The 115,343-nt window shown below is 63.3% G+C and carries 96 protein-coding genes (1 of these 96 running past the window's edge); 34 read left to right on the forward strand and 62 right to left on the reverse strand.

The window, feature by feature from the left end:
* Both H163_RS0113595 and H163_RS24405 read left to right on the forward strand, forming a co-directional pair.
* A partial coding sequence (locus H163_RS0113595; protein WP_019965145.1) for an integrase core domain-containing protein occupies window positions 1-241 on the forward strand: 241 nt, incomplete at its 5' end.
* Window positions 242-374: 133 nt separating this feature from the next.
* Window positions 375-881 carry a hypothetical protein gene (locus H163_RS24405; protein ID WP_147290411.1) on the forward strand — a complete coding sequence of 169 codons (507 nt, stop codon included), beginning with the start codon at window positions 375-377 and terminating at the stop codon, window positions 879-881.
* A gap of 240 nt (window positions 882-1,121) precedes the next feature.
* Here the strand turns inward: H163_RS24405 and H163_RS0113600 are convergent, their stop codons facing one another.
* The 3 genes from H163_RS0113600 to H163_RS0113610 all read right to left on the reverse strand — a co-directional run bounded on the left by H163_RS0113600 (window position 1,122) and on the right by H163_RS0113610 (window position 6,369).
* Window positions 1,122-2,924: an NAD(P)/FAD-dependent oxidoreductase gene (locus H163_RS0113600; protein ID WP_019965146.1), complete on the reverse strand. Its 1,803-nt coding sequence runs from the start codon at window positions 2,922-2,924 to the stop codon at window positions 1,122-1,124.
* A gap of 123 nt (window positions 2,925-3,047) precedes the next feature.
* On the reverse strand, window positions 3,048-4,121 hold the full coding sequence (locus H163_RS0113605) for a 2,3-butanediol dehydrogenase (protein WP_019965147.1): 1,074 nt from the start codon (window positions 4,119-4,121) through the stop codon (window positions 3,048-3,050).
* A gap of 361 nt (window positions 4,122-4,482) precedes the next feature.
* Window positions 4,483-6,369: a sigma-54-dependent Fis family transcriptional regulator gene (locus tag H163_RS0113610; protein WP_019965148.1), complete on the reverse strand. Its 1,887-nt coding sequence runs from the start codon at window positions 6,367-6,369 to the stop codon at window positions 4,483-4,485.
* A gap of 472 nt (window positions 6,370-6,841) precedes the next feature.
* On the opposite strand from H163_RS0113610, the gene H163_RS0113615 reads away from it, so the two are divergent.
* The 3 genes from H163_RS0113615 to H163_RS0113625 all read left to right on the forward strand — a co-directional run bounded on the left by H163_RS0113615 (window position 6,842) and on the right by H163_RS0113625 (window position 7,867).
* On the forward strand, window positions 6,842-7,051 hold the full coding sequence (locus H163_RS0113615; protein WP_026355832.1) for a cold-shock protein: 210 nt from the start codon (window positions 6,842-6,844) through the stop codon (window positions 7,049-7,051).
* Window positions 7,052-7,184: 133 nt separating this feature from the next.
* A complete protein-coding gene (locus H163_RS0113620; RefSeq protein WP_019965150.1) occupies window positions 7,185-7,409 on the forward strand; it encodes a hypothetical protein in 225 nt (74 codons plus the stop codon).
* Window positions 7,410-7,486: 77 nt separating this feature from the next.
* Entirely contained in the window at window positions 7,487-7,867 is a 381-nt protein-coding gene (locus H163_RS0113625) for a DUF6481 family protein (protein ID WP_026355833.1), read from the forward strand.
* A 90-nt stretch (window positions 7,868-7,957) separates the two neighbouring features.
* On the opposite strand, the gene H163_RS0113630 is transcribed toward H163_RS0113625, so the two are convergent.
* Window positions 7,958-9,079, reverse strand: a complete 1,122-nt coding sequence (locus H163_RS0113630; RefSeq protein WP_019965152.1) for a GGDEF domain-containing protein — start codon at window positions 9,077-9,079, stop codon at window positions 7,958-7,960.
* A 282-nt stretch (window positions 9,080-9,361) separates the two neighbouring features.
* Between H163_RS0113630 and H163_RS22820 the strand changes: the two genes are divergently transcribed.
* On the forward strand, window positions 9,362-10,507 hold the full coding sequence (locus H163_RS22820; protein WP_019965153.1) for a GGDEF domain-containing protein: 1,146 nt from the start codon (window positions 9,362-9,364) through the stop codon (window positions 10,505-10,507).
* A gap of 587 nt (window positions 10,508-11,094) precedes the next feature.
* Here the strand turns inward: H163_RS22820 and H163_RS0113640 are convergent.
* Both H163_RS0113640 and H163_RS0113645 read right to left on the reverse strand, forming a co-directional pair.
* Entirely contained in the window at window positions 11,095-12,726 is a 1,632-nt protein-coding gene (locus H163_RS0113640) for a methyl-accepting chemotaxis protein (RefSeq protein WP_051105389.1), read from the reverse strand.
* 351 nt (window positions 12,727-13,077) lie between these two features.
* Window positions 13,078-13,788: a substrate-binding periplasmic protein gene (locus tag H163_RS0113645; protein WP_019965155.1), complete on the reverse strand. Its 711-nt coding sequence runs from the start codon at window positions 13,786-13,788 to the stop codon at window positions 13,078-13,080.
* 602 nt (window positions 13,789-14,390) lie between these two features.
* Here H163_RS0113645 and H163_RS0113650 point away from each other — a divergent pair.
* Both H163_RS0113650 and H163_RS24410 read left to right on the forward strand, forming a co-directional pair.
* Entirely contained in the window at window positions 14,391-18,338 is a 3,948-nt protein-coding gene (locus H163_RS0113650; protein WP_147290410.1) for an autotransporter domain-containing protein, read from the forward strand.
* A gap of 591 nt (window positions 18,339-18,929) precedes the next feature.
* Window positions 18,930-20,132, forward strand: coding sequence for an SH3 domain-containing protein (locus tag H163_RS24410; RefSeq protein WP_040678908.1), 1,203 nt, complete (start codon window positions 18,930-18,932; stop codon window positions 20,130-20,132).
* 69 nt (window positions 20,133-20,201) lie between these two features.
* On the opposite strand, the gene H163_RS0113660 is transcribed toward H163_RS24410, so the two are convergent.
* The 5 genes from H163_RS0113660 to H163_RS0113680 form a co-directional block, all read right to left on the reverse strand.
* Window positions 20,202-21,002 (reverse strand): phosphodiesterase, encoded by an 801-nt coding sequence (locus H163_RS0113660; protein WP_019965159.1) that lies wholly within the window; start codon window positions 21,000-21,002, stop codon window positions 20,202-20,204.
* 123 nt (window positions 21,003-21,125) lie between these two features.
* A complete protein-coding gene (locus tag H163_RS0113665; RefSeq protein WP_026355834.1) occupies window positions 21,126-22,418 on the reverse strand; it encodes an ABC transporter substrate-binding protein in 1,293 nt (430 codons plus the stop codon).
* 41 nt (window positions 22,419-22,459) lie between these two features.
* Window positions 22,460-23,281, reverse strand: a complete 822-nt coding sequence (locus tag H163_RS0113670) for a carbohydrate ABC transporter permease (protein ID WP_019965161.1) — start codon at window positions 23,279-23,281, stop codon at window positions 22,460-22,462.
* Window positions 23,281-24,135 (reverse strand): carbohydrate ABC transporter permease, encoded by an 855-nt coding sequence (locus H163_RS0113675; protein WP_174234548.1) that lies wholly within the window; start codon window positions 24,133-24,135, stop codon window positions 23,281-23,283. Before H163_RS0113675 ends, H163_RS0113670 begins: the two co-directional genes overlap by 1 nt.
* Window positions 24,136-24,209: 74 nt before the next feature.
* Entirely contained in the window at window positions 24,210-25,355 is a 1,146-nt protein-coding gene (locus H163_RS0113680; protein WP_019965163.1) for an ABC transporter ATP-binding protein, read from the reverse strand.
* Between the two features lie 396 nt (window positions 25,356-25,751).
* Here H163_RS0113680 and H163_RS23710 point away from each other — a divergent pair, with 396 nt between their 5' ends.
* The 3 genes from H163_RS23710 to H163_RS0113695 are packed head-to-tail and all read left to right on the forward strand — an operon-like array spanning window position 25,752 to window position 30,697.
* Complete coding sequence (locus H163_RS23710; RefSeq protein WP_081626026.1) at window positions 25,752-27,977, forward strand: caspase family protein; 2,226 nt, start codon at window positions 25,752-25,754, stop codon at window positions 27,975-27,977.
* On the forward strand, window positions 27,974-29,935 hold the full coding sequence (locus H163_RS23715) for an adenylate/guanylate cyclase domain-containing protein (RefSeq protein WP_081626027.1): 1,962 nt from the start codon (window positions 27,974-27,976) through the stop codon (window positions 29,933-29,935). Before H163_RS23710 ends, H163_RS23715 begins: the two co-directional genes overlap by 4 nt.
* A gap of 39 nt (window positions 29,936-29,974) precedes the next feature.
* Window positions 29,975-30,697 (forward strand): hypothetical protein, encoded by a 723-nt coding sequence (locus tag H163_RS0113695; RefSeq protein WP_026355835.1) that lies wholly within the window; start codon window positions 29,975-29,977, stop codon window positions 30,695-30,697.
* A 33-nt stretch (window positions 30,698-30,730) separates the two neighbouring features.
* On the opposite strand, the gene H163_RS0113700 is transcribed toward H163_RS0113695, so the two are convergent.
* The 7 genes from H163_RS0113700 to H163_RS0113730 all read right to left on the reverse strand — a co-directional run bounded on the left by H163_RS0113700 (window position 30,731) and on the right by H163_RS0113730 (window position 40,109).
* On the reverse strand, window positions 30,731-31,861 hold the full coding sequence (locus H163_RS0113700) for a M20/M25/M40 family metallo-hydrolase (RefSeq protein ID WP_019965166.1): 1,131 nt from the start codon (window positions 31,859-31,861) through the stop codon (window positions 30,731-30,733).
* A 62-nt stretch (window positions 31,862-31,923) separates the two neighbouring features.
* Complete coding sequence (locus tag H163_RS0113705) at window positions 31,924-33,084, reverse strand: M20 aminoacylase family protein (protein WP_019965167.1); 1,161 nt, start codon at window positions 33,082-33,084, stop codon at window positions 31,924-31,926.
* A 91-nt stretch (window positions 33,085-33,175) separates the two neighbouring features.
* Complete coding sequence (locus H163_RS0113710) at window positions 33,176-34,846, reverse strand: ABC transporter ATP-binding protein (RefSeq protein WP_019965168.1); 1,671 nt, start codon at window positions 34,844-34,846, stop codon at window positions 33,176-33,178.
* A gap of 4 nt (window positions 34,847-34,850) precedes the next feature.
* Window positions 34,851-35,738, reverse strand: a complete 888-nt coding sequence (locus H163_RS0113715) for an ABC transporter permease (protein WP_026355836.1) — start codon at window positions 35,736-35,738, stop codon at window positions 34,851-34,853.
* Window positions 35,738-36,679 carry an ABC transporter permease gene (locus H163_RS0113720; RefSeq protein ID WP_019965170.1) on the reverse strand — a complete coding sequence of 314 codons (942 nt, stop codon included), beginning with the start codon at window positions 36,677-36,679 and terminating at the stop codon, window positions 35,738-35,740. Before H163_RS0113720 ends, H163_RS0113715 begins: the two co-directional genes overlap by 1 nt.
* A gap of 130 nt (window positions 36,680-36,809) precedes the next feature.
* Entirely contained in the window at window positions 36,810-38,408 is a 1,599-nt protein-coding gene (locus H163_RS0113725; protein ID WP_019965171.1) for an ABC transporter substrate-binding protein, read from the reverse strand.
* Between the two features lie 168 nt (window positions 38,409-38,576).
* On the reverse strand, window positions 38,577-40,109 hold the full coding sequence (locus tag H163_RS0113730; RefSeq protein ID WP_019965172.1) for a M81 family metallopeptidase: 1,533 nt from the start codon (window positions 40,107-40,109) through the stop codon (window positions 38,577-38,579).
* Between the two features lie 152 nt (window positions 40,110-40,261).
* Here H163_RS0113730 and H163_RS0113735 point away from each other — a divergent pair, with 152 nt between their 5' ends.
* Window positions 40,262-41,059 (forward strand): IclR family transcriptional regulator, encoded by a 798-nt coding sequence (locus H163_RS0113735; RefSeq protein ID WP_019965173.1) that lies wholly within the window; start codon window positions 40,262-40,264, stop codon window positions 41,057-41,059.
* A 20-nt stretch (window positions 41,060-41,079) separates the two neighbouring features.
* Here H163_RS0113735 and H163_RS0113740 read toward each other — a convergent pair whose 3' ends face one another.
* The 10 genes from H163_RS0113740 to H163_RS0113785 all read right to left on the reverse strand — a co-directional run bounded on the left by H163_RS0113740 (window position 41,080) and on the right by H163_RS0113785 (window position 52,032).
* The gene (locus tag H163_RS0113740; RefSeq protein ID WP_019965174.1) at window positions 41,080-42,501 is read right to left on the reverse strand and encodes an amidase; all 1,422 of its coding nucleotides are present in this window, start codon (window positions 42,499-42,501) and stop codon (window positions 41,080-41,082) included.
* 74 nt (window positions 42,502-42,575) lie between these two features.
* Entirely contained in the window at window positions 42,576-43,535 is a 960-nt protein-coding gene (locus H163_RS0113745; RefSeq protein WP_019965175.1) for a LysR family transcriptional regulator, read from the reverse strand.
* A gap of 70 nt (window positions 43,536-43,605) precedes the next feature.
* Window positions 43,606-44,394 carry a putative hydro-lyase gene (locus tag H163_RS0113750; RefSeq protein WP_019965176.1) on the reverse strand — a complete coding sequence of 263 codons (789 nt, stop codon included), beginning with the start codon at window positions 44,392-44,394 and terminating at the stop codon, window positions 43,606-43,608.
* Window positions 44,395-44,409: 15 nt separating this feature from the next.
* On the reverse strand, window positions 44,410-45,783 hold the full coding sequence (locus H163_RS0113755; protein ID WP_019965177.1) for an amidase: 1,374 nt from the start codon (window positions 45,781-45,783) through the stop codon (window positions 44,410-44,412).
* Window positions 45,783-46,469, reverse strand: a complete 687-nt coding sequence (locus H163_RS0113760; RefSeq protein WP_019965178.1) for a DUF2848 domain-containing protein — start codon at window positions 46,467-46,469, stop codon at window positions 45,783-45,785. The genes H163_RS0113755 and H163_RS0113760 overlap by 1 nt, the downstream gene beginning before the upstream one ends.
* A 43-nt stretch (window positions 46,470-46,512) precedes the next feature.
* A complete protein-coding gene (locus H163_RS0113765; RefSeq protein WP_019965179.1) occupies window positions 46,513-47,796 on the reverse strand; it encodes a TRAP transporter large permease in 1,284 nt (427 codons plus the stop codon).
* Window positions 47,793-48,413 carry a TRAP transporter small permease subunit gene (locus tag H163_RS0113770; protein ID WP_019965180.1) on the reverse strand — a complete coding sequence of 207 codons (621 nt, stop codon included), beginning with the start codon at window positions 48,411-48,413 and terminating at the stop codon, window positions 47,793-47,795. The genes H163_RS0113765 and H163_RS0113770 overlap by 4 nt, the downstream gene beginning before the upstream one ends.
* Before the next feature lie 74 nt (window positions 48,414-48,487).
* Window positions 48,488-49,534: a TRAP transporter substrate-binding protein gene (locus tag H163_RS0113775; protein ID WP_019965181.1), complete on the reverse strand. Its 1,047-nt coding sequence runs from the start codon at window positions 49,532-49,534 to the stop codon at window positions 48,488-48,490.
* A 226-nt stretch (window positions 49,535-49,760) separates the two neighbouring features.
* Entirely contained in the window at window positions 49,761-50,693 is a 933-nt protein-coding gene (locus tag H163_RS0113780; protein ID WP_019965182.1) for a LysR family transcriptional regulator, read from the reverse strand.
* A gap of 220 nt (window positions 50,694-50,913) precedes the next feature.
* Complete coding sequence (locus H163_RS0113785) at window positions 50,914-52,032, reverse strand: serine hydrolase domain-containing protein (RefSeq protein WP_244296102.1); 1,119 nt, start codon at window positions 52,030-52,032, stop codon at window positions 50,914-50,916.
* On the opposite strand from H163_RS0113785, the gene H163_RS24815 reads away from it, so the two are divergent.
* The 3 genes from H163_RS24815 to H163_RS0113795 all read left to right on the forward strand — a co-directional run bounded on the left by H163_RS24815 (window position 52,031) and on the right by H163_RS0113795 (window position 54,338).
* Entirely contained in the window at window positions 52,031-52,282 is a 252-nt protein-coding gene (locus tag H163_RS24815) for a hypothetical protein (protein ID WP_244296100.1), read from the forward strand. The genes H163_RS0113785 and H163_RS24815 overlap by 2 nt on opposite strands.
* 24 nt (window positions 52,283-52,306) lie before the next feature.
* Window positions 52,307-53,200 carry a LysR family transcriptional regulator gene (locus tag H163_RS0113790; RefSeq protein ID WP_019965184.1) on the forward strand — a complete coding sequence of 298 codons (894 nt, stop codon included), beginning with the start codon at window positions 52,307-52,309 and terminating at the stop codon, window positions 53,198-53,200.
* Window positions 53,201-53,423: 223 nt separating this feature from the next.
* A complete protein-coding gene (locus tag H163_RS0113795) occupies window positions 53,424-54,338 on the forward strand; it encodes a DMT family transporter (RefSeq protein ID WP_051105395.1) in 915 nt (304 codons plus the stop codon).
* A 177-nt stretch (window positions 54,339-54,515) separates the two neighbouring features.
* On the opposite strand, the gene H163_RS0113800 is transcribed toward H163_RS0113795, so the two are convergent.
* The 6 genes from H163_RS0113800 to H163_RS0113825 form a co-directional block, all read right to left on the reverse strand.
* A complete protein-coding gene (locus H163_RS0113800) occupies window positions 54,516-55,520 on the reverse strand; it encodes a DctP family TRAP transporter solute-binding subunit (protein WP_026355841.1) in 1,005 nt (334 codons plus the stop codon).
* A gap of 78 nt (window positions 55,521-55,598) precedes the next feature.
* Window positions 55,599-56,876: a TRAP transporter large permease gene (locus tag H163_RS0113805; RefSeq protein ID WP_019965187.1), complete on the reverse strand. Its 1,278-nt coding sequence runs from the start codon at window positions 56,874-56,876 to the stop codon at window positions 55,599-55,601.
* A 3-nt stretch (window positions 56,877-56,879) separates the two neighbouring features.
* The gene (locus H163_RS0113810) at window positions 56,880-57,413 is read right to left on the reverse strand and encodes a TRAP transporter small permease (protein WP_019965188.1); all 534 of its coding nucleotides are present in this window, start codon (window positions 57,411-57,413) and stop codon (window positions 56,880-56,882) included.
* Window positions 57,414-57,420: 7 nt separating this feature from the next.
* Window positions 57,421-58,587, reverse strand: coding sequence for a fumarylacetoacetate hydrolase family protein (locus H163_RS0113815; protein WP_019965189.1), 1,167 nt, complete (start codon window positions 58,585-58,587; stop codon window positions 57,421-57,423).
* A gap of 569 nt (window positions 58,588-59,156) precedes the next feature.
* On the reverse strand, window positions 59,157-59,870 hold the full coding sequence (locus H163_RS0113820; protein ID WP_019965190.1) for a FadR/GntR family transcriptional regulator: 714 nt from the start codon (window positions 59,868-59,870) through the stop codon (window positions 59,157-59,159).
* Window positions 59,871-59,902: 32 nt separating this feature from the next.
* On the reverse strand, window positions 59,903-61,375 hold the full coding sequence (locus tag H163_RS0113825; protein ID WP_019965191.1) for an FAD-binding oxidoreductase: 1,473 nt from the start codon (window positions 61,373-61,375) through the stop codon (window positions 59,903-59,905).
* Window positions 61,376-61,595: 220 nt separating this feature from the next.
* On the opposite strand from H163_RS0113825, the gene denD reads away from it, so the two are divergent.
* On the forward strand, window positions 61,596-62,582 hold the full coding sequence (denD, locus tag H163_RS0113830) for a D-erythronate dehydrogenase (protein WP_019965192.1): 987 nt from the start codon (window positions 61,596-61,598) through the stop codon (window positions 62,580-62,582).
* A complete protein-coding gene (locus H163_RS0113835; protein ID WP_019965193.1) occupies window positions 62,579-64,363 on the forward strand; it encodes an IlvD/Edd family dehydratase in 1,785 nt (594 codons plus the stop codon). The genes denD and H163_RS0113835 overlap by 4 nt, the downstream gene beginning before the upstream one ends.
* Window positions 64,364-64,608: 245 nt before the next feature.
* On the opposite strand, the gene H163_RS22845 is transcribed toward H163_RS0113835, so the two are convergent.
* The 5 genes from H163_RS22845 to H163_RS22850 all read right to left on the reverse strand — a co-directional run bounded on the left by H163_RS22845 (window position 64,609) and on the right by H163_RS22850 (window position 69,551).
* Complete coding sequence (locus H163_RS22845) at window positions 64,609-65,406, reverse strand: metallophosphoesterase (RefSeq protein WP_019965194.1); 798 nt, start codon at window positions 65,404-65,406, stop codon at window positions 64,609-64,611.
* A gap of 19 nt (window positions 65,407-65,425) precedes the next feature.
* Window positions 65,426-66,253: an ABC transporter permease gene (locus tag H163_RS0113845; protein WP_019965195.1), complete on the reverse strand. Its 828-nt coding sequence runs from the start codon at window positions 66,251-66,253 to the stop codon at window positions 65,426-65,428.
* On the reverse strand, window positions 66,250-67,071 hold the full coding sequence (locus tag H163_RS0113850) for an ABC transporter permease (protein WP_026355843.1): 822 nt from the start codon (window positions 67,069-67,071) through the stop codon (window positions 66,250-66,252). The genes H163_RS0113845 and H163_RS0113850 overlap by 4 nt, the downstream gene beginning before the upstream one ends.
* A 242-nt stretch (window positions 67,072-67,313) precedes the next feature.
* Window positions 67,314-68,459, reverse strand: a complete 1,146-nt coding sequence (locus tag H163_RS0113855) for an ABC transporter substrate-binding protein (protein ID WP_019965197.1) — start codon at window positions 68,457-68,459, stop codon at window positions 67,314-67,316.
* A 33-nt stretch (window positions 68,460-68,492) separates the two neighbouring features.
* Window positions 68,493-69,551, reverse strand: coding sequence for an ABC transporter ATP-binding protein (locus tag H163_RS22850; protein WP_019965198.1), 1,059 nt, complete (start codon window positions 69,549-69,551; stop codon window positions 68,493-68,495).
* Between the two features lie 135 nt (window positions 69,552-69,686).
* Here H163_RS22850 and H163_RS0113865 point away from each other — a divergent pair, with 135 nt between their 5' ends.
* From H163_RS0113865 to H163_RS0113880, 4 genes are all read left to right on the forward strand, one after another.
* On the forward strand, window positions 69,687-70,688 hold the full coding sequence (locus H163_RS0113865) for a LacI family DNA-binding transcriptional regulator (RefSeq protein ID WP_019965199.1): 1,002 nt from the start codon (window positions 69,687-69,689) through the stop codon (window positions 70,686-70,688).
* A gap of 174 nt (window positions 70,689-70,862) precedes the next feature.
* A complete protein-coding gene (locus H163_RS0113870; RefSeq protein WP_019965200.1) occupies window positions 70,863-72,164 on the forward strand; it encodes an NAD(P)/FAD-dependent oxidoreductase in 1,302 nt (433 codons plus the stop codon).
* Window positions 72,165-72,183: 19 nt separating this feature from the next.
* Complete coding sequence (locus H163_RS0113875) at window positions 72,184-73,068, forward strand: DUF1365 domain-containing protein (protein WP_019965201.1); 885 nt, start codon at window positions 72,184-72,186, stop codon at window positions 73,066-73,068.
* Window positions 73,069-73,079: 11 nt separating this feature from the next.
* The gene (locus H163_RS0113880) at window positions 73,080-74,351 is read left to right on the forward strand and encodes an SAM-dependent methyltransferase (RefSeq protein WP_051105397.1); all 1,272 of its coding nucleotides are present in this window, start codon (window positions 73,080-73,082) and stop codon (window positions 74,349-74,351) included.
* 262 nt (window positions 74,352-74,613) lie between these two features.
* On the opposite strand, the gene H163_RS22855 is transcribed toward H163_RS0113880, so the two are convergent.
* Window positions 74,614-78,621, reverse strand: coding sequence for an autotransporter domain-containing protein (locus tag H163_RS22855; RefSeq protein ID WP_081626028.1), 4,008 nt, complete (start codon window positions 78,619-78,621; stop codon window positions 74,614-74,616).
* A 447-nt stretch (window positions 78,622-79,068) separates the two neighbouring features.
* Here H163_RS22855 and H163_RS0113890 point away from each other — a divergent pair, with 447 nt between their 5' ends.
* Window positions 79,069-79,878 (forward strand): transporter substrate-binding domain-containing protein, encoded by an 810-nt coding sequence (locus H163_RS0113890; RefSeq protein ID WP_019965204.1) that lies wholly within the window; start codon window positions 79,069-79,071, stop codon window positions 79,876-79,878.
* 29 nt (window positions 79,879-79,907) lie between these two features.
* Entirely contained in the window at window positions 79,908-80,774 is an 867-nt protein-coding gene (locus H163_RS22865) for an amino acid ABC transporter permease (protein ID WP_081626029.1), read from the forward strand.
* 263 nt (window positions 80,775-81,037) lie between these two features.
* On the opposite strand, the gene H163_RS22870 is transcribed toward H163_RS22865, so the two are convergent.
* Window positions 81,038-81,835, reverse strand: a complete 798-nt coding sequence (locus tag H163_RS22870; protein ID WP_019965206.1) for an SDR family NAD(P)-dependent oxidoreductase — start codon at window positions 81,833-81,835, stop codon at window positions 81,038-81,040.
* Between the two features lie 293 nt (window positions 81,836-82,128).
* Window positions 82,129-82,776 carry a ChrR family anti-sigma-E factor gene (locus H163_RS0113905; RefSeq protein ID WP_026355845.1) on the reverse strand — a complete coding sequence of 216 codons (648 nt, stop codon included), beginning with the start codon at window positions 82,774-82,776 and terminating at the stop codon, window positions 82,129-82,131.
* Between the two features lie 295 nt (window positions 82,777-83,071).
* On the opposite strand from H163_RS0113905, the gene H163_RS0113910 reads away from it, so the two are divergent.
* The 4 genes from H163_RS0113910 to sseA all read left to right on the forward strand — a co-directional run bounded on the left by H163_RS0113910 (window position 83,072) and on the right by sseA (window position 87,304).
* Window positions 83,072-84,106, forward strand: a complete 1,035-nt coding sequence (locus tag H163_RS0113910; protein ID WP_019965208.1) for a cysteine synthase A — start codon at window positions 83,072-83,074, stop codon at window positions 84,104-84,106.
* 16 nt (window positions 84,107-84,122) lie between these two features.
* Window positions 84,123-85,607, forward strand: coding sequence for a cardiolipin synthase (cls, locus tag H163_RS0113915; RefSeq protein WP_019965209.1), 1,485 nt, complete (start codon window positions 84,123-84,125; stop codon window positions 85,605-85,607).
* A 94-nt stretch (window positions 85,608-85,701) separates the two neighbouring features.
* Window positions 85,702-86,415: an alanyl-tRNA editing protein gene (locus H163_RS0113920; RefSeq protein ID WP_019965210.1), complete on the forward strand. Its 714-nt coding sequence runs from the start codon at window positions 85,702-85,704 to the stop codon at window positions 86,413-86,415.
* A gap of 46 nt (window positions 86,416-86,461) precedes the next feature.
* A complete protein-coding gene (gene sseA / locus H163_RS0113925) occupies window positions 86,462-87,304 on the forward strand; it encodes a 3-mercaptopyruvate sulfurtransferase (protein WP_019965211.1) in 843 nt (280 codons plus the stop codon).
* An 82-nt stretch (window positions 87,305-87,386) separates the two neighbouring features.
* Here the strand turns inward: sseA and H163_RS0113930 are convergent, their stop codons facing one another.
* From H163_RS0113930 to H163_RS0113950, 5 genes are all read right to left on the reverse strand, one after another.
* Window positions 87,387-87,830 (reverse strand): META domain-containing protein, encoded by a 444-nt coding sequence (locus H163_RS0113930; RefSeq protein WP_019965212.1) that lies wholly within the window; start codon window positions 87,828-87,830, stop codon window positions 87,387-87,389.
* A gap of 437 nt (window positions 87,831-88,267) precedes the next feature.
* A complete protein-coding gene (locus tag H163_RS0113935) occupies window positions 88,268-89,071 on the reverse strand; it encodes an amino acid ABC transporter ATP-binding protein (RefSeq protein ID WP_019965213.1) in 804 nt (267 codons plus the stop codon).
* Window positions 89,072-89,140: 69 nt separating this feature from the next.
* Window positions 89,141-90,310, reverse strand: coding sequence for an amino acid ABC transporter permease (locus tag H163_RS0113940; protein WP_019965214.1), 1,170 nt, complete (start codon window positions 90,308-90,310; stop codon window positions 89,141-89,143).
* A gap of 2 nt (window positions 90,311-90,312) precedes the next feature.
* Window positions 90,313-91,524 carry an amino acid ABC transporter permease gene (locus H163_RS0113945; RefSeq protein ID WP_026355847.1) on the reverse strand — a complete coding sequence of 404 codons (1,212 nt, stop codon included), beginning with the start codon at window positions 91,522-91,524 and terminating at the stop codon, window positions 90,313-90,315.
* Window positions 91,525-91,746: 222 nt separating this feature from the next.
* The gene (locus H163_RS0113950) at window positions 91,747-92,766 is read right to left on the reverse strand and encodes an amino acid ABC transporter substrate-binding protein (protein ID WP_081626030.1); all 1,020 of its coding nucleotides are present in this window, start codon (window positions 92,764-92,766) and stop codon (window positions 91,747-91,749) included.
* Between the two features lie 291 nt (window positions 92,767-93,057).
* Between H163_RS0113950 and metC the strand changes: the two genes are divergently transcribed.
* A complete protein-coding gene (gene metC / locus H163_RS0113960; protein WP_019965218.1) occupies window positions 93,058-94,224 on the forward strand; it encodes a cystathionine beta-lyase in 1,167 nt (388 codons plus the stop codon).
* Window positions 94,225-94,310: 86 nt separating this feature from the next.
* On the opposite strand, the gene H163_RS0113965 is transcribed toward metC, so the two are convergent.
* The 5 genes from H163_RS0113965 to H163_RS0113985 are packed head-to-tail and all read right to left on the reverse strand — an operon-like array spanning window position 94,311 to window position 98,936.
* Window positions 94,311-94,619, reverse strand: a complete 309-nt coding sequence (locus H163_RS0113965) for a DUF4387 family protein (RefSeq protein WP_019965219.1) — start codon at window positions 94,617-94,619, stop codon at window positions 94,311-94,313.
* A 1-nt stretch (window position 94,620) separates the two neighbouring features.
* Window positions 94,621-95,973, reverse strand: coding sequence for an acyclic terpene utilization AtuA family protein (locus H163_RS0113970; RefSeq protein ID WP_019965220.1), 1,353 nt, complete (start codon window positions 95,971-95,973; stop codon window positions 94,621-94,623).
* 3 nt (window positions 95,974-95,976) lie between these two features.
* Window positions 95,977-97,518, reverse strand: a complete 1,542-nt coding sequence (locus H163_RS0113975) for a tripartite tricarboxylate transporter permease (protein ID WP_019965221.1) — start codon at window positions 97,516-97,518, stop codon at window positions 95,977-95,979.
* Between the two features lie 12 nt (window positions 97,519-97,530).
* Window positions 97,531-97,971: a tripartite tricarboxylate transporter TctB family protein gene (locus H163_RS0113980; protein ID WP_019965222.1), complete on the reverse strand. Its 441-nt coding sequence runs from the start codon at window positions 97,969-97,971 to the stop codon at window positions 97,531-97,533.
* Window positions 97,971-98,936 (reverse strand): Bug family tripartite tricarboxylate transporter substrate binding protein, encoded by a 966-nt coding sequence (locus H163_RS0113985; protein WP_026355848.1) that lies wholly within the window; start codon window positions 98,934-98,936, stop codon window positions 97,971-97,973. Before H163_RS0113985 ends, H163_RS0113980 begins: the two co-directional genes overlap by 1 nt.
* 122 nt (window positions 98,937-99,058) lie before the next feature.
* On the opposite strand from H163_RS0113985, the gene H163_RS0113990 reads away from it, so the two are divergent.
* The 3 genes from H163_RS0113990 to H163_RS0114000 are packed head-to-tail and all read left to right on the forward strand — an operon-like array spanning window position 99,059 to window position 102,257.
* Window positions 99,059-99,730 carry a response regulator transcription factor gene (locus H163_RS0113990; protein ID WP_019965224.1) on the forward strand — a complete coding sequence of 224 codons (672 nt, stop codon included), beginning with the start codon at window positions 99,059-99,061 and terminating at the stop codon, window positions 99,728-99,730.
* On the forward strand, window positions 99,727-101,166 hold the full coding sequence (locus H163_RS0113995; protein ID WP_019965225.1) for a sensor histidine kinase: 1,440 nt from the start codon (window positions 99,727-99,729) through the stop codon (window positions 101,164-101,166). The genes H163_RS0113990 and H163_RS0113995 overlap by 4 nt, the downstream gene beginning before the upstream one ends.
* On the forward strand, window positions 101,163-102,257 hold the full coding sequence (locus tag H163_RS0114000) for an ABC transporter substrate-binding protein (RefSeq protein WP_051105393.1): 1,095 nt from the start codon (window positions 101,163-101,165) through the stop codon (window positions 102,255-102,257). Before H163_RS0113995 ends, H163_RS0114000 begins: the two co-directional genes overlap by 4 nt.
* Window positions 102,258-102,264: 7 nt before the next feature.
* Here H163_RS0114000 and H163_RS0114005 read toward each other — a convergent pair whose 3' ends face one another.
* The 3 genes from H163_RS0114005 to H163_RS0114015 all read right to left on the reverse strand — a co-directional run bounded on the left by H163_RS0114005 (window position 102,265) and on the right by H163_RS0114015 (window position 104,924).
* Window positions 102,265-102,675, reverse strand: a complete 411-nt coding sequence (locus H163_RS0114005; RefSeq protein WP_094462942.1) for a hypothetical protein — start codon at window positions 102,673-102,675, stop codon at window positions 102,265-102,267.
* Between the two features lie 102 nt (window positions 102,676-102,777).
* A complete protein-coding gene (locus tag H163_RS0114010) occupies window positions 102,778-104,637 on the reverse strand; it encodes a sodium:solute symporter family protein (RefSeq protein WP_026355851.1) in 1,860 nt (619 codons plus the stop codon).
* Window positions 104,638-104,651: 14 nt separating this feature from the next.
* Window positions 104,652-104,924: a DUF4212 domain-containing protein gene (locus H163_RS0114015; protein ID WP_019965229.1), complete on the reverse strand. Its 273-nt coding sequence runs from the start codon at window positions 104,922-104,924 to the stop codon at window positions 104,652-104,654.
* Window positions 104,925-105,169: 245 nt separating this feature from the next.
* On the opposite strand from H163_RS0114015, the gene H163_RS0114020 reads away from it, so the two are divergent.
* The 3 genes from H163_RS0114020 (at window position 105,170) to H163_RS0114030 (ending at window position 109,268) form a co-directional block, all read left to right on the forward strand.
* The gene (locus H163_RS0114020; RefSeq protein WP_019965230.1) at window positions 105,170-105,799 is read left to right on the forward strand and encodes a hypothetical protein; all 630 of its coding nucleotides are present in this window, start codon (window positions 105,170-105,172) and stop codon (window positions 105,797-105,799) included.
* Window positions 105,796-107,943 carry a DUF294 nucleotidyltransferase-like domain-containing protein gene (locus tag H163_RS0114025; RefSeq protein WP_019965231.1) on the forward strand — a complete coding sequence of 716 codons (2,148 nt, stop codon included), beginning with the start codon at window positions 105,796-105,798 and terminating at the stop codon, window positions 107,941-107,943. The genes H163_RS0114020 and H163_RS0114025 overlap by 4 nt, the downstream gene beginning before the upstream one ends.
* Before the next feature lie 131 nt (window positions 107,944-108,074).
* Window positions 108,075-109,268 carry an MFS transporter gene (locus tag H163_RS0114030; protein WP_244296094.1) on the forward strand — a complete coding sequence of 398 codons (1,194 nt, stop codon included), beginning with the start codon at window positions 108,075-108,077 and terminating at the stop codon, window positions 109,266-109,268.
* Between the two features lie 94 nt (window positions 109,269-109,362).
* Here the strand turns inward: H163_RS0114030 and H163_RS0114035 are convergent, their stop codons facing one another.
* The 7 genes from H163_RS0114035 to H163_RS0114065 all read right to left on the reverse strand — a co-directional run.
* On the reverse strand, window positions 109,363-109,908 hold the full coding sequence (locus H163_RS0114035) for a DUF4760 domain-containing protein (protein ID WP_019965233.1): 546 nt from the start codon (window positions 109,906-109,908) through the stop codon (window positions 109,363-109,365).
* A 273-nt stretch (window positions 109,909-110,181) separates the two neighbouring features.
* Window positions 110,182-111,108 (reverse strand): NAD(P)H-dependent flavin oxidoreductase, encoded by a 927-nt coding sequence (locus H163_RS0114040; protein ID WP_019965234.1) that lies wholly within the window; start codon window positions 111,106-111,108, stop codon window positions 110,182-110,184.
* Between the two features lie 68 nt (window positions 111,109-111,176).
* Entirely contained in the window at window positions 111,177-112,340 is a 1,164-nt protein-coding gene (gene nagA, locus H163_RS0114045) for an N-acetylglucosamine-6-phosphate deacetylase (protein ID WP_040678919.1), read from the reverse strand.
* Entirely contained in the window at window positions 112,340-113,368 is a 1,029-nt protein-coding gene (locus H163_RS0114050; RefSeq protein WP_026355853.1) for an SIS domain-containing protein, read from the reverse strand. The genes nagA and H163_RS0114050 overlap by 1 nt, the downstream gene beginning before the upstream one ends.
* Window positions 113,368-114,108 carry a GntR family transcriptional regulator gene (locus H163_RS0114055; protein WP_019965237.1) on the reverse strand — a complete coding sequence of 247 codons (741 nt, stop codon included), beginning with the start codon at window positions 114,106-114,108 and terminating at the stop codon, window positions 113,368-113,370. The genes H163_RS0114050 and H163_RS0114055 overlap by 1 nt, the downstream gene beginning before the upstream one ends.
* The gene (locus H163_RS0114060) at window positions 114,101-114,973 is read right to left on the reverse strand and encodes a glucosamine kinase nucleotide-binding domain-containing protein (RefSeq protein WP_019965238.1); all 873 of its coding nucleotides are present in this window, start codon (window positions 114,971-114,973) and stop codon (window positions 114,101-114,103) included. Before H163_RS0114060 ends, H163_RS0114055 begins: the two co-directional genes overlap by 8 nt.
* 352 nt (window positions 114,974-115,325) lie before the next feature.
* Window positions 115,326-115,343, reverse strand: partial view of a helix-turn-helix domain-containing protein gene (locus H163_RS0114065; RefSeq protein ID WP_019965239.1) — the final stretch only. It continues 876 nt past the right edge of the window; only the last 18 of its 894 coding nucleotides appear in the window; its start codon lies beyond the right edge, outside the window — the gene reads right to left on this strand; its stop codon occupies window positions 115,326-115,328.

The raw sequence follows: 115,343 nt of genomic DNA on the forward strand, positions 1-115,343 counted from the left end.
CGGAAGCGTCGGTGATAGTTACGACAACGCCTTGGCCGAGACGATCAATGGCCTCTACAAGGCCGAGGTCATCTGGCGCCAGCGGTCATGGCCGAGCGCGTCGGCCGTCGAAATGGCGACCCTGCGCTGGGTCGATTGGTTCAACAACAACCGCCTGTTCGGCCCCATCGGGCACATCCCGCCCGCAGAGGCCGAAGCCAAATACCATGCAGCCCAAAAGACCCTCGATATGGTTGCATGACTCAAATGAAACTGCCTCCGGAAAACCCGGGACGGTTCACTTCCCCACAAGTTCCCTCTTTTCAGGATGAGTTGAGTTTTCTCCACTTCCTCTCTGTGGTTTCGTTGATCCCAACGATTCGGAGCGCGTCACAATGCAGATCAACTTAGAGGGGTGGGTAGCGGCCTATGCTGCAATTGTCGCAACCGGTGCATTGGCACTCGAAATACGCCGCTGGTTCGAAACGGGCCCCCGGATTTCCGTTCGAGCGCGTGCAGACACGGTTTTACTTGATGGGGACCGAAAGACCGAGGGGCTGATCGCCGTCGATGTCGTGAACCGAGGCGACGCCCCAACTACCCTCAAAAATCTTCTAGTACTTAAATTCCCGAGCCGATGGGATAGATGGCGCATGAATCCATGCCGCACGTTTGTCATTCCCCATCCTCAATCCAATGGCTCACCCCCGATCCTTCCCGACGTTCTTCAACCAGGCCGTGTTTGGACCGGCTTTGTCCCCGATCGACCTGACGTGACTGGGGATATTCAGACCGGGGAATTTTGGGCTGCGGTCTACGCAACAGATAGAGATCGCCCCTATCTGGCTCACATTGCGAAGAAATCGGTGCGCAAAGAGCTTCAAGGAGCAGACAAGATCTAGGCCAATCCCGGAAATCTTTGCTCCTACTTCTGCCCCCCACTCAGACTGGAAGGGCGTGCAAAAATGAAGCCGGCTTTCCACTCTTTCGTCATGGCTGTGCTTGTCCCGGATACCTGCAAGCCTCTGATTTATATAGGTCCTCGGCACAAGGCCGAGGATGACGGGGGAGAGGCCGAAGGCTTGCCGGGAGCTTGAAGGCGCCCGGAGTGCGGGCGCCTTGGATATCAGGAGTGGTCCGGATCAGGACAGGTGGTGCGGCTTGGTCATGCCGTAGACCGGAGTGTCGAGGCCCACGTGGCGGGCTTTCAGCTGCAGCGAGAGATATTGCGAATAGTGGCGGGACTGGTGCAGGTTGCCGCCGTGGAACCACAGCGCCTCCTGCTGCACCGGCTTCCACATGTTGCGCTGCTCGCCTTCCCAGGGGCCGGGATCCTTGGTGGTGTTGGAGCCAAGGCCCCAGCACTTGCCGACCTTGTCCGCCACTTCGCGCGAGATGAGATCGGCGGCCCAGCCGTTCATCGAGCCGTAGCCGGTGGCATAGACCACCAGATCGGCCGGAAGCTCCGTGCCATCCTTCAGCACCACGGCGGTTTCGCTCAGATGCGACACGTCCACGCCGGACTTCAGCTTGATCGAGCCGTCGATGACGAGATCGCAGGCGCCCACATCAATGTAATAGCCGGAGCCCCGGCGCAGGTATTTCATGAAAAGGCCGGAGCCATCATCACCGAAATCAAGCATGAAGCCGGCCTTTTCAAGCGCCGCGTAGAAGTCTGCATCCTGCTCGCGGATCTTGTCATAGATCGGGATCTGGAACTCATGCATGATGCGGTACGGCAGCGAGGCGAAGATGAGATCGGCCTTGCGGGTCGTCATGCCGCCCTGCACCGCACGCTCGGAGTAAAGGTCTCCGAGGCCGATTTCCATCAGCGAGTCCGACTTGACGATGTGGGTGGAGGACCGCTGCACCATGGTGACACCGGCGCCCGCTTCCCACAACGCGGCGCAGATGTCATGCGCCGAATTGTTGGAGCCGATGACCACCACCTTCTTGCCGGCATAGGCATCCGGACCCGGATGCTGCGAGGAATGCTGCTGCTCGCCCTTGAACACGTCCTGTCCGGGGATTTTCGGCACATTGGGCTTGCCGGACATGCCGGTGGCCAGCACCAGCTGCTTTGGCCGCAGCACCACTTCCTCTCCGGCGCGGTCGACGATGACGGTCCACTCGCCGGTCTTCTCGTCATAGTGCGCGGACTTGGCCGTGGTGGAGCCCCAGTAATTCAGCTCCATCACCCTAGTGTACATCTCCAGCCAGTCGCCCACCTTGTCCTTGGGCGTGAAGACGGGCCAGTTCTCCGGGAACGGGATGTAGGGCAGATGGTCGTACCAGACAGGATCATGCAGGCAGAGCGACTTGTAGCGCTTGCGCCAGCTGTCGCCAGGCCGCTCGTTCTTTTCGATGATGATGGCCGGCACACCCAGCTGGCGCAGGCGCGCGCCAAGGGCGATGCCGCCCTGCCCGCCGCCGATGATCACCACATAGGGCTGCACCGAATAACCGAGTTCGGCCGTCTCTGCCTCGCGCTTTTCCTTCCAGGTCTTGCGGTTGCGGTCATGGCCGTGTTCGGCGCCCATGGGGCGGCGGAAGCCCTTCGGCTCCTCATGGCCCTTCAGCTCCGTCATGGTGGTGAGCAGGGTCCAGATCAGCCCGTCCTTGAGGCGGATATGGCCATAGCCGCGCGCCGCGCCGGTTTCGAACTCGAACCAGCCTTCGGTAACACCGCCCGCCTCCGATGCGGCCTCCTTGCTGTCCTGCACGAAGCCGGCGGGTTTGATGGCGGCCAGCTGGCTGGTGAGCATGCTGCGGATCTCGCCGTGGCCTTCCAGCGTCTTCAGGTTCCAGGTGAAGGTCACAAGGTCACGCCAGTAGCATTCGGCCTGAAACAGGTTCACGGCGGCCTCTATATTGCCGCTTTGCAGCGCCTTGCCGAGCCTGGCAAGGACGGTGTCGATCTTCGTTGCGGGGCTGGTATCAAGCATGTCATCTCCTCCATGAGTGCTTGGGGTTTGCAAGGTGGCATGCCCCCGTTGCGGGGGCGCGCCGGGATTGAACCGGCCCGCTCCGCCCAAGCTCCTCTCCCGGGCAGGCGCAGGCCGGCAATCTTATTTCGACAGGTCGATCAGGATCTTCAGCTGGGTGCCGGCCGGGTCGAGCAGGGCGTCGAAGCCTTCCTTCACGGCGGTGCCGAGCGTGATGCGCTTGGTGACGACTTTCGTCGCCGGCAGCAGGCCGGAGGCGATCAGCCGGATGACGCGCTGCCAGTAGTGGGTCGGATAGGCCCAGGAGCCCTTGATCTCCAGATCGCGGAAGGTGACCTGGAACCAGTCGAGCGGGTTGTCATGCGGATGCAGGCCCGTCTGCACGACGACGCCCTGCTTGCGCACCGCATCGGCGCAGGCCTTCAGCGCGTGTTCATTGCCGACGCATTCGATGGCCACATCACAGCCCACCTGCCCTTCGGTCAGCGAGCGGACCACATCGCCCACCTTGTCGCGCTTGGGGTTGATGGTGATGACGTCCGGCAGCACACCCTTGGCCAGTTCCAGCCTTGCATCGTTGAGATCGGAGACGAAGAGCTGCGTGGCACCGGCGGCACGGGCGGCAAGCAGCGTCAGCATGCCGATGGGGCCTGCGCCCGTCACCAGCACGCTGTTGCCCGCCGTCACCCCGCCCCGGTCGCAGGCATAGACGGCAACCGCCGTGGGCTCGACGAGCGCAGCCTCTTCATCCGTCATTTCATCGGGGATTTTCTGGACATTGTACTCGTTGACGAGAGCGGCCTCGGCCATGCCGCCGCCATCCCAGCTGAGGCCGACAAGGGCGAGCTGCGGGCTGAGGTGGAACAGCCCGCGGTCGGCGAAGTAATCGCCCGAACGCGGCATGACGAGCGGCTGGATCGATACCCGGTCGCCGGGAGCAACCGAAGTCACACCATCCCCCACGGCTTCGACAACGCCGCCGAATTCATGGCCGAGAACCTGCGGGCCATGGGCGCCGGTGAAAGGATGCGGCTCGGTGGGAATGAAGATCGGGCCGTAGCTGTATTCGTGCAGATCGGTGCCGCAGATGCCGACGAACCGGTTGCGGACGAGTACCTGTCCCGGCCCCGGCTTCTTCGGCTCGGGAATGTCCTCAAGCCGCAAATCCTTGGCTGCATGAAATCTGAGCGCGCGCATGTTTCCTCCTGTGGCTGCTTCTTGATGCCAGGGGGAATTGCAACGGCCGTGCCAGCGCAGACGGCGGGAAGGCTGATTGAAAAGACAGGATTTTCAGGGCTTGTGACGGCGGCAAGCGCCACAGGTGTGGCGCAACAGCTGTGGCACACGCCACAGTGTGGCGGCTGATATCAAGGCGCTGAGATGCGGACGGATCGGCATTCGTGATATCCGGAGCAGGCCCTTGCGCCGCGCGTCAGCCTCACCGCTCTGGAAGCCGGTTGTTCCCGGATCTCCGCTCCGCTGCGTCCGGGACGACGCCCCAAGTGTGGCGTGGCACAAGCTACGCCACAATCGCGCCCATCACAGGCCCCGATCCGTCCTAATGTGGGCGGCCGATGCCCAGGCGCCTCATCCGGCGGTGCAAGGTGGTGCGGTCGATGCCGAGCCGCCGTGCGGCCTCGGAGACATTGCCCTTGCAGGCGGAGAGCATGGCGCGCAGGCCGTCCCCGTCATTGCCTTCTGCGATAACATGGGGCGAAAGGGTCAGCTGCTCCGGCAGGTCCTCCACCCCGATCACGCCGTCCTCGCAAAGGGCAGCGGCAAAGGCGATGGCATTGTCGAGCTCGCGGATGTTCCCCGGCCAGGAATGGGCGAGCAGCAGCACTCTGGCCTCCGGCGAAAGCCGCAAGGGGCGGCCTCCGGCGGCATGCTTTTCAAGGAGCCGGGCGAGCAGCCAGGGAAAGTCCTCCCGCTCGGACAGCGGCGGCAGTGGCAGAACGGCGGCATTCAGCCGGTAATAGAGATCCTCGCGGAAACTGCCTGCCGCCACAAGGGCTGCCAGTGGCCGGTGAGAGGCGGAGATGACGCGGAAACTCACCTTGCGCGGCACGGAGCCGCCCACGGGCAGAACCTCGCCTTCCGCCAGCACCCGGAGCAGCCGGCTCTGCGCGGCAAAGGGCATGTCACCGATTTCATCCAGGAACAGCGTGCCGCCGCCCGCCTCTTCCACCAGCCCCTTGCGCCCCTTGGCAAGCGCTCCGGTGAAGGCGCCCGGCGCATAGCCGAACAACTCGCTCTCGATCAGCTGTTCCGGGATGGCAGCGCAATTGACGGCGACGAACCGGCCGGAAACACCGCTGACTTCATGGATGATCCGCGCCAGATGCTCCTTGCCGGTGCCCGTCTGCCCCTGAAGCAGCACAGGCAGGCGCGCGGGCGCCAGCTTCATGACCTTGCGCCGCAGGCTGTCCATGGGCGGACAGGCGCCGCCCAGCCGGCTCAGCGCGGGCAAAGCACGCGGCAGGCGGACCGCCGGCTGGCCTGCAATGCGCTGCTGCGGCTCGATGGCATGGGCATAGAGGAACGCGCCGCCACGCAGGGCAATCCTGCGGTCCTGCGGCAGGCTGGCCCGCGTCAGCGAAGCCAGTTCGCCAAACTCCGCTTCAAAGAAATCCGTGACCAGTTGCCCCAGCAGCAGCTCGGGCCTGCGCCAGTCAAGACCACGCGAGCCAGCCAGAAGCTTTGCGCCGCCATGCGTCATGCCGGTGATGCGCCCTGCCCCGTCAACGGCAATCGCCGCTTCCGGGTCCACATCGAGAAACTCCGGCGCTCCGGCAAAGCGCAGCACCAGATCATGCCGGCTGCTGGCCATCAGATTGGCCAGCTCGATCCGCCGCACCGTGGAGGAAACCAGATGGCGCGCCATATTCTGGCTGGTCTTGAGGATCGGCGAGCTCAGCAGCGAGATGTCGAGAACGGCCGCAAGTGAGCCCTGCGTGTCATAGATCGGCGCGGCAGTGCAGGAAAGCGGCGTGTGGGTGATGTCGAAATGGTCGGTCTGGTGGATCGTCAGCGGCTCGCCGGTGGTGATGCAGGCCCCAACCGCACAGGTTCCGGCGCGCGGCTCGGACCATTCCGAGCCCAGATAAAGCCCGGCCTTGCGCAGGTTGTTGTTGAAGGACGGATCGCCCAGAAACTCGACGGTGACGCCCTGACGGTCGGAGAGCAGCAGGACATAGTTCTGCTCCGCCACCTGCCGGTAGAGCCGCTCCAGACCGGATCTTGCGATATGCACCAGATCCTCGGCCTGCTGCCGGTGCTCGCGCAGCCGCGTCTCGGAGACGATCACCGCCTCCCGCGCCTTGGCCGGATCAAGCTGGTAGGTCTCCAGGCAGCGCCGCCAGGAGGCAACGACCACGGCATCCCTGCCCGTGTTGCTGCCCTGCCCGACGCGCTCAATTTCCTTGATGTGATCGGAAAAGCCCATCAAATCACCAGCCCCTCCGGACTGCCTCCCGTGATCTTTGGCCCGATCATAGCCGGGATTGTCTGAACTGCCTAATCCTCGCAGCCTCCTTCTTGGCCCAATCAAAACAGGACAAGAGCCCCGTCAGAAGAGCCATCGCCAGGTTCTCCGGTTAGGACGGCGCGGTCCGAGATCACGAATCCACGTCTTGCACAGGGGCAGAATGCTTGCATCAGGCTTGAAAACGGGAAGATTCAGAATTGTTTTTCCGGCTGAAACCCGGCGTATTTTCGGAAAATCATGTTTTTCAAAAACATAATTTGACAAGACGAAGGCTTTCCATTATGTATTCTTCATCGATATCTTTTTTGCTGAGCTTTGGTTATCACGCGATCAACATCGCGCAGAACGAACACTCCCTCTAAAGCATCGTTATCACCGCCTGCAGGCCTTCCGGCTTGCGGCTTTTCTCTATGCTATGAAAGGGTTCATCATGACCACTGGCACAGTAAAATGGTTCAATTCCACCAAGGGTTTCGGCTTCATCGAGCCTGACAACGGCGGCCCGGACGCCTTCGTTCACATCTCGGCCGTCGAACGGTCCGGCATGCGCGAAATCGTGGAAGGCCAGAAGCTTTCCTATGACATGGAGCGCGACAACAAGTCGGGCAAGATGTCTGCCTGCAATCTGCAGGCCGCCTGATAGATCCGGGATCTGCTTTCCCTTGACCACGGATGTACTGGCATTGCCGAAAGCATGAGACCAAACAAGGTCAGGCAGTTTGCCTGGCCTTTTTTGTTGCCCGCTGCTGCGGGCAACGTCCGGAAGGATCCCCATGACCGACAAGCACAGCAAGTCCCGCCAGCAGGCAGAAACGGCCTTTGGCCGGGAACAGTCGCAGTTCTTTGCCCGCACCCGTGCCTTTGAAGAGCTGGACGCGATCACGGCCGCGCGTGACGAAAAGACCCTGAGACTGCGGGAAGCACGGCTTGCCAGGGAACTGAGCGAGAGCCTCGCAGCTGCCGCCAAATCCCCCGCCAAACGGACCAAACGGACCTGACCGCGAGGCCCGTTGCACCGGCAGCTGGTGACCTTGCATGAAAAAGCCAAGGCGGAACCGCCTGATGGAGTGAAGACTTGAGAGACATGACGAACAACGGCCATTCCGGCCGCCGCAGCACAGCCTCCGACGCGAAGGCAGCTCTTGTGCAGGCTTACCGCGCCGCAAAGGAAGCAGCCGGACCGGAGCGCGAAGCAAAACAGGCCGAGCGGATCAGGATCGCGGAAGCCCGTGATGCCCGCCGGGCAGAGCGCGCAAAGGCAAAGCTGGATGAACAGAACCGGGCCGCGAACGAAGCCGCCCTCAAGGCCGCCGAAGCAGAAGCCGCAGCCAGAGCCGAAACCGAAGCGCGCGAACTGGCCGACAGAAACCGCGCTGCCCGCGTCCTCGAAGATGAAGCTGCCCGCAAGGCCGAGCGTGACCGGCGCTATGCCAACCGGAAAGCCCGTCAGGCCTGAGAATAGACCTGGGAATTGGCCCAGGGGCAGGTCCGCGTTTCTCTGGCAGGGAGCCCTTTCACGCCGCTCCCTGTTCAGGCGTTTGCCGGATCACGCGGCCCCATAAAGCACCGCCTTGTCGCGGCCGCTTTGCTTGGCAAGGTAAAGTGCTTCGTCGGCCCTGTGCCGCAAGGCGCGGGCATCCTCCGCCCCGTTCCAGACGGCAACACCGAGACTGGCGCTGGTTGTGACGGCAGCCGCGTCAGGGCCGAATGTGAGTGACTTCACGGCCTGCCGGATCTGTTCAGCCCCAGCAAAGGCAGTTTCTTCCGTCTGGCCGCGCAGGAACAGGCAGAACTCCTCGCCCCCAAGGCGGCCCAGAAGCGCACGCGGACCGGCAGCGCCTGCAATCGCCTGCGCCACGCCGGTCAGCACAACATCTCCGGCCTCATGGCCGAAACGGTCGTTGATGCTCTTGAAATGGTCGATGTCCAGCATGATGAAGGCGTCACCCGGCTGCATGTGCTGCGGCAGCGACGCCAGAAAACACTGCCGGTTCGGCACGCCGGTGAGCGCGTCGGTGTTGGCCAGACGCTTCAGCTTGGCCTCCGCCCGCTCCTGCACCAGTACCACCACGAAGAGCGCAATGGCGAACTTGCAGATGATCAGCATGAAGAACAAGTGGCGCGGATCGGGCAGGCCGAGGCCCGGGGCTCCCAGCGCCAGCGCTGCCAGAACGCAGAAAACAATGGACGTCAGCAGCGCCCCCAACAGGCCGAAACGGGCCGGAAGATGGTCCCGCAGATAATCCCGGAAGATGACCAGCGCAGCGGCCGCCAGAAAAATGGCAGTGGTCAGATTGAACAGCACAGCCCGCACGGTGTTGTCCGGGTACCACTCCATCCGCCAGACCAGAAGAACGAGTGCCAGCGCGGCGGCGCCTGCCGCCCAGTCCCCCACCCACCGGCGGCGGCTGCTCAGTTGCACCAGCCCTGCAGCGATCAGCGCATATCCGCCTGCTCCGGCCGCAAAACTGCCCATCGTCCACATGATGAAGGCCACCAGCCCCTGTTCACCCCACCCGGCCAGTGTCGAGCTAAAAGCGAGAACTGCAAAGCCTGCAGCCAGAAAGTCCAGCCCCGGCTCCTGCGACCGGCAGCGCATATAGGCAAAACAGACTGCTCCAACGATCAGCGAGGACTTGTAGAGCAGGAGAATCGTCGCAAGATCCATCTTCAATCCAGGAACCAGCCAAGCATAGTCCAGCGGATACTGCAGAAGAGCTACTTTTGCGTGAACTTACAATATCTCCGCTCAGCCTGACGCAAATGAGGATGGAGGGAACAGATGCCTCCGGGAGAAAACAGTGCCGCACCACCTGGAAATACTATAAATCACAATCCTTCGGCATTTCATGCGGGCTGACACCGGAAAGTCAGGAAAACCTTCACACTTGCACAGTATCCAGCATTGGTAAAAACCACGAAGCGGCAATAACTTCAGAGCAGCATCACGATGAACGGCGCAGCATTTTTCCTGATGGTGAATTTCGCTGTCGCCCTGTCCTTCAGCGCCGTATTTTTCGTCGCCGCCCGGCGCAGCCAGTTTCCTCTTGCAGCAAGATGGATTGGCGCTGGCTTTTGTGTGGCTTCACTCTCTGCCCTGTGCGAGCTGCTTGTCGCCTATGCAGGGCCGCCCCGGCTGTGGGCGCTGGGGGCCTTTGCCACCGTTCTGTTCGGGCTGACCATGATGACCGCCGGGATCGGCGAAATGTACCGCCGCCGGATCGATGTCAGGGGCATTGCCGTCTTCCTCTCCGCCAGCCTGTTTCTCGGTTACATCATTTACGATCTGCCAAGGGGCACGCCGCTTCACGCCTTCCTCTATCAGGCACCTTTTGCCACCACGGTACTTGTTGGCGCCCTTGTCGTGTTGTCAGCTCCGCACCGCACGGGGCTTGACCGTTTTCTCGGCATCCTGCTGCTGGCCACCGGCCTGCATTTCCTGGCCAAGGCGGGGTTCGCAGTCGTCTTCGGAGCCGGCAGCACTGCCAAGGACTATGTTCACACGAACTATGCGCTCATCTCGCAAAGTCTGACGGCCGTTCTGATGGTCGCCACTGGATTGACTCTGCTGGCGAAGCTCGTGCTCGAGATCATGGCCCTGCAGCAGACGCAATCAGAGCTCGACAGTCTGTCGGGCCTTGCCAACCGGCGCGGATTTGACCGGCGTGCCGATGTTCTGCTGCGCGAGGATCCGCATGGCCCCCACGCCATCATCCTGTGCGATCTGGATCATTTCAAACAGATCAACGACACTTTTGGCCACCATGCAGGTGATGCGGTGATCAGGGGTTTTGGCGAGCGGCTGCGCGCCTGTGCCGGGATCAAAGCCGTGGCCAGCCGCATGGGCGGGGAGGAATTTGCCCTGTTCCTGCCCGGAATGGATGTTGAAGCCGCCGTCCAGATTGCACAGCGCCTGCGGCTGGAGGTCATGTCTCTGCCGGACCTGCCGCATGATCTCAAGGTGACTGCCAGCTTCGGCGTTGCGCCGGTGCCCTTCCAGACCAGCCTTGCGGAGGCCTGCCGCCTCGCCGACCAGGCGCTTTACAGAGCCAAGAATACCGGACGAAACAGGGTCAAGCTTGCAGCAGCCAGTTAGGTCCAGTTCCCCGGATGAGCCAAGAGTGCGGGCGGGCCCGGCAGCAGCGGGTGGAGTTTCCCGAGAGCGTTCAGGGCGCCGGAACGGCACCGGCTTTCAGGGATGCGCGGATGAGACCGTATTCATCCGTTGAGATTTAAGGCGTGAACTCGCAGAGCATCTGGCCCCCCTTCCGCTTCAAGGCATGACTCCCCATCCGGCTGGTTGAGGCCGATGAGCTTGAAATTGCCGGTCATCGGGGATGAAGTCCACCTTGGTTATAGTGGCAACCACATTGCGGAACTCTTCCACACGCCGCGCGTGGCTGAAGTCTTTCGACCGTATCGACAGAACCGCCATACCGCCACCCTCCCCCGCAGAACCAACAGACCGGTCTTCTGCTTGAGAGGACTATAGCAAATGCGGGAGCGCGCCACCTGTGACGAAAGTCACGCATGGGAAGCTGCGCGCGGGAGCTTCACGGCTTGCCGGAGCAGCCAGAGCAACCAGAGCGGATCTGCGGGCCGCAGCAACAACGGCTGCCTTCAAACATGAATCAGGCTCCGGAGCGGGCCCCGGAGCCTGTGCCATTGCGCGGCTGCGCAAGATCATGCAGCGCTGACGCGGCGCAGGAAATCGTCGATGTTGCCAGCCAGACGGCGGGTCCTCTCCGAGACATCACCCGACGAGCGCGACACATCGGCTGCGGCGGAAGATGTCTCCTCGACCGCATGCTTGACGCTGGTCATGTTGACCGTGATCTCGCGGGTTCCGGAGGCCACTTCCTGCACAGAGTTGCTGATCTCGGTGGTGGCCAGCCCCTGCTGCTCCAGCGAACGGGAAATGGCATCGGTGTACTCGTTGACCCGGACCATGGTTCTGGCAATTTCGTCGATCGCTGCCACGGAGCCGGTGGAAGCATCCTGAATGGCCGTGATCTGGGCCGCGATCTCTTCGGTCGCCTTTGACGTCTGGGTCGCCAGATCCTTGACCTCGGCGGCCACGACCGCAAAGCCCCGGCCAGCCTCGCCAGCGCGCGCGGCCTCGATGGTGGCGTTGAGGGCCAGCAGATTGGTCTGTTCGGCGATATCCTGGATCAGCTGCAGCACGGCGCCGATCCGCTGGGCAGAGGCGGCAAGCCCGGCGACCTGCTGGTTGGCGGAAGCTGCCTTGATGTTGGCCGCGGAGACAACATCACTGGTGTCTGCGATCTGCCGCGAGATTTCGCCGATGGAGGCCGACAGCTCTTCCGCAGCCGAGGCAACGGTCTGCACGCTGGCATAGGCCTGCTCGGTTGCGGCAGCGACAGAGGCGGTGCGGCTGAAGGTATCCCTCGACATGCCGAGCAGCTGGTCCGAAATCTGCGCCATGGCGGCGGTTGACTGCTGCACCGGCTCGAGCAGCTGGCTCGAGTCATTGCGGAAACCGGCGATCAGCGCCTCGAGCGCAGCCTGGCGCTCACGCTCCTTCTCGTAGGCTGCGGCCTGCTCCCCTTCAAGTTCGCGCTGGCGCCGGCCATTGTGCCGGAACACTTCCACGGTCTTGGCCATCTGCCCCAGCTCGTCGGCCCGGTCGAGGCAAGGCACCTCGCAGTCGAGCTGACCATCGGCCAGCGTCAGCATGGTGCGCGACAGCTGCGCAATCGGCTTGGCAATCCGGCGGATCAGGAGGAACAGGCACAGCGACACGATCACGATCGCAGCCAAAGTCAAAGTCAGTGAGGTTGTCAGCGCCTCGGTCCGGGCGCTGGTGACGAACTGACGGTCAAACGCCACATAGGCACTGCCGATCCGGGTCTGCTTGCCACCGCCGTCACGCATGACCGGCTTGATGCCGACGATATATCCCGGCGTCATGATGAACTTGGTGCGCCCGTCATCCGCAGGCGCCTGATCTTCGGCAGCCACATTGGCAAGCAGATCCTGCCCGGCGGCACCGGCCCGGTCAATCACGGCAAAGATCGAGCCGCTCTCCTCCCGCACGACTGCCCAGGAAAAACGCGGGTTATCCAGAAGCGGCCTCAGAACGGTCTTGGCCAGATCCGCATTGAAATCCCAGATCGCGTTGCCGAGCGCGAGATTCGAGAGCTCCGTGCTCAGCTGGATCTCGGACCGGAAGGATGCCTCCACCGTCTCAATCTGCTTGGCACCCGTGACATAGGAGAACCCGGCAAAAGCCACGGCGACAACCGCCACGACAGGCGCAATGGTAGCAAATTTTACGGACTGCCAAAATTTCATGGTACATCCCCATCTGAATTTGCAGAATTGTTACTTATACTGACAAACGAAGTCTTAATTACGCATATGACTGCAGATAAATATTCCTGACCCAAATGTTCAAATGAAAATATACTGACAATTTCAGACTTTCATCTGATCTCATCGTCAGTTGCGAGGATGTGCCTGCGCCTATACCTGTGCCTATGACTTTGCCCGGCAGCATGACGGCGCCCCCCTGCCTCGCAGCCCGGAGGTCACACCATCAAACGGCAGGTCTCTCACCAGCAGACCTGGCCTCAGGGAGACGCCAGGCAGGATCTTAAGGCAACAGGCCCCGGCAGCAGCACCCCGCAGCCGGGGCAAAGCGCCTTAGAGGCCGCTGTCGAAGGCGTCGCGCGCCTTGCGGCCATCGTCCGAGTTCTTGAAGCAGACATGCAGACCATGCTCCTTCAGCAGAACATCATTGAAGGAAAGCTTGGCAGCAACGGCAGACACCTGCGGATCGGTCTTGGCAAGATGCTCGAAGACCAGCTTGTCGACCACAGCAGCGTCCGTGCGCCCGCCAGCGGCCTTCAGGATGTTCTGCACATCGCTGTCCGCCTCATCGACCTTGATCTCGCCCTTTGCGGCCATGGCATCGAACTGTTCTTCGTTGTTGTAGCCGCGCACCACGCCGATCTTGTAGGCCTTCAGATCATCCAGCGATTTCCAGGTGATGGGCTTGTCTGCAAGCTGGATGAACCCGACAGGGCTGATGCCGAAGGACTTGGAGAACAGGCAGCGGCTGCCGCCTTTGTCGGCATCGGAGTCAGAGCTGTAATATTCCGGGAACACCCCGATCCAGGCCGGATCTTCCGCAGCCATCTTCACGGCGCGGTTCCAGGGAAAGACCGCCACTTCCGCGCTGTGACCTGCCTTTGAGAAGGTGCCCTTCACCGCATCGGGGCTGGTGCCGGAGCCGTCAGCCATGACATAGGGCGGCCACTCCAGCGTGGTGAGCTTGTAGGAGTCGGCAAGCACCGGCGATGCAGCAAGGAGCAGGGAGGCGGCGATTCCGGTCTTCAGCAAGGTGGTCGGCATATTGTCTTCCCCGTATTGAAAAAATGCAGATGCAGCGCCCCGTCTCTTTGTCTCTACCGCATCAGATCAACAGCAGCCCTGCGAAGAGGACGCTAGACTTACTCCGTTAAAAATCAGCCAACACTCAACGGAATAAAAAGCCATCTTTACTTCCTTAGCAGGCAAACAAAGTCAATTATACTCAATATCTATTTATTTCACACGAAAAATGCACGTTTTTGCGAGAATTTATCAGCGTATTGCTGGACTTGATACATCAAGCCCGGCTTAGCTCTGCATCCCACCCCTCCCGGGCGCAATCTTCGGCCCCGGCGTCACTGGCATCACACGTGGATAACCCCTGTTTGCCTTGTTCAAATCAGCCATGAGTGCCCCTTTGCCGGGCCTTTCCGGTGTACCGTGAATGCAGTTTTCCTGTCCTTTTCCGCTCCCCGGCCGGGGCGCGGGGAAGCGGACCGGAATCCGTACGAAAGTTCGTTGCCAGTGGGCACGGGTGAGCCGCCACGCAGCCAGTGCGTACAGGCGCTCATCCGGCTGATTGCGGCCATCCGGCCCCTTCAAGCAGGCTGCGCAAGAGACGTGACCGCATGCCGGAGGGCCCGATGCAGCATTCCTGGAGTTTTACCGATTTCCGCAAGGGGCGGGGCTTCCCTCAGGCTCTTCCTGCGATCAGACCGGGCGTGCGCGCCGTCCTTCTGAACTCGGCCTTTGTGCCCCTGGCCGCAATCAGTGCGGCAACGGCCCTCTCCCTCACCGGCGGTCAGGCTTTGGCCGCAACCTACACCGTGACACAGACCACGGACGACGGCTCGGGTACCACGCCCGGCAGCTTGAGCTGGGCAATTCTCAATGCAGTGTCTGATGGCGATTTCATATTCATCTCGCCAGGTGTCTCCAGGATCACCGTTACAGGTGGCGCACTGCCCGGTCTTCAAGCCAGCGTGACAATTGCGGCGGAGCAAGCTGTCGAGATAACGGGTGCATCGCTCTCCAGCAACACGGCCTCCTCGCTGGAGCTGTCCGGAGCAAGCTTATCGCAGGCTGTCACCACCGGCTTGTCCGGGAGCATTCTGGCGGCGCCGGGTGATCCAGGATCATCAACCACAGGTCAGGATGGCGGCAGCGGGCAAAACGGCGCGACAGCCCTGTCTGCACAGGGCTCTGCCGTCACCAGCAGCGCCGGGTTGACCGGCGGAGATGGCGGACGGGGCGGACAGGGAGCAGATTCCAGTTCTGCAAACATCAGTTTTGCCGGTGGTACCGGCGGTACAGGCGGTACGGCTCTGGACGTTAGCCATTCTCAGATCACAAACACGGGGACGCTCACGGGCGGGAACGGCGGACTGGGCGGCCCCGGTGGCGACAATACAAGCAACAACAGAGACGGCGGCTTTGGCGGCACAGGCGGGACCGGCGGGCTCGGAGCCTCAGGCAGCCATTTCACCTTGACCAATACTGGAACGATTTCCGGTGGCGGTGGTGGCCGCTCCGGTATCGGCGGCAATGGAATATACACTCACTACGACGGCACTCAGACACCGAATTGGAGTGGTTTCGGCGCAGGCGGGATGGGAGGAACAGGCGTCTCGGGCACAGACATGACCCTTATGAACAGCGGAACGATTACCGGCGGGAGTGGTTTCGATGGCGAAGTTACTGTGCCTTCCTACGTTTCGAATGCCTACTATGTCGGCAATGGTGGCGCAGCTGGTGCGGGAATTGTTTCCGTGGACTCGACCATCACGAACACCGGTAGAATTTCTGGCGGCAATGGCGGCGCTTCCGGCTATGCAAACACCGCCTTTATCAACCCCGGGGTCGGTGGTGCTGCTGGCACGGCTGGCATAGGCATCTCCGGCTTGAGCACCACCATCGTCAACAGCGGTACGATTTCTGGCGGCGTTGGAGGCACGCGCTTTTCGCCAACCAGTTTGACGGTCGCAGGTCCGGCCGGTGCAGGCGGCGCAGGCATTAGCGGCAGCAACCTGACGATCGTCAACAGCGGCACGATATCCGGGGGCCTTTCCGGAGATGGGAAGACCAGGGCCAACGCCATCGAATTCACCTCCGGCAGCAACTCTCTGGAGCTTCAGGCCGGTTCGGTCATTACCGGCAACGTGGTTGCCAATGGCAGCTCGGACACACTGATCCTGGGCGGCAGTGGCAGTGTCAACTCCAGCTCCAACTTTGACCTCAGCAGCATCGGGACGCAATACACCGGCTTCGAGGCCTACTCCAAGAGCGGCACGTCCTACTGGATGGTGACAGGCGCCACAGCGAATGGCGCTCCCCTTTCGGCTCTCTCTGTCTCCGGCGGCACATTGGACTTTTTCGGCAGCAGCACCTCAGCCCTGGTGACAACCCTCAGCGTTGACGGCGGGACACTGCGGATTTCCAATGGCGCGGCACTGACCAACGCCAGTGGCAGTACCGTCATCGGCAAGGCCTCCGGTTCGAACGGGACCATCATCGTTGCCGGATCAGGATCGGTATGGAACGTGGCATCGGGCAGCAGCTCGTCCCTGAGCGTCGGAGGGCAAGGCACGGGTGTGCTGACGATCTCTGACGGCGGAACCGTCTCAGCCGGTGGCGGCAGCGGATTGGTCCAGATTGGCGCCAGCGGGGCGGTGAACATCGGCGCGGCTGCCGGCGAAACGGCAAAGGCGCCGGGAACCCTGTCGGCTGATATCATATTTTTCAATGGCGCGAACGGCGTGCTTGTCTTCAACCATACGGACATGAACTACCAGTTCAATGTCAATGCCGGCAGCACCGGCACGATGGCATTCTATTCCGGTGTCACCACATTGACCGGTGATTACTCTGGTTTCACCGGCCCGCAGCCCTTGTATGGAAAAGGCGATTACATTGCAGGAAACGGCATTGCCGAAATCTACAAGACCGGCGCCTTGAATCTTACGTCTGCCTATGGCGGAGCTGTTGGTCTCAACAAGGGTGTCGTCTTTCAGGCGACCGGGACTCACGACAACTATTTTCTTGTTCGGTCCGGTGGCACGCTCGGCGGATCCGGGACGATTGGCGGAGTGACGGTCTTCTCCGGAGGCACGATGGCCCCGGCCAATGCCACTGGCACGCTGTCGGCCAACAATGTTGAATTCCAGACCGGCTCGACATTCCAGGTTGAGCTGGCGGCTGCCGGGGGATCCGGCAAGCTGGTGTCCATAGGAATAGTTAATATCGATGATGGAGCGAAACTGTCCATCCTCTCGGACACCGCTTCAACCTACAGCACGGCGATCAGCTATTCGATCCTCGAAGCTCAGGCATTTCTGGTGGGCACATTCCAGAGCGTCACGGACAATTTCGTGTTTCTGGATCCTGCGGTAGAATATGCCACTCAAGGCGTGACGCTCACCCTCACCCGCGCCACCACACCCGACGGGGTCTTGCTGTCCTTCGCCTCCAGGGCCTCGGGACCAAACGGCAAATCGGCCGCTGATGCGATCGACGCCGCCGGCGCGGGGGCGCTGCATGATGCCGTTCTGTCGATGCGCGAGGGCGAGCCGGAGCAGGCCTTCCAGATGCTGTCCGGCGAGGCCCATGCGACGGTGCAGCGCACCGTCATGTCCGCCAGCAGCACCAGCCGCACCAGCATGACGCAGCGGATCATCACCGCCACCGGAGGGGTAGGCGGGTCCACGGGCACGCAGGTCTCCATGGCCTTCAACGGCAAGGGCGGCGTGCCGCTGGCAAGGCAGATCGATGCCCGGGTCTGGAGCCAGGCCACCGGCGGCTGGGGCAGGACGGATGCCACCGCAAGCACCGCAGCTGCCGAAAGCTATGGCGGCGGCTTCCTCACCGGCCTTGATGCGGAAATCCTCCCCGGCTGGCGCACCGGCCTGATGGCCGGCTATTCCAGAAACCAGTTCAGCTCTGCGGCAAACAGCGCCAGCGGCTCTGCGGACACCTATCAGGCCGGTGTCTATGCAGGCACGCAGATGGATGCCATCGGCCTGCGGCTGGGGGCAAGCTATGCCTGGCACACTCTGGACACCCGCCGCAATGTGGCCTTCACCGGTTTTGCTGACCGGCTGGCGGCGGCCTACAGCGCCTCGACCGCGCAGGCCTTTGCCGAGATCGGCTATGCCCTGCATCTGACCCCGGCCACCGTGGAGCCCTTTGCCGGCATTGCCGTCATCAACCAGCACACGGACGGCTTCACCGAAACGGGCGGCCCGGCAGCGCTCAACAGCCGCAGCAGCAACGATGTTCTGGGTGTGACCACGCTGGGCCTGCGCGGTGAAGCGGCCATCGGCCGGATCAGCGGCTTCACGGCCTCGCTCACCGGCACGCTTGCCTGGCGCCACGCCTTCGGCGACGTCACCCCCTCGTCCACCCTGCGCTTTGCCAATGGCGGGGATGCCTTCACCGTTTCCGGCACACCGCTGGACCGGGACGCGGCGCTGTTCGAGGCGGGGCTGTCGCTGAAGAACGATCAAGCCCTCGGCCTCACCCTCGCCTACCAGGGCGAACTGGGCACCACCACCCAAACCCACGCAGGCCGCCTCAGCCTGCAGTACAGGTTCTGAGGGGCGGGAGAAATGGGGGGCGGACTGCACCACACAGGCTTGCCCCGCTCTCGATGTGTCAAACTCATCGAGTGCGGGTCTCACTCCTCCCCGAAGAAATCCTCATCCAGCCGCTTGAACTCGACCTGCTCCCCAGTTTGTGCTCGTTTAGAAGTTAATTCTGTTCAGGGTTTGGTCCATTACTGACCGATTGAGGAACTCCCGCGGGGCGATCATGCCGTCACGGCGACCGTCCAAGCCCGCGCAGCACCTAAGCAAGTTCAAGGCGTGATGCGCCAGCATCTCAGCCCCCTGGCATCAGCCTCTCTGTCAGCGGGGCAGCTGTTTCCGGGCTTTTGTTTCCGGGCTTCATCGCCTGTCTCAAAAGGCCCAGCTGACGCCACAGCCAACACGTGCCCCGCCACCTACGGCAGCAACACCGGCCAGCGTAAACTCGGACAGCACGTCATCTTGCCTCGCGGCAGCTATCTATTGGCGGATCGGGGCTTAGCGCCTAAGCAAAACAAAATCGCAAGCACTTCTATCTAAGATTGACCTAATGCCTCGAGCACGCATAACCTGATTGGGTAATAACGAGCCGGGGGAGCCAAGGTGTGGTGGCGTAGTTTTTTCTGTTTTTGTTCATTGGTAATGCTACCCACAAGCCAAGCTTGGTCGCTTACTTTTGAACCGCTCACCATCGATTCGGAGACAGCTCTTATCGTTGTCTCGGGCCCCTTCGAGGCGTACGAGGACTTCACACCATTCTTCAAGGTAATAGACAGCCTTGGACGACGCTCAGCAATAGTGACATTCGATTCACCGGGCGGGAACCCATCAAAGGCAATAGAACTTGGACGTATTATCCGGGCGCTGAAGCTTCCAACCTTGCAGACACGCTCACGTATCTGCGCTTCTGCCTGTGCTTTGGCCTTTATCGGAGGCATTGTACGAGGGGCCGAAGCTGGCTCAATAGGCGTTCACAAATCTTCATTTGCAGATACATCAGGAATGACAGTTGATGGCGCCGTCTCTTACGTTCAGCATCAAATGGCTGAGACAATTTCTTATCTGCTCGAAATGGGAGTAGAACCCGGTCTCCTTCAGCTTTCTCTCAGATACGAGCAGGACGACATACGCTTTCTTTCAAAGAGCGAAATGCAGGAATACCGCGTCACAACGTTTGATCTTAGCAAAGGAATAGGAACAACTACTGCCACATCCCAACCGCGCAATACAACTCCCTCGCACCCCCAAGCAGCGCCACCACATAGCACCAGCAGTTCAGCGAGCAGGGCATTGCCCGATTACAGGGTTGCACCCAATGATACTCGTTTTCGCATTCCGCTGGCACAATCGGGCATGGTGTATGTTCCCAAGGGGCGAGAGCATCTCCGGTCTGCAGAAAACCAGTCATCCGCCAAAATTGTTGAATTGAAGAATGGAGATCCCGTCGAAATTCTATCGGTCGGCGAGCGCTGGTATCATGTGCGAGTACTAGGTAAAGTCGGGTACCTGCACCACAATTGGGTCCGCGTCGATCAGTTTGTGCAACGCCCCTTCGACCATCGCTTCATCCAAATCAAGAGCTTTGACAACTTCGCAGAGGCAGAATATTTCGTCATAAATTCGGATTTACCACTTACTGCATATCTTGCGACAAATAACTGGTTTGCCATAGCTCTCGCGGGAACCTTCCCCTTAGAGAGAGCCAAGACATTGCTAGATAATTTAAAGACACAACAGCTTGTACCAAACGATGCGTTTGTGACGGTGGGCAACACCTACGTCAACGCAGTTTGCTGTGAGCGATAAAAGCCCAATGACGAGCCTGATCTGCCTCCTGAGGAGCCGGGCAATCACCTCCGGCTGCCATAGCCCCCCTCACGGCCCCTCGCACCGCGCTGCGCGGCTGGTTGCCACTTGTGATGTTTCGGCGGTGTAGGCGCGCAGGCCGTGATCGTCGAGGAGGAGGATGCGGTAGGTGGGGTTGCCGCCGGTCCACCAGGGGCATGGGTCGGCAAGGTCGGTGATGAACCGGTGACCGGTTGCCTGACCGGAGCTGTAGGCGATGCCGTTGGCTGCCGTGCCTGACATGGGGATGTGGATGTGGCCGAAGACGATGTGGCGCACACCGCCCGGATGGGCGCCGAGGCGCTGCATCAGCGCGCCATCATCATGCAGGCCGATGTTGTCGAAATGGCCGATGCCGCAGTCGAAGGGCGGGTGATGGATGAAGACGGTGACGGGCACATCCCCTGCCCCGGCCAGCGCTTCATCGAGAAACACCATGCGGTCTGCCCCGTAGAGCCCGCCGATCATGCCCGCTTCATGGGTGTCCAGAAACAGCAGGCGGCCATGGCCGGTATCCTTGAAGGACTGGACGAAGCCCTGCCCGTCCACCGGATGCTCAGGGAAGGCGTCGCGGAATTCCGGGCGGCGGTCATGGTTGCCGATCAGCAGGCGCACTTCGAAGGACACGGGCGCAAGGATATCGCGCAGCAGCGCATAGGCTTCCGGATCGCCGTGGTTGCACAGGTCACCGGTGATGACCATGAGGTCCGTGTCGCCATGGCGGGCGAGAATGTCGTCGACGGCAAGGCGCAGCTGGCGCTCCGGATCGACGCCATTCACCACCGCGCCGGGGGGCATCAGGTGGGTGTCGGTGAGCTGGATGATTTTCATGGGAATTGTCCTGAAAGGGTATGCAAGGGGCAAGAAAAGGCTGCGGGAAACAGGCCCCCGCAGCCTCAACGGTCAATTGGCTGTGCCCGGCTGCCGCAAGACGCAGACAGCCGGGAGAAAGCATCACTTCATCAGGGCGTTGGTCTGTTCAACCACCTGCTTCAGGCCGTCTTCCGGTGTCAGCTCGCCGCGCATGACGGCGCCGATGATGTCGCGCTGGGTGCGCCAGATGCGGACCGAGTCGCCGCCCGGATAACCGGCCCAGGGCATGGAGCGGTCGGCCTGCAGGGAAGCGGTCTTCACGTTCGGCTTCTCGGCATAGAAGGGCGCCAGATAGTCCGGGCCGGTGGCCAGCTTGTTGGTCGGCAGATAGCCGGTGATGCGCACGATGGTGTCCTGCGCCTGCGGGCCGGTGATCCACTTCAGGTACTTCCAGGCCGCATCCTGCTTGGCCTTGTCCTGCGTCAGGATCACGGCGGAGTTGCCGCCCGTCGGCACGCCGCCGGTGTCCTTGTTGTCCAGCGGGAAGGTGGCGGTCTTCAGCGCGAAGCGGTCACCCACCAGGCCTTCGATGGTCTGCACGTGGGCGGGCGTGGAGAAGATGAAGCCGGTGAGGCCTGCGCCGAACTGCTGGCGCGACTGGTCCCAGTCCAAAAGGTTCTGGCCACCCTCGGTGACGAAACGGCGGGTCAGCTTCAGGGCATTGAGGCCAATTTCGTTGTCGAAGGCAACGGTCTTGGTCTCAGCATCGACCAGACGGCCGCCCTGCTGGAAGATCAGCGCCTGCCACAGCCAGTCATCCGGCCAGCCGTTGATGTCATAGCCCATGCCGGCGATCTTCGGATCAAGGGCGTGGATCTTCGCAGCCAGTTCGATGAGGCCTTCGAAGGTGGTGGGCATCTTGTCCGGGTCGCCGCCGGCCTTCTTCACCAGATCGGCGTTGATGTAGACGATCGGCGAGGACGCATTGACCGGCAGGCCATACTGCTTGCCGTCGATCTGGCCGAGGGCGGCCATCTTCGGGCTGTAGTTGGCGTCGAGGAAGGCCTGGCCGCCTTCGGCTTCGATGAAGGGCGACAGATCGGTGATCTGGTTGCGCGGGGCCAGCGTGTGGACGAGTTCCGCCGTCAGGTTATAGCCGGAGAAATAGACATCCGGCAGGTTGCCCGTCACGGCGGCGCGCAGCACCTGCTGCTGGCCTTCGTTGTAGCCGGCGGCAGGGGCGAGGAAGTTGATCTTGATGTCCGGGTTGTTCTTCATGAACTCATCGGCCAGCGGCTGATGGAACTTGGTGAAGCCCGGCAGGTTGTAGAGCACGTCGAGCGTGATCTGATCGGCAAGGGCCGGCTTGCCAAGCCCGGCCATGGCGAGGCCGAGGGCAAGACCGCCGATGGCGGTGCGGCGTGTGATCTTCATGACAGTCTCCAGATGCGGTTGGGAGGAGGAGAAAGGCCGGGTCATTTGACACCGGTCATGGTGATGCCCGCGATGAAATGGCGGCGGGCAAGGAGGAAGCACAGCACCATGGGTGCGGTGATGAGGGTGGCTCCGGCCATCAGCGCGCCGTAGTTGGCGCCCGTCTCCGCATCGGCGAAGAACAGCATGCCGAGCGGCGGCGGAGCGAGGTTGACGTCGGTGACGACGATCATCGGCCAGTAGAGGTCATTCCAGTGGGCCACCACCGAGAAGACCGAGAAGGCAGCGAGCGAAGGTAGCGAGCCGCGCAGCACCAGACCCCAGCAGATTTCCATCTCCGAAAAGCCATCCATGCGGGCGGCCTCGATGATTTCGTCCGGATAGCTGCGGAAGGACTGGTGGAAGAGGAAGATGGCGAAGACCGACAGGAAGAACGGCAGCATCATCGCAAAGTAGGTGTTGAGCATCTTCGTCCAGGCGAGGCCGACGAAGAGCGGCAGGGCCAGCGCCTGAATGGGCACGCAGAGCGCGGCGATGACGAGGCCGAGCAGCAGGCGGCGGCCCGGAAAGCGGAGCTTGGCCAGCGCATAGGCCGCCGGCACCGCCGTCAGGATCTGCACGATCAGGATGCCGCCGCAGACGATGGCGCCGTTCAGCATGAAGCGCGCCATGGGCACCTGGCTGGCGGCGCGGGAATAGTTCTCCGCCCCGTCGAACTGGTCCGGAAATGGCCAGAGCGAGACGTTGAAGATCTCCGCAGGCGGGCGGATGGAGGTCAGCAGCATCCAGTAGAACGGCAGCAGCATGAAGGCCGCGCCGAGGGCCAGAACCAGATGCGGGGCAAAGCGGCGGAGAGCGGCCATCAGTAATGCACCTTCCGGTCCATGTGCACCGTCTGCCCGATGGACAGCACCAGCACGATTGCAAGGAAGATCAGCGTCAGCGCGGCGGCATAGCCGGTGTTGGAATATTCGAAGCCTTCGAGATAGAGCGCGAAGAGCAGCGTTTCGGAGCCGAAGCGCCCCTTGGTCAGCACGGCCACCGTCTCGAACACCTTGAAGGCGGAGATGGAGGTGGTGACCACGACGAAAAGCGTGGTCGGTCCCAGCATCGGCCAGGTGACGGTGAGGAACCGGTCCAGCGGCGAGCGGGCGCCGTCCAGCCTTGCGGCCTCGTAAAGGTCCTGCGGAATGGCGGTGAGACCGGCCAGAAACAGCACCATGTTGAAGCCCAGCACCTGCCAGATGCCGATGATCGCCATGGACGGGATCAGCAGCACCGGATCGGAGAGGAAGGACACGGGCGAGAAGCCCAGCCACTTGATCGCCGCATTCACCGGGCCGATGGAAGGGTGCAGCAGGAACTGCCAGACGGTGGCCATGGCGACGAGCGTTGCCGTGACCGGCAGGAAATAGGCCACTTCCCAGAAGCTGCGGCTGCGCTTGCGGGCATTGACCAGCAGCGCCGCGCCAAGCCCTAGGCCGACGCCGAAGGGGATGACCAGCGCCGCATAAAGCGCGGTGTTGCGCAGCGCCCGCATGAACACCGGATCGGAGAAGGCCTGTGCGAAATTATCAAGGCCAATGAAATGAAGCGACAGCGCGCCCAGCCGGTAATCCGTGACGGAAAACCCGGCGAGAATGATGACGGGCAGAATGTAGATGCCGAGCAGAAGCAGGCTGGCGGGGGCGGCAAACATCAGCCCGCGCATCATCATCTGCCGTTCACGGCGGGTGCGGCGGCGCGGCACGGGCGCTGCCTCTCCGGTTTCAAGGCCGAGGCTGGTCACGCTCATGCGGCCGCCCTCCCCTGCGTTGCGGCTTCCCGGCGCTGGCCATCGGCACCGAAGACATGCAGCCGCTCCGGCGCGAAGGACAGGTTCAGCGTGCCTTCCGGCGAAACGGCCAGCGGCACGGCCGCGGACTGGCGGAACGTCAGGACGAGATCATCGTGTCCAGCAAGCGCGCAGCTGACATAGCGGTCGGCGCCATGCATCTCGGCCCGCAGCACGCGGACGGTCAGGCCGTCGGACGCAGGGACCAGGTCTTCCGGCCGCAGGCCGATGGTGGCGGTTTCCGCCCCTTGTGCGGCCACCTGCACGCCCAGATCCTGCCCCAGCGCATGCACGCGGCCTTCGGCCGTGATTTCGGCCGGCAGCAGGTTGATCGCCGGCATCCCGATGAAGCGGGCGACGGTCAGCGTCGCCGGGCGGCGGTAGAGCTCATCCGGCGTGCCCAGCTGCTCGATCCGCCCTTCCGACATCAGCGCGATGCGGTCGGACATGGTCATGGCTTCGATCTGGTCATGGGTCACATAGATGAAGGTCGCGCCCAGCCGCCGGTGCAGGGCCGCCAGTTCCTCGCGCATGTGGGCGCGCAGCTTGGCGTCGAGGTTCGACAGCGGCTCATCCATCAGGAAGGCCGAAGGAGAGCGCACCAGCGCCCGGGCAAGCGCCACACGCTGGCGCTGGCCGCCGGAAAGCTGGGCGGGCCTGCGGTCCAGCAGATGGCCAATCTGCAAGGTTTCGGCGGCGTCTTCGACAGCGGCGGAGATTTCGGCAAGCCGTGCCTTCGGCGCCATCAGGCGGCCCACCAGCGGCAGGCGGGCGGAAGCGGGCAGACGGCGCATGCGCAACGGGGTGGCGATGTTCTGGCGCACACTCATGTGCGGGTAAAGCGCGTAGGACTGGAACACCATGGCAAGGTTCCGGTCGCTCGGGTCCATGCCGGTCACATCCGCGCCGCCGATGTTCACCTTTCCCTGATCCGGCGTCTCCAGCCCGGCGATGACCCGCAGCAGCGTGGACTTGCCACAGCCGGAGGAGCCGACCAGCGAGAGAAATTCACCCGGACGGATGGACAGATCGATGCCCTTGAGCACGCTTTCGCTGCCAAAGGTCTTGCGGATTCCGGAAAGTTCGACTGCTTGCGGCGACATCCTGCGCTCCCTGTTCAGGGGCGCATATGCAAGTCTCCATATGACAGATTGACGAAGCCTTGCTGACCATTTGATGAATTAAGCAAATTTAAGCAGAGATTTTATCCGCGTGTAATCAGGATTGATCATATGGATAAGCAGGATTTATGGCTTTGCGTATCTTCGATTGCTTTCTTAGACGGCACAAAAACCTCATAGCATCTGCCCGCCACCGTGACTCGGCTGAATCTGTGCAAGGCGGAGCATGAGGGCGGCAGTCCGTGACACGCAGCACACCTTGCAAGACAGGCTGCTGTAAGATCATTGCCCGCAGGTTGCCTTTGCTGCTCCCGGCGGATTATCCAGTAGGCAGCAACGCGGGCGCCATTTCGGGCATCATTCCGGGCAGGACAGACGATGAGACAAGCTGACAGCGGGTCGCGGAAGACGATGGCAGAGCCCGCCAGACTGGTGCCTGCGATGATGATGGCCGTTCTGGTTCTCTGCCTCATGCTGCTGGGTGCGGTGGCTCCGGCACGTGCGCAAGACACGGCCAGCCGCCTCGCGCTGGTGATCGGCAATGCCGCCTATGACAGCCCTGCCCTGCCCGCCCTGAAAAACCCGGCCAATGATGCGGCGCTGATTTCCGGCAGTCTCAAGGCGGCAGGCTTTGAGGTGACGCTGGTGATGGATGCGGATCTGCGCGGCATGAAGGCGGCGGTGCGCGACTTCACGGCCAGGCTCAAGGCCGCCCCCTCCGGCACGCTGGCGGCGGTCTATTACTCCGGCCACGGCTTTGCCGCCGGCGGGCGCAATTATCTGGCCCCGCTCGGCGCGGATCTGCGCGAGGAAGTGGATGCGGAGTTCGAGGCGCTGCCGGTGGACTGGGTGCTGGCGGCGGTGGAAGAGGCCCATGACGGGCCGAACATCATCATCCTCGATGCCTGCCGCAACACGGCGCTGACCCGCTCCGCAGGCGGCAGCGCGGGCGGTCTGACGCTGCTGACGGGCACGCCGCGCGGCAGTTTCATTTCCTTTGCAACGGCTCCCGGCAGCACGGCAGCGGATGGTGAGGGTCTCAACAGCCCCTATTCGGCGGCCATTGCCCGGGAGCTTCTGGTGCCCGGCGCCAGCATCGAAACCGTGTTCAAGCGCGTGCGGCAGGATGTGGTGACGGCAACGGACGGGGCGCAGGTGCCGTGGGACCATTCTTCACTCACCACCGACATCATCCTGATGCCAACCGCAGACAGCGCGGATGCAGCGGGCGCCGGTCCTGCCCCTGCGGCCACCGCCGAGGCGCTGCAGCAGGAACTGGTGTTCTGGAACGGGGTAAAGGACAGCCGCACCGCCGCCGACTACGAGGCCTATCTGGAGCGCTTTCCCGCTGGTGCCTTTGCCGAGCTGGCCCGCATGCGCCTTGCCAGCTTGCCTGCGGCGGACACCGGGCAGATCGAACAGCTTTTCGCCGCCCTGCAAAGCCGCTCGCTGCTGGTGGAAAATCCGCAGCGCCCGCATGAATTCTACGCCAACGCCCGCCTGCGCGAGCTGAAGGGCGATTATCCGGGCGCACGGCAGGACTATCTGAAATATTTCGCCTTCGGCGAGCCGCAGATTGATCCGCACCTGCGGTTTCAGGCGGTGCTGAAGGTGCAGGAGGGCCGCGCCGGAGCGCGCGAGGTCTACCGTGCGCTTTCCGCCGGGCGCCGCGATCCGGCCACGCTGTTTGCCTCGATCCTGCTGGAGGAGCGGGACGAGCGGGTGCGCCGGCTGGACAGCTTCATAGAAGCCTATCCGGATTTCGGCCCGGCGCTTTACGAGCTCAGCCTCGATTATTCGCAGAGCCGCCTCGGCCAGCAGTCGCTGGCCGACAAGACGAGGGAAAAGGATCTGCTGACCCGTTTCGTCGAGGCGGCGGATCAAGGCAAGGTGCTGCGCTATTTCATCGACCAGCAGATGGCCGCCAGCTGGCTGGAAGATGCCCGCAGCCGCCTTGCCGCGCTTTCGGCCATGAGCGATGCGGCCATGGCCAATCCGCTGCAGCTGTCCGCCACCCGCAGCAATCAGGGCTGGCTGATGACGCTCTCCATCGCCGACAAGGCGCGTGAGATCTTCGTGCGCCTGCCGGGCGGCGAGTTCCGCTCCACCGGCGTCATGAGCGGGGCGATGGACCCGGCCACCGGCCAGCACCTGCCCTATCCCGGCTTCGAGCTGCCCGGCTCGGCGACCGCCATGGAGATCGAGGTGCAATACACCAATCTGCACGGCGAGACGCAGGGGCCGTACAGGCTGCATTTCGATCCGGACACGGCGCTGATTGCCGGGCAGAAGGACATTCTCGAGCGTTTCTGGAACAGCTGGATCTCCTTCGGCGGCACTGGTGACAGGCTGGCCTATTTCACCCATCTGCTCAGCTACCGCTGCGCATTGTCCGGCGTGCGCTACGGCATCAACAAGGATGAGCCGGACACAGCCTTCGACACCGGCCCCTGTGACCCGGACAATCCCCATGCCGTGCCCCGCTCCGGGCCGGGATCGGATGTCTATCTGCAGGTGCCGCGCAGCACGTCCTATATCACCGTGCAACTGACCTACAGGGACGGCACCCGCTCGGACGTGCGCCGCTTCGACGCCCCCAGATGACCATGGGCCGCGCCAGCAAACCCGCGCTTGCGGGGCCATTGCAGCGCAGGCTGGCGCCGGTTCTGGCGGCCTGCCTTGCGCTTATTCTGGTGCTGCCCGTGGCCACAAGGCTGGAGCCGCGCCTTGGCGATGTGATCCTGTTTGCCGGTGGCGGCACGGCAGCGGAACGGCGCGAGGATATCGTCATCCTCACCATCACCGAGGAAACGCTCGCCGCCTTTCCCTACCGCTCGCCCATCGACCGGGGCTTTCTCGCGGCCCTGATCCGCCGCATCAGCGCCACCGGCCCCAAGGCCATCGGCATCGACATCCTGTTCGACGGCCCGAGCGACCCGGTGAAGGATGCCGATCTGCTGGGGGCGATTGACGACGCTTCAAGCCCGGTGATCCTGGCTGTTGCCAGCGACCTCAATGACCTGACGCCGCAGCAGCGGATTTATCTGGGAAACTCGGTCAGCGGGCGCGGCCATGGCTCCATCGTGCTGCAGCGCGATGATTCAGATGGCATCGTGCGGCATCTGCCCTTCCCGCAGGACAGGGACGGCGCACCGATCACCACCTTCACGGCAGCGCTGGCCGCCGAAGCTGCCGGCACGCCGCCGCCGCGCGGGCGCATTCTCTATCAGGCGCCGCAAGGCCCCGGCCTCACCGCCTTTCCGCAATATCCGGCCCACACGGCGGCGCTGCTGCCGGATGAGTGGCTTGCCGGGAAATACGTGCTGATCGGCACGGACCTGCCGCATCTCGACCAGCATCCGGCGCCGATGGTGTCCCTTGCCGGCACCGAAGGCGGCACCGTGCCGGGCATCGCCATCCACGCGCATATTCTGGCGCAGGTGCTGGAAGGCCGCAGCCTGCCTGCCCTGCCGCTGGAATTCGGCCTCATGCTGGCTGCCCTTGCGGCGGCCGCCACCGTCACCGGCTTCACCCTGACGCAGAAGCCGGGCCGCTTCTTCCTCGTGCTTGGCCTTGCCGCATTTGCCTGTCTTGCCGTGTCCGCGCTGCTGCTGCGCTTGCAGATCCTGCAGCTGCCGGTGCTCACCCCGCCTGCCGCCGCGATTGCCGCCGCGCTGCTGCTCGCCCTGTTCCGCTGGCGCATCGACCGGTCAGAGCGGGCGTTTCTCAACACCGCCTTCTCCCGCTATGTCAGCCCGCAAGTGGTGCAGCGGCTGACCTCGGGGCGGCTCAGCCTTGCCCTTGGCGGGGAAAAGCGCACCGTCACCTATGTGTTCACGGATCTGGAAGGCTTTACCACCCTGTCGGAGCAGCTGACGGCGGATCAGGTGGCCGCGATCCTCAACCGCTATCTGGACCGCATGTGTGACCTTTTCGTCGGCCACGGCGCCACCATCGACAAGCTGATCGGGGACGCCGTGGTCGGCTTCTTCGGCGCACCGGAGGAAGACCCGGAGCAGAGCCTCAAGGCCGTGAAGCTGGCGCTGGCGGTGGATGCCTTCTGCGAGGGCTTCCGCAAGGAGATGGCGGCGGAGGGCATTCCGCTCGGCGTCACCCGCATCGGCCTGCACCGGGGCGAGGCTGTGGTCGGTAATTTTGGCGGTAGCCGGTTTTTCGATTATACAAGCATCGGTGACACGGTGAACACCGCCGCCCGGCTGGAAGGCGCCAACAAGTATCTGGGCACGCGCATTTGCGTCAGCGCCGCAGCTGCGGCCCACGCTCAGGGCCTCACCTGCCGGCCCATCGGCGATCTGGTGGTGAAGGGCCGCGCGGAACCCTTGCCCTGCGTCGAGCCTTTGAGTGAGGCGGAGGCCGGGACGGAGTGGATGGCGGCCTATGCCGCCGCTTTCGCCTTGCTGCAGCAAGAGGATGCGGAGGCGGCGCGGCAGGGGTTCGAGGCGGTGCTGCGCCTGCGCGGCGATGACGGCCCCTCGCGCCTGCATCTGGCGCGCCTCGGGCAAGGTGAAACGGGTACACAGATCGTTCTGGGCGGCAAATGACCTGCGCCCGAACGGATCGAGAGCAAGATGAGGTTCGGCATGTTCCGGCAGATGATGATCGCGGCCCTGTTGAGCGGGGCAACCGCAGCGCCAGCGCTGGCGGACATGATTGTGGTTGCCGCCAGCGGCCCCGCCAGCCTGCAGCCGGGCGACCGCATTGCCGAAGGCTCCAGCCTCAAACTGCCTGATGGCGCAAAGGTCACCGTTCTTTTCCAGTCCGGTGAAATGAAACGCATCGACGGCCCCTTCGACGGCAAGCTGGATGCCGCCCCGCCGGTGGAGCGCCCCTTCAGCGGCTGGGATGCGGTGCGCAAGTTCCTTGGCGCTGGCGGCCAGACATCGGAAGTGCTCGGCGCCTCGCGCAAGACGGACAGCAGCCTGCCGGACCAGCCGGGCATCTGGCTCGTCAGCATCGACAGCTCCGGCGAACGCTGCACCCGCAAGGATGAACTGACCTTCTGGCGGCGGGACGCGGCAGAGACCCTGACCGTCACCCTGCGCAATGAAGCAGGCAAGGCGTCAGATCTCAACTGGCCGGCGGGCAGCCACACATTCACAGCCCCAGCCACATTCCCTGTGACCGAAGGCGCGCTGGCGCTTTCGGCTGGCTCAAACTTGCGCAAGTTCGGCCTCAAGGTGCTGCCGCAGGATCTGGAAGACGCCTATCCCGGTGCCGTGCTCGGCTGGCTGCTCGACAGCGGCTGCAACCGCCAGGCCTCCGCACTCATCTCCCGCGTCCACGGCGGACAGCCGCTGGAATGAGGCAAGGGCTGCCCGCCCTTGCCTTTGCCGCCCTCAGGACAGCCGCAGGAACAGGCCGGCGCAGAGCTTGGCACGCTCTGCGAGGCTGTCGATCAGGATATGCTCGTTAAGCGTATGCAGACCTGAACCGCGCACGCCGATGGAATCCAGCGTCGGGATGCCGAGGGCGCCGGTGAAGTTGCCATCCGACCCGCCGCCCGCGCTGGCGTGGCTCATCTCGAAGCCCACTTCTGCGGCCAGTTCCTTTCCGATCTCGTAGAGCGCCAGCGTGCCTGCATCGGGCTCCCACACGGGACGGGTGACGCCGCGTGTCACCTCGATGATCACCTCGCCGCTGTCATCATTCAGCGCCAGCATCCGCTCCACGCCCGCATCAAGATCCGCCTGCCGCTTGGCCATGGACAGCACCTGCCCCTCGCAGAGGGACGAGACGCAGTTGACCCACTCCCCGCCCCGGACGATGCCGACGCTGAAGGTGCAGTCCTCGCCCGTCATTGCCTCGATTTCCAGCACCTTGCGGGCCATGGCGGCAATCGCCGAGCGCCCGTCCTTCAGCGCCCAGCCCGCATGGCTGGGGCGGCCGATGGTGCGCAGGTTGAAACGGGCAATCGCATAGCGGCCCGTGACGCAGCCGCCATCCTCCCGCGCCGGTTCCGGCACCAGCACATAGCGGTTGCGCAGGGCCTCCATCTCGATGAGATCGCGCGTCGAAGGCGTGCCCACTTCCTCATCGGGGGTAAAGAGCACCGTCACCGGCAGCGGCGTGGAGAGCCCGGCGCGGATGATCTGGCGCAGAGCCTCGACGGCGACGTAATTGCCGCCCTTCATGTCCTGAATGCCCGGCCCGTAGGCCCGGTTGCCCTCGATGCGGAACGGCAGCTTCTCCAGCGTGCCGATGGGATGCACGGAATCCATGTGGCCGCTGACAAGAATGCCCGGCTTGCCCTTGTCCGGATGCGGCAGGCGGGCGCGCAGCGATCCGCCAAAGCCCATCCGCCCCGGAATGCGCTCGATATCTGCGCCGAGCGCTGCCAGCTCATAGGCGGCGAGATCCATCATCCGGTTGAGCGCGGCCGCGTCATGGGTGGGGCTTTCGCATTCCACCCAGGGACGCAGGCCCTTGATCATTTCATTGCTGTCGAAAGGTAAGTCCGTGAAACGCATGGCCTGCTCCCGGCGGTTCTGCGTGAAGGGATGAGGTTGAGGCTGAGCGTCAGGCCGCCAGATCAGGCCGCAAGCCGCCGTTCGGCAATGCGGGCATAGATGCTGGCCCCAACCGGCAGGATGGCGTCATCCAGCACGAAACCCGGATTGTGCACCGGCACGCCGCCGCTGTGGCCGACGGTGCAGTAAGCCCCCGGCACGGCCAGCAGCATGTCGGCGAAGTCCTCGCTGGCCGGCACCAGATCCACCTGATCGGTAACGAGATCGCCGCCGACAATTTCGGCGGCCGCTTCCAGATAGGCCGCACTCAGGGATGGGTCGTTGCGCAGCACGGAGAACACGGGCCGCAGTTCCGGCGTGATGGTGACGCCGAAGCTGGTGGCATAACCGGCACAGAAGGCCTCGATCCGCTCATGAATGAGATCGCGCACGCCATCATCGAAATATCGGATCGTGCCGGAGATGACGGCTTGATCGGGAATGACGTTATAGGCCGTGCCGGAATGGATCTGCGTCACGGACAGAACTGCCGGCTGCACCGGCTCCACATTGCGGCTGACGATGCTTTGCAGGTTCTGCACCAGCGAGGTGGCGACGATGATAGGGTCCTTCGAATGATGCGGTGCCGCGCCGTGGCTGCCGCGCCCCTGAATGGTGATATCGAAGAAGGTGGAGCCGGCCATGGCAACACCAGGGCGCACCGCCACCCGGTTCGGCTGCGCCAGAGGGTTGTTGTGCATGCCATAGACTTCATCGCAAGGGAACCGGTCGAACAGCCCGTCCGCCAGCATGGCCCTTGCGCCTCCCAGCCCCTCTTCGGCCGGCTGGAAGATGAAGACCACGGTTCCGGCAAAATCGCGCGTCTCGGAGAGATAGCGCGCCGCCCCCAGCAGCATGGTGGTGTGGCCGTCATGACCGCAGCCGTGGAATTTGCCCGGATGGGTGGAGCGGAACGGCAGATTGGTGTGCTCGTCCATGGGCAGCGCATCCATGTCGGCGCGCAGGCCAATGGTCCGGCCCTCGCCCTTCGCCCCTTTCAGCACGCCGACGACGCCGGTCTGGCCGATGCCCCGGTGCACCTCAAGGCCCCATTCCTCCAAAAGGCTGGCGACAATGCCGGACGTGCGCTGTTCCTCGAAGCCGATTTCCGGGTGAGCGTGGAAGTCATGGCGCAGGGCCGTCAGTTCCTTGGCATAACCGGCGATTTTCTCGATGACGGGCATGGGTCAGTCCTCTGACAGATGAAATGAAACGGAAAGGGAAGAAGCAGCCGGGGCGGCTGCGGGTGCCCCGGCTGCGGCGGACGCGAACGCCTCAGGAGGCCAGCGTCAGCTCACGGAAGTTGGCAAAGTCCCAGTTGCGGCCGGGTGCCGCCTCGATGAGGGCACGGGTGTAGGGGTGTTTCGGATGGGCCAGCACCTCGCCCGCAGGCCCGTGCTCCACCACCCTGCCCTTTTGCATCACCAGCACATCGTCACAGATCTGCGCCGCGACGCGCAGGTCATGGGTGATGAACAGGATGGCGATGCCGAGCTTGGCCTGCAGATCCTCCAGAAGCTTGAGCACCTGATCCTGCACCGACACATCCAGTGCCGATACGGCCTCGTCCGCCACCAGCACGTCCGGCTCCATGGCGATGGCCCGGGCGATGGCAATGCGCTGGCGCTGGCCGCCGGAGAACTGGTGCGGATAGCGGTCCACCGCATCGGCCGGAAGGCCGACAAGCGCCATCAACTCGCGGGCGCGGGCCATGGCCGCCTCCTTGTCCTGGCCAAGGTTCAGCGGCCCCTCGATCAGCGAGCGCCCCACCGTCCAGCGCGGATTGAGCGAGCGGAACGGGTCCTGAAACACGATCTGGATGTGCTTGCGGTGCGGGCGCAGCTTTGCGCGCGGCATGCTGGCGATCTCAAGCCCGGCCACCTTGATGCCGCCGCCGGAGGGATCAATCAGCCGCATGACGCAGCGCGCCACAGTGGATTTGCCCGAGCCGCTTTCGCCGACGATGCCGAGGGTGCGGCCCGGCGCGATGGTAAAGGCCACATCCTGCGCCGCCCGGGTCGGCTCCCGGTTGAGCAGCCAGCCGGAGGTGCCATAGACCTTGGCAAGGTTCGAGACTTCCAGCACCGGCGGCTTGTCTTCCACAGCTGCGCGCGGCGGGCGCGGCGTCAGGCTGGGCACGGCCTTCAGCAGGCGGCGGGTGTAGTCGTTCTGCGGGTTGCGCAGAAGCTCCGCGACGGGGGCATTCTCCACCATCTCCCCATGCTTCATCACCTGCACCGTGTCGGCAATCTCGGCCACCACACCCATGTCATGGGTAATGAACAGAACAGCCGTGCCGTGCTTTTCCTGCAGTTCCGCGATCAGTGAGAGGATCTGCTTCTGGGTGGTCACATCCAGCGCCGTGGTCGGCTCGTCGGCGATGAGCAGCTGCGGTTCCAGGATCAGCGCCATGGCGATCATGATGCGCTGGCGCTGGCCGCCGGAGAGCTGGTGCGGGTAGGACCGGTAGATCCGCTCCACATCCGGCAGATGCACCTGTTCCATGATGGCAAGCACGCGCTTGCGCTTTTCACCGGCCGGCAGCTTCGTGTGGGTGTCGAGCACTTCCTCGATCTGCTGGCCCACCCGCATCACCGGATTGAGCGCGGTCATCGGCTCCTGAAACACCATGGAGAGATTGCGGGTGCGCATGTCGCGCATCTGCTGCGGCGAGAGTTTCAGAAGGTCGGTCTCGCCAAGCAGGATACGCCCGCCCGTCACCTCCAGCGCGTTCTTCGGCAGCAGCCCCATGGTGGCAAGCGACGTGACGGATTTGCCCGAGCCGCTTTCCCCCACAAGGCAGACCGTTTCGCCCGCCCGGATGGTCAGGGACACACGGTCAAGGATGGGCCGGAACTCCGGCGCAGCGGTGGGAATGCGGACGGTGAGGTTGTCGATGGTGAGGACAGCCGGAGCGCCCTCGAAGGATCTGGACTTGAAGATCACAGGCTCAGCCCTCCCTCTTGCGCAGGCGCGGATCCAGGAGATCGCGGGCCGTGTCGCCAAGCAGGTTGATGGACAGGATGCACAGGGACAGCATCAGTCCCGGCCAGAAGATCAGCGAGGGCTTGAGCTGGAAGTGCATCCGCCCCTCGGCCATGATGTTGCCCCAGGTGGGAATTTCCGTGCTGACGCCCGCGCCCAGGAAGGAGAGGATCGCTTCCGTCAGGATGGCGGAGGCGCAGATGTAGGTGGCCTGCACGGTCAGCGGCGCCAGCGTGTTGGGCATCAGGTGCTGCCACAGGATCTTCGGCATGGAAGACCCCAGCGCCACCGCCGCCTCCACATAGGGCTCTTCGCGCACGGACAGGACGACGGAGCGCACCAGCCGCACCACGCGGGGGATTTCCGGGATGGTGATGGCGGCAATCACCGACCACAGGCTCGGGCCGTTGAGGGCCACGAGCGCAATCGCCAGCAGGATCGACGGGATGGCCATCAGGCTGTCCATGATCCGCATGATGATCGCATCCGCCAGCCGGAAGAAGCCGGAGACGAGGCCAATGGCAAGGCCGATGAGCACGCTCGTCACCGCAGCGCCAATGCCGATGAACAGCGACACGCGCCCGCCCATCATGACGCGGGAGAAGAGATCGCGGCCGAAGGCATCGGTGCCCAGCAGGTTGCTTTCCGAAGGGCCCTTGAGCCGGTTCAGCGCATTGAGCGCCACCGGATCATGGGGAATGTAGAGCGGTGCCAGCAGCACCGCGACGGCAATGATGGCCAGCACGATGGCCGCCACCATCGGCCCGCCGCCAAGCTTGCGGACTTTCGCCGGCAGGGACAAAAGGCGAAGGACGGGTTGCAGCCGGGATACGGGGTCGGAAGAAGCTGACATCAATACCGGATCCTCGGGTCAAGAAGGCTGTAGGCAACGTCGATCATCAGGTTGATGAAGACGTAGATGGCACTCGTCAGCAGGATCATCGCCTGGATGACCGGATAGTCACGGGCAAGGATCGCATCGACGGTGAGCCGGCCGATGCCGGGGATGTTGAAGACGCTTTCCGTCACCACCACGCCGGAAATGAGCAGCGCAAAGCCGGTGCCGATGATGGTCAGGATCGGCACCGAGGCATTGCGCAAGGCGTGGCGGAACAGCACCGCCTTTTCCCTCAGCCCCTTGGCCCGCGCGGTGCGGATGTAATCCTCGCCCAGCACCTCCAGCATGCTGGCCCGAGTCATGCGCGCAATCAGGGCGATGTAGATCGTCGCCAGCGTCAGGCAGGGCAGAATGGCGCGGGTGAGGAACTTGCCGAAGTCCTGCGAGGGCGCCGTATAGCCCTGCACCGGCAGCCAGCGCAGCTGCAGGGAAAAGACCTGGATGAAGATGTAGCCGATGACGAAAACCGGGATCGAGAAGCCCAGCACCGAAAAGGCCATCACCGCATAATCCGTCCAGGTGCGGTGCCGCCAGGCGGCCAGCACGCCCATGGGCACGGCGATGAGCACGGCCAGAATGATGGTCATGACGGCGATGTTGATCGTCGGCCAGATGCGCTGGCCGATGAGATCGGTCACCGGAACATTGGAAATGAGCGAAATCCCGAGATCACCTTCCGCAAGGTGCCCGGCCCAGGTGATGAACTGAGTCAGCAGCGGCTCATTGAGGCCAAGCGAGGTGCGGATCTTCTCCAGCTGCTCGGGCGTTGCCGCATCACCGGCAAGGATGGCTGCCGGATCGCCCGGCGTCAGGCGCAGCAGCAGAAAAACAAAGATGGCGACACACAGCACGACCGGAATGACGGCCAGGATGCGCCGGAGGATGTAACCGATCATCGGCGGATGCTCCCTTCCCTTCGGGCGGTGAGAGCGGCGCAGGTCCTGCCCTTTGCAAGGCAGCCCCGCCGCTCCCGGTGAGCCGGGGCCGCGTTGGGCGGTCCCGGCAGCCGTTCAGACGGCGGGAGGATCAGTCTTCCTTCTTCATGTTCCAGAACACCGGCACCGGCGAGGGGATCATGTCCACCAGCTTGACCGAACGCCCCTGCGGGGTGAGGTACTGGCCGAGCGGGATGTAGTTCACGACATCCATGGCATGAGCCTGGATCTTCTTGGCCACTTCCACCTGCTCTTCTGCGGACCCGGCCGCGATGAACTCCTTGCGCAAGGCTTCGAGCTTTTCGTCCGTCGGCCAGCCGAACCAGGCGGCGCTGCCGCGGCCATTGAGCATCGGACTGATCAGCGGCGAGGCGATTTCCGGCACGGCCCAGTTCGTGAAGAACAGGTTCCAGCCGCCTTCGGACGGCTTGGACTGGCTGGCGCGGCGGGTGACCAGGGTCTGCCAGTCCATCGGCTGCAGATCGACGGTGAAGCCCGCATCGCGCAGCGCCTGGGCTGCCACCACCGGCTGGGCGGAAATGGCCGGCACGTCGGTCGGCTGCATCAGCACCACGGGCGTGCCGTCATAACCGGACTCGGCCAGAAGCTTCTTCGCCTCTTCGATGTTGCCGCCGCTGATGAGGCTTTCCGCCCCGGTTTCGTCGGCCAGCGGCGTGCCGCAGCCGAACAGCGCACCGCAGATCTTGTAGTAATCCGGATTGCCGATCAGCGTCGCCAGCACCTGCTCCTGGCTGATCGCCATCATGGCCGCCTTGCGCACCTTCACATTGTCAAAGGGCGGGTAGAGGAAGTTCATGCGGCCCATGGTCTGGTAGCCGAGCGGATCGCGCAGCTCCGACAGCACATCGTCATTGCCCTCCAGCAGCGGCAGCAGATCAACCGGCACCTGTTCCATATAGTCGATTTCGCCGGAAGACAGCGCATTCACCGCCGTCTGGGCATCGGGCATGGTGATCCATTTCACCTTACCCACGTGAACGGTCTTGCCACCGGCCATCCAGCTGGACGGCTCGTCACGCGGCACATAATCGGCGAACTTCTCGTAAGTGACGCTGACGCCGGGCTGGAACTCGGATTCCACGAAGCGGAACGGGCCGGACCCGATGAAGCTCTTGATCGACTCGGATGCCGGAGTGGCGGCAACGCTCGCCGGCATGATGAAGGGCGGCAGTGCCGACATCTTCGCCAGAGTCTCGATCAGCGGTGCATAGGGCTCCTTCAGTTGCCAGACGAGCGTCTTGTCATCGGCAGCCGTCAGGCTGTCGGTCACGTCGAAGATGAGCTGGCCGCCGGAATCCTTCTGGCCCCAGCGCTTCAGCGAGGCCACCGCATCTTCCGCCGTCACCGGCGCGCCATCATGGAACTTCAGACCATCGCGCAGGGTGAAGGTGTAGGTCAGCTTGTCATCGGAGATGGTCCAGTCCGCCATCTGCGGCCTGGGCGTGAAGTTCTCGTCCACGGCGATGAGCACATCGTAGATCATGTAGGCATGATTGCGCACGATGTGGGCGGTGGTGATGACCGGATCGGTGACACGCAGGCCGGAATGCATCACGGCGGTGATCACCTTTTCCTGCGCCATGGCGCTGCCGGCCAGAAGCGTGCCGGCAACAAGACCGGCGGCAAGGCGGCCTAGGCCCCTCAGGCGGCGCGGCCGGCTCTCAGCCATCAGTCTGCTTACGACCCCAGTTTCAACACTCAGCATGTTCGTGAACCCCGTCTGGTTGGTTGTGATGATGCTTCGTTGGAGCCCGGCCTGTTTTCCGGCCGGTTGTGATCTGCTCTGCTTCTCCTCCCATCCGCTCCCGCAAGCCCGTGGAGCGAACATCATTTCATATCATATGTTAGTTGCCTTGATGGCTGTTTCATTGGCCATGAAGGCAGGTCCGCAAGGCGCCAGCCGGATGCCCGGCTTCAGGTTGCGGAAGGGCAGATCGCTGGCGTAAAGCGCCATCGGCCCTGGCGAGCGGGCGACGAGAATTGTCTCGGCCACCGGCTCGAAATCGGCACGGAAATGCACCGAACTCTTGTTGACGAGAATGGCTTCCTGCGTCGGTTCAATGCCAACGAAACGGTACATGGCGAGGTCCGCCATCTGCACCTTGCGGCTGGCCAGCACCACACGCACGCCGCCGATGGAGACACAGGCCGACAGACCCAGATCCATGTGTGTGTGCCCGAAGAACGGGCCACCGGCCATGAAACTGCCGTCCGACAGGCGCTCCACCTTGAAGGTCCCGGTAAAGGACTCATCGCCCGCAACGCCTGAGCGCCCGCCGAGGGTGAGCGTCACCTCCGCCCCCTCACCCGCCGCATGCGCAGCTTTGGCTGCCTCGGGGTCAACCATCAGGCCAAGCGAGGCGCGGGAAACGCCCGCCCGCACCAGCGCCGCCAGCATGCCGGCCGTGTTGGAATCCCCGCCCGCGCCGGGATTGTCCTGCGTATCTGCAATGACGACGGGCCGGGAGGCGGAAGCTGCAATCCGCAGTGCTTCGGCAATAGCCTCCTCAGGCTCATAGGCCCTGCCCTGGAACGCAGGCTCTGCCGCCAGAATATCCGCCACCAGCGCATCGGCTGCCGCATCGGCCGCAGCCTGATCTTTCGCATAGGTGATGACGGAGGGAGCACAATCCTCAAAGTCGGCTGCCGGGAAGCCGGTCAGAAAGGAGGTGCTGGCAACAGCCCCGCCTTCCAGCGCGGCAACACGGGCATAGAGGCTCCTGGCCGGTTCCAGCCCGGTGCATTGCCAGGGGATGGGAATGAGGAAGGGCAGTTGGCGGAAGGCCTTGGCATAGCGCTTGCCCGATTGCATCAGCCGGTCGAGCTGCACCGCCGTGCGGTAGCCGGTTTCAGCCATGTCCACATGCGGATAGGTGCGGTAGGCGGCGAGAACATCGCTCTCCTCCACCATGCGGGCAGTGACATTGCCGTGCAGATCGAGGCTGGCAGCAATCGGCAGATCCGGGCCAGCCACCTTGCGCAGGCGGGCGAGGATTTCCCCCTCCCCGTCATCCAGATGCTCGCAAACCATCGCCCCATGCAGATCGATATAGAGCCCGTCGAGCGGCCCGGCAGCGGCCAGCCGCTCGCACAGCTCACCGAGGATAGCCTCGAAAGCGTCTTTCTCGACATGGGCAGACGGAATGGCCACGGTCCACAGTAGCGGCACCAATTCCCACCCGGCCTCGCGGGCGTAGTCCACGGCACCGGCAACGCCAATGTTGATGCCGGGGCAGCGGTCCAGGATCTCCTGCCCCCGTGAAATCGGCATGTGCCCGCCGCCTTCAGCGAAATGCGCCAGCGTCGCACGGGAGGGGGCGAAGGTGTTGGTTTCGTGCAGGAAACCGGCAACTGCCACGCGCCTTGTCATCCGTCGTCTCTCCTTACACCCAATCAGGAAATTTCACGGCTTGCTTCGCTATATCGCTGTGCAATACACTTGTATTGATTATGCTGACCCAGTTAACCACCGAGGTCAATGTCAAAACACATGCAATCCGGTGCCTCATGAGCCCAAAATTTTTGCGTTCCATCTTTGGCGCGCCCGTCCAGCAGGACGAAACCTGGGAAGATCCGCTGTTCATTCAGTCGGTTGGACGTGCCATGCAGGTGCTCTCCGCCTTCCACCAGAACGAAAGGCCGATGTCGCTGCAGGACCTTGCCAGCGAAACCGGACTGACGCGCAGTGCCGTGCAGCGGCTGGTCTTCACGCTGAGGCATCTGGGCTATATCGCCCGCGATCCCGATGACACCGGCTATGTTCCGGGCCTGCGCATCCTCGACCATTCGCTCGATTTCCTGCGGCTCAACCCGGTGGTGGTGAAGGCAACGCCCGTGCTGCTGGAACTGCGGCGGCAGGTGCGCGAGCGTGTCGATCTCAGCCTGCGGGACGGCTTGCGCCTCGTCTATGCCAGCCGCCTGCAAAGCAAGCGGGAGATCCTGTCCTCGACCATGGTCGGCCACAGCGTGCCGCTTTTTTGCACCTCCGGCGGCTGGGCCATTCTCGCCCGCCTGCCCGAAGCCGAATGCGCGGAACTGATTGCCAGCTCGAACCGCGTGCCGGTGACGCCGCAGACCATCACCGATCCGGCGGTCCTGATGGAGCGCGTGGCCGAAACCCGGCGCAATGGCTATGCGCTGGCGCTGGAGCAGATCCTGACCGGAGAAATCGCCATCGGCGCGGCCATTCTCGATGCTTCTGGACGTCCGGTGGCCGCCATCCACGTGGCGGGCTCTCTCTCCGAATGGGAGCCGGAGGACTTTGCCCGTCAGGTTGCGCCGCTGGTGATCCAGGCGGCGCAAACCATCAGCCGGGGCTGAGCAGGACGCCATCACGGCCCTCAAGGCTTCGGCCAGTTGGAAATGCCGCCGGTCCAGCTTTCAAAGGCCTTCGTAACCGACAAGACCCTGAGATCAGCAAAGCGCGGACCGATGATCTGCAGGCCGATCGGCATGCCCGAAACCGAGAAGCCGCAATTGATAGAACAGGCCGGGTTGTCGCCCATGTTCCAGGGCACGGTGAAGGCAATATGTTCGAAAGGCAGCAAGGGATCGTTGGTCGGCCCCGCCCATTCCGCCGGGAAGCTGACCACCGGGTTGACCGGCGAGAGGATGAGATCCAGCCCCTGAAACACCTGCGCTGTGGCTTGCCGGATCGCCAGCATCTGGTCAAAGCCGATTGCTGCCCGCGTGGCAGGCAGATCCTTGGCGCCTGCCGCCCAGTCCAGGATGAAGGGCAGGATCTTTGCCTGCCGCTCCGGCGTGTAGGTTTCCATCAGCGCCCAGAAGCGCGCGCGCCAGAAATCATCCAGCCCGTCCAGCATCTGCCGTGTGAGAATGCCATCCACCGGGATGATCTCTGCGCCTGCATCTTCAAACCGGCGCGCAGCGGCGAGCACCGCAGTGCGAATTTCACCGTCGACCGGCAGGCCGCAGCCCGCATCCAGCATGAGGCCGATTTTCATGCTGCGCACGGAAGCGGGCGGCACGTTCCAGTCCAGATCTTCCGGCGGCAGCGAAGTGGCATCGCGCCAGTCCGGGCGGCTGATCGAGGCCATCAGCAGCAGCGTGTCATCCACCGCCGGCGTCATCGGCCCGGCGCAGCGGCCCGGATAATAGGGATAGACCGGCACACGGCCCTGAGACGGCTTGTAACCGATGAGCCCGGTCCAGCCGGCAGGCAGGCGGATGGAGCCGCCGATGTCCGTGCCGATATGCAGCGGGCCATAGCCTGCCGCCCCCGCCGCCGCAGCGCCCGCACTGGAGCCGCCCGGGTTCTGCGTCAGGTCCCAGGGGTTGCGCGACAGATGATGCAGGCTGGAGAGACCGGAACTCAGCATGCCGAAGTCAGGGCATGTGGTCTTGGCATAGAAGATCGCGCCATCCTCGCGCAGGCGCGCCGTCAGCGGCGCGTCTTCGGCTGCGGGCGTCATGTCGGCAGCGGCGGTGCCAGTCGTCACCGGATCGCCCTTCATGGCGAGGTTGTCCTTGATGCTGACGGGCATGCCATCCAGCGGGCCAATGGGTGCGCCCTTGACCCAGCGGGCTTCGGATGCCCGCGCCGCCTTCATCGCTTCATCGGGACGGAAATCATAAAGAGCGCAAACCCTTGGCTCACGACCTTCAATTCTTGCGATAAGCGCTGCCATATACTCGGCAGGCGAGAGACTGCCCGCCTTGAAGGCCGAGAGCACGCTGCGGGCCGGAAGGGACAGAACCTCGTCTTCCGGGCGCACCCGCTCGTCCGCATCCACCATCGCCATGCCTGCCTCCTGTGCGCTCACATGCCGTCATCCGCATGTCATGGCCTCAGGCTGCACGACTTTGCAGCGCACACTCAACGAAGATCTTGAGTGCTCCGTGTTGCGTAAACCGTTGCACTGGAGGCCGAAGAAGAGCCGAACCTTGCGCGCAGCAGCCGTTCCAGCGACGCGGCAAAGCGGCTGGCGGCGAAACTCAGCTGGCGTTCCGGCGAAAGACTGAGCTGCAGTGCCGTGTCGATGGCGGCATCTGCGGCCAGCGGGCGGGCAACGAGGCTGCCGAGTTCCAGATCGCGGATCACCGCAATCTCAGGCAGAATCAGGATCGCAGCCCCCAGCCGGGCAAGTTCCTTCTGCACGGTCAGCGAGGCCGTGGTGAAACTGACGGAAAGCGGATCATGGCCACCAGCCCGCAGCCGCGCCTCAAGCGCCGCACGCAGACTGTAGGACGTGTCCGGCACGGCCAGCGCGTGGGTGGTGAGCGCATCCAGATCAAGGCTTTTCAGCGCCGCGGCCGGATGATCGGGCGCAAGAATGGCCGCATGGCGCACCGGCACGCGGACACGCGCCGTCACGCGCGGGTCGTCCGGCGAGAACAGGGTCAGCGCCATGTCCGTGTCGCCGCGCACAATGGCGCTCATGGCCTCGCGCGCCGAGGTTTCCTGCACGGTGACGCGGATCGCCGGAAATTCCTTCGAGAAGGCAGCCAGCGCTGCCGCCAGAATGGAGCCGCCGGTGGCGCCATTCACGTGCACGCTCACCTCGCCCCGGCGCAAGCCCCGCAGATCGTCAATCGCCTGATTGGCCTGATCGAAGGCACGGATCGCCGTCTTCAGCCGGGCCGCCACCACTTCGCCCGCCGCCGTCAGCTCGATGCCGCGCGCACCGCGCTCCACCAACTGCACGCCGAAATGATATTCGAGATTGTCGAGCTGGCGGCTGATCGCAGTCGGCGTCACGCCAAGGTTCTGGGCGGCCTGCCGGATGGACCGGCAGCGCACCAGTTCGTTGAAATAGGTGATCGCCTGAAGCTGCATTGCGCCCTGCCCCTCATTCTCTGCCGAAGCATGACTCAGAATGGCATAGCGGGTGACGCCAAGGCCAGCCTCACATCAGCGAGGCGTTGGGAATGTCGGTCACCAGCATGTGGCCCGGCGCATGGGTGATGCAGAACTCCGGTTTCACACGGGCAATCGCCGCCTGCGGCGTCACCCCGCAGGCCCAGAACACCGGCACCTCGCCTGCCCGCACGCTCACCGCATCGCCGTAGTCGGGACGGGAGAGATCGGCAATGCCGATCTGTGCCGGATCGCCGATATGGATCGGGGAGCCATGGGCGGCCGGCAGGCGTGAGGTGATTTCCACCGCCCGCACCGCGTCCTTCGGGCTCATCGGCCGCATGGAGACCACCACCGGGCCGGAGAAGCGCCCGGCGGGAACCGTCTCGATGCTGGTGCGGAACATCGGCACGTTGCAGCCTTCCTCGATATGGCGGATGCCGATCCCAGCTGCCAGCAGCGCCTCTTCGAACGAGAAAGAGCAGCCGATCAGGAAGGACACCAGATCATCACGCCACCAGTCTTCGACGCTCTGCGGCTCGGCCACCAGCTCCCCCTTCTGCCACACGCGGTAGCGCGGCAGGTCGGTGCGGATGTCGAGGTTGCGGCCAAGGGCCGGGATCATCGGATCGCCGGTTTCCGACACACCCACCAGCGGGCAAGGCTTGGGGTTGCGCTGGCAGAACAAGAGGAAGTCATAGGCCAGATCCTGCGGCAGAATGGCGAGATTGGCCTGAATGAACCCCGGTGCCAGATTGGCAGTCGGCCCGCACAGGGCGCCAGAGCGGGCGGCCTGCCGGACATCGAAGGGGCTGGTGAGAAGGCTGGTTGCGGTCATGCCGGTATCAATCGGTTAGGCGGTGATGGCGGCAAGTGCCGCCTCGATGGAAAGGCCGAGGGCCAGGATCTTGCGGTCCTGCATCTGCGTGCCGGCAATCATCAGCCCCACCGGGGCTTCACCGGCGGCATGGCACGGCACCGACAGGGCGCAGCCATCAAGGAAGTTGATCATCGTCGGGTTGCGCAGGATCAGGCCGTTGGCCGCAAAGAAGGCGGCCTCATCGGCCTCAAGCGGCGCAATCTCCGGGGCGATCACCGGCACGCTGGGCAGGATCATGGCATCAAAGTGGGCGACGCGAGCCTCAACGGCGGCCTGCCATGCCTTGCGGCTGGCGAGCGTATCAAGATAATCCGCCGAGGAAATGTCCCGTCCGCGCAGGATGCGCTGACGCACCCGCTGATCATAGCTGTCACCGGCCTTTTCGATCAGCGCCCGGTGCCAGTGCCAGGCTTCGGCAGCAACAAGCCCGCCCTTGGCATTGATCGTGGCAAGCTGCGCAAATTCGGGGATCTCGATTTCCGTGATCAGCGCCCCAGCGGCTTCCAGCACCTTGCGGGCGCGGGCGAAGGCGGCGCTGACGGTTTCATCCATGTCCGACAGCACGACCGTGGTGGGGATGGCGAGCCGCAGTCCAGCGAGCGGCAGGGCTGCGGGCACGTCTTCGCCGCTGCCGGAGAGCACAGCGTCGATGACGGCACAGCAGGCAACGCTGCGGGCAATCGGGCCGATGGAGTCGAGCGAAGTGGACAGCGGCACCACACCTTCGGCAGGCACGCGGCGGGCGGTCGGCTTGAAGCCGGTCAGCCCGCAAAGCGCCGCCGGAATGCGGATGGATCCGCCCGTGTCCGTACCGATGGCAGCCAGCGCCATGCCATCGGTGACCGAAACCGCAGCGCCGGAGGACGAGCCACCGGGAATGCGCCCCGTGGCGCGGTCATAGGCATTGCGCGGTGTGCCGTAGTGCGGGTTGATGCCGAGGCCGGAGAAGGCAAACTCGCTCATGTTGGTGGTGCCGGTGATGACGGCACCTGCCGCCACCAGCCGCGCCACCACAGGGCAGTCTGCCGTCTCTGCTGCGGCATCCTTGAGGGCGATGCTGCCGGCAAGCGACACTTCTCCGGCGATGCCGAAGAGGTCCTTCACCGAAATGGGCAGCCCTTCGAGGGGCGAGCGCACATGCCCGGCAGCACGCACGGCATCCGAGGCCTCCGCCAGCTTGCGGGCGCGGGTATCATTGCGCCGCACGAAGGCACGCGCCCCCTCGCCTGCTGGATCATTCATGCGCGCCAGCGCCTCGTCCGTCAGGCTGGTGGAGGTCACGGTTCCTTTCGCCAGAGCATCGGCTGCGGCGGCAAGGGTCAGGCGGGAGGTCTCGGAGTTTGTCATCAGGCGATTTCCGGCAAGGTTTCGATGGAATAGCTGTGCGCAATGGTCCGGTTCAGAACCGGATCATGCAACTCCATTCTGAAGGTTTTTGACGGACGGATGCCGCCGATGGCGCCAACCGTGCCGCAAACCATGCCAGTGCCTGTCTCCAGCATGTCATTCCCGCCGGAGTAACCGGCAATCAGGTCCTGCGGGCTGCGCAAGGAAGCAAGCGTGCCTTCCTGATAAAGCACTTCCGCACCGTTCTCCTCGATGAAGGAGCGGATGATCAGCTGGTCCCAATGCGGCGCAACTTCTGCGAAAGGCCAGGCGCGGGAAGCCACCGGCTTGGCGCAGATCTGCTTGGACAGGGCGACGCTGTGGGATTCCAGCTTGCGGTCGGTGTGGTCGGAAGCGATGGAGACGAACAGCTCATCACCTGCACGGAAGACGAAGGTCTCGACCTCGCCCGAGGTTTCCTCGCCCACCACCTGGATGGTGTCCGCCTGCACCAGAGAATTGTCGGAGCAGCGGTAATAGAGCGGCACGGTGCTGGGGCGCGGCACGCCGATGGCGGCAAGTTCCTCGATGTGATGCTCGATGGCGTGGATGTCGCGCCCGGCCCAGCCGGCAACGATGAGGTCAGAGATGCTCACCTCAAGGCTCGACGGGGCCTTGAGGGTTTCAACGGTGAAGGACAGTTTCATGTGTCTTGTATCCGGATGGAATGGTCGTGGTACCGGGAGGCCGTCAGCCGGCCAGCCCCGGCAGGTAAAGGGCGATTGACGGGAAGATGGCGAGCAGGACGATCAGCACGCCCATGGAGACGACGAACGGCAGGCTGCCGATGATCACCGGCCCCATGGAGCCGCTCTTGCGCAGGCTGTGCACCACGAAGAGATTGAGCCCCACCGGCGGCGTGATCAGCGCCGCTTCCACCAGCACGATGATCAGGATGCCCACCCACAGCGGATCGAAGCCGAGGGCAAAGAGGATCGGCGTCACGATCGGAATGGTGGTGATCATGATCGACAGGGATTCCATGAAGCAGCCGAGGATCAGGTAGAAGATCACGACGACCGCAATCATCTGCATCGGCGACAGGCCAAGCCCCTTGATCGAGTTGGTGATGGCATCGGTGATGCCGGCCGCCGACATGATGAAGTTGAGGAAGCCCGAGGCGATGATGATGAGGAGGATCATCGCCGAGGATTTCATCGTGCCCTCGATGGCGGTGGCCAGCATGGAGAGGGTCAGCCGGCGGAAGCATGCGGCAAGGATCAGCGCTCCCAGCACGCCCAGCGCGGCGGCTTCCGTCGGGGTGGCGATACCGGCATAGATGGAGCCGACAACCAGCACGAAGATGGCCAAGGGCGGTGCAAGATGCACGAGGCTGGCAAAGCGTGCGCCCCAGGCGCCCCTCACCCGCTCCCCGCCCCAGCGCGGGACCAGAAGGCAGCCGGCGATGATCGTCAGCATGAACAGGCCGGTGAGGAGGAGGCCGGGCAAAATGCCCGCGAGATAGAGCTTGGGCACGGACGTATTCGTCAGCACGCCGTAGAGCACCATGTTGATCGACGGCGGAATGAGAATGCCCAGCGTGCCACCGGCCGCAATGCTGCCGAGGAACAGCGGCTCGTTGTAGCCATAGCGGCGGATCTGCGGAATGGCGACGGTGCCGACCGTGGCAGCCGTGGCGACACTGGAACCGGACGTCGCCGCGAACAGGGCCGAAGCGCCGATGTTGGCATGCATCAGGCCGCCGGGCAGCCAGGAGAGCCACAGGCTCATGGCGCTGTACATGCGCTCGGCAAACCCGGCACGCAGCAGGATTTCCCCCAGCAGGATGAACAGCGGAATGGCGACGAGCAGAAACTCGTTGTTGGTGCTCCAGGCCATTTCGCCCATGGCCCGCGTCAGCGGCAGCATGGAATAGAGCGGGTCCAGAATGAGACCCAGCACGCCCAGCGCCGCAGCGACGGGAACGGACAGGCCGATGAGGACCAGAAGAATGATGAGCGTTGTGGCGATCACTTGCGCTCTCCCTGAATGAGGCGTTCGCCCTGGGCTGCTTCTTCCTCGGCCTCCTCCTTGGTGGAGCGCATGCCGGCCACGAGCTTCACCGTCTCGATGTCACCGGTGACGAGTGCGACGGAGGAGCGGATCAGCATCAGCGCGAGGATGAGGCACATGAAGACAAGGCCGCCGAACCACAGGCCCTGCGGCAGGGCAAGCGGCGTTCCAAGCGGCGTGTTGGCGCGCGAGCCGTAAATCCACGACTGGGCCACCACGTCATAGGCATAGAAGGTGAGATACCCGATGAAGACGCCCATGCAGACCAGTGACAGCCAGTCGAGCAGCGCCGAAACGCGCACCGGCAGATACTGGTAGAGCACGTCCACCCGCACATTCGCCCGCTGCAGCACGCCATAGGCGAGCGACCAGGAGGTGCTGATGGCAAAGGCATAGCTGGACAGTTCGTCCGAACCGCCGATGGTGACGCCGAACAGCTTGCGGACGATCACGTCGTAGGAAATCAGCAGAACGCTTGCGATGGTCAGCGCGCCGCTTGCCAGAACCGCATATCGCGCCGCGGTATTGGCAAAGCGGTAGGCACCCGCAAGGACGGGTAGAGATCCGGAAAGCCCCATGTCTCACGGCTCCAATCAAAAAAGGACAGGGCGGAACCCCGGCTGCAGCGTGGCCCCGCCCTGTCAATCTGGCATTACTTGGCGGCGGTCAGGTTCATTTCCTTGCCAATGGTGGCATTGAAATCAGCAACGCACTCGTCCGAGCAGCGGGCCGCCCATTGCGGCAGGATCTTGGTCTTCAGCGTCTCGGCCAGAAGCGCCTTGTCCTCATCGGACGGCACCACCAGCGTCATCTTGCCCTTCACCTCAAGGGTGCAGGAGGCAGCGCCGGTGTTGCAGTCGAAGCCCTGCTGGGTCTGCGCCTCGGCAGCGGTCCAGATGCCGTCCATCAGGGTGTTGATGTTTTCCTGCAGGAAGGCCTGAACCTTCGGGTCCAGCTTGTCCCAGGCGCCCTGGTTGACGCCGTGGATCTGCTGGTTCCAGTTGATCGGCAGGGCCAGAAGGTGGGTGGAGACTTCATACCACTTGGCCGAATAGCCGGAGAGCGAGCCGGTGATGGCGCAGTCCACCACCTTGTTCTGCAGGGCAGGAACCACTTCACCGAAAGCCATGGTCACGCTGGCGCCGCCAAAGGCTTCCACGAACTCGGCCTGCGTGCGGCTGGAAGTGCGCACCTTCTTGCCGGCCAGATCCTTGAGGCTGTTGATCTCCGCGTTGCAGAACAGAACCTGCGCCGGATAGGTGGAGATGCCCAGCAGCTTCACGCGCGAGCCTTCACCGTAGAACTTTTCGTAGACCGGCTGAAACGCCGTGGTCACCTTGCGGGCTGTCGTCACATCAGGAGCCAGACCCGGAAGGTCGATGGCTTCGTTGATCGGATTGTCCGAAGCGAAATAGGACAGGGTCGCGGTGCCGAACTCGATGGCGCCCTGAGACATCAGGCGCATCAGTTCCGGGCCCTTCACGCCCATCTCGTTGAAGCCCTTGATGGTGGCCGTCACCTGGCCGCCCGACTTTTCCGGGATCGTCTTTTCCCAGAAGGGCTGCTCGAACTGCTGATAGGCCGTCAGATTGCTGAGGCCGCCAACGACATGCAATTCGGTCTTCGGCAGATCCTGCGCGAAGGCGGAGAGCGAGGTAGTTGCGGCGAGGAATGCGGTCGTCAGGGTAAGAAGTCTCATGATGCGGTCCCTTATGCTGCTGATGCCGGTACAGCACTGCACGCAGGGAGGAAACGGGGCCGCCGGAGATATAAGCACAGGGCAAACCTGTCCCGTCCTGCCGGATGTTTTATCTGCCCAATCTGTTCCCTTGCATGCAGCTTATAGCGCTGTCTTGTCCGCTATAGAACGACGACGGAAACCCGGCTGTCCAATCGTATGTTTGGAAGCATGATATAAACTTTATTTATGTCTCAGCTTCAATTCCAGGCATTTGCACAGTTTCCAGGCATGGCTCGCCACCTGCCACCAGCTGCGCCATGCGGGCAATGACGCGGGCAGCGTAGCTGTCCGGCCCGTCGATCCATGTGGCGGTAAAATTGAGGTCCGGCAGCGGGTCCGCGATCACATCGAGGATTTCCAGCTCTCCCCGCTCAAGCTCCGCTCCGAGGAAGATGGGCGTGATCACCGCCGTGCCGATGCCATCCTGCACCATGCGCACGATCATCGACAGGGACGCGCAACCATACATGCGCGGCGACGGCACCCCTTCACGGCGCAGCATATCGCGCACCTGCCTGTAAGGCGCGCTGTTGGAAGCATAGGTGATCACCGGCAGTTCGGCGATCCGCTCCAGCGTCAAGGGCCGGGGCCCGAGATCAAGCCCCGCCTTGGCCACCCAGGACAGGGGATAGGTGCACAGACGCCGGTTCTCCATGCGCGCTTCCAGCACCGGCCCCATCATGAAGGCGAGATTGAGCCGCCGGCTCGTCAGATGCGCCTTCAGCATCTCGCTGCTGTCCACCTCGATTTCCAGCGTCAGCGCCGGATAGGCGGCGTGGACCCCGGCAATGAGGCGCGGCAGCCAGGTCTGGACGATGGTTTCCGCCACGCCGATGTGGAAGCTGCCGCTCATGGTGGTCTGGTCGCGGGCGGCCTGAATGATATCATTGCGCGCCTGCATCATCCGCTCCGCATGGGCCAGCAGCTCATGCCCCTTGGCGGTGAGGCGCACACCGCGTGCGGCGCGCTCGAACAGCCGCACGCCCAGCGCCCCTTCCAGCGAAGCGATGCGCTGGGACACGGCAGGCTGGGTGGTGCCCAGCTTCTCGGACGCAGCCCGCAGACTGCCGAGAGCCGCAGCCCAGAAAAAGGTTTCGATATTGCGCAGATCAATCACGGCATGGCCCAGAAAGGAGAGGAGTACGGCATGATACTCCCTGCGCCCGCGCGATCCTACTGCGGATCGGGCAATTCCACCGTATGCGCCTATTGCCCCTCCCCTGAAAGATGCCAGCAGGCTGCGGTCTGTAGCCCATGAAAAAACCGCATCGCGGGAGGCGATGCGGTTCTGGAGTTTGGGGGACACGCTGTGAAACCGCGTGTCCTTCTGCTGCAGGTTACTTCGCCAGCTTGCCGGTGATCTGCTTGAACAGAGCCAGATTGGGCTCGTCATGACCAACCGGATCGGGCGAAGCGGTCGCCTTCATGATAACGAGATTGTTGGTGGGATCGACGTAGATATACTGGTGGAACAGGCCCAGCGCCGAATAGGCGTCGCTCTCCGGGAAGGTCCACCACTGGTACTGGTAGCCCAGCTGTTCTTCCGGCCCGGCAGGCTCGTTGCCCTCGGACGGCACGGTGGCTTCCTTCACCCAGTCTGCCGGGACGACCTGCTTGCCGCTGGACTTGCCCTGATTGAGGAACATCAGGCCAAAGCGGGCATGATCGCGGGCGGTGGCGGCAAGGCCTGCGCCGAAGAACTCGCGGCCAACGGAAGGCGGCCCGTCCATGATCCAGTAGGCGTCATTTGCCATGCCGGCCGGCTTCCAGAGCTTTTCGGACATGTATTCGGCGCCGGTCTTGCCGACAGCCTTTTCGAGGATGCAGCCAAGCACGCTTGTGTCGAGCGTGGCGTAGTTGAAGGGCCGCTCCGCCGCATTGGCGCCCGGCTTGGATTCCTTGGCGGCATAGTCGCACCAGCGGTACTTGTAGCCGACGAGGGAATTGTCATGAACGGTGGTCAGCTGGGTATCGCTGCCGAATTCATAGACCTCCAGCCAGTCCACGCCGGAGCGCATCTGCAGCAGATCGCGGATGGTCGGCCCGTCATAGCCGCTGCCCTTCATCTCGGGCAGATAGTCGGTCACCTTGTCGTCGAGGCTCTTGATATGGCCATCGGCCAGCGCGAGGCCGATAAGTGTCGAGACATAGGACTTGGCGACCGAGAAGGTCAGAAAGCGGGTGTTCTCGTCACTGCCATTGCGGTAGGTCTCGTAAACGAGGTTGCCGTCCTTCAGCACGACCAGCGCATTGGTGTGGGTCGCCTCAAGCGCTCCTTCCAGGTCCAGCTTGGCATCGCCGATCGTGTACTCGCCCTCCAGCGAAACAGGCATTGACGGCAGCGGCTGCACTTCGGACCCTGCGGCAACGGTCCGGGTCGCGAACATCTGGTCCATGTGCTGGAACGTCAGGTAGTTCAGCGCCGGGTTCAGCATGTTGGCGCGGGCATTCACCATGGTCGGTGACAACCATTTCGCATCATTCTGGTCACTGGCCGATGCAGCCGCCGGAAGGCTCATCAAGGCCATGGCCAGTATTGCCGGGATTTTTTTGAATTCAGTTCGCGACACAAGCTTCCTCCCCTGGTCTGCCGCTCCGGGAACAGAAGCGGCACCGAACCCGCGCGTCTTTGCGCCTGCGGTTGTTCGTTTGGCCATTCAGACATATTGGCAAAAATCAAAACAGACACATAATGTTGCCACCTGACAACCAAGAGAGTTCATCCCGCCCGTGAAGACACAGCAGCTCAAGGCGCTTGTCGCCCTTGCCGACAAAGGCTCCATCCGCGGTGCAGCGCGGGAGATGGGGCTGTCCCAAAGTGCGCTGACCAAGATGCTGCGGGAGCTGGAAGCGCAGACCGGGGCGGCGCTGCTGCTGCGCGCCTCGCACGGCACGCAGTTCACCCCGGCCGGCAAGGCGCTGATGACCCATGCAAGGCTGATCGTGGCGACCATGCGCCGTGCGGAAGAGGAAGTGCGGCGCATCTCCGGGCAGACGGTGGCCACCGCTCGCATTGCAGTGACACCTGTCGTGGCTGCAACAAAACTCGGCAGCATTCTGCACGAGTTCCAGCGCCGCCATCCGGAGGGGCAGCTTGAGGTGGAATCCGGCACGCTGGGCAACATCGTGCCCCGGCTTCAGGACGGGCAGCTGGATCTGGCGCTTGGCATTGCAGTGCCGGGCGCCCTGCCGGCGGATCTCGCCTTCTTCTCTTTCGCTGAAGTCCAGATTGCCCCCGTCACCGGCTCAGCCCGGTTTGCCGGCCGTCAGATGTCCTGGGAAGAACTGGCAAGGGAACGCTGGCTGCTCAATCCCGCGCCCGGCAGCGCCGATCAGGCGGCGCTGGACTGGCTGGAGGAGAAGAATATCACCCTTGCCCATCCGCCAACCCTGTGCCGCTCTCCCTTTCTTCTCGCCGCCCTTAACCGGTCAACGGATCTGATCGCCTTCTGCCCTTTGCGCATTCTCGATCATGCCTTCTGGGGGCAGGACCTCCATGAAATCAGCGTGCCGGATCTGCCGCCGCCGATGCAGCTCGGCGTGCTGACCCGCAAGCACACGCCGGCCTCGCTGGTCTCGCGCGACATCATTGATATTTCGACAAGGCTGCTTCAAGCGCTCTGAACGGATCACCGGCCGGCTTCCTCCTGGAAAGGGCGGCAAGCTGTGGACCAAGGGCGGAGATTACGTGCACTTTTTTGCGGCAGATGGCATTCTCGATGGCAGGTTCCGTAACCGGTCAACAGCCGCCCGTCCCACTTCTGACGGCCTCGCGCGGACCCTGCTTTTCATCGCATCATACCGGCCGCTTCAGGCAGCCAGCATCCTGGCCACAAGGACCCTCAACATGACTTCCACGAGCACGGCTGTTCATCGCCTTGGCGGTATTGCAGGACCTGCCATCATGCTGCTCGGCATGTTCCTTTTCGCGCTCAACGACGCCATGGGCAAATGGTTAGTCGCCAGCTACAGCGTCGGCCAGGTGGTGCTGATCCGCAGCATCGCGGCGCTGCTGATCCTCGCCCCATTTCTCTGGATGTCTGGCCTCAAGCCGCTGCTCAAGCCGGAACGCCCGGGCATGCAGGCAGCCCGTGTGGCCTTTTCCACCTTCGAGCTTTTCTGCTTCTACTATGCGGTCACCTATCTGCCGCTGGCCGATGTGATGACCTACTGGCTGGCCGCGCCGATCTATGTGGCCGCGCTCTCGCCCTTCCTTCTGGGCGAAAAGGTGGGCTGGCGGCGCTGGAGCGCCATTGCGGTGGGCTTCATCGGCGTCATCATCGCGCTCAATCCGTCGAGCGCCATGTTCACCCCGCCCGCCATCCTCTCCATCGCCGGGGCAGCGGCCTTTGCCTTCATGATGCTGTCAGGCCGCAGCCTGCGCGGCACGCCGGACAAGACGCTGGTCTTCTTCCAGACCGCTGGCGCAGGACTTGCGGGGCTTGCGATGGCGCCGTTCGACTGGCGGCCCATCGCCTCGATGGAGGATGCGCTGCTGCTCTCCCTGCTCGGCATCGTTGCCATGAGCGCGCATATCATGGTCAACCGCGCCCTGAAGATCTCGGATGCGGCCACGGTTGCGCCGCTGCAATATACGCTGCTGCTGTGGGCCGTGGTCTTCGGATGGTATTTCTTCGGCGACCTGCCCAAGCCCAGCATGATGCTTGGTGCAGCGCTGATCACCGGCGCCGGACTGTTCATCTTCTTCCGCGAGCAACAGCTGAAGAAGCGCGATCAGGTGCTTCCGGCCGTTCCGGAGTAACGCTCAAGGCGGCGGGATGCTGACGCATCACGCCTTGAAAGTGCTCAGGCGCCGCATGGGCTTGACCAACGGAAAAGACCCGCAACGTTGCCGCTGCGGGTCTCTGCGCTGGACTGCTGCAGATGGGCACCGCAGTCCGGGGGATGGGTCAGGAGGGGCAAGGCCCCTCCTTGAGGATCAGCCGCGGATCTTCGCCAGTTCCTGCTGCACGCGCTCGATCACATCGGCACCGATGGTGTCCTTGTGCTTTTCGTAGACCAGCTGAGACTTTTCGAGCATGCGCTTCTGCTCGTCTTCGCTGAGGGTGTTGAACTTGACGCCTTCTGCCTGGATCTTCTCCAGAGACTTCTGGTTCAGTTCACGGATCACCTTGCGCTCTTCATCGCGGCCAACGATGGCGCAGTCCCTCAAGGCAGCCTGCTCATCGGCGGTGTAGCTGTCGAAGATCGGCTTGGAGAACAGGAACAGGAATGGCGTGTAGGCGTGACGCGTCTCGCTGACATATTCCTGCACCTCGTAGAACTTCGAGGTGTCGATGGTGACATAGGGGTTTTCCTGCGCATCGATGGTCTTGGTTTCGAGCGCGGAGAAGACCTCGCCAAAGGCCATCGGCGTGGCATTGGCGCCGAAGTTCTGGAAGGTGTCGAGGAACACGTTGTTCTGCATCACGCGCACCTTCATGCCCTGCAGATCCTCCCACTTGGTGACAGGACGGCTGGAGTTGGACAGGTTGCGGAAGCCGTTTTCCCAATAGGCGAGATTGACGAGACCGGCCTCGGCCAGCTTGCCATTGAGGAACTCGCCGAACTCGCCATCCATCACGGCATCGGCTTCCTCGTTGCTGGCAAAGAGGAACGGCAGGTCGAAGACGCCGAGCGCCGTAACGATGCCGGCCAGCGGCGAGGACGAGGTGACGACGGCTTCCTGAACGCCGGCGCGCAGGGCCTGCGTTGCCTGCAGGTCGCCGCCGAGCGCGCCGCCCCAGAAAGCGGTCAGCTTCAGCTTGCCGCCGGACTTTTCGTCAAGGCAGGCCTGCATGGCATTGATGCCGTTGCCGACCGGATGGTCCGCATTGATGCCATTGGACACCCGCATGTTGCGGTCATTGAATTGCGCCGATGCCGGAACAGCGGCGGTCGCGGCAAACACCACAGCCGTGGTGGCGAGAAGCAGTTTCTTCATTGTGTCTTCCTCCCTTTTGATCAAGTTTTCCAGGCAGATGGCCACTCCTCTGACCGCCTGCCGGGGTTTCGCATGCGCCTAATGCAGCCAGGACAGCGGCACCAGCACCAGTTCCGGGAACAGGATCAGCAGCAGCAGCACTGCGATCTGTGACAGCAGGAAAGGCATGACGCCTGTCACCACCTTGCCGAGCGGCACCCTGGACACGCCGCTGACCACGTTGAGCACCACGCCAACTGGCGGCGTGATGAGGCCGATGCAGGTGTTCATGACGAAGAGAACACCGAAATAGACCGGATCAATGCCCGCCTGCTTGACGATGGGCATCAGCACCGGCGACAGGATCAAAATGGTGGGCGCCAGATCCAGCGCCGTTCCCACCACAAGCACCAGCATCATCATCACCAGCATCAGCAGCTTGGGCTGCTCGATCAGCGGGGCAATGTGGCGGGTGATCTCTGCCGGAATGTTCGCCGCCGTGATCAGCCAGGCCGACACCAGCGCCGCCGCCACGAGGAACATGACGATCGAGGTCGTCTTCGCCGCCCGCAGGATGACGAAGTAGAGATCGGCGGCCTTCAGTTCCCGGTAGACGAAAAGCCCGACCATCAGCGCATAGAAGGCGGCAATCACCGCCGCTTCCGTCGGCGTGACCACTCCCATGCGGATGCCGCCGAGAATGATCACCGGCATGCCCAACGCCCAGGCGGCGCGGCCCGTTGCCGCAAGGCGGACGGACATGGGCTGGCGCGGAAGCGTCTCCACCTTGGACCTGCGGACAAGGAAGGTCCAGGTCACGGCCAGAGCCACGCCCATCATGATGCCCGGCACGATGCCGCCCATGAACAGCTTGGTGATCGAGACGTTTGCAGCAACGCCGAAGATGATGAAGGCGAGCGACGGCGGAATGACCGGGGCGATGATGCCGCCCGCCGCCATGAGGCCGGCGGAGCGCGGCACGTCATAGCCCGCGCGGGCCATCATCGGCACCAGGATCGCGGCCAGAGCCGCCGTATCGGCCGCTGCCGAACCGGACAGGCTGGCCATGATGATCGCCGCCACGATGGCCACGAAGCCGAGGCCGCCGCGGATATGCCCGGCCCAGGCCAGCGCAAAGTCGATGATGCGGCGGGACAGGCCGCCGGAGTTCATCAGTTCACCGGCGAGGATGAAGAAGGGAATGGCCAGCAGCGTGAAGGTGTCCGCGCCGGAGATCATGTTCTGCGACACGATCTGCGTGTTGAACATGCCCATGTAGGACATGAGGATGACGCCGCAGAACATCAGCGCGAAAGCGACTGGCACACCGATGGCCATGGAACCCAGCAGGGAGCCGATGAAGACGAGAAGCGTCATGTGTCAGTGCTCCATCAGCTTGGCAGGGTCCACGTGCTCACCGGCGAACATGGCGATTTCCTTGTCCGTGGCGCGGCCCAGCAGGATGCGGATGAAGCGTTCCATCGAAATCAGGAACATGCCGCCACCGGTGAAGAAGCCGATGCCATAGACCCAGATCATCGGCATGCCGGTGACGGGGGCTGCCATGGAGGCATTGATGGGGAACTGCTTCCAGGTGCCCCAGAAGAAGATGGCGGAACAGGCCATGATGATGATGTTGACCAGCGCCATGCAGAAGAGGCGCCCGCGCCGGGAGAAATGCACCACCAGCGTCTCGATGCCGAGATGGGAGTTCTCCCGGAAGGTCACGACCGCACCGATGAAGGTGAGCCAGACGAAGAAGTACCGCGCCAGCTCTTCCGAGACGACGAGGCCGGAATTCATGCCGTAGCGCAGGACCACATTGACGAAGACCATGATGGCCATGGAGGCCAGCAGGAAGACGAGGACCGCTTCCAGCGTGCGGTAGAAAAGGCGGGTGAGGGTCGCGATCATGGCTCCCTCACACCTTGTCCGCCAGCCCGCGGCGGGCAAGGTTGCGGAACAGCTCACGCAGGCCGAAAGTCCATTCCGGGCAGGCATCCGTGCGGTCGATCCAGTTGACCAGACGTCCCAGCTTCGGCGTGTGGATCTCCACCCGGTCGCCAATCTCGTGGGTGAAGCCCTGCCCCACCCCGCGCCGGTCCTTGACGGGCGCAAACATGGTGCCGAGGAACAGCACTGCCCCGTCCGGATACTGGTGATTGCGGTTGCGCAGCTGACCGGCCAGTTCCTCCGGCGAGCGGCTGATGGCTTCCATCGGGCTTTCTCCCGTCATCACGAACCCGTCCTCGCCCTCCACCAGCAGCGACACCCGCACCTTGCGCAGGTCATCGATGGTGAAGCCCTCATCGAACAGGCGGATGAAGGGGCCGATGGCGCAGGAGGCGTTGTTGTCCTTCGCCTTGCCGAGCAGCAGCGCGGAGCGGCCCTCCACATCGCGCAGGTTCACGTCATTGCCGAGGGTAGCGCCGAGAATGGCACCGTCCGAGCGAACCGCCAGAACCACCTCCGGCTCCGGATTGTTCCACTCGGAAATGGGATGGATGCCAGCCTTGGCACCGCAGCCAACAGATGACATGGGCTGGGCCTTGGTGAAGATCTCCGCATCGGGGCCAATGCCCACTTCCAGATATTGCGACCACAGACCCATGTCCTGCAGCAGCGCCTTGACCTTGCGGGCCTCTTCGGACCCCGCCTTGACGCCGCGCAGACTGCCGCCCAGCACCGGGGCCAGCCGCTCGCGGATTTCCAGCGCACGGGAACTGTCACCCTTGGCCTGCTCCTCGATCACCCGCTCCAGCATGCTGTCGGCAAAGGTGACGCCTGCGGCCTTGACGGATTGCAGATCGATGGGCGCCAGCAACTGTCCGGCGCTGCCATCAAGGAACGCGTCCAGCGGCCCCAGATCCGGCAGGCCTGACGCCTGCTTCAGCCGTGCGGCGATCTCCGGCATTTCAAAAAGGGAGGAAACGGTGGCGGCAATGCCGGTCAGGTTGAGCACCTGCCCATCGCGGATCAGCACCGGGCAAGGCCCGTCTTCCGCCTTCGACCAGACGCGGCCAACGAGCACGGCGTCCTGCGCATCGGCAGGCAGAATTCCAGATGCAGTAACAGCTTGACCGGCCACCAGAGCCCTCCTCCCCAAATCCCCGCCCGGCAAGGCAGCGCCTCCACGCGTCAGAGCCTCGCGGCCTCTTGCCGGATTGTCTGGATGTCATACAATCAGATTTATGTTTCTTAGCAATATGGCGCCGGGCTTGTCCAGCCCGTGGCACCGCCTGTGTGCAACTTCAGCGAAGATGTGCGAACGCCCTGCGGGATTGCGCAGCTAAGGCCCCGCCCCAGGACATCAAGAGCTTGCCGAACCGCAGTCTGAAAATTGAGGGGCTTATTCAGGCGAAAGACTGCCCCGGCCTCTTTGCCACGCCTTCAACGGCAGCCCGCAGCCATTGCCCTGCATCACAGCAACCGTCGGTTTCGCAAGACCCAACCATTTCGTCATGCCATGGCCCCGACCATGGCATCCATTCCATGACCTTGCCGCACCCGAGAGGCAGCAAATATTCCCCATATCTAAAAGCAAATGACTTTCGGATCGCAAGGGCATGGATGCCATGGCCGGGGCCATGGCATGACGAAATATGAAAGTTTCGAACGCGAAATCTAATATCTGAGCTGCAGACAGAGAGAGATACGTCAATAGATCTCGAGATTGAGCGCGATACGGCTTGCAGCGCCTGTCAGATGCTTGCGCATGGCGGCGCGGGCGGCCATTGCATCCCGGCTGGCGATGGCGTCACGCACGGCCACATGTTCGGCGATGGTGATTTCGACAATCTCTTCCAGCACGGCGCTGGCCCGCGCCGCATTGATGGCGAGGCTGATGCGCTCGGCGATGAAGCCGATGAACATGCCGAAATAGGCATTGCCGGTGGCATCGGCGACGGCCCGGTGGAAGGCAAGATCGGCAATGATGCCCTGCTCCGTCCACTTCTCCGCCCCGGTCATCTGCGCCAGCGCCTCGTCCAGCCGGGCGAGGTCTTCGGCCGTATGATGCAGGGCAGCAAGTCCGGCCGCCTCGATCTCCAGCGGCAGGCGCAGCTGGAACAGGTCACGGAAGCTCTCCCGGTCGTCCAGATCGTCCTGGGCAATGCGGATCGGCCGCGCCTGCGGCTCCGTCACGAAGGCGCCGACGCCCTGCCGGGTTTCCACCAGCCCCTCGTTGCGCAGCTGGGCAATGGCCTCACGCACCACCGTGCGGCTGACGCCAAGGGTCTTGGCCAAAGCATGTTCCGTCGGCAACCGGTCACCGGGCTTGATCCGGCCCTCGCTGATGTCGCGGGCGATCTGCGCCGCAATGCGTGCAGGCAGATGTTCACTGCGCCGGATCTGTTCCATGCCGATGGCCATTCCCTGTCCTGTCTTCTGGGCGATCAGCGCCTTTACCCCGAAACCCCGCCCAAATTCAATTGGCAGCCGGGATTCATGATGCCTTGCGGATCGATTGCCGCCTTGAGAGAGGTCAGAAGCTGACGTTGCACTGGCTGCAGCAGCGCCTCGAAATCAGGCTTCTTCAGCCGGCCGATGCCATGTTCGGCGCTGATCGAGCCGCCGAATCCGTCCAGCACGGCGTTGAGCACGGTCTTGGCCTGATAGATCCGCGCATCCGCCTCTTGCCTTGTGAGGCCCGCTGGCGGCAGCACATTGAGATGCACGTTGCCATCGCCCACGTGGCCATAGGAGACGCAGGTGCAGTCGGGCAGCGCCGCATGGATGGCGGCCTCCGCCTCGCGCACGAAATCCGGCACGCGCGACAGGGGCACGGAGACATCCGTGCGCAGGTGCCGCCCGCGCTTTGCCTGCCCCTCGTTCATTCCCTCGCGGAAAAGCCAGAGAGTGCGCGCCTGCGCCTGCGAGGCCGCAACCACCCCGTCCACCACCAGCCCGTCGGCCATGACGCCCTCGAGGAATCGGCTCATCAGATCGTCCACATCGACGAGCCCGGAGCCGGAAATCTCCATCAGCACATAGGCCGGATAGTCAGCCGCCATCGGCATGGGCAGGTCCGCAATGGCCTCCTGCGCCAGGGTGAAAGCCAGCGGCGGCATGAATTCGAAGGCCGACATCAGGTCGCAGCAGTCGCGCCGCGCCCGCCGGTAAAGCCGGATGGCATCCTCCAGCGCATTGAGCCCCAGCAAGGCGGTGGCCACCTGATCCGGCTGCGGCAAGAGCTTGACGGCCACGGCTGTGACGATGCCGAGCGTGCCTTCTGCCCCGATGAAAAGCTGCTTCAGGTCGATGCCCCGGTTGTCCTTGCGAAGGGCAGAGAGGCCATCGAAAATGCTGCCGTCCGGCAGCACCACCTCCAGCCCCAGCACCAGCTCCCGCGTCATGCCATAGCGCAGCACGTTAATGCCGCCGGCATTGGTGGAGACATTGCCGCCGATGCGGCAGGAGCCCTGAGCCCCCAGCGACAGCGGGAAGAACAGCCCTGCCTCCGCCACCTTGTCCTTGAACTCCGACAGCACCGCCCCGGCCTCGACCACGGCGGAAAAATCATCGGCATCCAGACGGCGGATGGCGGTCATCCGCTCAAGGCTCAGCACCACCTGCCCTGCCGGATCATCCGGCGTTGCGCCAAGCACCAGCCCGGTGTTGCCACCCTGCGGCACGAGGGAAAGCCCCAGCGCGGCCACGGCCTTCACCGCCCGCGCCACATCTTGCGTGGAGCGTGGCCGCAGCACGGCAACGGCGCCGGTTTCCACATCCCCATGCCAGTCGCGGCAATAGCGGGCCACATCAGCGCCCGTCAGCACCATATCCGCGCCAAGCGCATCCTCCAGCCTTGCCGCCACGGCTGCGCATGCGGCTTCAGGCTGGCCTGTTCCCTGCGGGTGTTCCATCACATCCGTCATTGTTCCGGTCCCGTATGCCGCCACGGCGCGATGCCGGTCTTCTCCACCGGGCGCCTGTGCAGACAATCACTCTGGCTGTTTTCAAATCCATCATATAAGGTTATCAGACAACCTTACAAATGGTTTCCACACGCTGCCGCACACCGGTCCGGCAGCGCTGCGGATGGAGGAAAGGCAGCCTCCCAAGCGGCTGCAATTGAGGATGCGGAGGAGAGAGCGCATGCATGTTCTGATCATTGGTGCAGCTGGAATGGTGGGCCGCAAGCTGGCTGAGCGTCTGGCAAGGGATGGCCAGCTGGGCGGCAAGTCCGTGGACCGGATGACACTGGCCGATGTGATCGAGCCTTCCGCGCCCGCAGGCTTTTCCGGCCAGGCAACGCTGGAGACGGCAGACCTCTCCGTTCCCGGCACCTCGGAGCGGCTGATTGCAGACCGCCCGGACGTGATCTTCCATCTTGCCGCCATCGTGTCGGGCGAAGCCGAACTTGATTTCGACAAGGGCTACCGCATCAACCTTGACGGCACGCGCTATCTCTTCGACGCCATCCGCCTCGCCCACGGGGCAGACGGATATTACCCGCGCATGGTCTTCACCTCGTCGGTCGCCGTCTTCGGTGCGCCCCTGCCCTATCCCATCTCCGACGACTTCCACACCACGCCGCTGACAAGCTATGGCACGCAGAAGGCGATCTGCGAGCTGCTGCTGTCCGACTATTCCCGCCGCGGCTTCTTCGATGGCGTCGGCATCCGCCTGCCGACGATCTGCATCCGCCCCGGCAAGCCGAACAAGGCCGCCTCCGGCTTCTTCTCCAACATCCTGCGCGAGCCGCTCATCGGCGAAGAAGCCGTGCTGCCGGTGCCGGAGGACATCCGCCACTGGCACGCATCGCCGCGCTCGGCCGTTGGCTTCCTGCTGCATGGCGCCACCATTGACACCGGCCTCGTCGGCCCGCGCCGCAATCTCTCCATGCCCGGCGTCAGCGCCACGGTGGGCGAGCAGATCGAGGCCCTGCACCGCATTGCCGGCGAAAAGGCCGTGAAGCTGATCCGCCGCGAGCCGGACGAGATGATCATCCGCATGGTCTCCGGCTGGGCCCCCGGCTTCGAGGCCACCCGCGCCACGGCGCTTGGCTTCACCGCCGAAACCTCCTTTGATGAAATCATCCGCGTCCACATTGAGGACGAGCTGGGAGGCCGCATCGCATGAGCGGTGACAGCAAACCCGCCCGCCGCCTGCGCTCGCAGGACTGGTTCGACAATCCGGACCATCTGGACCTGACGGCGCTCTATCTGGAACGTTTCATGAATTATGGAACGACGCCGGAAGAACTGCGCTCGGGCAAGCCCATCATCGGCATTGCCCAGTCCGGCAGCGATCTCAACCCCTGCAACCGGCATCACATGGATCTGGCCAAGCGCGTGCGCGACGGCATCCGGGATGCTGGCGGCATTCCCATCGAGTTTCCGACCCATCCGCTGTTCGAGAACTGCAAGCGCCCGACGGCGGCGCTGGACCGGAACCTCGCCTATCTCGGTCTGGTGGAAATCCTCTATGGCTATCCGCTGGATGGGGTGGTGCTGACCACCGGCTGCGACAAGACCACACCCTCGGCCCTGATGGCCGCGTCCACCGTGGATATTCCCGCGATTGTCCTGTCCGGCGGGCCGATGCTGGATGGCTGGCATGACGGGGAGCTGGCGGGCTCGGGCACCGTCATCTGGCGCTCGCGCCGCAAATATGGCGCGGGCGAAATCACCCGCGAGCAGTTCCTGGAAGCGGCTCTGAGCAGCGCGCCTTCCATCGGCCATTGCAACACCATGGGCACGGCGCTGACCATGAATTCCATGGCCGAAGCGCTCGGCATGTCGCTGACCGGCTGCGCCGCCATTCCCGCCGCCTACCGGGAGCGCGGCCAGATGGCTTACCGCACCGGACGGCGGGCGGTGGAACTGGTGCTGGAGGACATGCGCCCCTCGAAGATCCTGACGCGGGAGGCCTTCCTAAACGCTGTGCGGGTGAACTCCGCCCTTGGCGGCTCCACCAATGCCCAGCCGCATCTGATGGCCATGGCCAAGCATGCGGGCGTTGACCTCAGGCCCGAGGACTGGCAGCTGCACGGCTATGACATTCCGCTTCTGGCCAATGTGCAGCCGGCCGGCGCCTATCTCGGCGAGCGCTTCCACCGGGCGGGCGGTGTTCCGGCCATCATGTGGGAGCTGATGCAGGCGGGCAAGCTCGACACCGGCTGCCTGACCGTCACGGGCCGCAGCATGGGCGAAAACCTTGACGGCTGCGAGGCCACCGACCGCGAGGTCATCCGCCCCTACGCCGCCCCGATGAAGGAGCGCGCCGGGTTCCTCGTGCTGAAGGGCAATCTCTTCGACTTCGCCATCATGAAGATGAGCGTCGTCTCGGAAGATTTCCGCAAACGCTATCTGAGCGAACCGGGCCGCGAAGGCATCTATGAGGGCAAGGCCGTGGTCTTCGACGGTTCGGAGGATTACCACGCCCGTATCAACGATCCCGCGCTCGGCATCGACGAGCGCACCATTCTGGCCATCCGGGGCGCAGGCCCGCTGGGCTGGCCGGGCTCGGCGGAAGTGGTCAACATGCAGCCGCCCGATCACCTGCTGAAGCGCGGCATCACCAGCCTGCCGACCATCGGCGATGGCCGCCAGTCCGGCACCGCCGACAGCCCGTCGATCCTCAACGCTTCGCCCGAAAGCGCCGCTGGCGGCGGCCTTGCCTTCCTGCGCAGCGGCGACACCATCCGCATCGACTTCAACACCGGCCGCTGCGACATGCTGGTGGATGAGGCGGAGATCGAACGCCGCAAGGCCGAAGGCATTCCGCCAGTGCCGCCCTCGGCCACGCCCTGGCAGAAGATCTACCGCGAAACGGTCACCCAGCTCGCCGATGGCGCCACCATCCGCGATGCCGAAACCTTCCGCGGCCTTGCAGCCACCCCACCGCGTCACAACCACTGACGCAACCCCATGCGTCCATCACAGGCCCCGGCACAAGGCCGGGGCGGCCTGGTGGGGGGGGGCAAGGCGGAGTTTCATGTCCACCCGGAGCGCACCTTGCGCAGCACTAATGCGCCGGGTTCAGGCAAAACCAAGCACTCCGCGCCGTCCCGGCCTTGTGCCGGGACCTGTCAGGGCCTCCAAAGACCATCGGCTTTCTGTGCTCACACTGGCAAAAGAGAAAGCCGGGAACGAGCGCCCCCTCCTCACCCCAGATCAATCATCCGGGGACTGGTGATCACGCCGCCGAAGCCGGTGATGTGGTGGAGCCAGTAGACATAGGGCTCTGCGGACAGCGGCGGTTCGCTGGTCCAGCCGAGGCCGGGGGCATATTGAAAGGCGGGGCTGCCGGCGATGGCGGCGAAGTGCCCGGCAAAGCTGGTGATCAGCGGCCGGTGCACATGGCCCGTCAGCAGGCGCAGGTGGCCGGGAAAACCGGCCAGAAGCGTGCGCAGCTCGTCTCTTCCCGCCGTAAGCGTCATCCAGTCCCAGGCAGGTGAGGCAAGGCCGAAGGGCGGGTGATGCAGCATGAAGAAGGTGACGCCGGAGGTGGTCTCTTCCCGCGCCTTTTCGTCGGCGAGACGCTCGGCCAGCCAGCCAAGACGCCCGGCGCAAAGCTCCCCCTCGACCTTGCCCGGAATGATCGTATCAAGGCCAATGACACGAATGCCCTTGTGCACCATGTCGAAATTGAGGAACGGCTCCGGCGTGAAGGGAATGGTGCCCGCGAAAGCTGCGCGCATGGCCTCGCGCCGGTCGTGATTGCCCGGCACCACAAGCACGGGAGCGTCAAACCGGGCCAGCATCTGCCGGGCCAGCGCATAGTCTTCCGCGCTGCCACAGTCAGCCAGATCGCCGGAGATCAGCACCAGATCCGGCTGCGGCGTCAGGCTGGCGGCATCCGCCAGAACCCTCTCCACCGCCGCCACCGTATCGGGGCGCGGATGGGCGCTTTCCTTGTCTGCGGCGAAGAGATGAAAGTCGGAGAAATGAAGGATGTACATGCCCTGAAAGGTCTTTCAGTCAGCGGCCGATGCGCGAGAGCACATCCGCCTTCAGGAAGCGTTCGATGACCAGCATGAAGCCGACGGAGGGGATCAGGAGGATCAAGGCGGTGATGGCGGCGATCTGGTAATTGCCGCCCATGCTGGCGTTGAACATCAGGATCGGCAGGGTCGAGATATCCGGCGCACCGACGAAATAGGTGCCGGTGAACTCGTCGATGCTGTCGAGGAAGACGAAGATCGACGCGGCCATCAGCCCCGGAAAGGCCTGCGGCAGGGTAATGTCCCGGAAGGTGCGCAAGGGCCCGGCCCCGAGGTTGCGCGCGGCTTCCTCCATGCTGCGGTCCACCGCGCTGAAGGAAGCCGTGGCGATCCACACCGCATAGACAAGACCGGGCAGCGAATGCACCAGCACCACGCCGAAAAGCGTGCCGTTGAGCCCGAGGCCGTAGAAGATCGCGGCGATGTTGACGAAGATCGGCAGCGACGGGAAAGCCTGCGGCAGCAGGAAGATCAGCATGATGAAGCTGCGGGCGGGCAGCGCCAGCCGCGCCAGCGCATAACCGGCCGGAATGGACAGGGCCATCGAGAGGCCGACGGTCGCCGCCGCGATGGAGACAGAGTTCCACAGCGACTCCCACGCCCCCGCACGTGGACGGAACACCCGGCTCCAGAACTCGAAGCCCCAGCGGGTCGGCCACTGGTTGGGATAGAACCACTGTTCGGCAAAGGCCCAGATGGCGAGGTTGGTCAGTGGGCCGAAGACAATGAAGGCCACCAGCCCCATGGCAAGGGCAAGGCCGAGGGTGGCGCCCGCCTTGCGGGCAAAGCTTGAGAGAGCGGTCATTGGCCTGCCTTTGCCTTGAGCGTCATGCGCAGGTAAGCCCAGGCCGCCACTGCCGTCAGCAGATAGGAGAAGAGGCCGAGCGCATTGGCGACGGCATAGTCGCCGTAATAGGTGACCCGGTGGGCCATCATCGCGGTCATCATGGTGGGATTGCCGGAGATCAACATGGCGGGCACGGACAGCACCGACATGATGGTGACGAGCGACAGCACCAGCGCCACCAGCAGCTGCGGGCGCACCTGAGGCAGCACGATTTCAAACAGGCAGCGCAGCCGCCCTGCCCCAAGATTGCGCGCCGCCTCGATGGTGGAGCGGTCAAGCGAAGCCATGGCCCCGGCCAGCAGCAGCGTGACGAAAGGCACCTGCTTCCAGGCAAAGGTCAGCACCAGGCCACGCCAGTCGAGCAGGCTCTGCGCCGTCGCCGCATCCATCAGCCCCGTGTCCACCAGCAGCGTGTTCAGCATGCCGTTGCGGGCCAGGAACGAGCGCGCCGTCTGCCCGGCGACGATGAAAGGAATGAACAGCGGCCAGCGGTAGAGCCAGCGCAGCAGCGGCACGGCCCAGCGGCTTTCGCCCAGCGTCAGATAGCCGGCAATGGCGATGGAGGCGGCTGCAATCAGCGCCAGCGAGCCAAGCGCAACGAGAATGGAGAAGATGATATCGCCGCTGTAGAACTCCAGCGCCTTGGCGATATTGACCGTCGAAAAGCTGCCATCGCCATCCTGAAAGGCGGTGACGAGCGAGCGCAGCAGCGGCGCGGCATAGAGCAGGCCGATGGCCGTGAGCGCGGGGGCAACGAGCAGCAGCCCGGCGCCCATGCCAGCCCAGCGGCTGAACAGCCCGCTCGCGGCGGTCTGTCCGGTCCGCAGCGTGTCAGCGGCAGAATGTGCAGTCATGAGGCATTTCCTCTGAGCCGGTTTGTCCGCACTGCGGCCCCGGCCTGTTCCCTGAAAGGCAGATGCCCGGCCCGGCGGGGAGCCGGGCCAGACGGGATTAGAAGAGTGGCTGCTGGAGACGCGCGGATCAGAGTGCCAGCAGGCCCTCCCCCGCAAGTCATCCCTTACTTGGCGACGTTCTTCTCGTAGGCTTCCAGAATGGCCGCGAAGTACTTGGCCTGCGGCATGGACCAGCCGCGCTCGGCCAGCGTTTCCGGGGTCACGTCGGCAAACAGGCGGTTCCATTCGGCGTCCGTCAGCTCGCTCTTGACGTTCTGCGGATCGATGCCGGGGAACCAGTTGAAGCGGCGCACGATGCCGTCAGCCTGCACAGCCGGGCTGGTGGCGAAGGCGATGAATTCCTTGGCGAGTTCCGGCTGCGCAGCCTTGGCCGGCACCGTGTAGTACATCGGCTGGCCCGGCATGCCCGGCGACAGGATCATCAGCTTCAGGTTCGGGTTCAGGCGGCCATCGGCAACCCAGGTGTAGAACATGTCCATCCACACCGGGCCCATGGCGATTTCGCCGCGGTTCATGGCATCCAGCGTGCCGGCGTTGCCGGGGGTCATGACAACGCTCTGGTTGAAGTCGCGCAGCGAGGTGAGTGCAGGCTCCCACTTGGCAGCGGCATCGTCAGCCCACGGCCCGTTGCGGATTTCGTCAGCCGTGCCGGAGAAGGCATACATCCAGCCGAAGACGAAGCCGACGCCGGCCATGCCGCCGGTGATGCCGTTGTAGCCGAACTTGCCCGGATTCTCCTTCACCCACTTGGCCAGTTCCTCATAGGACTGCGGCGGGTTGGCGATCACGTCCGGATTGTAGGCGATGGCGATCTGGCTGTGGAACATCGGCATGACATAGCCGGAGACATTCACGCCGAGGGAGTTTTCAGCCGTTTCGCGGGTGACGAGCTTGGCGGTGGCAAGGCCGTCGCGGTAGCTCGACAGCAGCTTTTCCTCGACCATCTTGCCGGCCATGCGCTGATGCACGACGGCGACGTCCACATCCCACACGTCCTTGCCCTTCTGGGCGTCGATCTTTTCATAGATCGCCTGGCTGCCGCCATCGCCCGGGCCGGTGCCGACCGCGCGCACGGTCACGCCCGGATGGGTCTCCTCGAACTTCGGTCCGAGGTAGTCATTGATATAGTCCACCATGTTGGTGTCACCGGCGGTGATCACCGTCAGGGTCTGGGCCGACACGCTGGTCGCCAGAGCCGTCGTAAGGGTCGTGGCTGCCAGCATGCTGGCAAGGGCAATCCTGAGTTTCATGACTGTCTTCCCTGAGGTTCGTGAGTGGGAAAATTAGTGCCGTGTCTCCAGCACAGCCCCGTGGAGCGTGCCCTGAAGCAGGCGGTTTTCGGCATCGAAGCTCATCAGCATGGATGCCGGAACGGTGAGGGACGCATCAGCGCCCGCAGCGATGGGCACGGGCGAGCAGCCCGACAGGCTCTCCCCGGCAGAATCGATGGTGATCTGGTAGGTGCCGCCCGCATAGGCGCAAGCGCTGACATGCCCCTTTCGCAGCAGCGCCGGACCTTCGGGCAGAACCTCCGCCGAAGTGAACGCGCGTGCAACGTCGGTGCGGAACCCGGCCAGCCTGGTGAAGGCCGCAACCGGATCGCCATGGCGGAAGGCCGTGACATTGCTGACACCGAGAAACTCAGCCGCCTCAAGATCCGCCGGGGCGCCGTACAGCTCCTCCGGGCTCGCCACCTGCACGATCTGCCCCTTGCGCATCAGGACGATACGGTCGGCCATGGCCAGCGCCTCGTCCTGGTCGTGGGTGACCATGATGGTGGTGATGCCGACCTTCTGCTGCAGGCGGCGCAGCTCGCCGCGCAGGCTGCGGCGGATGGAGGCGTCGAGGTTCGACAGCGGCTCGTCCAGCAGCAGCAGCGGCGGATCAATGATCAGCGCCCGGCCCAGAGCCACGCGCTGGCGCTGGCCGCCGGACAGGCTGGTGACGGCGCGGCCGCCATAGCCCTCAAGGCCCAGCAGCGCCAGAACCTCCTCTGCCCGCCGCTCCCGTTCGGCCTTGCCAAGGCCGCGCAGCTTCAGCGGATAGGTCAGGTTTCCGGCGACCGACATATGCGGCCACAGGGCGTAGGACTGGAATACCATGGCCGTCTGGCGCGCCTCGGGCGCAAGACCGGCGATGGAGCGTCCGCCCACGGTGATATCCCCTGCGCTCAGCGGGGCGAACCCTGCAATGGAGCGCAGCAATGTTGTCTTGCCGCAGCCTGAAGGGCCAAGCAGGCAGGTGAAGGTGCCCGCTGGCACCTCCAGCGAGATGCCGTCGAGAATGAGAGACTGCCCAAGGCGAATGGACACCTCCTCCAGTGACAGCGCTTCAGTTCCCATGGGGACCTCCTCCGATTGAAAGCGCGTTCAATCTATGTTCAGCGCATGACGGTTTTATGTCAACTCGATTTGCAAAGAGCCATTTTTTGTGCGATGCAGGATATGCACGCGTTTGCAAAATGAGCCGGAGAAGGAATGCGCGTCACCGCCGATGATGTTGCCGAAGCCGCAGGCGTTTCCCGCGCCATGGTTTCCCGCGCCTTCACGGAAGGAGCGCCCATTGCTGCCCGCAAACGTGCCCACGTGCTCGCCGTGGCAGAATCCCTCGGTTACCGCCCCAACCGCATCGCCCGTGGCCTCACCGGCAGCCAGACCGGCCTCATTGCCCTTGTGGTCGGCGCCGTCTCCCGCCCCTATGAAGCCTGGCTCCTGGAAACAATGAGCCGGGAAATCCGCGCGGCCCGCAACTGGCCGCTGCTGCTGCAGGTGCAGCCGGGCGATGAACTGGACAATGCGCTGGAAGACGCCCTCGCCTATCAGGTGGATGGCGCCATCGTCGCCGCCGGATCGGTCAGCCCGGCACTGGCCGAACGCTGCCGCAACTCCGGCGCGCCGATTGTCATGGTCGGGCGCATCATGCCGGGCGGCGATACGGATGCCGTGTGCTGCGACAACCGGCTGGGGCTGGAACTGCTGGTGGATCATCTGGCATCAAGTGGCCGCAACAAGCTCGCCTGGATCGGCGGCACACCGGAAACCTTCTCCAACATCGAGCGGCATGACGGGTTGATGCAGGCACTGGCCCGGCGCGGCATGAAGCTGCTCGCAGCACGCCAGGGCGACTATTCCGTCGACAGTGGCCTTGCGCAGGCCCTCACCCTGCTGACGGCGCCGGAAAAGCCCGACGCCATTCTTTGCGGCAATGATGCCATGGCCCTTGGCGCCATCGCCGCCGCCCGCCGCCTTGGCCTCAGCGTGCCCGGTGATGTGGCCATTGCCGGCTTTGATGACATCCCCGCCGCCGCGTGGGAGCCCTATCAGCTGACCACCGTGCGCAATCCGGTTTTGGAAACCACCCGCGAGGCGCTCCGCCTCCTGCGCCAGCGCATTGATGGCCACGGCGGAACGCAAGGGTCAGACCCTGCCGCCGAAATCGTCCGCCTCGCCCCGGAACTGGTCATCCGCCAGAGCGCCTGAGGCGGAACGGGCTGCTTCGCCCCTCTGGCACGGCCTGTTTTCTCCCCTCCACTCACAACAAAAATTCCTGTCCGTGATCCGCACGTGCGGGCGCAGCGTAAGATCTCGCAATACAAGGCATTTCCCCGCTGCCCCACCTTTGGGACGTCCCGTCCCGCATGACAAGGATACAGAATGCGGATTGCAGTCATCGGTTCCGGTATCTCGGGCAACAGCGCAGCCTGGGCCCTCAGTGGCCATCACGAAATCACCGTTTACGAAAAGCGCCTGCGCCCCGGCGGGCACAGTGCCACGGTCGATATCGATTATGACGGCGCCGCCATTTCGGTGGACACGGGCTTCATCGTCTACAACGAGCTGAACTACCCGAACCTGACCGCACTCTTTGCCCATCTGGGGGTTGAAACCGAAGCCAGCGACATGAGCTTTGCCCTGTCGGTGGATGAAGGACGGCGTGAATGGGCCGGCACCAACCTGCGCACCATCTTCGCCCAGCGGCGCAACATGGTCTCGCCGCGCTTCCTGTGGATGCTGCGCGAGATCCTGCGCTTCAACCGCCAGTGCGCCGCAGATCTCGCCTCGGGCTATCTGACGGGCATGAGCCTTGGCGATTACATGCGCGCCCGCAAGTTCTCCGCCGCCTTCATTGAAGACTACCTGGTGCCGATGGGCGCGGCGATCTGGTCCACCCCGGCCTCAGAAATGCTGGCCTTCCCGGCCGCCTCCTTCGTTTCCTTCTTCGAAAATCACCGGCTGATCAACTTCGACCGGCCGCAGTGGCGCACGGTGTCCGGCGGCAGCCGCAACTATGTGCAGCGCCTGCTGGAGCCGCTGCGCGGCCATGTGCGCCTTGGCTCACCCGTCACCAATGTGCGCCGTGCGGATGGCAAGGTGCATGTGCGCGATGCCTCGGGCCACGAAGACATTTTCGATCACGTCATCCTCGCAAGCCATACGGACCAGACGCTGGCCATGCTGGATGATGCGAGCGAGGACGAGCGCCGCATTCTCTCGGCCATCCGCTACCGGCCCAATGCGGTCTATCTGCACCGGGACGAAAGCCTGATGCCCAAGCGCAAGAGCGTCTGGGCTTCCTGGAACTATCTTGCCCGCACCGGCTCGGCGGAAGGAACGGATGTGGCCGTGTCCTACTGGATGAACCGGCTGCAGAACATTGACACCAGCCGCCCGCTGTTCGTCACCCTCAATCCTCCGCATGAGCCGCGTGAGGATCTGACTTTCGCCCGCTTCACCTATGACCATCCGCAGTTTGATGCGGGCGCTCTTGCAGCGCAGCAGGAACTCTCACGGATACAGGGCGTTTCCAACACGTGGTATTGTGGGGCATGGCAAGGGCACGGCTTCCATGAGGACGGTCTTGTTTCCGGCCTCAAGGTTGCCACTGCCCTTGGCGCGGAACTTCCCTGGCGCTCTGCGGTCACCGGCTCCTCCGGTCTCGCGGAAGCTGCCGAATAAGGCAGGACGCAGCATGGCTATGCGCAGCAATACAGACCAGCACGGCCAGACCCGCATGAGCGGCAACGGCCCGGCTCCGGCAGAGGCGGCAAGCCTCTATGCCGGGCAGGTCATGCATGCGCGCATGAAGCCTGTGCCGCACCGCTTCAGCTATTCCGTCTTCTGCCTGCTGATCGATCTGGACCGGCTGGAAGTCGCTGGCCTGCAGAGCTGGTTCTTCTCGCACCGCCGCTTCAATCTTCTGTCCTTCCACGAAAAGGACCACGGCCCCCGGGACGGATCGGATCTCAGGTCGCATGTGGACCGGCTGCTGGCGGAGAAAGGCGTGGCCCGCCCCGCACGTGTCCTGCTGCTGTGCTATCCGCGCATGCTGGGCTATGTGTTCAATCCGCTCAGCGTCTATTACGCCTATGACGGCGAAGGCACGCTGACAGGCATCGTCTATGAGGTGCGCAACACCTTCGGCGACCTGCACACCTATGTGGCGCCCGTGACAGCGGACCAGGTGAGCGAGGCGGGGATCCGGCAGACGCAGGACAAGCAGTTCTACGTCTCGCCCTTCCTGGACATGGTGCAGACCTATCACTTCCGCATGATGCCGCCGGGTGAAAGCGTGCGTGTACGGATTCTGGAGACGGACCCGGACGGCCCCTCTCTGGCCGCGACCTTCCACGGCAATCACAGCCCTCTGACCGGCCACGTCATCCTGCGCGAATGCCTGAGGATGCCGTTCATGACGCTCAAGGTCATGGCGGGTATTCACTGGGAGGCCTTGAAGCTCTGGCTTAAGGGTATACGTTTTCATTCAAAGACATCTGCCACCGCACCTGCGGCAGGCAGCGGCGCGCAAAAGGCCAAAGAGGCAAACGCGTCCGCACATGAACAGTTTTACGGGAAAGCCTGATGGAGACCGACATGTCTTTTGCCTCCTCCCTGCCCTCCCCGGCCAATGCCGGATCGCAGCGGGTCATTCATCTGACCCAGGCCAATGCCCGCGAGGTGCTCTCGGGCCTGCCCCGCTTCGTCCGCATGGGCATGCGCATCGTGCTTGCCCTGCGCTATGGCGTGCTGACAATCACGACGCCGGATGGTCAGGCCTTCCGCATCGAAGGCAAGGAGGCCGGTCCCGTTGCCGACCTCACCGTCCATGACTGGCGCTTCGTGCGCATGGCCGCAGAAGGCGGTGATGTGGGCGTGGGCGAAGCCTTCATGGCCGGATACTGGTCCAGCTCGGACGTCACCACCTTTCTTGAGCTCTTCTGCGTCAACCGCGACGCAACGGTGGAGAAGCTGCAGGGCAGCCCGCTGTTCCGCCTGGCCGTCACACTGCGGCACTGGTTCAACCGCAACACCCGCAAGGGCTCGCAGCGGAACATCTCTGCGCATTATGACCTTGGCAATGCCTTCTACCGGGAATGGCTCGACCCCTCGATGACCTATTCCTCGGCCCTCTTTGACGAGAGCACCGCTTCGCTGGAAGAGGCGCAGCGCAAGAAATATCTGGCGCTGGCGGAAGCAACCGGCATCCAGCCGGGCCACAAGGTGCTGGAAATCGGCTGTGGCTGGGGCGGCTTTGCCGAATTTGCCGCCGGCGAGATCGGCGCCAATGTACGCGCCCTGACCATTTCCCGCGAGCAGTACGACTATGCCCGCGAGCGCATCTTCAAGGCCGGCCTCAATGACAAGGTCGAGGTCGTCTTTCAGGATTACCGCGATGAAACCGGCGTCTACGACCGGATCGCCTCCATCGAAATGTTCGAGGCGGTCGGCAAGGAATACTGGCCGGTCTATTTCAACAAGGTGTCGTCCTGCCTGAAGCCCGGCGGGCTTGCGGGCCTGCAGATCATCACGATCCAGGACACCATGTTCAAGGACTATGCCCGCCGCCCGGATTTCATCCAGCGCTACATCTTCCCCGGCGGCATGCTGCCGCCTCCCGGCAAGCTGCAGGAAATCGGTGGACGGCAGGGCCTGAAACTGTCGGCGGAGCGCATCTTCGGTCAGGACTATGCCCGCACCCTCGCAGAGTGGCGCGAGCGCTTCCGCGAGGCATGGCCGCGCATTTCCCCGCTTGGTTTCGATGAGCGCTTCAAGCGGCTCTGGGAGTTCTACCTGCATTACTGCGAGGCAGGCTTCCGCTCCGGCAATATCGACGTGCGCCAGATCGTTTACGCCAAGGCAGGGTGAAGAAAAGCCGCGCCTTAAGGCAGGCAGAACACCGGAAAACAAGAGGCCGCGCCATCACTGGCGCGGCCTCGAGGTCGTTGACAAAGCAAGAACTCTCCTCTTTCGTCATGGTCGGGCTTGTCCCGACCATCTGCAAGCCATTGATTTGGTTAGATCCTCGGCACAAGGCCGAGGATGACGATGGAGAGGCCGAAGGTTTGTCAGCAGTCTGAGGCCGCGCCATCACTGGCGCGGCCTCTTGTTTTTGGAAAGCCGATGCGGATCAGAACCGGATGCGAAGGTTACCCTTGAAGCTCTGGTCAAGAGCCTCTTCCGCTGCCTGAATCCGGTAGGCAACGCCGAGAGAGGCTGAAGGGGCTATCGCCATCTCCAGCCCGGTTTCGGCGACGCCCGCATTGCGCAGCACCGCAAGGCCCGGCATGGAGAAACTCTCCCCGCCGCTGGCAAAGGCCAGCGAACGGTTGCTTGAGACATCGCTGAAGGCGTAAGTCCAGCCAGCCGCACCATGTGCGGTGACTGCCATTCCAGCCAGATCGAACTGGTGGCGTGCCCTGAGGCCAAGGTTCAGGAAACCGGTGCCGGTGCTGTCCGAAGTTGCGGAAAGAGCAGCAGCACCGCCTCTTTCGCGGAATCTGCTGTTGTTCTGGTGCACATAGGCAAGACCGGAGTAAGCCTCAACCGTCACGTCTTGAACCTTTGCGCCATAGGCAAGCTCACCGAAGACCTGCGCCGTCAGCGCATCGGGCGAAGCCGTCAGCTGATCGCTGAAGCCCCGGTAGGCGATGGACCGGCGGGTAGACAGGTCATGCCAGCTGATGGCCGTGCCGCTGCGCAGGCTGACATTGCCGAAGCCATAGCCGCCATAGGCACCTGCATGATAGCTGTTCGCCGATGCATGCGCATTCTGCGAGGCGACATCGATATAGCTCGAGCCGTAACCGGCGAAGACACCGGCAACGCCGCTGCTGCCGAAAGGCATGTCGGCACCGGCAAGAACCCCGCCAGCCGAACGGCGCGCCACGGCATAGTCACTGCCATTGTCCTGCCAGCCCCAGCCGCCATAGGCCTGGCCCCAGACCTCAACCCCGCCGCCACGCGGAGCATCGAGAGCGGCAAAGGTGCCGCGCAGGCGCTTCATGGCCGCATCGCGGACAAGACCGCTGTCCTGCACAAGACGGGAGGCCACTGTGGGATAAAGCTCGCCGGAGAGCTGAGAGAAGGCATTGCGAGCCTCGGATACAGTCAGCGGAGTGATGCTGTCGTAGATTTCGTTACCGGCACCGAGACCATCAATCGCCGGAACCAAGGCCTTCTGTCCCGGCGTCTCCGCCACATCCACCAGCCCCGTCTGATTTCGGGTCAATGTCAGATCAACCGAATTGGAATTGTAGATGAGCGAAGCATCAAGGAAGGCCAGACTGGACGTGACCGTTGCAAAGGGATAACCCACAATCCCGCCCGCGGCTGACAGGATGGTATAGGTGGTGGACGCCGCATAGCTGCCCGGCTCGGCCAGGATCGAGAGGGTAACGCCAGACTGGATGGCGATTTCACCTGTGGCCGTCAGAAGATCCGATTGCCCGGCCGCGTTGACTTCGACCTGATAGATGGAGCCGGACACAAAGACACCATTCCCGGCCACCGTCAGCGTGCCGATGGAGTTGCCCGGCGCAACAGTCGCCCCAGAGGTAGCGTTGAAGCCGCCGATGGTGCCCGTGCCGCCGAGCACGGCGCCGGTCTGCACGAAAACTGAGGAGCTGGACAGATCCGTGTTGACGCGCAAGGTGCCCGCCTGGACAAATGTGGAGCCTGTGTAAGTCAGCGTACCTGTCAGGCTGAGGCTGCCGGCACCGGTCTTTGTGAAGACGCCCGTTCCTGACAAGACATTGGCAAAGACACCGTCCGTGGCTGCATCAAGAATGAGCGAGGCGTTGTTGGTGATGGCACCCGAGCCGATGCTGGCGAGGGTTGCCTTAATTCCGCCGGCACTGATGATGGTGCCGCCGGAATAGGTATTGGTGCCTGACAGCACCAAAGTGCCGGAGCCCGACTGCTGCACGGAACCGGAACCGGAAATGTCTCCGGCGAAGATGACGTCATCCGAGCGGTTGAACGCAAGGGCACCACTGTTGGTGACGCCGCCGTCGATCCAGCCCGTTGTGCCGCCATCGCCGAGTTGCAGCGTGCCTGCGGTGATGACCGTTCCACCCGTGTGGGTATTGGCTGCGGTCAGAACCAGCGTGCCCGCCCCAGCCTTTTGCAGGGCAGAGCCGGAGCCATCCGTTATGACCGATGAAATCGTGGTGCTGATACCGCTGTCCACGGTCAGCGTGCCGGTGGTTACGCCGATCTGCAGGTCATCACCGGTCAGAACATAGCCATTGGTGGAGAACTGCAGCGTGTCGAAGGACTTCGCACCATCGACTGTCACTGTACCGCCCGAGGCTCCGGCAAAGACAGCTACGGAGGACACCCATCCTGCGTTCACCCCCGCCTCGCCTGGTGCACCGGTCCAGTTGGTGGCCGCGTCAGACCATGCGCCTGAGCCGCCATCCACGGTGCCATCGCCCGTTGTGTCTGCTCCATCCCAGAACTGCATCTGCTGGCTGGAAGCAAGCACCGCCACATTCACCTGACCGGGAACCGTGTCATAAACCGTAGCCGTATAGGACCCTGTCCCGGTAACCGAATCAAAGGCACCGGACAGCGTGCCGCCGTAATTGAAAAGGCGGTAATAACCGGCTGATGCCGGGCTGTTGAGGTCCAGTGTCCCCGCCAGCGTCAGGTCACCGGTCACGATCACCAGATCATTATCCGTGCCGCCCACGACGCCCGGCTGGCCAAGCTCGAACTCCGAAACGGAACCGGAGTTCAGCACGAGAGTGCCAACAGTCAGCGTGCCGGGACTCTGGCCCGCTGCAAGGGTACCCGACACTGTGACTGTGCCACTGATGCTGCCCGTTCCGCCGAGCGTACCGCCGCTGCCAACCGTCACATCGCCGCCGAGCGTGCCGTTGACGGCAAGCTCACCGCCGGTGACACTTGAGCTTCCGCTAAAGCCTGACGAGTTGCCGCTGAGTGTGAGTGTCCCGGCGCCTGTCTTGGAGATGGCGCCATTGCCGGAGATCACATTGGACAAGGTGTAATCGGTGGTCTGCGCGAGTTCGAGCGACGTCGTATTGGTCGCAAGCACGATGCCGCCGGTCACCGTGGCACCGCTTTCCAGGGTGAGGGTATTGGAGCCCCCCAGGAAATTCAGCGCGGCCGAACGCGTGCCATCGCCGGAGAGGCCGCCGGTTACGGAGCCTGCTGCCGCAATGGAGACAGCAAGGTTCTCGCCCACGATGCCGGAGCCACCCTCGCCACTGCTGAAAAGCCCGTTACGGCCTGCGCCGCCCGTTACCGACGTCTCAATATTCAGAGTAGTAAGGCCGGTCACACTCTGGATGAGTATGCCATTGCCGCCATCACCGCCGAGACTGCCAACTGGAGTGCCAGTTGCGGCATCACCGCCACTGATACTCCCGCCTGAGATCACAAGCGTGTTTGCACCTGTGCCCCCATTAAGCACAAGACCCGAACCACCATCACCACCAGACACACTGACGCCGGGGGCTGCCCCGCCGCCCGCGCCGCCGGTGAGCACGCTGCCGGTGATGGCTATCGTATTGTTGCCGGTGGATTGATCGATGACGAGGCCGCTGCCCCCATTTCCTCCGCTGGCGGCCCAGCCATGAGACCCACCTGCGCCACCAGTGGCGCTGACGATGATGGTGCCGCCGGAGCCCGTAAGACCGGTGATGACGGCACCGAAGCCGCCGCCGCCGCCGCCGCCGCCGTAGCCCGCAAACCCAGCGGCGCCGCCATTGCCGCCAGCACCACCGGTAAAAGTTCCCGACGTGGGCAAACTGTCTATGGTCCCGACATAAGCATGCGCGCCGCCGCCGCCACCGCCGCCCGAACTGTCATTCCCGCCGCTGGTACCATCAGACCCGGCAGCGCCCGTGACAGACGCGCCTGCACCACCAGAGCCGGGGCTGCTGCCGGCGCCTGCGCCACCGCTGCCGCCTGTTAAACCGCTGCCACCGCCAGCACCACCAGAGAGATAGCCAATGCCGCCGCTGACCCCGTCCGTGCCGTCACTACCCGGCGATGTGGCACTTGCGGTGCCCCCGGCGCTTGTACCGGTGCTATCTCCGCCCGCGCCCCCATCGCCGTCCGCCGCCCGAGCAGCGAGGCCAGCCGAGGCAACGATGAGGGCCGCTGCCACGGAGCAGAGGAAAGCTGATCTCAGCGAGACCCGAACAAGGCTAGCAGTCCGTGAATTTTCCGAGCAATGGCTATTGCTGAAAGGCCCCTGCATGTTCCCGCATTCCCCCAAATACCGTAGTCAACCGAGTAGCTAACACGGGCGAAATGAGAGCGCTAAGGCAGTTTCTGGCGTTATCTTGAAAGCCGGAGAAAAAAAGGCCTTCTGTGGCCCAAAAGACACGCTACAGGCTTGATCTGCCAAGCATTTTCCGCAACCAAAGCCCCCGAAGCCCCGCAACTGCATGCATTCTCTTTCCAGCAGCAAGACAAAAGGAACAGCGGAAACTTTTCAGGTGTTTTCAAGAAATCACATCCTGAAAGAATCACGTCAAGCATGCCGCTTGCTCCCGAACAGGTTGATGGCTAACAGTCGGGAACACGTTTCACGTCAACGGGAGCCTGACCCATGACAACCACTCTGCCGCGTTTCGCCCGCCTTGCCGTCCTTGCCCTTTCGGTGCTGCCTTTCACAACAAGTCATGCTCCGGCAGCTGACCTGCCGGATCTTGGGGGCCGGGAAATCGCGGTGCTGACGGAAAATGCCTATCCGCCACTGCAATTCATGGACAGCAGCGGCAAGGCCGTGGGCTGGGAATATGACGCGGTTGCGGAGATCGCCAAGCGGCTCAACGCCAGGGTCACCTATCAGAACTCCAGCTGGGACGCGATGATCCCTGCCATCGCCGCCGGGGAATATGATTTTGCCATGAACGGCATCACCATCCGCGACGACCGCAAGGACAAGGTGGATTTCTCCGATCCCTACATGCGCTCGGAAATGGTGATGCTGGTGCGTGCCGATGAAGCCCGGTTTTCCGATGCCAAGGGCTTTGCAGCCGATGCCGGGCTGCTGATGGCCGCCCAGCCGGGCACCACGCCCTTCTATGTCGGTGTCTACGAAGTGCTCGACGGCGACGAGGCCAACCCGCGCATCAAGAAGTTCGAGACCTTTGGTGCAGGCGTTGCCGCACTCCGGGCCGGTGACGTGGATCTGGTTCTGACCGACAGCACGGCGGCGGAGGGCTATGTCTCCACCTCCAATGGCACGCTGAAGATCGTGGGTGAGAAACTGGGCACGGAAGACTTCGGCTTCATCTTCCCCAAGGGCTCGGATCTCGCTGCCCCGGTCAATGCCGCGATTGCATCGATGAAGGCAGACGGCACCATGGCCGCGCTCGATAAGAAGTGGCTGCTTGACTACAAGATGGGCCAGTGAGCCTGATGCAAGCTGGAGAGCCGTGAAGAATGGGACCCGCCCGCCCGAAGCCGCGCGCCAGACATGTTCCCGGCGGCCGTTCGCCCTCTTCGCCTGAGTTTCCCTGGTGGCTCGCCGCCATGGGGCTTCTGGTCGCCTATGCCTTTGCGCAGGCTCTGGGAGATGCCGAGCAGGCGCAGGTGCTGTCCACCCTGTCGCGGGGCATCGGCATCACGCTGATGGTCACGGCCACGGCCTTCACCGGCGCCTCGCTGCTGGGGCTGCTGCTGGCGCTCGGCACCCTGTCGCGGTTCACCGTCATCCGCCAGTTCGTCCGCTTCTATGTGGAACTGATCCGCGGCATCCCGATTATCGTGCTGCTGCTCTACATCGCCTTTGCCGGTGTGCCGCTGCTGGTGGAAGGCTGGAACTGGCTCGCCGGGTACCTCGGCCTTGGCGAAGTCAGGACGCGTGATGTCTCCCTGCTCTGGCGTGCCGTTGCCGCGCTGATCCTTGCCTATTCCGCCTTTCTGGCGGAGGTGTTCCGGGCCGGTATCGTCTCGATAGCCCCCGGTCAGGTGGAAGCGGCCAAGGCGCTTGGCCTTACCGGCTGGCAACGCTTCCGTCTGGTCATCGCGCCGCAGGCCCTGCGCGTGGTGCTGCCGCCTTTTGGCAATGATTTCATCGCCATGCTGAAGGACAGTTCCCTCGTCTCGGTTCTGGGCGTCACCGACATCACCCAGCTCGGCAAGGTCGCAGCCGCAGGCAACTTCCGCTATTTCGAGACCTACAATCTCGTCGCGCTGATCTATCTGTCGATGACAGTCACCCTCTCCGTCGCCCTGCGCCAGCTGGAACACCGCCTGCGCTGGCGGGACAAGCCGGGCAGCGGCGAAGCGCAGGGCGGGCAGATTTAGCCAGAGTTCCTGGTCCGCAGCGGCGCTCAGACTCAAATCCCGCGCCGTCCCGGCCTCCGTGCTGGGACCTGTCATTGACGCAGCAGGGCTTGATGCCAACCGCAATGGAACCGGCTGATCCGGGTTTGGTTGAGCCGTGCAGCACAGGGTCCTTCTCAAGGCTCGGCGCATCAGCATGTCAACAGCTATCGCCCCTGAGGCCTCCTCACAGGCCCCGGCTCAAGGCCGGGGCGGCGCGGTGGGGCGCTTGACGCGAAGTGCCCTCACCGCCCCTTGCGGCTCCAGCCGGTGGCTCTGGCGACAAGCGGGAAATAGAGGCTGTAGGGCAGAATCCGCAAAAACTTGAGCTGCCGCACGAAGGCCTTGGGGAAGGAAATCTCGAAGCCCTTGCGCGCCCGCAGCCCCGCCACAAAAGCCTTGGCCGCCTCTTCCACCGGCATCAGATGCGGCATGGGGAAAGGGTTTTCCTTGGTCGCAGGCGTATCGACAAAGCCGGGCGAAACCACCTGAATGCGGATCCCCACCCGGTCGAGATCAAACTTCAGGCTCTCGGCCAGATTGATCAGCCCGGCCTTGGTCGCCCCATAGGCGGCCGAGGTGGGCAGGCCGCTGTAGCCCGCGACAGAGGCGACAATCGCGATCTGACCGCGCCCCCGCCCCTTCATGGCGGCAATCGCGGGCAGCACCACATGCACGGTGCCCTTCAGATTGACATCGAAGGTCTGCGCGTAAGCCTCTGCAGAACCATCGAGACCATCCACCGGGATATAGACCCCCGCATTGGCGATGACGAGGGCAAGCGGCGCAAGCTCCGCCTCGATGCTGGCGGCAATAGCGGCCATGGCGGCCGCATCCGTGACGTCGCCCGGATAGGCGTGGATCGATCCGGCAAGGCCTGCGCCCTCTCCGGCAAGGCTCTCGAGCGCTTCAGCCGAACGGGCCGTCACCGCAACCTTGAAGCCCGCCCGCGCCAGCTCCAGCGCCACCGCCCGCCCGATGCCGGAACTGGCGCCCGTGATCCATGCCGAACCGTCCGAAGGGGTTGCCGTATAATCTGTCACCTGAAACTCCTGTGTCTGGAGTTTCTACGGACAAGGGCGGGCTGTGGATCTGGTGGGATGGTGCATCTGGCTTCGGACAGGAACCTGAAGCAGCGCTTGAGAGAATCTCAGCTCTCTGGAAGCGGGCAGGCCCCGGCTCGCGCTGCGCTTGGCCGGGGTGACGGCCTGAGCGAGCATCAAACCCTGCCAAGCTCATATGTCCCCGCTCAAGGCGGGGACAGCGCAGTAGGGCTATGAGGCTCTGGCTTTCAGCAGCACCGCAGTGAAACAGGCACACTTACCCTGCCCCGCCCTCACATCCGCATGAACGGAGCGATAAGGCGGCCCAGCGGGCCAGTCAGCCGCAAGTGGCCTTCTGTGACAGCAAAGCAGATGCAGTCTTCATCGTCATCGGCGATGGGCTTGTGATCGACGTGATCATCGGCAAAGGCGAGATCGCCGCGCACATAGTGCCCATCCACATCCGAGAAGCCGCCCTGCAGCACCAGCGTCAGTTCCTGGCCATCATGAGTGTGAGACGGAACGGCGCGGCCGGCCTTGATCCAAAGGAGGCTGGCGGTGCAGCCATCCATTTCGCCGAATTTGAATTCCTTCACGCCCGGCATCAGGCTGCGCCACTTCAGGCCGTCCAGCGTGTTGCGGCCCAGCAGGCCGCGCAGGCTGGACGGAAGACGCGGATCGAAGGACTCGCACGGCTGAATGCGCCGTTCCGGCATGGCTGGAAGGCCGAGAATGGCCTCAAGGCGGGCATCGCGGCTGGTCAGCTCCACCGGTGCGGTGGTGTCCAGCTCTGCCCCGGCCAAGGCCTCCAGCGAGCGGACATAGCCGCGATGGCGGGGCGACAATTCCAGATGAGACGATACGAGGACGCGCGCGGGTTCTGCCAGCCTTCCGGCGACATATCCTGCCAGCAATTCGTCCAGTCCAGTGGTAGTTTCCATTGAGGTGCCTGGTGCCATCTTTTGAGTGAGCAGCTTTTCCTGCTCTACGGCGGTCTTTGGTGCCCGGATCACGTCTTTCTGCGTGTTGGTAAGGAAAACTAGATAAACTGCCCCTTTCCGGCAAGATGCCGCCGGGGCCAAGACGGGGGTTTTCCGTTTCCATTTAAGCGAAGATGCAGAAAAACCTTTCACGCATGACACGCCAGATTGCAGCCGCGTCACTTGATCCGGCGCCTTTGGACCATTAGCTTGCGCACAAGACGTTTCAACCAGAAAACAGTAACACCGGATCACCATGACCCTTTATGCCTCCGCCGTCGAAGCCATCGGCAACACCCCGCTCATCCGCCTCAACCGGCTTTCTGACGAGACGGGCTGCGAGATCCTGGGCAAGGCGGAGTTCATGAATCCCGGCCAGTCGGTCAAGGACCGCGCCGGCAAGCAGATGATCCTGGAGGCCGAAGCGCGCGGCGACCTGAAGCCCGGCGGCCTGATCGTCGAGGGCACCGCTGGAAACACAGGCATCGGCCTTGCGCTCGTAGCCCGCGCCCGCGGCTACAGAACCGTCATTGTCATGCCGGACAGCCAGAGCCAGGAAAAGAAGGACATGCTGCGCCTTGCCGGGGCAGAGCTTGTCGAAGTGCCGGTGAAGCCCTTCTCCGACCCGAACAATTACCAGCATGTCGCCCGCCGCCTTGCCGAAGACCTGGCGAAAAGCGAGCCTAACGGCGTGCTCTTTGCCGACCAGTGGAACAACCTCGACAACCGCAAGGCCCATTTCGTCAGCACCGGTCCGGAAATCTGGCGCGACACGGACGGCAAGGTGGACGGTTTCATCTGCGCGGTCGGTACCGGCGGTACGCTGGCGGGCACCTCCACCTATCTGCGCCAGCAGAAGCAGGACATCGTCATCGGCTGCGCGGACCCGCGCGGGGCGGCGATGTACTCGCTCTTCACCACCGGCAAGGCAGAATCCTCCCCCGGCGGCTCCGTGTCGGAGGGTATCGGCCTTGGCCGCGTCACGCCGATCATCGAGGACATCAAGGTGGACAAGGCCTATCTGGTGACCGATGAGGAAGCCATGCCGCTGCTGTTTGATCTGGCGGAGAATGAAGGTCTCCTGCTCGGCGGCTCCAGTGCCATCAACATCGCCGGTGCGGCCCGTCTTGCGCGGGATCTGGGACGCGGCCATACGGTCGTGACCATCCTGTGCGACCACGGCTCGCGCTATCAGTCCAAGCTCTACAATCCGGACTTCCTGCGCTCCAAGTCCCTGCCGGTTCCGGCGTGGCTGGAGAGCCGGTCCGGGCTGAAGGCGCCTTTCCTGTGAGATAAGGACCACGCCCATGGGGGGCGCTGCCACGTCCATCGGCAGGGATGTCCTCACGGATGTCAGTCTCGCCGATACGATCCTGAACAATCTCGGCATCATCGCCGCGGTTACGGCAGCGCTTTACACCCTTGCAGCCATCTGCGCCGTGCGGGAAGTGATGAACAGCCGCACCGCGCAAGGCACCATCGCCTGGCTGCTGTCGCTGTTCTTCCTGCCCTTCCCCACCATCTTTCTCTATCTCGTCTTCGGCTGGAAACAGTTCGACGACTATGCAGACGTGCAGCGCAAGATGGGCCGGGACGAGCGCAGCCGCCGCGCCCGGCAGATCGGCATCGCCGACAAGGCCGCGACCACGGACTGGCAGGTGCTGTCAAGCGTCGCCAACCTGCCCTTCATTTCCGGCAACCGCTGCGAATTGCTGATCGATGGCGATGCCACGTTTTCCTCGATCCTGCAGGGGATTTCCGAGGCCAGAACCGTGGTTCTGGTGCAGTTCTTCATCGTGCGCAGCGATGTGCTGGGCCGCACGCTGGCCGACCTGCTGATTGAGAAGGCCCGGCAAGGCGTCCGGGTCTACTTCCTTTATGACGAGATTGGTTCCAAGGGCCTGCCCAAGGCCTATATCCGGCGGTTGCGCCGGCACGGCATCCATGTCTCGGGCTTCAATGAAACGCACCACTATCTGCGGATCCTGGGGCCGATGCGGATCAACTACCGCAATCACCGCAAGGTCGTCGTCGTGGACAACCGGCATGCCTGGGTCGGCGGGCACAATGTGGGCGATGAATATCTGGGCAAGGACCCGGATTTCGGCCACTGGCGCGACACCCATGTAAAGATCAGCGGCCCGGCGGCACTCGGCTGCACCCTCTCCTTTGCCGAGGACTGGCACTGGGCCTGCGGCCAGCCGCTGGATTTCTTCTCCCCCGGCCCCTACGAATCCCCCGGCGGCGAAGCCGTCCTGGTGATGCCGACGGGCCCGGCCGATCCACTGGAAGACTGTTCCATCGCCTTCACCGAGGCTCTGTCCCGCGCCCGCCGCCGGCTGTGGATCGTCAGCCCCTATTTCGTGCCGGGACCGGAAATCCAGATGGCGCTCTATGCCGCAGCGTTGCGGGGCGTCGATGTGCGCGTGCTGCTGCCGCAGAAGGCAGATCACCGGCTGGTCTGGCTGGCCAGCCACGCCTATGCCGATGACATGGTCAACCACGGCATCAAGGTCTACCGCTATCTCGACGGCTTCCTGCATCAGAAGGTGGTGCTGGTCGATGATGAACTGGCCTCTGTCGGCACGGTGAATTTCGACAACCGCTCCTTCCGGATCAATTTCGAGATCACGCTCTGGTTCACCAGCCCCGGCTTCATTGCCCAGATCGCCGCCATGCTGGAGCGTGACTTCGCCGGCGCGCGCGAGACTGGTCCCGATGACCTGGACAAGCGCTCCTATGCCTTCCGCGTGCTTGCCCAGAGTGCCCGGCTTTTTTCACCAATCCTCTAGAGCAACCGTACCGGCCTGAGCACACCAAGGCTTGCAGCTGCAGCACAGCATGCTACCTTGCGGCCCCGCCTGATCCGATACCGGAGCCTTTCAGATGACAGAGCCCCTTTTCCGCGATGATTCCTACCTGCGCAGCTGCGAGGCGCAGGTGGTAGAGATTACCGGGGATGGCGCCATCGTGCTGGACCGGACGGTGTTCTACGCCACCAGCGGCGGCCAGCCCGGCGACAGCGGCTATCTGGAACGTGCCGATGGCAGCCGCATTGCCATCACCACCGCCCTTTATGCAGACGGAAAGACCGGTCACCGGCACATTCCCGCCGCCGGAGAGACCCTGCCGGAAGCAGGTGAAGCCGTGACCTTGCATTTGGACTGGACGCAGCGCTACCGTTTCATGCGCATGCACACCGCCCTGCACATCATCTGTGCCGTGCTGCGGACCAAAATCACCGGCTGCCAGATCGGCGCGGAAGAAAGCCGCATCGACCTTGATATTCCCGAGCCGCCGGAGCGCGGCGCCATCGAGGTTGCGATCCGCGAAGCAATTGACCGCGACATGGCAGTCAGCATGGAGTGGATCACGGACGAGGAACTGGATGCCAACCCCGGCCTGATCAAATCCATGAGCGTCAGCCCGCCGCGCGGTAACGGCAAGGTGCGCCTCGTGCGCATCGGCGGGGATTTCGACCTGCAGCCCTGCGGCGGCACCCATGTGTCGCGCACCTCGGAAATCGGCCTCGTCGAGGTCACCAAACTCGACAAGAAGGGCAAGCTGAACCGGCGGATCCGCATCCGCCTGGCAGATTGACCTCCCTCCCAGAACCAGACCTGCCACTGCAGCACCGGAGACCTGCATGAACCGCCCGCCCCTCGTCAGCACCGAATGGCTCGCCAGCCGCCTCACCGCGCCCGATGTGCTGGTGCTCGATGCCTCCATGCATCTGCCCAATACGGGCCGCGATGCCAACGCGGAATATCTGGCGGAGCATATTCCCGGCGCCATCCGCTTTGACATCGACGCCATTGCCGACAAGGCAAGCCCCCTGCCCCACATGCTGCCGCAGCCAACGGCTTTCTCATCCATGATGCGCAAGCTGGGCGTGGGTGATGGCATGACGCTGGTGTTCTACGACACGGTCGGTCTTTACTCAGCCCCGCGCGGCTGGTGGATGCTGAAGACCATGGGTGCAGAACGTGTCTTCATCCTCGACGGCGGCCTGCCGAAGTGGAAGGCCGAGGGACGCCCGGTGGAGGATGGCAAGGTGACACGGCCGGAGCGCCACTTCACCGCCCGCCTGCACAATGGCGCCGTGACCGGCATCGATGCCATGCGGGCGATCGTGGACAGCGGCAGCCGCCAGGTGCTGGACGCCCGCGCCGGCGCCCGTTTCCGGGCCGAAGTGAAGGAGCCGCGCGAGGGCCTGCGCTCCGGCCATATGCCCGGCGCCTTCAGCACGCCCTTCACCGAGCTTCTGAATGCAGATGGCACGATGAAGTCCAATGGGGACCTCAGCCAGGTGTTCCTGGACGCTGGCGTTGATCTGTCGCGCCCGGTGACCACGTCCTGCGGCTCCGGCGTGACTGCAGCCGTCATCACTCTCGCCCTCACCCTGCTCGGCCACAAGGATCTGAGCCTCTATGACGGCTCCTGGAGCGAATGGGGCAGCCTGCCGGACACGCCGGTCGTCACCGGCTGATCCCCAGGACTGGGCTGCAAAAGACAAAAGGCTCGCGTCATGGACTGGCGCGAGCCTTTGTTTTCAGGACGGGCGGCCGGCGTCACATCAGCGACAGGCGCAGCACCGGTTCGGACTTGGCGTTGAGCAGTGTCAGGGAACCTCGCTCCCCCCGGTAGTCGACAGCCGCATGGACTGCTTCGACGAATTTGCGCTCCTGGTTCATGATGGCAGGGGCACAGGCCTTGCGGGTGACCGCCAGCGGGCCGATTTTCAGCACGCCGCCACTCTGGCGGACCTGCCCGAAAATGGTGTTGCAGCCGCCAGAGCCCGCAACGGTTCCAGCTTCCTCGATCTGCAGGATACTGTCCGCACCTCCCTGCGGCGCCTCACCCTGAATTTCCTCCACCTTCCACTTGCCCACCAGATCGAAGGGCAGCCCGCGATCCTGAGCGGCAGCAGGCAGAAAAGCCGCAAGCGCCGCTACTGCGGCAGAACAGGCGATGCCCCTGACAGCAAAATGGCGAAAATTTCCCAGAACAGTCATGCGTCGAACAACCCTCTCATACCAAGGCTCCGGGATGCTGACGCATCGCGCCTTGAAAATGCTCAAACGCCGCAGGGGCTTGATCAAATCCCGATGAGGCGAGCTCACCGGAGTTTCGTGCAAGACATGCAATACCGAGCGGCCGGTGATTTCTGCCCCCCAGAATGCCTCAAGCCCGATAATGCGAAGTAAACCGGCAGGCATTTCCGCAAGACATGACTTACAGGCTGTTTACGGCAGATTCTTGAAGACGGATTTCGCAAGACTGAGAAAGGCATAGCGCTTTCGCCGCGCCATTTATTGTCAAAATATACAATCGTCTTTTCTTCAAGAAAACTCGCACCGCCATGTAAAAAACAAGACCCCGGACCTGGTGGTCCGGGGTCTGATTTTAACCTGTGAGCTGCGGCCGGAAAGCAGGTCCGCGCTGTTCCGGATCAGTGATGCAGGATCTGGCTCAGGAACAGCTTGGTGCGCTCGTGCTGCGGATTGAGGAAGAACTGCTCCGGCTCGTTCTGTTCCACGATCTGGCCGGCATCCATGAAGATGACCCGGTTGGCGACCTTGCGGGCGAAGCCCATTTCGTGGGTGACGCAAAGCATGGTCATGCCTTCTTCGGCAAGGCTGACCATCACATCCAGCACTTCCTTGATCATTTCCGGATCAAGCGCCGAGGTCGGCTCATCGAACAGCATGATCTTGGGGTTCATGCAGAGCGAGCGGGCAATGGCCACGCGCTGCTGCTGTCCGCCGGAGAGCTGGCCCGGGTACTTGTGCGCCTGCTCGGGGATCTTCACCCGGGTCAGGTAGTGCATGGCGATTTCCTCGGCTTGCTTCTTCGGCATCTTGCGCACCCAGATCGGCGCCAGCGTGCAGTTCTCAAGGATCGTCAGGTGCGGGAACAGGTTGAAGTGCTGGAAGCACATGCCAACCTCACGGCGGATCTCGTCGATCTTCTTCAGGTCATCGGTCAGTTCGATGCCATCGACGATGATCTGGCCTTTCTGATGCTCTTCCAGACGGTTGATGCAGCGGATCATCGTCGACTTGCCGGACCCTGAAGGCCCGCAGATGACGATGCGCTCGCCGCGCATGACCTTCAGGTTGATGTCGCGCAGCACGTGGAAATCCCCGTACCACTTGTTCATACCGGCGATTTCGACCGCCACTTCCGTGTCAGACACGGTCATCTTGCTGCGGTCAACGGCGATTTCGACTTCGGAGACTGCGTTCTCACTCATGGGTTTACTCCAGAATATCCAGGGATCGGAGGCGGCGCGGAGATCCGCGCCAGCCTGTCAACGGTCGCTCTAGCGTTTGTGGCCCGTGTTCAGCCGCCGCTCCATGTAGATGGAGTAGCGCGACATGCCGAAACAGAAGGCAAAGAAGATCACGGCAGCAAACAGATAGCCTGTGCGGCTGGTGACCGGCGTTGCCCAGGTCGGATCTGTGAACGAGGACTGGATCTGACCCAGCAGGTCGAACATGCCGACGATCAGCACCAGGGTCGTGTCCTTGAACAGGCCGATGAACGTGTTCACGATGCCCGGAATGACAAGCTTGAGCGCCTGCGGCAGGATGATGAGACGCATCATCTGCCAGTAGCCCAGGCCGAGTGCCATCGCCCCCTCATACTGCCCTTTCGGGATCGCCTGCAGGCCGCCACGCACCACCTCTGCCATATAGGCGGCGGAGAACAGCGTCACACCGATCAAGACGCGCAGAAGCCGGTCGAAGGTGATGCCTTCAGGCAGGAACAGCGGCAGCATCACGGAGGACATGAACAGCACCGTGATCAGCGGCACGCCGCGCCAGAACTCGATGAACATCACCGAGAACAGCTTGACGACTGGCATGTTCGAGCGCCGCCCCAGAGCCAGCAGAATGCCGATCGGAAGCGATGCGGCAATACCGGTCACCGCAATCACCAGCGTCACCAGCAGCCCTCCCCACAGGGAGGTCGAGACCACCGGCAGGATCACGTTGCCGCCGATGGAGAGCCCCGTCAGCAGATAATAGGCTGCGATGGGAAGCCCGACGATGAAGAGCACCGCGTTGATCCGCTTGTACGGCACCGACGGGACCGCCAGCGGAATGAGCAGAGCTGCAAAGAGCGCAAAGACAATATCCACCCGCCAGGTCTGGTCCGCCGGATAACGGCCATAAATGAACTGCGGGAAATACGCCTTCACATAGGCCCAGCAGGCCCCGACAACCTCGCCTGAACCTTCCGGCACCAGACAGGCATTGCGGTTTTCACCGGTCCAGACTGCAGTGAGGAAGGCGAACTCGATCAGCGGCTTGATCAGGGAATAGGCGATCAGGATGCCGAGGAGCGTCAGGATGGTGTTGCCTATGGAAGAGAACAGGTTCGCTCTCATCCAACCCAGGGCACCGGAGGTCGACACCGGCGCAGGAAGGAGCGGAGCCTCCTCCGTCCGGATGTGGAATGCAGATTTGGTTTCAGCCATGGTGTTCATCCTTACCGCTCCACCAAAGCCATCTTCTGGTTATACCAGTTCATGAAGGCCGATGTGATCAGGCTGAGCGACAGGTAGATCGCCATCCAGATCGCAATAACCTCGATCGCCTGGCCGGTCTGGTTCAGCACCGTACCGCCAAGGGACACAAGGTCGGGGAAGCCGATCGCAACTGCGAGCGAAGAGTTCTTCGTCAGGTTGAGATACTGGCTGGTGAGCGGCGGAATGATCACGCGCATGGCCTGCGGAATGATCACCAGCCGGAGGGTCGGCGCATTGCGCAGACCCAGGGCATTGGCAGCCTCGGTCTGGCCGTGGCTGACCGCCTGAATGCCTGCACGCACGATTTCCGCGATAAAGGCAGAGGTGTATATGGCCAGAGCCAGCGTGAGGGCCAGGAACTCCGGAATCAGCGTCATGCCCGTGCCGAGCGTGAAGCCCCGCTGCAGCAGCGGCCCGGTGTCGTTGAAGACCGGCTGGCTGAAGGACACCGGCATGCCCGATGCCAGATAGGCAATGAGCGGCAGGCCAATGATCAGCCCCAGCGCCGTCAGGAACATCGGAAACTGCTGCCCTGTTGCCTCCTGACGCTTGCGTGACCAGGTCCTGATCCCAATGGTCAGCACGATGGCGATCAGAAGCGCGATGCCGATTGCCGAAGAGCCCGGCTCGAACACCGGCCTGGGCATCCACAGCCCGGCGATATTCAGATGGATCGTGTCAAACAGCGACCACCTGTCCCGCTTGTCGGGCACCGAGCGCAGAACGGCAAAATACCAGAAGAAGATCTGCAGCAGCAGCGGAATGTTGCGCAGAACCTCGACATACCAGTAGGCGAGCTTCGAGATCACCCAGTTCTTGGACAACCGGGCAACACCAATCAGGAAGCCCAGAATTGTCGCGCAGAGAATGCCGATGACGGCAACGAGCAGCGTGTTCAGGAAGCCCACCAGCAGGGCATCCCCGAAGGTGGAGGCTTCCGTATAGTTGATCAGGCTCTGGGATGTGCCAAAACCTGCGATCCGGTCAAGAAACCCGAAACCCGATGCAATTTTCTGACGCTGCAGGTTTGCAATCGTGTTGGTCACGATCACATAGCCCACGGTCACAATGACCGAAACCAGCAGCAACTGAAAGAAGATGCCTCGAACATGCGGGTCGTTGACCAGCGATCCCCTCCGGGAGGATGCTGCGCCGTTTTCCCGTGTTGTCATATTCCCTCGCCAACCTGAAACGCACCGGTGCTCTTCTTGCGGCACCTGTCATGCGTTGCCGTTCTCCAGACCCCGTCGACAGAGAAACGGCAGTTTGTCCCCTGGTGCCGGTTGCTGCATTTCGCAGTCTTTACCAGCACCGTCATTACGCAAATCCCGGCCAGCTTGCACCGGCCGGGACGCAGTTCCGGAAGTCCCGAAGGACCCCGTAAAGTCTGGCGCTTAGCGGACCGGCGGAGCGTACTGCAGGCCGCCCTTCGTCCACAGGGCGTTCAGGCCGCGGGCGATGCCCAGCGGAGTGTCCGGACCGACATTGCGGTCGAAGGCTTCGCCGTAGTTGCCCACGCCCTTGACGATGCTGACAACCCAGTCGTTGCCGACGCCGAGCTGCTGGCCGTAGTCACCTTCAACGCCGAGCAGGCGCTTGATTTCCGGATTGTCGGAAGACTTCATCTCTTCGACGTTGGCCGAGGTGATGCCGAGCTCTTCCGCGTTGATCATGGCGTAGAGGCTCCACTTCACCAGATCGAACCACTGGTCATCGCCATGACGGACCACCGGGCCGAGCGGCTCCTTGGAGATGATTTCCGGCAGAACAACGTGATCAGCCGGGTTGGCGAGCTTCAGGCGCTCGGCGTAGAGGCCGGAAGCGTCGGTGCTGAACACGTCGCATCGGCCGGCGTCATAGGCCATGATCACTTCGTCGGCCTTTTCGAACGCGACGACTTCATACGGCATGTTGTTGGAGCGGAAGTAGTCGGCGATATTCAGCTCGGTCGTGGTGCCGGTCTGGGTGCAGACGGACGCGCCGGACAGTTCAAGAGCGGACGTCACGCCCAGCGACTTGCGCACCAGGAACCCCTGACCGTCATAATAGGTCACGCCGGTGAAGTTCAGGCCGAGCGAGGTGTCGCGCGAAGAGGTCCAGGTCGTGTTGCGCGACAGGACGTCGATTTCGCCGGACTGCAGGGCGGTGAAACGCTCCTTGGCGCTCAGCGGGGAATACTTGACCTTCTCAGCGTCGCCGAAAATGGCGGCTGCAACGGCGCGGCAGATGTCGACGTCGAGGCCGCTCCAGTTGCCCTGTGCATCCGGATTGGAGAAGCCCGGCAGACCCTGGCTCACACCGCACTGGACGAAGCCCTTGGCCTTGACGTCATCAAGCGTTGCTGCAGACGCAGAGGTCGCAGCTGCCGCAACGACGGTGGCGCCGAGCATCATGGGAATGAATTTCGCTTTCATGGACTTGCAGCCTTTTTTTGTTACCCATCTGTGTTTTGTATCAGGACCCGGATGTTCCGCATGCGCTTGTTCCAGCTGCTGGACCCCCTGCCCGGCCGTGCCGGGCTCCAGTCCTCCCTCGCGCAAAACGCGAAGTCGGAATAGCGCCGCTACCCGAGCCCCAATGTGGCCATTCGATGGCATTTGACGCGACGGGTCAAGAGGCCGCAGAGTGGTAAAACGATTATTTCCTCGTGAGGTCCTCCCCTCCTTCCACCTCCCGCTGCACAGAAAGTCAACACGAGTAACAAAATGGCAGAGATTGATCAGAAACTGGACACTGTGCTTGTTCACGCAGGCCGGCATCCGGGTGAATTTCACGGATTTGTGAACCCTCCGGTGGTCCATGCCTCGACCGTCCTTTTCCCCAGCGTCGAGGCGATGGCACCGGGTGCGCAGAAATACTCCTATGGCCGCCGTGGAACGCCCACGACCGGGGCACTGGAAGAGGCTATTGCCGCCATCGAGGGGGCAGCGGGTGCCAAACTGGCCACCTCCGGCCTCAATGCAATTTCTCTCGCCTGCCTCTCCTGCCTGAAGGCCGGCGACCACTTCCTGGTGGCAGACACTGTCTATGGCCCCACGCGGCATTTCTGCGACACAATTCTGCCGCGCTACGGCATCGAGGTGGAGTATTTCGAGCCCTGGGCTGGCGAGGGGATCAGGAAGCGGTTCAAGGCCAATACGAAGGCGGTTTTCCTGGAAGCGCCCGGCTCGCTCACCTTCGAGATGCAGGACGTGCCGGCCACTGCCGCTGCAGCGCGCGAAATCGATGCTTTCGTGCTGATGGACAACACCTGGGCCACCCCGGTGTTCTTCCAGCCGCTGGCCCACGGGGTTGACCTGTCGATCCAGGCCGGAACCAAATATATCGTCGGCCACTCGGACGTGATGATCGGCACGGTGGCTGCAAGCGCAAGGGCCTGGCCGGGCCTGCTGGACATGCACGGCAACCTTGGCCTGCATGTGGGGCCGGATGATGTCTATCTTGCCCTGCGCGGCCTCAGGACCATGTCGGTTCGTCTTGAGCGGCACATGCGCAATGCGCTGGAAGTGGCAAACTGGCTGGCAGAGCAGACCTGCGTGGCGGCGATTCGCTATCCTGCCCTGCCGCAGGACCCCGGGCATGCCCTTTGGAAGCGGGATTTCAAAGGCGCCTGCGGGCTCTTTGCCTTTGATTTCACGCCGGACGTCACGGAGCAGCAGGCCATTACCTTCCTCAACGCGCTGAAGCTGTTCGGCCTTGGCTATTCCTGGGGCGGCTTTGAAAGCCTGGCCATTCCGGTGCAGCTGAAGGGTCTGCGCACGGCAGGCACGCCGGTGCCGCTCAACCAGAGCGTGCGCCTGCACATCGGGCTTGAAGACACGCGTGACCTGATTGCAGACCTGACGCAGGCCATGGCGGCGATGAAGGCCTGACATAAAAATGACCGGCTGCCGCGATCTGGCGGCTGCCGGTCATTCTTGCAGCAAATGGAGGTGGACCAGCTGGCAGGAAGCCCCGCTCAGGCGATCTTCACATCCGCTTCTTCCAGCAGCACGGCCCACTGCGCGCCGTGCATGTCGCGGTCATTCGCGCTGCCCTGCACCACCGGGCGGGGGAAGCTGAACTTGATGACCGAGAGATCCTCGATATCGAAGCGCTTCAGCAGCTGCGGTTCGGTGTGGAACAGCGCCGCCACGTCTGCCGTCTTCAGCGACGGCACAACCCGCTTGAACACCTCGTCAGATCCGCAGAACACGTCGACTGTCACCCAGAAGGGACCGGCATTCTTGGAACGGACCTTCAGGACAGTATCACCCAGACGCGCCATCTCAGATCTCCGTCACGTCAATGCGGAAGGCGGACATGGGATCGTCCAGTTCCAGCACGTGGTTGAGGGCAAACTCGTAGAGCGCGCCACGGTCCGACTGGGCCGGAGAGTAGGGAAATGCGAAAGTCGGCAGTTCCTCGTTGTCCGTCAGCGGATAATGCAGCACGAAAGGATTGATGAGCTTGCCGATTTCGGAGGCAATCGCCTGCGTTTCAGCGGTCACGATGCCCAGAACGCCGATCTCGACCGGATCGCCCTTGCGGTTTTCCATGGCCCCCAGCGCGCCGTCCACGCCGATGAGGCGGAACTGCAGGTCATAGGCGCCCGGCTCCAGCCCCATGCGGGAGCGGATTTCGCCGGTCAGAAAACCGGTGAGACGGTCCACCCAGGCGCGGGCCTCACGCACATAGCGCTCATTGCGCAGGATCGCCATGATGGTGGTCTGGTAGCCGGCAACACGGGCGCCCTCCAGCTTCACCGTGTACTGCCCCTCGACCCAGCGCGAGCCCTCGACCCGCACCCTTCGCTCATCCAGCGCCGTGTAGCGCGAGCCACGCACATCGAGATAGCCGCCCGGCTCATAGAGCTGATAGGGGTCCGAATTCTCGTAGAGCATATGGGCGGAAACGGAATGGGGCGTGCATGCGGCATTGTCTGCCAGCGGCTCGACCGTGAAACCTTCCTTGTCGAAGTCCACCATGATCACGCCGGAGGTGGGATTGGTGGAGCAGAGCGCACCACATTCGGCGATCTTTGCCCCATGCCAGGCTCCGCCCGGATGCTCACCGCGGGCAAGCGGCAAGGCGCAGATGGTCGCCGTATCGGTGGTACGTCCTGCGATGACGATATCGGCGCCGGTCTCAAGCGCCGCCTGAATCTGCTCCGCACCGGCCAGCGCCACGATGTTGGAGAGCGAGCCGATCAGTTCTGGAGAAATCTCCGGCGCCGGTGTGAGCGGGCGGATGCGGCCCTCCGCCAGCGCCTTGAGGATGCGCTCTTTCGGCTGGGAGGAATAGACCCGTGCGATCTTGAGGCTCTGGCCAAGTTCGGCCGCCAGTTCGCAGGTGATCTCATACATCCAGTCAACGGTTGTATCGGCACCGCAAGTGCCGGCCGTGCCGATGACGAGAGGAACACCGGCCCCGGCGCGGGCCTTCATCAGGTCGCGCCATTCGGCCTTGGTGGCGGCGCGGGAGTACTTGGAGACCCCCGCCCCGAGCGAGAAGGGGCCACTGTCGGTGGACCCGCCATCAATACAGATAATGCCGGGGCGAAGGTTGACACCGCGGGCCAGCGCCTCCCGGTCAAACCCCAGTCCGAGGACGCCTGAAGGCACCAGCACGCGGGTTGTCATGTCTCAGTCCTTGTCTGCAGCCGCCACATCGGCAGCAGCCGTTTCACTGTCCGGCAACGGCTTCTTGAGGAAGCGGCGCAGGAAGATGGGAGCAACGAAGCCCAGCACGGCCGCAGTCCAGAGACCAATGGCAATGCCCGAAGAGAACAGGTAAGTCCAGTCCCCATCCGACAGCACCATGGCGCGGCGCAGGTTGTCTTCCATCTGGTTGCCCAGAAGAATGCCCAGGATCACCGGCACGGTCGGAATGTCCAGCTTGCGCAGGATGTAGCCCAGAGCACCGAAGGCAACCATCATCAGCATGTCGAAGGACGAGCCCGTCAGCGAAAAGATGCCGACGAAGGCAATCATCGTCACGCCGGGCAGCAGGATGTAGCTCGGCACCGACAGGATGTGCACGAAGATCTTCACCATCGGAATGTTGAGGACCAGGAGCACGAAGTTGCCGATGAAGAGCGAGGCGATGAGCCCCCAGACGATTTCGGGCCGCTCGGTGAAGAGCAGCGGACCGGGGGTGATGTTGAGCGTCAGCAGCAGGGCCAGCAGAACGGCCGTGGTGCCCGAGCCCGGAACGCCGAGGGTCAGCATCGGGATCAGCGCGCCACCGGCGGCCGCATTGTTGCCCGCTTCAGGTGCGGCGATGCCCTTCGGATTACCGGTGCCAAACGTGTGCTTGTCCTTGGCAATGGCCTTCTCGCCCGCATAGGCCAGGAAGGAGCCGAGGGAGGCACCCGCGCCCGGCAGAACACCGGCGACAAAGCCGATGACCGTCGCCCGCAGCATGGTCCAGCGGGTCAGCCAGATATCCTTCCATGGAATGCGGTTGGACTCGATCTTCACGCCGATGGCGCTGTTCTTGCCGTGGCTCTCGATAAAGAAGAAGATTTCCGAGACGGCAAAGAGACCGACAATGGCGACGAGGAAATCGATGCCATCCATCAGGTGCAGCTCACCAAAGGTGAAGCGCGGCATGCCCGTGGTCTTGTCGAGGCCGATCATGGCGATACCCAGCCCGATGGCAGCGGCAAGGGCCGCCTTGGCCTGGTTGTTCGACCCCAGACCGCCGAGCGTGCAGAACGCCAGCAGATAAAGGGCGAAATATTCCGCCGGACCAAACTGGAAGGCAACGCGAGCCAGAAGCGGCGACATGACCATCAGGCCAACGGTGGCGAGGAAAGCGCCCACGAAGGAGGCCACGGCCGAAATCACCAGCGCATCACCTGCCCGGCCCTTGCGGGCCATGGGGTAACCGTCCAGCGTCGTCATCATCGCCGGTTCGTCACCGGGGATGTTGAGCAGGATCGACGAAATGCGCCCGCCATACATGCAGCCGTAGTAGACCGATGTGAGCAGAACCAGCGCCGACATGGCGTCAAGGCCGAGCGTGAAGGAAATCGGGATCAGCAGCGCCACGCCGTTTGAGGGGCCAAGGCCCGGCAGCGCACCAATGATGGTTCCGAGGAAGCAGCCGGCGATCGCCAGAAACAGCGTGGTCGGCGTCAGCGCCACGGAAAACCCGAGCGCCAGATTAGACAGGATATCCATGATGATGTCCCCTCACCCGAGCAATCCGCGCGGAAACGCCACGAGGCCGAGACCGAGCACGAATTTGAAGAGTGTAAAGAGGCCGATGGAAAGCCCTGCACCTGTCAGGAATGCCGGAACAGGCCGGGGCTCGATCTGGTAGCTGATGATGCCAGCAACGATGAAGGTCGGAATGATGAAGCCGAGCGGGCGGATCATCATTGCGTAGGCAATCAGCAGAAGCAGCGTGAACCCAAGCTTGGCGAGCATCAGGCCGTAGGGCCACTCGACGTCCGGGTCCGGGCGCAGCATCATTGTAAGGGAGGCGAGAATGGTCACGCCGCCGATCATGTAGGGAAATACCCGCGGACCGATCGGGTCCGAGATGAAGCTGGTCTCAATCTGTGTGGCGCTGGAGAGATACCCCAGCGCCACGAGGATCATGACCAGACCAAAAATCCGGTCACCCTTCATTATTTGATGATCCCGATCTCACGCGAAATCTCCTGGATTTCCGCGATGTTGTTGGTGACCCAGCCCTCGAATTCGTCACCGATGAGCGTGTAGGGGGCAAGGCCGTTGTCAGCCATGACCTTCTTCCACTGCTCGGACTCGGCAACCTGCTGCAGGCGGTCAGACCAGACCTTGAACTCTTCGTCGGAGATGCCCTTCGGGACATAGACACCGCGCCAGTTCATGGCGACGAGATCCAGGCCCTGTTCCTTTGCAGTCGGGACATCCGGGAAGGCATCGACACGCTCTTCGGCAAACACGGCCAGAGCACGCACGTCGCCAGACTTGATGAAGCCGGAGATCTCGGAAATGTCGCCGGTCATGGCTGCGGTAAAGCCGCCAACGGTCTGGGTGATGGCATCGGCACCACCGTCGACGCCGATGTACTTGATGGCGCGGGCGTCGGTGAAGCCGGCGCGGTCCATCATCATGAGAACCTTGAGATGGTCAAAGCCGCCCACGGCGGAACCACCGGCGAAGGCGTTCTTGGACGGGTCGGCCTTCACGGCCTCGATCAGATCATTGATGGTCTTGTAAGGGCTGTCCTTGGCCACAACGATGACGCCGGGATCACCGCCGATGGTGCCGAGCCAGCGGACCTGCTCGGCCGTCATGCCGGCAAAGGCGTTCTGGGCAAGACGGGTGGTGGTTGCCGAGGAGGCTGCCACGAAGACGTCTGCATCGGTGTTGCGCTGGCCCACCACGTGAGTGTAAGCGACACCGCCGCCCGCACCGGCCATGTTGGTGACCTGCACCGGGTTCGGCACAACGCCGATTTCATACATGATCTGGGAGACCTGACGGCAGGTAAAATCCCAGCCGCCGCCGGGGTTTGCCGGTGCAATGCACTCCGTGGCCGCAGCAACGGTGGTCATGCCAGCACCGATCATGGCGCCAAGCGCAAGCGCCTTAAGCGTAGTTTTCATCCCTGGTTCTCCTCCCTGGGGCATTGGTATCAGTCCGCAAGGCCTGTCCGGACCTCTTGCGTCCCGCCATAGTTTCGTCCAAACCTGACACAAACCTGTCACAGGTGTAAATTTCAGGGGGGATGATCTTGCGGTTCCTGCTCATCGAGGACAATGGGGACCTTGCGCGCTCCGTGCAGGAACGGCTGACGCTGGAGGGCCATGCCGTCGATCACGCCCCGGACCTTGAGACCGCACGCTCATGCCTTGCGTCTGCGGCCTATGATCTGATCCTTCTCGACATCATGCTGCCTGATGGAGACGGGCGCGCATTTCTGTCAGCCCAGCGGCAGAAGGGTGATGCAACGCCCGTCATCGTCATGACGGCGCGCTCCTCAGTCTCCGACCGGGTGGGCACGCTCGACATGGGCGCGGATGACTATATCACCAAGCCCTTCGACTTCGCTGAACTGGAAGCCCGCTGCCGGGCAGTTCTGCGCCGGCGCGGCGGCACACCCAACTCACAGCAGCGCTTCGCAGATGTGGTGTTCGATCCGCTCGCCGGCCAGGTGATCGTCGCAGGCGAGAGCCGGGAGCTGCGCAGCCGCGAACTGCGGCTTTTCGAAGTCTTTCTGGCTGCCCCCGGGCGCATCCTGTCAAAAGACCATCTGTGCGACCGGCTGTTCTCCTACTCCGAACCAGTCACGGACAATGCCATCGAGGTATACGTAGGCCGGCTGCGCAAGAAACTTCAGGGCAGCACGGTGCGCATCGAAACCCTGCGCGGCCTGGGCTACAGGCTGACGGGCGCATGAGGGCGCGCGCGAACGGACAGAAGGCTGGCGAAGGCAGCGCCCCGCCCTATTCCCCGTCCCTCCGGCGCCGGTTGATCACCCAGCTTCTGGGTCTTTCGGCCATTCTTGCCATTGCTCTCTTCTTCGCCGTTCGCATCAGTTCCGAACAGGCCTCGGAAGCGACACTTGACGGCATTCTGGGTGCGGCGACAACAGCGATTGCCGAGGAACTGCGGAGCGTCGATGGCGGCCCGCTGGTGGAACTGCCCTCCGGCACCTTCTCCATCTTGTCCGCCATGGGCGAGGAGCGGATCTTCTACCGCATCATGATCGGCGGACGTGACCTGACCGGCTACGAGGATCTGCCGGAACCAGCAAAGGCGCCCTCTTCGCTCGAGCCGGTTTTTTACACAGCACTCTACCGCGATGCCAATCTGCGCATCGCGGCTGTCGCCCGCAATCTGGTGATCGATGAGGGGCCAGTGCGGCTGCTGGTCATGGTCGGTCAGACGCGGGAAGCGCAGAATGCCATTGCCGCACGGCTTGCCAACAGGGCAGCCGCACTTGGCCTTGCAGTGTTCCTCGCCGCCATTCCCCTGTCGCTGCTGGCGGCTTCACGCCTGCTGCGGCCCATCGACAAGCTGGCCGTCGCAATGGAGCGGCGCGGCCCGCGCGATCTGCGTCCGGTGCGCCACCCTGCCCCGGCTGAGCTTGTGCCGCTGATGTCCGCACTCAACAGCTTCATTACGCGCCTGCGCGGGACGCTGGCGCAGACGGAAACCTTCATCGCCGAGGCTGCCCATCACATCCGCACGCCACTGGCAACCATCCGCAGCGAAGCGGAACTGGCGCTGCGTCTTGCTTCCGATGAAGCCATGCGCCAGCGCATGCGCAGCCTGATCCGTGCCGTTGACGAAGGCTCGCGCTCCACCAGCCAGCTTCTGGACCATGCCACAGTGGCCTACCGTGCCGGTCACCAGAGCTTCAGCGAGATCGATCTTGGCCGGGTGACCGCAGTTCTGGCGGAACGCTACAGGGCCCCTGCGGATCTGAAGGACATTCACATCCAGCTGTCCTGCCCCGGGGAGCCGCTGATCACCTTTGGCGATGCCGTGCTGCTGGAGGCCGCCATCCGAAATCTCATCGACAATGCCATCAAGTATTCGCCGCCGGACACGGACATCCACCTGGCGCTGCAGCGCAGGGGCCAGTTGGCAGAGCTGACCTGCCGCGATCATGGCCGCGGGCTGGGCGGCCAGAGCGGCGGCATGCTCTCGGGCCGTTTCCAGCGGGGAACGAATGTGGACGACGTGATCGGCTCGGGCCTCGGCCTGACCATCGTGACCGAGGCAGCAGCCGTGATGGACGGGCAATTCAGTCTTGTTCCGGCACCGGACGGCGGCGCCCTCGCAACACTGGTGCTGCCCCTGACCGGCTTGCAGGAGGAAAGAACATGAAGCCTGCAACAGCCATGCCGGGCGCGCGTCAAGCCCTGAGATGCATTGCGAACGGACTTGTTCAACTCCTTGTAGTGTCAATATTTTCTCTCGCGCCCAACCTGCCGGCGCAGGCCCTCACCATTGAGGAGGAAAAGCGCTTCGGCCCCGCATCGGCACCCGGTGAGATCCGCATCGTGTCGAGTACCGATATCGAAGTGTTCCAGCCCGTCATCGAAGGCTACATCCGCGCGCATCCCGAAGTGGCGATCCACTACATCGTTTCACCCAGCCAGGGCCTTTACGACGCGGTTGCCTCGGGACGGGAAGAGATTGATCTGGTCATTTCTTCTGCGATGGATCTGCAGATGAAGCTGGCCAATGACGGCCTCGCGCAGCCGCTGCACGAGGAGATCATAGCCGCGCGTCCCTCCTGGGCACGCTGGCGGGATAGATTGGTCGGGGTGGCGCAGGAACCCGCCGTCGTGCTCCTGGCCGATGAGGCGCTGGCAGGCGGTCTGCCGGTCCCACGCACACGCCGCGACCTGATCAATCTGATGCGCGATTATCCCGAGCGGTTTCGCGGGCGTATCGGCACCTATGACCCGGCCGTGGCAGGAGCCGGTTACCTGTTTGCGGCGCAGGATGCCCGCATGAGCGACACGTTCTGGCGCCTCGCAGAGGTCATGGGGCGGCTTGATGCAAACCTGTACTGCTGCTCCGGGGGAATGATCGCCGATATTCAGGCAAAGGAACTTCTCATGGCCTACAATGTTCTGGGCAGCTACCTGCCGCGCGGCAAGGCTGCGCATGAGGGCTTTGAGGTGATCGAGCTGGAAGACTTCACCATCACGCTGCTGCGCACGGCGCTGGTGCCGGCCAACGCGCGCCAGCCGGGCCTTGCGCAGGACTTCCTCGCCTTTCTTGTCTCGCCCGAAGGCCAGAGCCTGCTGACCGAGCGGACCGGACTTCCGCCGATTGATCCGGGCGTCTATGCCGAGCGCCCGCATCTGCGGCCTATCCGCCTTGATCCCGGCTTGCTGGCACAGCTCGACAAGCTGACGCGCGCCCGCTTCCTTGAAGAGTGGCGCGCGGCAATGGAGCAGCCTTGAGGGTCACTCACCCGCCGAAAAGCGAGGCAATCGTCAGATAGGCCGGAATGAAGAGCGGCGGCAGGCCGAAGAAGGCATCACCGAACAGCACGATCTTCAGGAAGAAGAACAGAAACGCCCCATAGAGCGCGGCGGCAAAGGGCATCAGAAAGCCCGGCGTGATCGGTGCCACCAGAGCCAGAAACGGATTGGTGACCTTTCGCAGCACCACGAAAAAGGTGATCTCGCGCTCGCCGAACACAAACTCCAGAAGCCCCCTGGCAAACAGGAATGCGGCAATAGCGGACAGGGCGTAGGTGCCCCCGAGATAGACGGCGACGATGCCGGGCGCCCCGCCGGCCAGAAAGGTGACGACCGCCAGAAGATAGGTGCCGGTCAGATAGAGAACGCCGTTAAGGGCGGTTGCCTGCTGCTGCATGAGTACTTCCTGATTCTCCTTGCGTCCCGCCGCAGAGATGAGCGGCAGAGACAAAAAAAGCGCAGGGTCCAAAGACCCTGCGCCATTTTCTCTTTTGGCAGATCAGTGCCCTGCGACCATCATGGTACCGCCTTTCGGCAGACGCAAGCGGTCTACGAAGTCCTGCATCTCCTGACTTGGCGCCGGGGTAACCAGCGACACCACATAGGTGACGAGGAAGCCGACCGGCACACCGAAGATACCCGCCGAGATGGCCTTGACGCCAAACCAGCTGATCTCATCGCCCGTGCCCTTGACGAAGTCAAAGCCGTACACGTTGCCGATCAGGTAGTACATGGTGATGCCGAAGCCGGCGATCATGCCCAGAATACCACCCAGATTGGTCGCGCGCTTCCACCATACGCCGAGCACCAGAGGCGCAAACAGCCCCGCTGCGGCGATGGAGAAGGCCCAGGCCACCATGGACAGAATGTCCGACGGCTTGGTGCGTGCCAGGAATGCCGCTGCCAGAGCGACGACGACAAGAAGGATCTTGGAGATCATCAGGCGGCGCTTGGCGTCGGCCTTCGGATCGATCATCTTGTAGTAGACGTCGTGGGACAGGGCGTTGGCGATGGCGAGAAGCAGGCCATCGGCGGTCGACAGAGCCGCAGCGAAACCGCCAGCACCGACGAGGCCGACAACCCACACCGGCATGCCGGCAATCGACGGGGTCGAGAGTACGATCATGTCGTTGTTGAGCCGCAGTTCGGCATAGGGGAAGCCGCTGGCAAAGCCCTTGGCCTCACAGGCCGCCTGAATGGCCGCGAGTGTTTCCGCCTTCACGCCGCAGATCGTCACCAGCTGGTGGCCGGCGATCGAACCCCATTCCAGCATCCACGCGGGGATGGCGGTATAGGCCAGCTGGTACTGTGCTTCCGCCCCTGCCCCGACGAAGAGGCCCATCAGGTTGAACTTCGAGAAGGCAGCGTAGGCCGGTGCCGTGAAGTACAGCAGGAAGATGAAGAACAGCGACCAGCCCACCGACTTGCGCGCTTCACGCACCGTCGGCGTCGTGAAGAAGCGCATGAGAATATGCGGCAGAGAGGCCGTGCCGACCATCAGACAGAAGATCAGGCTGAAGTAGTCGAGCGGCGTAAGGTTGACGAAGGGTGCCACGTGCGCCTTGGCAACGCCAAGGATCGCCTCGTATTCGGCAATCTGGGTCAGGGCACCGCCATAGGTGAGCTGCGGCAGCGGAATGCCGAACTGCACCGTCGACATCCATACGGCCGGAAGCAGATAGGCCACGATCAGCACGATGTACTGGGCCACCTGCGTCCAGGTCACGGCCTTCATCCCGCCCAGCATGGAGCAGACGAGAATGCCGGCAAGGCCTGCAAACACCGCGTACTGGAAGTCGATGCCCAGGAACTGCGAAGCAATGATGCCGGAGGCGTAAACCTGCGCCGTAATGTAGGTGAAGGAGCAGGCGAACAGCACCACGATACCTACGAGGCGTGCCGCGTTGCCGCCGTAGCGGGTGCCGAGGAAGTCCGGAACCGTGTAGGCGCCGAACTTGCGCAGGTAGGGTGCCAGAAGCACGGCCACCAGCACATAGCCGCCGGTCCAGCCCAGAACATAGGCAAGACCGTCATAACCCAGCACGAAGAGCGTGCCGGCCATGCCGACGAAGCTTGCGCCGGACATCCAGTCGGCGCCGGTTGCCATGCCGTTGTAGATGGCCGGAACGGAGCGCCCGGCAACGTAATATTCCGACACCTGCGCCGTTCGCGACATGATGCCGATGAAGGCATAGATGCCGATGGTCGCCGCCATGTAGCTCCACATGATGAAGCGGTCGGGAACGCCGAGCGCTTCGAAAATGGCCATCAGGACGACGAAGAACGCGAAGCCGCCGACATAGACCGAATAGATCTTGCCGAGGTTGTCGGTGAAGTCACCTTTCATGCTCAATGCCATGGTGCAGCCCCCCCTCAGTCTTCGGCGACGCCGAATTCCTCGTCGATGGCGTTCTGGCGGCTTGAGAACCAGAAAATCAGCACGACGAAGACAATGAGCGAGCCCTGCGCAGCCATGTAGAAGCCGAGCGGGAACCCAAGGATCACGACGCTGTTCAGCGACGTTACGAAGATATGGATCAGGAAGCTGAAGACAGCCCAGATCGCAAGCGTGGTCCACATGAGACCGCGTGTCTTGCTCCAGTGGGCTGCTGCAACTTCCGGCGGCAGCTTGTCGGTCAAGGTCATTCCTCCCGTAAACGCATCAGGGGCCGCTACAGCCAGCATGCCGGAACGGCCTGTACCCCCTCGCAATATTCCCCTAGACGAAAGTCTAATGCTTCTATCTTTTCGCAAGAGCAGCATTTTTCTATATTGCGGTGCGGAGATACTTGCACCTTGAGACTATTCCCTTCACACTCATCATGTGAAGTTATCCTAAAGACTAATTCAGCAAGAAAACAATAGCTGAAACACGGGAGAATTGCATTCAAGTGCTTGATTTCATTGGATCCATCCTGCCCAAGCGGCAGCGTTCAGACTGGGCTTCCGCAGTGGAAGCCATCCGGGCCGGTGCCGCCTTCCTGGCGCAAGGTGCCAGCTACTCCTACTTGCGGGCCCGTTCGCTGCTGGCCGGGCCGAAACTTTTCCAGGATGCGGATTTCGGATTCGCGCTGCAGATCTGCAAATGGGAAGGCTTTGCCGTTGCAGCGCAGGATATCATCCTGATCATCGAGGCGGAGGTGCGCCCCCTGCTGCCGGAATCACCGCAGGAGCGGGCAGCCATCCTGTCCCGCCTCTACCGCGAGGTGCTGGCCAGCGAAAGCCTGCCGGAGCATCGCAAGGACCGGGGCTGGGGCGATGTGGAAGCAGAGTTTGACACCCGCCTTGCCCACCTGATGGACAAGACGCCGCTTTCGCCCGACGCCATCACCACGGCGACGGCGCTGCGGCTGCTGCAGCATGCCCCCATCACCGATGACGTGCGCGCTGCCGACAAGATGATGGTGGTCAACAACGTGGCCTTCCGCTTCATCGATTATCAGGCCACCTTGCGCAAGCGGATCGACCTTGCAGCCTTTGCCCGCCAGCTCTGCGCCCTCAGCGGGGAGAAGGCCGCTTGAAGCAGCCCGTCAGCCCGCTCACGCCGCTCATCGCCCTCAACACCGTGGTCCTCGACACCGAGACCACGGGGCTGGACGTGCGCTCAGACCGGGTGGTGCAGATCGGGGCCGTCCGGCTCTATGGCCGGGAGATCCAGGACGAGGCGGTCTTCAACGTCATCATTGACCCGCAAATGCCGATCCCCGATGTGGCCCGGCGCATTCATGGCCTTTCCGATGCGGATGTGTCCGGAAAGCCGGGCATTGCGGAGGTTCTGCCGCAGCTGGCGGCCTTCATCGGCGATGCCGTGGTGGTGGGTCATTCCATCCATTTCGACCTTGCCATCCTGCGCCACGAGGCGGAACGGCACGGGATAAAATGGACCGAGCCCAAGGCGCTGGATGTGGCGCTGATGGTGGCAGGCCTCGACCGCGCCCTCATTGACACCTCGCTGGACAGCCTTGCCCTCAGTCTCGGCATTGCCGTCGAGGGCCGCCACACGGCGTTGGGCGATGCTATGGCGACAGCCCGTGTCTATGTGGGCCTGCAGAACCGCTTGCTGGCCAGCGGCATCCGCACGCTGGCGGAGGCGGAAAACCTCTGCCGCAAGCCGCAAAGCCTGATTGCCCGCCAGGAAGAAGCAGGCTGGTTCGACCGGCCGCGCGAGCAGCATGACTTCTCCCGCCTCGCCCTGAAGCAGGGCACCCAGCGGGCCATCGACAGCTATCTCTACCGCAACCGGCTGGGGGACGTGATGAGCAGCCCGCCGATCTCGATCAGCGAGACTGCGGATCTTCACAGCGCCGCCCAGCTGATGGCGGCCTGCCACATCGGCTGCCTGATCGTGACGCGCGAAAGCGGAGAGCCGGGAATCCTGAGCGAGCGGGATGTGTTGCATGCGCTGGCGGCGCGCGGTTCGGAGGCGGGCAAGCTGAAGGTTGGCTCCCTGATGAGCTTTCCGGTGATCAGCGCCACGGCCGACACCTTCCTTTACCGCGCCCTCGGGCTGATGGCGCGCAAGAACCTGCGCTATCTCGGGGTGACCGATGACGGCGGCCGTCTCGCCGGCATTTTCACGCTGCGCACGCTTCTGCGCGAGCGGGCACTGGCAACGCTTACCGTGGGCGACGAAATCGCCATGGCCGGGCGCCCGCGCGATCTTGCGAAGGTGCAATCCGCCCTGCCCACACTGGCGACCGGGCTTCTCGCCGACGGGCAGGATGCACGGCAGGTCTGCGCCATCATCTCGGCCGAAAACAAGGCCATGACCGCCCGTGCTGCCGAAATCGCCGAAGCCGAGCTGGAGGCTGCCGGGGCAGGCCCTGCCCCGGCAGCCTATGCCGTGCTGATGCTGGGCTCCGGCGGGCGCGGGGAAAGCATGCTGGCGCCCGATCAGGACAACGCGCTGCTGATTGCCGATGATTACGCCGGAGATCTGACCTCGCCCGATGACTGGTTCAGCCGCTTCGCCACGCGGCTGAACGAGATCCTCGACCGGGCGGGCATTCCTTATTGCAAGGGCGGCGTGATGGCGCGCAACATCCAGTGGCGCCGCCGCCTCGGCGAATGGCAGCACCAGGTGGAGGAATGGGCCCGCAGCCCTTCCCCGCAGGCGCTGCTCAATGTGGATATTTTCTACGACTTCACGCCAGCCCATGTGTCCGGCAGCTCCGGGGCGCGGCTGGCGGAGACCCTGCGCCACTTTGCGGCGGATACCGCGCGCGGCTCGCTTGCACTGGTGCGGGCGCTGGGCGAAACCGCCGCCTCGCATGCCCCGCCGCTGGGCCTCTTCGGGCGCATCCGCAAGGACGATCAGGGCCGGGTTGACCTCAAGTCTGGCGGGCTTCTGCCCATCGTTGCCGGAGCCCGCGCGATTGCGCTGCGTCACGGCGTGACGGCCCTTTCAACGCCCGAACGCATCCTGCAGGCTGCACAGCACGCCGGACGCTCGCAGGCGGACGCCGAAATCCTCGCCAACATCCACGGCTTCCTCATCCGCCTGATCATCACCCAGCAGATCAACGATCTGGAAGCGGGCATCGCGCCGGGCAACCGGGTGGAAGTTGCGCGCCTGAACCACCGGGATCAGGACGAGTTGCGCGAAGCCCTCGGACGCATCGACCTCATCACCCACATGCTGCGCGACCTGCTGCAGGGGATCTGAGTTTGACAGCCGCTCAGGGCTCTGAAGAGAGGTGACGCCGGCATGGACCGCTGTCATGCTGGCGAAACAGGACTCGGCTATTCGCGGCTCTCATGAAAATCTCTCCCTCGACCCTTGGTCTGGGTGTTTCCATGACCATCGGTTACGGAACGCTCTATTACTCCTTCTCCGTTCTGGCGCCCGAGATAGCCCGCTCGTTCCGCTGGACGGAAAGTTTCGTCTTTGCCATCTTCTCGGCCGGGCTGCTGGCCGGGGCCGTGTCCGCCCCCGTCATCGGCCGGATGATCGACCGATATGGTGCCCGCCCGGTGATGAGCCTCGGGTCTGTCTTTGCGGCACTGACTCTCGCCCTGATTTCCGTGATGGAAAACGCCTGGCAATTCATCGTCATCGCACTGCTCGCCGAATTCGTGGCCATTGCCGTGCAATATGATGCAGGCTTTGCCGCTCTTGCACAGCGTTATGGCCGCAATGCCCGGGCCGAAATCACTCTTGTCACCCTGATCGCGGGCTTTGCCTCCACCCTGTTCTGGCCGCTGCTGCAGTGGCTGCTGACGCTGATGAGTTGGCGGGAGGTCTATCTGGTGCTGGCCGCGATGAACCTCGTCATCGCACTGCCCATTCACCTGACCATGCCGAAGGGAAGACAGGGGCCGAAAGGAAGGCAGGGCCTGCCGGACAGGCCGGTGCCGCCGGCCTCATCTGCCTCTCCCCAGGCTCCGCAGGTCTTGCAGGCGGCACCTCCACGGCCGGGCGCCCGCCCGATGGTGCTTCTGGCCATCAGCTTTGCCAGCGGCGGCTTCGTCATGTCCGCCGTCGGAGCTGCCCTGCTGGTGCTGCTGGGGGACCTCGGCTTTGCAACGGCGACGGCCATCGCGGCGGCCAGTTGCATCGGCCCTTCGCAGGTGGCCGCCCGTTTGATTGAATATCTCCGGCGCAACCTGTTTTCACCGCCAGCGACCGCCATCATCGCCGCCTTCGCCCTGACGCTGGGGCTTGTGCTTCTGGCCGGAACCGTGTTCGCGCCGGCGCCAATCCTGCTCTTCGCCTTTGCCATCACCTATGGTGCCGGTCAGGGCCTCACATCCATCGTCCGGGGCATGCTGCCACTGCATTATTTCGGGCCGGAAGGCTATGGCCGGCGCACCGGCACGCTCTCGGGCATCCGCATGGTTCTGTCCGCAGCAGCACCCTTCACAGTGATCGTTCTGAAGGAACAGCTTGGCACGTCCGCGGCCCTTGCCGCCCTCGTTCTGGCAGCGCTCATCTCCACAGTGTCGGTGCTGGCGCTGGTCCGCCTCATGGCGAAAGCCGAACCAATCTGAGGCAGAATCGCTGGACCGGTGTGAGGTTGATCAGTCATACGCTGCAGAATGTGCTGCAGGAGCTCCAAGCCGGGCGCATTCAGCGCACTTTGGCTCACCAACGGCGCAGGAGTCTCTTGTGCCAGACCTCCACTTTGGGCTTTGGCGGCGGACTGAACTTGTTCTTGAGCAACTCGAACTCATGATAAAGTTCATCCTTTCCTGTGCTTTGACGAAGAGAATCAATAAAAGGCCACGCCAGTGTCCAGTAATGGATGGTCCCCTTCTCGAACCAAGCACGGTAAAGCCCCTCGTGAATGACACCAGAATTGATGCCAACTGCCAAAAGTTCATAGTGATTCAAGCAACGACGGATCTGCTCTGCCTCATCCTCTGCCTGTTTGTCCTTCGCAGCATAGCGTTCAATATGTCCAGCTTTAGCAAGCTCGTTGAACTTCTTCTGAGCTTCAAGCAGTTCCTTGTCACTTTCGGCTTGAAGAATGAAGCTCATGGTCGCCTGTTTGATCAGGACGTTCCTGTTGACCCATATGCTGATCAAGGAAGTCAGTATCGTAATGGCCCCCACCAGGAAAACGACAACGACACTGAGAAGTAGAAGACGAAGTTCATTCTCTCCAACAAGGCCAAGTAGCCAGTCCATCAGCACCTCGACACAAAAAAGCCATCCGTAAGGATGGCTTTTTATATCGCAAGTTGCAACATGGATGATCTGCAGATTTCAGCCAAGACCACCCCAACCTTCACGAATGCTCATTTTACCTCCATATCCCCGAAGCCCGCTCATTGGCACGATCGTCAACCGTGCACACAAGCCTCAAGGCATGCTTCTACGTGCCCAACACATATGGGCTTATAGTCCAGAATTCAAGCTAACAAATGATTAAAGATCTGTATACGGAACTCGATCTGAAACTCACAGGCAAATCATCCGCCTCGCTTCGTCATATTCGCGAATCAGCCGGGCCACGAGGTCCCCGGCAGGCAAAATGTCGTGGATGCCGCCAGCGCCCTGCCCGGCGGACCAGACGGTCTTCCAGGCCTTGGCTTCATGGTCGAGGTTCATCTTGCCTGCCTGCGGCAGGTTGTCGGGATCGAGCCCGGCGCGGATGATGCTGGGCTTGAGGAAGTTGGCATTCACGCCACTAATGGCGGGGGTGTAGAGAATGTCGCTGGCATCGCTTTCCACGACCATGTTCTTGAAATCAGGCTCGATCGTCGCCTCCTGCGTCGCCAGAAAGCGGGTGCCGAGATAGGCCATGTCGGCGCCCATGGCACGGGCCGCCAGCACCTGCGCGCCGGTGTTTATGGCACCCGCCAGCACCAGCGTGCCGGACCAGACCGAGCGGATTTCGGAAATCAGCGCGAAGGGGTTGAGCGTGCCTGCATGGCCGCCCGCACCGCAGGCGACCGCGATGATGCCATCCACCCCGGCCGCCGCCGCCTTTTCCGCGTGGCTGGCGTTGATCACGTCATGGAAGACGAGCCCGCCATAGGAATGCACCGCATCCACCACGTCCTTCACCGCCCCCAGCGAGGTAATGACCAGCGGCACCTTGTGCTCCACCGTCTTCGCCAGATCCGCTTCGACGCGGGAATTGGAGCGGTGGACGATGAGGTTGATGCCGAAGGGCGCAGCGCCTTCGACGCCGTCGAGCCGTGAGGCAATCTCATCGAGCCAGGCGGCATAGCCTTCCGTCGTGCGCTGGTTCAGCGCCGGAAACGTGCCGATCATGCCGCCCTTGCAGGTTTCCACCACCAGATCGGGGCCGGACGCCAGGAACATGGGCGAGGCAATCGCCGGGATCTTGAGACGGCCCTGGAGACTTGCGGGCAACGGCATGGCAGCACCTTTCGCATCGGATGGGAGAGCGAGAGTGCTGCGGATTTCCGTTTACGTCAAGGGAATGACTAGACCTCTCCATACTCCTTTTGGAGGAGTTCACCGCCATGCCAGACCGCCGCGAGAGTGAGGCTATCCGTCAGATGCAAGACATCAGCCCGGCGGCCTGCCGCAAGCGCGCCATGGCTGTTGCCGAGCCCAGCCACTTTTGCCGGACGGCTCGTGACCATGGCAAGCAGCGTCTCAAGCGGCAAGTCTGTGTGCCCCTTGAGATATCGCAGCGCCTGCGGCAGGCTGACATCGGCGCCAGCCAGCGTGCCGTCTTCCAGCGTCAGCCGGCCTTCGCGGCGCAGGATCTTCCGCCCGCCAAGGGTGAATCCATCAAGATCCGTTCCCGCCACGGCCATGGCGTCGGTCACCAGAAACAGCCCCTCATCGCGCTTTGCCGCAAAGGCAATGCGCAGGGCTGGCGCGCTGACGTGAATGCCATCGGCGATGATCCCCGCCGCCACTGGCCGGTCCAGCACGGCCCCCACCAGCCCCGGCGCCCGGTTGCCGAGCTGGCTCATGGCATTGAACAGGTGCGTGGCGCAGGTGACGCCGTGGTCAAAAGCCGCCAGCGCCGTCTCATAGGCACAATCGCTGTGGCCTATGCTGAGGATGGCGCCCGCTTCCTTCAGCCGCGCGATCTGGTCCATGCGCACCGCTTCCGGTGCAACCGTGATCATCAGCACCGGCAGATGGCGGGCGGCATCGCACAGAAACTCAAGGTCGGCGTCATCCATGGGGCGGATCAGCGCAGCGTCATGAGCGCCCTTGCGCCGCACATCGAGATGCGGGCCTTCCAGATGCAGGCCGAGAAACCCCGGCAGTTGCTTGCGCGCCGCCCGGATGCCGGTTTCGATCACCGCCCGTGTGGCTTCCCGCGTGTCCGTGATCAGCGTCGGCAGCAGGCCCGCAGTGCCCAGATGGCGGTGGGCATCGAGAATGCGGGTAAGCTTGCCCTCGTCCACAGAGCCATTCAGCATCAACCCGCCGCCGCCATTGACCTGCAGATCGAGGAAGCCGGGGGACAGGATACCGCCGGGCATTTCCACATGGGAGCCATCCAGCGCCCGCGCTTCCGCCTCCGGCGCCAGCGCCTCGATTGTTTCACCGGAAAGGACAAGGCTCATCCCCTCCCGCAGGCGGGTGCCGTCAAAAATCCGGGCGCCGTGAAGAACTGTCCGCATCAGTGCGTTTCCGTGACCTTGTTGAGATGGGGCGGCACATCCGGATTGAAGCCGCGCCGGAGGGCAAAGCCTTCCACAAACCGGTAGAAGGCAGCGATCTGCAGCAGCGGCGCTGTCAGCGGATGCACGCCGTCCAGAACCGGCAGGCGGTTGCAGCCAGGCGCATCAAAGCCGGTTGCGAACACATCCGCCCCCTGCCCCGCCAGCCGCTCCGCCGTCGCCCGCGCGTGGGGAAGCGCGGCATCATCCACACCAAGCGCCAGCACCGGGAAGCGGCCGCTGGCAATCGCCGCCGGGCCATGCAAAACCTCGGCAGAGCTGTAGGCTTCGGCGTGAAGGCCGGAGGTTTCCTTGAACTTGAGCGCCATTTCATTGGCAATGGCAAGGAGAGGCCCGCGCCCCAGAACATAAAGCGATTGCGCCCGCACCAGACGGTCGGACAGGGGCGTCCAGTCCAGATGCAGCGCGGCGGCTAATTGCTCCGGCAGGCGAGCGACTGCCTCGCGCAGCGCGGTATCTCTCTGCCATTCGGCCAGAAGCGCGAGACCGGCCAGAACGGAAGTGACATAGGTCTTGGTGGCGGCCACGCTCTTCTCCGGCCCGGCGCAGATCGCAAGGGAATGATCCGCCGTCTCCGCCATGGGCGAGGCAGCATTGTTGGTGATGGCGATGGTCAGCGCCCCGCCCTCGCCCGCCCGACGCAGCATCTCGACGATATCCGGGCTGCGGCCAGACTGGGAAATGCCGATGGCAGCCGCGCCCTTCAGACGCAAGGTGCGGCCATAGATGGACGCGATGGATGGCCCGACCGAGGCCACCGCCAGCCCAGCCTGCAGTTCCACCGCATATTTGAGGTAGGAAGCGGCGTGATCGGATGAGCCGCGCGCCACGGTGACGAGAAAAGCCGGATCGCGCCCGAGCAGCGCCGCCGCAGCCGCTGCAATGCTGTCACGGGCTTCACGCAGGAAACGCTCGGCGGCTACGGGAATTTCGGCGACCTCGCGGGCCATGTGGGTCGTGCTGGTCATCATGCGTCTCCCGCCTTCAGTTCAACGGCAAAATCATAGGAATCGCCCCGGAACAGGGAGCGGGTGAATTCCACCGCCTTGCCGCCGGGCAAATAGGCCACGCGCTCGATCTTCAGTCCTGCAGCGCCAGGCGCCATCTGCAACAGGTCAGCCTCGGCCGCCGTCAGGTTCACCGCCGACATGCGCTGCACGGCACGGACGGGCAGAAGATCGCGGGCGCGCAAGTAAGCATAGAGCGAACCGCCCATGGCTGACGGGTCCGGCAGGACTTCGGCGGAGAGAACCGATCGCTCCAGCGCCATCGGCATGCCGCCGGACCAGCGCACGCGCTCGATCCGCGCCACCTGCTCCGCCGCGCCCAGCCCCAGCGCCATCATCTCTTCGGGCGCTGCCGGGCCGGTTGCGGCGGAGAGGATCTGCGAGCTGGAATCGCGCCCGCGCCGGGCCATGTCGGCGGAAAAGGATGTGAGCTGCGACAGGCCCAGCTCGAACCGCTCCACCGGACGGGCGACATAGGTGCCCGAGCCGCGCCGCTGCACCAGGAGCCCCTGACGCACCAGATCAGCAATGGCACGGCGCACGGTGACGCGGCTAAGGCCGGTGCGCACCGCAATTTCCCGCTCTGCCGGCAAGCTGTCACCGGGCTTCAGCCTGCCCTCCCGGATTGCCGCCTCAATCCGCCCCTGCAACACCGCGTAGAGCGGCCCCGCTCCGGCAACGGGTGAGAAGACGTCATCCATGTGCCGCCAGATCCTCTGACGCCATCCACATGGCCCCATCCAGCGCCGAGCCCAAAGGTTCGGCCTGCGGCCATTCACTCGCCAGCGCCGCTGCATAGGTGGACCCAAGTCCGCCAAGGAACACCACAGGCACCTCGCCGCCCCGCTGCAACAGGGCAATCGCGGCGCGGACCTCCGCCACACCGGCCGCCAGCACAGCCTCAGCCGCCGGGTCCCCCGCCCGTGCTGCGGTGAGGATGAGAGGCACCAGCGCCGCAAATTCGTCCGGGCGCGTTGAGGGCGCGTTGCGGACAATCGCCTGCGCCCCGCCGCCATGTTCCAGAATGTCCCGCAGGAAGGGCGTGATGAGGTGGAAGCCGTCGATGGCCTTCAGCGCCCGCAGCACCGCATGGCGGCCGAGCCAGGAGCCGCCGCCCTCGTCGCCCATCACGTAAAAGCCCCAGCCGCCCACCTGCCGGATGACGCCCTGCCGCTGTACGGCGAAGATGGAGCCGGTGCCGATGGCCGCCAGAATGCCGTCGCCGCCCCTGAGAGCGCCCCTTATCGCGGCAATGCCGTCATTGACGACGCGGACGGTCGTGAAGGGCAGCCGCTCGCGCAGGGCATCCGCTGCCGCAGGCACACCGCCCCCGGCAACGCCAAGCACGGCACAGACCGGCAGCGGCGCCTCTGCATCCATCACACTCTGGCCAAGCACAGGTGCCAACAACGTGTCAGCAGCCGCCAGAATGTTGGCGCGGGCCTGTTCCGGATTGCTAACGATATTGGCAGGCCCGCCGGAGACTTCCCCCAGCACCGTGCCATCTGCCGCCGCCAGCCGCACCCGGCACCCGGTTCCGCCCCCATCCACGCCCAGAAGATACATGCTGCCGTCTCCAGATTTGATGAACTGGAGATAATACCAAAATAAGACCAAAGGCAAGGTGAGGAGATAAATCAACGCCCGGCCATGGCGTGTATCTCACCGGACAGACCTCACACTCCGCGCCGCCCCGGCCTTGTGCCGGGGCCTGTCAGGAGAAGCACGGCCTATCCGAGCGCTGATAGAGATCCTGATTTTTTCAAAGCTTTTCAGGAATCCATCACTCCCTTGCGCCCCTTACAGGTCCCGGCACAAGGCCGGGACGGCGCTGTGGAGAGGCTTGCGCCAGACGCGGCTGAGGGAATGCCCGCAGCACCTCAGTGGAAAGCCCTATTTCAACCTGGTCCCTACCAATTCAGTCGATCACCAGAAT

The organism is Pannonibacter phragmitetus DSM 14782, assembly GCF_000382365.1.
GTDB classification, from domain to species: domain Bacteria; phylum Pseudomonadota; class Alphaproteobacteria; order Rhizobiales; family Stappiaceae; genus Pannonibacter; species Pannonibacter phragmitetus.

Coding starts and splice junctions, on each gene's coding strand:
- sseA (WP_019965211.1), top strand. CDS start 86,462: ATGAACCGCCCGCCCCTCGTCAGCACCGAATGGCTCGCCAGCCGCCTC.
- H163_RS0113640 (WP_051105389.1), bottom strand. CDS start 12,726: ATGAAATTTTGGCAGTCCGTAAAATTTGCTACCATTGCGCCTGTCGTG.
- H163_RS0113805 (WP_019965187.1), bottom strand. CDS start 56,876: ATGACGCTTCTCGTCTTCATCGGCTCCCTGCTGGGTTCCATGGCCATC.
- H163_RS0113715 (WP_026355836.1), bottom strand. CDS start 35,738: ATGTCAGCTTCTTCCGACCCCGTATCCCGGCTGCAACCCGTCCTTCGC.
- H163_RS0113600 (WP_019965146.1), bottom strand. CDS start 2,924: ATGCTTGATACCAGCCCCGCAACGAAGATCGACACCGTCCTTGCCAGG.
- H163_RS0113910 (WP_019965208.1), top strand. CDS start 83,072: ATGACCCTTTATGCCTCCGCCGTCGAAGCCATCGGCAACACCCCGCTC.
- H163_RS0113755 (WP_019965177.1), bottom strand. CDS start 45,783: ATGACAAACTCCGAGACCTCCCGCCTGACCCTTGCCGCCGCAGCCGAT.
- H163_RS0113975 (WP_019965221.1), bottom strand. CDS start 97,518: ATGGATATCCTGTCTAATCTGGCGCTCGGGTTTTCCGTGGCGCTGACG.
- H163_RS22820 (WP_019965153.1), top strand. CDS start 9,362: ATGAACGGCGCAGCATTTTTCCTGATGGTGAATTTCGCTGTCGCCCTG.
- H163_RS0113630 (WP_019965152.1), bottom strand. CDS start 9,079: ATGGATCTTGCGACGATTCTCCTGCTCTACAAGTCCTCGCTGATCGTT.
- H163_RS0113605 (WP_019965147.1), bottom strand. CDS start 4,121: ATGCGCGCGCTCAGATTTCATGCAGCCAAGGATTTGCGGCTTGAGGAC.
- H163_RS0113985 (WP_026355848.1), bottom strand. CDS start 98,936: ATGAAAACTACGCTTAAGGCGCTTGCGCTTGGCGCCATGATCGGTGCT.
- H163_RS24815 (WP_244296100.1), top strand. CDS start 52,031: ATGGTCGGTGACAACCATTTCGCATCATTCTGGTCACTGGCCGATGCA.
- H163_RS0113970 (WP_019965220.1), bottom strand. CDS start 95,973: ATGACAACCCGCGTGCTGGTGCCTTCAGGCGTCCTCGGACTGGGGTTT.
- H163_RS0113770 (WP_019965180.1), bottom strand. CDS start 48,413: ATGGGGCTTTCCGGATCTCTACCCGTCCTTGCGGGTGCCTACCGCTTT.
- H163_RS0114005 (WP_094462942.1), bottom strand. CDS start 102,675: ATGCAGCAGCAGGCAACCGCCCTTAACGGCGTTCTCTATCTGACCGGC.
- H163_RS0113800 (WP_026355841.1), bottom strand. CDS start 55,520: ATGAAGAAACTGCTTCTCGCCACCACGGCTGTGGTGTTTGCCGCGACC.
- H163_RS0113705 (WP_019965167.1), bottom strand. CDS start 33,084: ATGCCCGTCATCGAGAAAATCGCCGGTTATGCCAAGGAACTGACGGCC.
- H163_RS0113730 (WP_019965172.1), bottom strand. CDS start 40,109: ATGACAAGGCGCGTGGCAGTTGCCGGTTTCCTGCACGAAACCAACACC.
- H163_RS0113670 (WP_019965161.1), bottom strand. CDS start 23,281: ATGGCCGCTCTCCGCCGCTTTGCCCCGCATCTGGTTCTGGCCCTCGGC.
- H163_RS0113720 (WP_019965170.1), bottom strand. CDS start 36,679: ATGATCGGTTACATCCTCCGGCGCATCCTGGCCGTCATTCCGGTCGTG.
- H163_RS0113795 (WP_051105395.1), top strand. CDS start 53,424: ATGACTTCCACGAGCACGGCTGTTCATCGCCTTGGCGGTATTGCAGGA.
- H163_RS0114015 (WP_019965229.1), bottom strand. CDS start 104,924: ATGACCTTGACCGACAAGCTGCCGCCGGAAGTTGCAGCAGCCCACTGG.
- H163_RS0113665 (WP_026355834.1), bottom strand. CDS start 22,418: ATGAAGATCACACGCCGCACCGCCATCGGCGGTCTTGCCCTCGGCCTC.
- H163_RS0114055 (WP_019965237.1), bottom strand. CDS start 114,108: ATGGATGACGTCTTCTCACCCGTTGCCGGAGCGGGGCCGCTCTACGCG.
- H163_RS0114040 (WP_019965234.1), bottom strand. CDS start 111,108: ATGCCGTTGCCCGCAAGTCTCCAGGGCCGTCTCAAGATCCCGGCGATT.
- H163_RS0113620 (WP_019965150.1), top strand. CDS start 7,185: ATGACCGACAAGCACAGCAAGTCCCGCCAGCAGGCAGAAACGGCCTTT.
- H163_RS22865 (WP_081626029.1), top strand. CDS start 79,908: ATGGGACCCGCCCGCCCGAAGCCGCGCGCCAGACATGTTCCCGGCGGC.
- H163_RS0113610 (WP_019965148.1), bottom strand. CDS start 6,369: ATGGGCTTTTCCGATCACATCAAGGAAATTGAGCGCGTCGGGCAGGGC.
- H163_RS0113855 (WP_019965197.1), bottom strand. CDS start 68,459: ATGAAACTCAGGATTGCCCTTGCCAGCATGCTGGCAGCCACGACCCTT.
- H163_RS0113845 (WP_019965195.1), bottom strand. CDS start 66,253: ATGACCGCTCTCTCAAGCTTTGCCCGCAAGGCGGGCGCCACCCTCGGC.
- H163_RS22850 (WP_019965198.1), bottom strand. CDS start 69,551: ATGGGAACTGAAGCGCTGTCACTGGAGGAGGTGTCCATTCGCCTTGGG.
- H163_RS0113950 (WP_081626030.1), bottom strand. CDS start 92,766: ATGAAAGCGAAATTCATTCCCATGATGCTCGGCGCCACCGTCGTTGCG.
- H163_RS0114060 (WP_019965238.1), bottom strand. CDS start 114,973: ATGTATCTTCTGGGCGTGGATGGGGGCGGAACCGGGTGCCGGGTGCGG.
- H163_RS0113935 (WP_019965213.1), bottom strand. CDS start 89,071: ATGAGTGAGAACGCAGTCTCCGAAGTCGAAATCGCCGTTGACCGCAGC.
- H163_RS0113750 (WP_019965176.1), bottom strand. CDS start 44,394: ATGACCGCAACCAGCCTTCTCACCAGCCCCTTCGATGTCCGGCAGGCC.
- H163_RS0113725 (WP_019965171.1), bottom strand. CDS start 38,408: ATGGCTGAGAGCCGGCCGCGCCGCCTGAGGGGCCTAGGCCGCCTTGCC.
- H163_RS0113865 (WP_019965199.1), top strand. CDS start 69,687: ATGCGCGTCACCGCCGATGATGTTGCCGAAGCCGCAGGCGTTTCCCGC.
- H163_RS0113650 (WP_147290410.1), top strand. CDS start 14,391: ATGCAGCATTCCTGGAGTTTTACCGATTTCCGCAAGGGGCGGGGCTTC.
- H163_RS0113890 (WP_019965204.1), top strand. CDS start 79,069: ATGACAACCACTCTGCCGCGTTTCGCCCGCCTTGCCGTCCTTGCCCTT.
- H163_RS0113675 (WP_174234548.1), bottom strand. CDS start 24,135: ATGATGATGCGCGGGCTGATGTTTGCCGCCCCCGCCAGCCTGCTTCTG.
- H163_RS0113945 (WP_026355847.1), bottom strand. CDS start 91,524: ATGACAACACGGGAAAACGGCGCAGCATCCTCCCGGAGGGGATCGCTG.
- H163_RS0113995 (WP_019965225.1), top strand. CDS start 99,727: ATGAGGGCGCGCGCGAACGGACAGAAGGCTGGCGAAGGCAGCGCCCCG.
- H163_RS0114000 (WP_051105393.1), top strand. CDS start 101,163: ATGAAGCCTGCAACAGCCATGCCGGGCGCGCGTCAAGCCCTGAGATGC.
- H163_RS0113785 (WP_244296102.1), bottom strand. CDS start 52,032: ATGGTGAATGCCCGCGCCAACATGCTGAACCCGGCGCTGAACTACCTG.
- H163_RS0113660 (WP_019965159.1), bottom strand. CDS start 21,002: ATGAAAATCATCCAGCTCACCGACACCCACCTGATGCCCCCCGGCGCG.
- H163_RS22845 (WP_019965194.1), bottom strand. CDS start 65,406: ATGTACATCCTTCATTTCTCCGACTTTCATCTCTTCGCCGCAGACAAG.
- H163_RS0114030 (WP_244296094.1), top strand. CDS start 108,075: ATGACCATCGGTTACGGAACGCTCTATTACTCCTTCTCCGTTCTGGCG.
- nagA (WP_040678919.1), bottom strand. CDS start 112,340: ATGCGGACAGTTCTTCACGGCGCCCGGATTTTTGACGGCACCCGCCTG.
- H163_RS0113940 (WP_019965214.1), bottom strand. CDS start 90,310: ATGAACACCATGGCTGAAACCAAATCTGCATTCCACATCCGGACGGAG.
- H163_RS0113965 (WP_019965219.1), bottom strand. CDS start 94,619: ATGGCGCGTCTGGGTGATACTGTCCTGAAGGTCCGTTCCAAGAATGCC.
- H163_RS0113645 (WP_019965155.1), bottom strand. CDS start 13,788: ATGCCGACCACCTTGCTGAAGACCGGAATCGCCGCCTCCCTGCTCCTT.
- H163_RS0113775 (WP_019965181.1), bottom strand. CDS start 49,534: ATGAGACTTCTTACCCTGACGACCGCATTCCTCGCCGCAACTACCTCG.
- H163_RS0113835 (WP_019965193.1), top strand. CDS start 62,579: ATGAGCGGTGACAGCAAACCCGCCCGCCGCCTGCGCTCGCAGGACTGG.
- H163_RS23710 (WP_081626026.1), top strand. CDS start 25,752: ATGAGACAAGCTGACAGCGGGTCGCGGAAGACGATGGCAGAGCCCGCC.
- denD (WP_019965192.1), top strand. CDS start 61,596: ATGCATGTTCTGATCATTGGTGCAGCTGGAATGGTGGGCCGCAAGCTG.
- H163_RS24405 (WP_147290411.1), top strand. CDS start 375: ATGCAGATCAACTTAGAGGGGTGGGTAGCGGCCTATGCTGCAATTGTC.
- H163_RS0113850 (WP_026355843.1), bottom strand. CDS start 67,071: ATGGGCGCCGGGCTGCTGCTCGTTGCCCCCGCGCTCACGGCCATCGGC.
- H163_RS0113680 (WP_019965163.1), bottom strand. CDS start 25,355: ATGTCGCCGCAAGCAGTCGAACTTTCCGGAATCCGCAAGACCTTTGGC.
- cls (WP_019965209.1), top strand. CDS start 84,123: ATGGGGGGCGCTGCCACGTCCATCGGCAGGGATGTCCTCACGGATGTC.
- H163_RS0113905 (WP_026355845.1), bottom strand. CDS start 82,776: ATGGAAACTACCACTGGACTGGACGAATTGCTGGCAGGATATGTCGCC.
- H163_RS0114050 (WP_026355853.1), bottom strand. CDS start 113,368: ATGACCAGCACGACCCACATGGCCCGCGAGGTCGCCGAAATTCCCGTA.
- H163_RS0113920 (WP_019965210.1), top strand. CDS start 85,702: ATGACAGAGCCCCTTTTCCGCGATGATTCCTACCTGCGCAGCTGCGAG.
- H163_RS0113980 (WP_019965222.1), bottom strand. CDS start 97,971: ATGAAGGGTGACCGGATTTTTGGTCTGGTCATGATCCTCGTGGCGCTG.
- H163_RS0113990 (WP_019965224.1), top strand. CDS start 99,059: ATGATCTTGCGGTTCCTGCTCATCGAGGACAATGGGGACCTTGCGCGC.
- H163_RS0113740 (WP_019965174.1), bottom strand. CDS start 42,501: ATGGCGATGGTGGATGCGGACGAGCGGGTGCGCCCGGAAGACGAGGTT.
- H163_RS0113930 (WP_019965212.1), bottom strand. CDS start 87,830: ATGACTGTTCTGGGAAATTTTCGCCATTTTGCTGTCAGGGGCATCGCC.
- H163_RS23715 (WP_081626027.1), top strand. CDS start 27,974: ATGACCATGGGCCGCGCCAGCAAACCCGCGCTTGCGGGGCCATTGCAG.
- H163_RS0113615 (WP_026355832.1), top strand. CDS start 6,842: ATGACCACTGGCACAGTAAAATGGTTCAATTCCACCAAGGGTTTCGGC.
- H163_RS0113875 (WP_019965201.1), top strand. CDS start 72,184: ATGCGCAGCAATACAGACCAGCACGGCCAGACCCGCATGAGCGGCAAC.
- H163_RS0113810 (WP_019965188.1), bottom strand. CDS start 57,413: ATGATCGCGACCCTCACCCGCCTTTTCTACCGCACGCTGGAAGCGGTC.
- H163_RS0114035 (WP_019965233.1), bottom strand. CDS start 109,908: ATGGACTGGCTACTTGGCCTTGTTGGAGAGAATGAACTTCGTCTTCTA.
- H163_RS0113880 (WP_051105397.1), top strand. CDS start 73,080: ATGTCTTTTGCCTCCTCCCTGCCCTCCCCGGCCAATGCCGGATCGCAG.
- H163_RS0113820 (WP_019965190.1), bottom strand. CDS start 59,870: ATGGCCATCGGCATGGAACAGATCCGGCGCAGTGAACATCTGCCTGCA.
- H163_RS0114010 (WP_026355851.1), bottom strand. CDS start 104,637: ATGGCATTGAGCATGAAAGGTGACTTCACCGACAACCTCGGCAAGATC.
- H163_RS0113700 (WP_019965166.1), bottom strand. CDS start 31,861: ATGCGTTTCACGGACTTACCTTTCGACAGCAATGAAATGATCAAGGGC.
- H163_RS0113760 (WP_019965178.1), bottom strand. CDS start 46,469: ATGAAACTGTCCTTCACCGTTGAAACCCTCAAGGCCCCGTCGAGCCTT.
- H163_RS0113745 (WP_019965175.1), bottom strand. CDS start 43,535: ATGCAGCTTCAGGCGATCACCTATTTCAACGAACTGGTGCGCTGCCGG.
- H163_RS0113825 (WP_019965191.1), bottom strand. CDS start 61,375: ATGACGGATGTGATGGAACACCCGCAGGGAACAGGCCAGCCTGAAGCC.
- H163_RS0113870 (WP_019965200.1), top strand. CDS start 70,863: ATGCGGATTGCAGTCATCGGTTCCGGTATCTCGGGCAACAGCGCAGCC.
- H163_RS0113695 (WP_026355835.1), top strand. CDS start 29,975: ATGTTCCGGCAGATGATGATCGCGGCCCTGTTGAGCGGGGCAACCGCA.
- metC (WP_019965218.1), top strand. CDS start 93,058: ATGGCAGAGATTGATCAGAAACTGGACACTGTGCTTGTTCACGCAGGC.